Here is a 91,095-nt window from a genome sequence, read left to right as displayed (position 1 = left end):
CATGAAGCTGACCAATACTAATTGCTCGTGAGGCTTGACTATACAACACCCAAACAGTTGTATGTAAAGCATCAATTGATTCGATATTAAGCAAAATAACTTGATTTAGTTAACGCTTAAGAACAAAATACTGCAACTCAGATATGATCTGTTAATAACTCATTTGACCAAGCAACGGCACTGAAAAGATAAGACCAAATGCAAAGTCATAACAGTTGTGCTGGCGACCATAGCAAGAGTGAACCACCTGATCCCTTCCCGAACTCAGAAGTGAAACCTCTTAGCGCTGATGGTAGTGTGGGGTTACCCATGTGAGAGTAAGTCATCGCCAGCTCATTATTCGAAACACCCCCTGATATCTCAGGGGGTGTTTTTTTATGCGTGATGAAAAGGGAAGAAAAAAATAATAAGAAAAGCAGAAGAAAAAACAGGGAAATGATAGATATTTAAAAAGAATAAGGCCGATCAACAATAAACTCGTCTAGAACTCTTTTATATCATTTAAAATCTTTTGCTAATGAAAATGTATAATAAATCAATATAATAAAATCGTTTATCTCTTTAATAATATATAGGGTATTTAAGATGTTTTTAAAAAAATTATTAGCTACAGTTTTATTTGCATTTGTTTCTTTCAATACTACAGCCGGTGTGTATCAGGATAAACTAAGTGAATGTTTGGTTAATAAAATTTCAGCAGAAGAGAGTCAGAACTTAACGGCTTGGATTTATTTGGCATTTTCAGCACATCCAGAAATTTCTAAATATAGTAATGTGACGTCCGCTGAGATGCAAAAAATTGATAAAAATATGGCAAATTTATTTCAAGATTTATTTACTAAACGTTGTAATGCTGAAATCAAAGCAGTTACAGAAAATGAAGGAACAAATGCTCTAGGTAAAGCATTTGAACTATTGGGAAATCGTGCAGCTGAAAATCTGATGAAAAATCCAATTGTTGAAAAACGTATTGCATCATTTGCGCAATATTTTGATGAAGATAAAATGCGTCAATCTATGAAATAATTGAAGAGATTAGACCTAACAAAATTTATCCTCTTAAGCTTAGTTAGGTCTATATGGTTAAATAAAAGATTAAATTTTTAGAAATTATAAGGAACTTTTTAAATTATTTTGATGTTGCTTCACTTGTTTTGCATAACGTTTGCCTTGTTTTTTCATTTTTCGATTGGTGTTATAAGCAGTAGGTCCGACATTATAGTAGGCTAAAGCTTTTGGCATGCTGCCAGCGGCATTTTTATATTTAGTTAAAATAAATGACCCACAATTAATATTGGTTAATTCGTCATATAAATCCCCAGGGCATGTTGCTTGCCAATAACGTGGCATCACCTGAGTTAAACCGACTGCACCTGCAGGAGAACTGACATAAGGGCGGAAAGTTGATTCTTGGCGAATAACGGCAGCCAGTAGTAAAGGATCTAAGTTGTATTGATCGGCAGTTTGCACAATGTAGGGTGACACTCGATTTGCAGTTTCAGGATTGACTGAATAGGCCTTTTGGATCCCTGATGAAAGTTTAACTGCACGTTTTTCTACAGAGCCACCACCTAGTGATGAACATCCAGAAATCAGGGTTACAGATATAATAACAGTTGAAAACTTTAAGCTGTGAGCGCTTAGGAGCGACGAAAGACGAGTTGAAAGGCGAGTTTTATTCAGTACATTCTGCATTTATATTCACTTTAAAATAATCATGGCTAAGTGTAATTTCTAAAGCGATATTATGAACTGGAGACTTAGAGGTCAATATTTTCTTAAGATGCTCTGTACAGTGAAATTGTAAGAATTGATGGAAATGTACTCAAATTACATGATTTTTTAAGTGAAGAGAGAAAAAGATCGTGTTAATTGAATCAGTATTTCTCTCTTAACATGGTACTTATTAAGATTATGGGAACATTCAAATCCCGAGAACTTTAGTTATAAAAAACTAGAATATCCATTCATCAAATAACTGTATTTGATAAAGCTGTAAATCTTTCCAGTGAAATTTGTAGAATCTAATTTTATTTAAAGCGTTTTAAGCATCCAAATTTCGCATGCTTGGCTATGACCTGTATTGCCCTTGGGAGCTTGTAAGTGTTCAAATCCTACTTTTTCATAGAGTTTCACCGCTTGCCCAAGTGTATGTGTAGTTTCTAAATAACACGCTTTAAAATTATGATCTTTGGCGAATTGAAAACAAAGTTCTAAAATATCTTTGGCTAAGCCATGACCACGTAATTCAGGCATAAAATACATTTTTTGGATTTCTAAAATGCTTGAGTCTCCAACTAAAGGAGAAAGGCCCCCACCACCTAAAATTGTACCGTGTTGATTTTCAATAACCCAATATTGTGCATTTGCTTGTGCATAAACGTGATATAAATCATCTAAAATTGGATCTGCAACGGCAAATCCTGATTCTGGTGCTAATCCAAATTCTTTGGAAACTGTGCGAATGACATTGGCAATGCTTGCATTGTCTTCAAGTTGAAGTGGTCGGGTCTGAAACATAATCATCGAAAAACAAAAAGATGGATTGTTTATAGACTGATCCTATATAAAAATCCATCTTTAAGTTTCAAATTGCTCAAGCAAAAAATTACTTTAATTCGCTTGAACTTTTACCCAGTTCACGTCGTGCAATGATTAATTGTTGAATTTGCTGTGTGCCTTCAAATATATCAAGGATTTTTGAATCACGTGCCCATTTTTCCAATAATTCATCTTCGTTATAACCGACTGCCGCTGCGAGCTCTACACATTTTAATGTGATTTCATTACCAACACGGCCTGCTTTTGCTTTAGCGATGGATGCTTCACGTGAGTTTGGTTTTTTGTTGTCGGCCATCCATGCAGCTTTGAGCATGAGTAGACGTGCTGCTTCCCAGTCTGCTTCCATACGGTAGATTTGTGCAGCAATATTCGAGCTTTGTAAGATCGGTGTTGAATACTGCTCATCTAGTTCATCTTTGAAGATTTCTTTAATTCGCTCTAAAGATGCCTTTGCACAGCCAATAGCCATCGCAGCAACCAGCGGCCGAGTATTATCAAAAGTTTCCATAACCCCAGCAAAACCCTTTGCTACATCAATTTCAGCATTGCCTAATAAGTTTGCAGCAGGGACACGACAATCTACAAAACTAATGGCAGCAGTATCAGAAGCTTTAATACCCAATTTATGTTCTAGGCGTTCTACAGTCATGCCCGGCGTACCTTTTTCAACAACAAAGGATTTAATCGCTGCACGGCCTAATTTTTTATCTAGCGTTGCCCACACAACAACGGCATCGGCGCGGTCACCAGAGGTCACAAAAATCTTTTCACCATTTAAAATATATTCATTGTCTACTTTGGTGGCAGTGGTACGAATAGCCGCAGAGTCAGAACCACAGTTGGGTTCGGTAATTGCCATAGCGGCCCAAGTCCCTTTTAAGCGTTCTAGTTGTTCATCATTGGCTACTGCTGCAATAGCCGAGTTTCCAAGCCCTTGACGAGGCATACTGAGCAACAGGCCTGTATCTCCATAGCACATTTCGATGATACTGAGGGCTGTTGACATATTGACACCGTTTTTATTACCAGTGTCTGTGTCGCCACGTTTATTGACGGCGGCACCTGCATTCATGCCATCACCGCCATCATTCATACCGTCAACGAGGGAAGATAACATGTCTAATTCTTTTGGATAGGCGTGTTCGGCTTTGTCATATTTACGTGAAATAGGGCGTAGAACATTTAAAGCGACTTCATGGGCTTGGTCGATCAGCAATTTAAATTTTTTCGGATTTTGTAAGTTCATGGACATTTCCTTGTTTTTATTTTGCTGAATTATGCATGTAAGCCAGATTGAAGAATCGCTGTGGCACGTAAGTCTCGATACCAACGTTCTACGGGATGTTCTTTGGTAAAGCCATGACCACCTAATATTTGCACGCCATCGGTCCCAATTTTCATCGATTTTTCAGCACATAGCACGCGGGCTAAATAGGCTTCACGATGAAATGGCTTGCCGGCTTCGGCTAGACTTGCTGCGTTTAGGATGAGCATATGCATGGCATCAATTTCGATTGCCATATCTGCAATCATAAATGCCACACTTTGACGGTGCGAAATTGGCTCTCCAAAAGCTGTACGTTCGTTTGCATATTGAATGCAATATTTTTTGACTGCAGTTGCGGTGCCAACAGCCATGGCACACCACATTAAGTTGCCAAGATCGATAAATGAGGTGTAGTTGAAATCTTGATCGCCTAAGCGTTGGGCAGGGGTCTGATCAAATTTTAAAGTTACCGTTTCAGTGGCTTTCAAACCCATAGCAGGTGTTTTTTTTGCGCTAATGCTCTGGTCGCGTTGCACAATAAAAACTTCAGGCTGTCCATTGAGCATGGCACTCACTAACAGCACATCTGCCTGTTCGCCTAGAAGGACTAAGGTTTTCTCCCCACTGATTTTATACTGCTGGCCATCAGCAATCGCGTGAGTTTTAAGTTGATAGGGATTAAATGCCGCTGTTGCCTCTTGAACCGCAAAGCTTGCACGTAGGGCTGAATCATCTGCAAATGCCGCTAAGTAGGTTGCTTGAACAGATTCGGAACCCCATTGGGTAATGGCGTTGATACAGCTAAACGTCGACAGTAAACCTGCTGTTAAACTAAAGTCACCTTCAGCCAATTGTTCAGCAATTAAGATATTGCTAATGATATTTTTTTCTGCCGCGACGCCACCCAAATCTTCAGGTAAGGCATAATAATTTAGACCTAGATCTTGGATATGTTGCCATAACGCTTCAGGAAATCTTTCCTCTTGATCGGCTTGATGAGCAAGTGGATACAAGACTTCTGTGGCAAACTGCTGCATCGCATCAGCAGTCATTTGTTGTTCTTCAGTCAGGTTTAAATCAAATAATGATTTTTGTTGATTAGGCAAACGTTGCTTATGCACATCTTTGTTGGTCTGAAATACTTTTTGCGTCTGGCTCAGGGTTTTAAAACCAGCTTTTGAGCTTTGATACAAAGATTTTTCAACAAATTTGCGCAGTTTAAACTGATCGAGTACATCACTTCCGGCAATTTTAGTTAAAAGTGAGAGTCCAAATCCTTGAGCCTTGTTTACCATATTGGTCATTGTTGTTTTCCATTTGCGTTGTTCTTATTTAATGCTGACATGCCAAAGATAGAAAAACCATGTCATAAATGACATGCATGATTGTCAAAGATAAACGGCGAGATTAGGTGGGATTCGATAGCTAAATAATTAATTAAGAATAGAAAAGTAAAAAGGCTTAAAAGTATTGTTATTTTAAAATTGACTTGGCTGACATTTGAGTCAGCCAAGTTTTAAGGTCTGTATTGAATGATTATTGATATTTTTGAATCATACGACGAACATTGGTTTTTGCTTCAATGACGGTCATAAAGGTATATGCACCGATAAATTTACGGCTAATAAACATAAACTCTTTAGGTGGAACTGAGAAATAGCGAGATGCCATCGATTTTGACGCTTGTTGCATCACACGGCTATGTAATTGGCTTTTTTTCCAGTCATAGCGTTGTTGTTCGTCCATAACACCAGCAGGGATGTTTGGGTTATTTTCAGTGCTACTAAATGCCTCTGTCGCTAACAAAAAGACTTTAGCCATATCAGGTTTAATACTTTGTGGAATACCATCAAAGAACTCATAACCTGTCATCGCTTTGACCATTTGCTCAGAGCTGTGATGGTAACCCGCGGTAATCAAATTACGCGCAACGCCTAATAGATGCTCATCAAACTGACGGATCGCACCAAAGTCGAGGAGTACGATTTTATCTGGTACATCCGCACCATTGCCCAAACGCACCAAATAGTTTCCGAAGTTAGGGTCGGTTTGCATTTCACCCCATTCAAAAATTTCGCGTACGGCAATTTCAAGTGATGCTTCACCTAAGGCGTTACGGCGCTCTTGAGGAAGTGACAGCATTACTGGGCTGTTAATCGGTACACCACGTTCAAAGGTCATACACAGCACTTGAGGTGTTGAATAACCTTCAATGATTTGCGGCACGATATAGCGTGGGTCTTCTTTTAAGCGTGCTGCAAAACGGCGAGTGGTATCTGCTTCGATTTTATAATTTACTTCACGATGCATCATTTCACGAACTTCATCAAACCACTGATCAAATTCACGGGTTTGAGGAACCATTCGTGTCAGTTTGAGCATGTTTTTGAATAGATTCATATCCGAATCGATGGCATCTGCCACACCCGGATACTGGATTTTTAAAACCAGTTCTAAACCATCAGATTTACGTTTTGCACGGTGAACCTGTGCCAGAGATGCTGTGCCAAGTGGCTCATGATCAATCACGAGATCATCAAGCTTTGAGCCAAGTTGATTTTGTAATTGGACTTTGATGGCTGGCCATGCCAATGCAACTGTTTGATTGTTCAGCGTGTTGAGGGCTTGGGTGATTTCTTCAGGCAGAAAATGTTCACCATACAACGCCATCATTTGCCCAATTTTTACAATTGAACCTTTTAATTTACCAATTTCTGCGACGAGATATTCAGCCTGATCTTTCATGGCTTTTTTACGCTTTTTCTCTTTTTCTTCTTCACTCGAAAAAATAGAAGTGGCGTTTGATGCTGCCCAACGAGTTCCCGCAAGTAGCGATGCCTTTGCGATAGATAAGCGTCGATCCATAGAAGACGTTTTCAAGTGTTTGAGCTTATCGTTCTGATCTGACATGTAAATTAAATCCTTTAATCAGCAATTCGCAGAAAAATACATTGTAGCTAATTTTAACGTTTCTTAACGTATTAAAATAGTTCAACTTACTGAATATGCAGTAAGCATTTGCAAACTTAAGCAAGATGCCACGTAGACAGGCACATTGGAAAAGAAAACTATAAACGATATTTGATTTTTACCGTATCGTTTTGCATCAATGCGGCTTTATGTTCTTCAATATGTTGATGAATAAGATGTTGGACAGATTCGTCTTTAAATCCGGCAGCATAACCTTTGACAATAATAATGCTCGGTAAGCTAAAAAATAGGGTACGTGCGTTTTCTAGACTCGCATCAGGGAAAACTTGATGTTCGATCAGCAGTTGCTGAAAAAATGCCTTTTCAGTTTGCACGTTTAAAGACTGAGTGTCTTCCCAATAGCTTTGACGCATAGCCATGAGGTTATTGTGCTTATAGCTCATTGGAGCTCCGCATTTAAAATTTAACTGTTTGTATGGGGATGATTTTAAGAAAATAAAGCTTAGGATCAAGTACAAATTGCTAAACAATTGAGCTTGAATTGGTTTTTATTCGTAATTTTCATCTAATTAGATTTTATAGAATGCTGAAAGGCATAAAGTACACATTTCATTTCAGCGAATGTATCAGACCTCATATATACGGTTATGAAATGCTTTCAAGCGGTGAATAATGCCGTATTTTTATTATAAATAGCATTAAAACAAGGTATCATAGGGCGTTTAAAAAATTATGAACTGGAGACGCCTTAAGTGGATCGACCGACTATTAGCCCTGAACATTTACAGGAAGCAGCTGAAAACCTATCAACAATTCGTGATTATATCCGCTTTGGGGTAACAGCTTTACGTCAATATGATGCCCACTTAGGACAAGGTACAGAAGACTATTTTGCTGAAAGCTCAGCATTGGTTTTACAAACGTTATCTCTAGATTGGAATGCAGATGCGGAAATCTTAGATGCGAAATTATTGCCAAGTGAAGTTGCAGAATTTTTAGCATTGTTAGAACGTCGTATTAATGAAAAAGTTCCGACGTCTTATTTACTAAACTTGTCATATTTCTTTGGTAAGCCATTTTATGTCGATGAACGTGTACTAATTCCACGTTCTCCAATTGCAGAGTTAATTGAAAACCGTTTTGCACCTTATTGTTTAGGCGAAAATGGCGAGATGGGTGCTGCAGTTAATAATCTACCTGAAAATGCCAATCCAAAAACTCCTCAGCGCATTTTAGATATGTGTACGGGTTCGGGTTGTATCGCGATTGCCTTAGCTTATGCATTCCCAGACGCTGAAGTTGATGCAACAGATTTATCTAAAGATGCACTTGAAGTGGCACAAATTAACTGTGAACACCACAATAAACAATATCAAGTGGCATTACTCGAGTCTGATTTATTTGCCAAAATTCCAGCAGAAAATCAATATGATTTGATCGTGTCGAATCCACCATATGTGGATGCTGAAGACATGGCAGATTTACCAGAAGAATTCCACCATGAACCTGAAATGGCGCTTGCTGCGGGTCAAGATGGTTTGGATCTTGTACGTAAAATGTTGGCACAAGCTGCAGATTACCTGACTGAAGATGGCTTAATTGTGATCGAAGTGGGTAACTCTGAATGGGCAATGCGTCAAAACTTCAATACCGTTGATTTTTACTGGTTACAGTTCCAAAAAGGCGGTACAGGTATCTTTGCATTGACTGCTGCTCAATGCCGCGAATACCGAGATTTATTCATTCAATCTGTTCAAGCATAAGGAGTCGTTTGACATGGCAGGTAATAGTATAGGGCAACTCTTCCGTGTAACGACTTGTGGTGAATCTCATGGCGTTGGTTTGATGGCCATTGTGGATGGGGTTCCACCGGGTATTGAACTGACTGAAGCCGATTTGCAAAAGGATCTGGATCGTCGTAAGCCGGGCACATCTAAGTTTGCGACTCAGCGTAAAGAACCCGATGAAGTTGAAATTATTTCAGGCGTATTTGAAGGCAAAACAACCGGTACATCGATTGGTCTATTGATCCGTAACACAGATCAAAAATCAAAAGATTATGGCAACATCGCGCAAACCTTCCGTCCGGGTCATGCAGACTATACGTATACACATAAGTATGGTTTTCGTGATTACCGTGGTGGTGGCCGTTCGAGTGCTCGTGAAACTGCGATGCGTGTTGCTGCGGGTGCGATTGCTAAAAAATTCTTGTTTGAGAAATTCGGCATAGAAATTCGTGGTCATGTAACCCAAATTGGTACCGAAAAAGCAGAGAAATTGGACTGGAATGAAGTTCCGAATAACCCATTTTTCTGTGGTGATGCAGATGCCGTCCCACGTTTCGAAGCTCTCGTAACGTCACTTCGTGAACAAGGAACGAGCTGTGGCGCCAAACTGGAAATTATTGCGACGCAAGTGCCAGTCGGTTGGGGCGAGCCTGTATTTGATCGTTTAGATGCAGATATTGCACATGCCATGATGTCCATCAATGCTGTAAAAGGTGTGGAAATTGGTGATGGCTTTGGCGTTGCTGAGCAGTTTGGTCATGAAACCCGTGATGAGTTAACTACGGATGGTTTCTTGGCAAACCATGCAGGCGGCATTTTGGGTGGTATTTCGAGTGGTCAGGATATTCGTGTTGCGATCGCCTTGAAACCAACAGCTTCCATTACTACGCCGGGTAAAACCATCACGATTAATCGTGAAGATACAGATGTGTTGACCAAAGGTCGCCATGATCCTTGTGTCGGTGTTCGTGCGACACCAATTGCAGAGGCGATGTTGGCAATTGTGCTTATGGATCACTTCATGCGTAACCGCGCACAAAATGCGGATGTAGTCGCACCATTTGCCCCAATTGAACCCAAGTGAGGAAACAAAGCGCTGCTTTGTTCCGAACGCGGTTGGTGAGTAGCGTTAGCGAGTCACAGTAGATAAATAACAAAGCGTTGCTTTGTTCCGAACGCGGTTAGTGAATAGCGTTAGCGAGTCACAGTGGATAAATAACAAAGCGTTGCTTTGTTCCGAACGCGGTTAGTGAATAGCTTTAGCAAGTCACAGTGTATAAATAACAAAGCGTTGCTTTGTTCCGAACGCGGTTGGTGAGTAGCGTTAGCGAGTCACAGTGGATAAATAACAAAGCGCTGCTTTGTTCCGAACGCGGTTGGTGAATAGCTTTAGCAAGTCACACTGATGAGAAAATTGCATAAAAAAACCAGACAATTGTCTGGTTTTTTTATTTCGGTAAACTAGGCCTATGAAAATAAATAGCAAAAAAATATGAATATACGAAATGCTTTACTTGGTGATATTCAGCAGCTTGAAAGCTTAATGAATACAGCCTATCGGGAAAATCATCCCAAGAGTTGGACGACAGAACATCATATTGTTCGAGGAAATCGAATAAATGTGTCTCAACTCAGTCAACTCTTACAAAAAAGGGATTTTCATTTATATGTGATTGAGTCGGTACATGCGCAGATCATGGGGTGTATTGGTATTCAAATGCAGGGGAAGAGCTGTGAAATTGGTCATTTTGCAATTCATCCAAATGAGCAAGCTCAGGGCTTAGGAAAAAAAATTATTGCAATTTGCAGAACAGCAAGCGATGTTGATTGAACCCAATGTTGAAGAATTTGTGATGTATGTGATTGATCGGCGTTTAGAATTAATAAAATATTATCAACGACGTGGCTATAAGCTTACAGATGAAAATCAAGCCTATCCTCTTCATCTAGAGGTAGGTCAACCGATTTGTGAACTGACAATTAAACAATTAATTAAACGAATAAAATAAAGACCATGTGATGCATTTGATCAATTTATAAAGCGAGATGAATAAAAAATCCCCAAAAAACATACACTAACTTTTGGGATTTTGATTTTAGACTATTTGGGCTTAAGAGTAAGCACGTAAAAATAGTCGGTAGGCATCTGATGATTTTTGGTTTTTTAGCATATAGTGTGCGATTTCACCTTGGTTGGTATTCATAATCACCGCAATATCTTTTGCGTCACAAAATTGTTTAAGCACAGTATCTGGGATCATCACGGTATTAGAAGAATCAATCACATTTGAATTATCTAAGCGACGATAATTTGTTTGACCTATTGCAGGATAAGACAATACTTTGCCGTCGATCACAAAAGATATTTCATTCATATCAAGCTGCTGTTGATCATAAGAATGCAGTGAAAGTGCATACTCACCTTTATTCTTTTGCTAATCAATTGCAAGTTCAGGACATTTTTGTCCAGTACAGTAATTGACCTCGAGTAATGGTTCGTTGGATTACGTTACTGTTTTCAACGGTATTCACACCTTTTAGCTTCAAGGTTCTTGTTTCAGGTTTATTTTTAGGTACGGTAATACAACCTGTGAGTAGTAGGAGTGTAAATCCTAGAACTAAATAATTTTTCATGTGTTTTTCCATGTTAGCGTTATTTTTATAAGCAATATTTATTTTGGCGCATATTCACACAGAAAAAACAAAAAAGTAAAATACATCACACTTTTCTAGTTTTGTTTGAGCACTGCTTTGATATAAGTGGTCGATATTCAAATAAAAAATATTATTAAGTGATGTAAATCTTATTTCATTGAAATTTAGATAACTTAAGTAAGATCTGTGATTTTGCGCTATCAATCTGCTCGGGATTGGTTTGTCGAGACAATTGGTCACGTGGTTTTTCGCCTAAAAAATATTTGATCCGTTCAGCATTCGCACCCGATGGATGGGGAAGTCCTGCTAAAATCTGCTGATCTTTTAAATAGCCTAAGCTGCTTACATAATTTAAAACCTCATCTACACCTTTGCCTAGCGGAATATAAATTGCGTTCGGAAGCTGTTGAATCATAGGAATAAAATAATCATCAATATGTTGTTTTAATAATTCATTTTTCAACATTGCGGGCGTTGAGCCTGCATAATTTTTTCCATTGACCAAAATACATTGCTGTAAAACCGAACACATTTGCACCATATCTTGATGATTGCTAAATAGCTCTGCAGTGGTCTGTATGCCTAATTGATTCTGTAATCCAATATGATCTAGCAGTTGAGTTAAATTTTTACGAATAGGACCACTAAAAGCACCACTATTCTTGGCAAGTTTAAGTATGTTTTCCTCAGATAATTGCTGCTCTACGCCGTCCTTCGCTGCAATTAATGCATTACGCCATTGTTGTTGGCCTGGGCAGATGCCGACGATGACCACTTTTGCATCATGATTTATGGCCTCGAATGGTGCATAAAAGCTTTGAATAGTTCCCAGAGTTTTAAGACGGAGTAAATCACTTTGAGTTAATTCTTCAATAGAATGTGTTTTGATCACAGATGCAAAGCAAGAGAAAAGGGTAGAATCCGACATAAAACTTCAATCTTTCTAGATATAAATTTCATTCAGTATTTTAAACCTTTATTTTAAAGATGAAGTATTTAGGTATAAAAAAATTGATTTTAAATTTATAACCTAATAACTTAAATCGATATAAAAATATTATTTAACAATATTGACCCAAATAGGACTTGAGATTTGGTACAAATATTGCTCATATCTAACTAAGGCAATACCAAGATGAATGCCGAATAAAAAAACGAATGGATGATTGCAGGAGAGAAGCACAGATCGTGCTCGCCGAAGGAGCAAGTTCCCCCAGGAAACTCTCAGGCAAAAGGACTGTAATCATATAAAAATCTGGAGAGAAGTAGGCTAGACCTACTCACCGAAGGGGAAGGTTCACATTGCTTCGCAAGGAACCAAAGCTCTCAGGTAACAATGACAGATGGGGCGAACATAGGAAATATAATTTCCAAGGAGCCTATATGTGTCATATTGTTGTGATTGGTGCAGGTATTACTGGGGTAACGACAGCTTACGAACTCGGATTACTCGGTTATCGTGTCACTGTGGTCGATAAACATCTTTATCCTGCGATGGAAACGTCGTTTGCCAATGGTGGACAATTATCAGCGTGTAATGCTGAAGTCTGGAACCAAAAAGCAACGGTAGTGAAAGGCATCAAATGGATGTCACAAAAAACCGCGCCATTATTATTAAATCCAAGTTTTAATCTACACAAATATTCATGGCTCTTTGAGTTTATGGGGCATATTAAAGATTACCGTGAAAATACTCACGAGACCGTCCGTCTTGCATTGATGGCACGTCAGCGTTTATTTGAAATTGCTGAGCATGAAAACTTGCAGTTTGATTTAGAAAAACGCGGCATTTTACATTTCTTTCATAATCAACATGATTATGAGGTGGCGACTCAAGTTAATAATATGCTCTGTGAAGGTGGTTTAGAGCGTCATCCTGTGACATTAGCTGAAATCCGTGACATTGAGCCTAGTCTGACAGGTGAATACTATGGAGGCTTTTATTGTCCGGGTGATGCCACTGGAGATATCCATAAATTTACAACGCAGCTTGCCAAAGCAACGGAACGCTTTGATGTGAAATATATGTGGGGTTTTGAGGTGACTGACTTTGAGCATCATACAAAAGGTGTCAATGTTCGATTAAAAGCCAGTGATGAAAATATGGAAAATCCTGATGCAGATAGCATACTTGAGGCAGATGCTGTAGTGGTCTGTGGTGGCGTAGGTAGTTATGAACTTGCACATAAACTCGGTGATCGCGTAAATGTGTATCCAGTCAAAGGATATTCAATCACCATTAATTTAAATGATGAACAAAGTCAGGCCAATGCGCCTTGGGTAAGTCTGTTGGATGAAAGTGCCAAAATTGTGACTTCACGCTTAGGTGCAAATCGACTCCGTGTTGCAGGTACGGCAGAGTTTAATGGCTATAACCGAGATATTCGTGCCGATCGCATTCAGCCTTTAATTGATTGGTCGAATCGTAATTTTAATCTATCAACAGAACATGTGGTGCCGTGGGCGGGTTTACGACCAATGATGCCCAATATGATGCCAGTAGTGCATGCAGGTAAGCGAGATCATATTTTCTATAATACAGGGCATGGTCACCTTGGATGGACTTTATCTGCGGCAACAGCTGCAATGATCAGCCAGCAAGTGCAGCAAACACATCCGATTTAACTGACATATTGTAGACATCAAAAAAGCCTCAATGTTGAGGCTTTTTTGTATTTTTCTAAGTCATTCGAATTTGATCTTAATCATATAAACGATAAATCCCTGCAAAACGTTCACAGCCTTTTTGTTCGGTTTTTACTGAGAGTAAGGCCTTACTGTAATTGAACTGATATTTGCAGTCGTGTTCATTATCGGTGATTTGATTTTTTTGTTCGGGTGTTGTGTAAGCTAAAAATGGAATGGTTTGTGTTTCAACTCGATTGTTCGGATTACGATAGGCAATGCCTTCGATTTTGATGCTGTCTTTGCCCAGTTGATGCACTTTTAAATGTACAGGTGATGTCGCAAAATGGCCATTTTCAAATTTAAGATAATGCTGCGTTAAACTTTGGTTCATTGAGGTATAAATATTCAAATCTTCATAGCGAAGCTCGAATTGTTGTTTAAAACACTCCAAGTTTTTGCATTGCTGAACTCGGCTGTACCATAATTTTTGCGTATCTATCAGCAAGCGTATTGGGGCATCGGTAATCAACTGCGCTGTTAAAAAAAGCCCATCTAGCTTTTCACGTTGTTCTTCAAAACCGTTAGAACAGTAATTTTTTTTTGCATGAGTATTGGCATGATCACAGTCTATCTTTTCTGCATGCGTAAACGTCGCTAGGCCAGAACCTATTAGCAGAACCAGTCCGAATTTTTTAATGATATTTATTTCAGTTTTCAACAGCATGATCGCTTATACTTTCACTATGTTGCGCTTGCCCACACTATAGCGAAATAGAAAGCGTGAATACAAGATTTCAATCATTATTTTCTCAAGGAACTCAAGCATGATAGCTCAAATTCGTATCGGTCAGGGCATGGATGTGCATGCATTTGAAGAAGGTGACTTTGTAACGCTTGCTGGTGTTCAAATTCCACATACACATGGACTCAAAGCACATTCAGATGGTGATGTGGTATTGCATGCGCTTTGTGATGCATTATTAGGAGCTTTGGCACTTGGAGATATTGGTCAGCATTTTCCAGATACAGATCCAAAATTTAAAGGTGCCGATAGTCGAGTACTTTTAAAACACGTCTACCAACTGATTTTAGATCGTGGATATGTACTTAATAATGCTGATATTACCGTGGCTTGTGAGCGCCCTAAACTAGCAAAACATAATTTAGAAATGCGTCAAAGTATCGCAGATGTTATGGATGTTGAAGTTACACAAATTAGCATCAAAGCGACCACCACCGAAAAATTAGGGTTTACTGGTCGCCAAGAAGGTATTCTTTCTACTGCAACAGTACTGATTTCTCACGCAAAATGATCTGGATGGATCAGTGCATGTTGTAAATCTTGAGTTGCTTTACGGCCTTGAAGTTGTAAGGCAACCGCATGGATTAAACCTGTCCATGTTTCATTGGGTTTCCAAATTTGATGCATCAAATCTTGAGCCTTTGGCATATCAACATCCATATAGTATTGACGATATAAATACATCAAACTGCTGACACGGAAGTTTTTCGCACAGTGTAGCCAAACCGTTTGACCTTGAACCAAATGGTCAATCATATCGAGTACTAAAAGGCATTGATCATCTGAAGGGGTATCCCAAGAGATCGGAACTTGGATATAGTTCAGGCCTAGATCTAGGCAAATGCGGTCTTCATGCTCGATATGATTGGATGCATCGGTCAGTGCTAAATTGATAACCGTTGAAACACCATATTCTTTGATCGTTTGAAGCTCAGAAGGAGATGGTTGACCGGACGTTAATAAGTGTTCATGTATATATTGGAAGTTTTCAATGTGACTTAACGCATTTTCGATTTCATTCATCTGACAAATAATCCTTCAAAGTAAAACGCCATCTCGAAGATGGCGTTTTTCATTCACTTAGCGTGTCGGTAACACGTCTTTAAGTGCTTCATGCATCTCTAACAAAACTTTTTCAGTCGTATCCCAATCGATACAGCCATCAGTCACTGATTTACCATATTCGAGGTCACAGAGGTTGGCAGGAATATCCTGACGACCACCTTTTAAGTGACTTTCTACCATAATACCCACGATTGACTTGTTTCCGTCAAGGATTTGTTCAGTAATATTTTTGAGTACAAGGGGTTGTAGGTACGGGTCTTTGTTTGAGTTTGCATGACTGGTATCAATCATAATTTTGCCACTAACTTTTGCTTTGGCTAATGCCGCTTCAGCATCTGCAACTGAACCTGCGTCGTAGTTTGGTTTACCGTTACCGCCACGAAGTACAACGTGTGCATATGGGTTACCACTGGTACGAATAACAGAAACTTGACCTTGGTCGCTTAAGCCCAAGAAGCTATGACCATGTTTAACAGATTGCATGGCATTGGTCGCAACGGTTAAACCGCCATCTGTACCATTTTTAAAGCCCACAGGTGAAGACAGGCCAGAAGACATTTCACGATGTGTTTGGCTTTCAGTGGTACGCGCACCAATTGCTGACCAAGAGATAAGATCTTGGTAGTACTGTGGTGAGTTTGGATCGAGTGCTTCGGTTGCACAAGGCAAACCTTTTTCATTCAATTCAAGTAAAAGTTTACGACCAATACGTAAGCCTTTTTCGATGTTGAAAGAATCGTTCATGTCAGGGTCATTAATTAAACCTTTCCAACCCACAGTGGTACGTGGTTTTTCAAAATACACACGCATCACGACATAAATCGTATCTTGGATTTTGTCACTTAAAACTTTTAAACGGTCAGCATAATCATGTGCAGCGACTGTGTCGTGAATTGAACATGGACCAATGACAACAAAAAGACGTTTGTCATTTCCATCTAAAATATTACGTACAGTTTCACGGCCCTTAAGGACTGTTTGATAGGCAGTTTCAGTCAGAGGTAGCTCTTTTTTTAGTTCTGCAGGAGTAACAAGAGGCTGAATGCTTTTTACATTCACGTCATCAATGTCGTTTTGGGTAATAGAATTTGACTGTAAAGTATTCATTGCCGTCACTGGTTTGATTATACAAAAGGTTGTTTCGTGAGCCGAATATAACATGAATATAGCATTCAAATGTTATAAAAAAGATCAATAAGTCTCTGAAAAAAAAGTGATGAATCGGGCAGTTAATTTAAACCTGCTGACTATTCACCGTCGGTGCGATCAACATTGCAGTTGTTGGTTTTTCAACAGGTTTTGATTTTACTGGATTAATGATGAAATTCATGCCTAAAACAAACAAGGTAATGCCTAAGACTTTACGAATCACTTTTTCTGGTAAACGTGAGCTGATCAAAGTTCCGACAACAATCGCTGGAATAGAACCAACCAATAACCAACCCAATAAATGAAAATCGACATTACCTGAGCTCATATGACCCAAGCCTGCAACCAGTGTAAGAAGCACGGCATGTACGACGTCAGAGCCGATAATACGAATCATCGGTAAGTTCGGGAACATAAGCACCAAAGCCATAATACCGAAGGCACCTGCACCAACAGACGATAGGGTAACGAATACGCCTAAAATAATCCCCATGATGATGATATATGCACGCTTATTTTTAGCTTGGAAATTGATACGTTCAAGATCCGCACTCATATCATCCAACTGATCAGTTTTTCGAAATTTATTAAAGAATTTTTCGATATGACCACGGAAAATAATTGAGATCCCAGTAATCGTCAGCATAAAACCCAAAAACATGGTTAATACCGTTTTGTAATGTGTCGATTGGCTCAGATAGTTTTCCAGTACCCAATGGGTCGCAAAAGACGCAGGGATACTGCCGACTGCAAGCCAAATAACAATGGTCCATACAATATTCATTTTACGTGCATGAACTAAAGAACCACAAAATTTTGAAATTGCGGCATATAGTAGGTCTGTGCCGATCGCAATATGGGGTTCAATTTTATACAGGCTGATCAGGATCGGGGTCATCAATGAACCACCGCCAACGCCGGTAATACCTACGCAGAAACCTACAATTACACCTGCCAGAATGAACTCTAAAGGACCGACCATCGCTGAATGCCAAATATCAAAAAACGTGCATATCTTATGACTAATTGATATAAGTCGTTGTCTCGATTAGTGATTTGCTTGTGAAAAAAATAGATAAAGAGTGGTTTTAATTTGGAAAATAATGGATTTTAAATAAGCTAAGTTATTGATTGTAGTTTTTGCAAGTGGTTGATAGCTCAAATGGAGATTATGCTGCAGTGAAATCATGTATTTAGAATATAAGGTGATGACTATCTGAAATGCATCTCTAATACCAAAAAACGCACCGTAGGTTTATTTTCCTAGTCTTTAATTAGTTATTTATCGATATATGCGACTGTGAACTTAAAGTCCATTCCTGCAAAATCTATACTCCTTAAAAAGATAAGGTTTCGCCATTATTCGAATATGGGTAGAAGGACACTAACTAGACATTTTAACCATGCGACAGGGCTACCAATTGTCACATGGTTAAATAATGAAAGACTGCGATATGCGGCTGAATTGCTCGAAGTGACGGATTACTCAATTGATAAAATTGCGGAAGCCTCTGGTTTTAATACCGCAGTGCTATTTCGTAAAATGTTTAAGAATAAATACGGCACAAATCCGAACCATTGGCGGAAAAATTTTAATCAGAAGCTAAGTAGCAGTGATGAATATTTCTAAGATGGTGAATTAAAGACGTGCAGCTTTTTTTAGGAAATCTATTAACTTTGCGAAGGACTCGTATAGAATCTATAGCTAAAGAAAATTGAGTTAAAAGGACAGACTTTTGCAAAATCGGAAACTTAAAATTGGCATCGTGGTTGGGGAAGTATCGGGGGATACATTAGGCGCCAAGCTTATCCGTAGTTTTCGAGAGCAAGGGATTGATGCGGAATTTGAAGGCATTGGTGGTCCGCAAATGATTGCAGAAGGCTTTAACAGCTATTATCCGATGGATATTTTATCGGTGATGGGGATTGTTGAAGTCTTAAAAGATATTAAAAAACTCTTTGCTGTACGTGATGGTCTGGTTGAAAAATGGACTGAAAACCCTGTCGATGTTTTTGTAGGGATAGATGCACCGGATTTTAATTTGCGTTTATCTAAGAGCTTAAAGCAAAAACAGCTACCAATTAAAACAGTGCAATATGTCAGCCCTTCAGTGTGGGCATGGCGACAAGGCCGTGTACATGGCATCAAGGCGAGTATCGATTTAGTCCTTTGTTTATTTCCTTTCGAAAAAGCGTTTTTCCAAAAATGGCAAGTTCCGGCTGCATTTGTCGGACACCCATTGGCAAGTCAGTTGCCTTTAGATAATCCACTCGTTGCGGCTAAACACGAGTTAGGCTTAGATGAGCATCAAAAACACATTGCATTACTTCCGGGCAGCCGTCGCGGGGAAATTGAGCGCTTAGGGCCTTTGGTACTGTCCGCCGCACAGATTTTGACGGAGCAGCATCCAGACTATGTGTTCCTGATTCCTGCAATTAATGATGCACGTAAACAGCAAATCGAATTGTTGCTTAAGCAGTACCCTGAAGCATTACAAACCAAAGTTCGTTTGATGGAAAACACGGATACTGAATCTAAAGTTGGCCGTCAGGTGATGAACGCTTCGAATATTGTTGCTTTGGCTTCGGGTACAGCGACTTTAGAAGCGATGCTTTTACACCGTCCAATGGTGACCTTTTATAAGTTAAATTGGCTGACCTACCATGTGGTGAAATTGCTGATCAAAATTCCGTATTATTCATTGCCAAATATTATTGCGGGCAAAAAGGTGATTCAGGAACTTATTCAACATGATGCAACACCTGAAAAATTAGCAGCAGAAATTGAAAGCTTGATGGATGTTGAAAAATCGCAAATTCAAGTGATGCAGCACATTACCATGCATAAACAACTGCTTTCAGGTAACAGTGAAAACCCTGTGGAAGCGATTTTAAAGCTTTTAGATTAAACCTTTAAGGTGACTCAGTTTTTGAGAGCTGATGCTGCTGTCGATACTGGCTCGGTGTTAGATCATAAAACTTTTTAAAGGTTTGGCTAAATGCCGTTTCAGATGAGTAACCGATACGATGGGCAATTTGCTGAATAGTCAGTTGCCCCATTTGTAAGTGCTGTGTCGCCAGTCGCAAACGATGTTGCTGCAAATAGGCGAGTGGAGATTCACCGAGCATTTGAGTGAATAAACTGGCAAATTTAGAACGTGACATGCAACATTGTTCTGCCAAGCTTTCGACGGTCCAAGCATGCTGTGGTCGTTCATGAATCGCTGCCAAAGCGTTGGATAATTCAGGATGACTCAAGGCATGCAACCAACTGCTTGAATCTGACAAGGCTGCAATATAATCACGCACACATTCGATAAATAAAATACTCACCAAATGATCCAAAATTTTGTCACGGCCTGGACGGATCTGATGCGCTTCAACGGCCAGAAAATGTAAGCCAATTTGCAACCATTCCGGTGCGGTACTGCTCATGATGTGTGGTGTGTGTAATAGCGTGGGGAGTGCATTCACTAAAGGCTTTGCCATAATGCTGTCGACATGTCCACGGATCGCGAGTACAAATAATTCTTCTGCTTCATGAGATTCGGCATAATTTAATTCAATGGTTTTATTTCGTTGCTCTTGAAACAGTGGCGTGATGTTTATTGATTCGACCAAGACATCAGACTGTATAGATTTGCAGTGATGATTTTGCCCTGAGGGAATAAGGCAAAGATCGCCGGCTTCAAGTAAGACCTGCTCTTGATCAATATGCACAACACACTGACCTTGAATCACTACATACGCAACCATGGCGTTAAGATCTTGAAAATGAAAAGCCCAAGGATGCTTTGATCTCAAATAAATGTATTCAGATCGGTGGAGATGAATATCATCAAAAATTTTACTTAAAGCATCCATATTTCAAATATTTACTCATATTAATTTTCTATTTATAGATGGTCACTATGTGTTTAAAGGTCAACATTTATCCTTAAATGCCAAAGACGATCGCATAGTTTTTTTGGACGCTTAAAACTGTTCTGGCTGCCCATATTTTACGAATATAAACACAGAAGAAGTAAATAGGGAAGTCTAGCGCATGAATGCACCAGTAAAATTAAATGAACAGCAGCTCGCTCAGTTAGAAAGCAAAATCGGTAGTGTTATAGATAAAAAACGTTATGGTTGGCTATTGAGTCCAGGTTTACCAGTCATTGGTATGGGGATCTTGGCGGGTTATCATTTTGGTCCAAAACCGACAAAAAAACTATTTGCCATGGGTGGGCCGCTTCTACTGCATGTCATTATTCCTGCACTGGATGCACTGATCGGTGATGATGCCAATAACCCGACAGATGATGACATTAAAGTTTTAGTGAATGATCCTTATTATGATCGTATCGTCAAATTATTTATCCCACTGCAAATGGCAGCGAATGCTTTTGCTGGCTATGTGGTTACCCGTAAAGATGTTTCAATATTAGATCAAGTTCTACTTGGGATTTCGATGGGTGCCATCAATGGTGTTGGCGTAAATACAGCTCATGAACTCTGCCATCGACCACATAAAAAAGACCACTACTGGGCACATGCGACGCTCGCGCCTTTGGGCTATAGCCATTTCCGCATTGAACATCCTTATGGGCACCATAAACGTGCGGCAACGCCTGAAGATCCTGCATCTTCAAAAATGGGTGAAACCTTTTATGAGTTTTGGCCACGCACGGTATTTGGTGGAATTAAATCGGCGGTGCAGATTGAGAAACAACGCTTAAAACGTAAAGGTTTAAGTTTCTTTTCGAAGGACAATGAACTGTTTCATGGTTGGGCGATGAGTGCAGGTTTTCATGCCGCGATGCTGAAAATGTTTGGTAAAGGCGTGACACCGTATTTAGTTACACAGGCCTTTTATGGAATCAGCCTTTTTGAAATTATTAATTATATTGAACATTATGGCCTGAAGCGTGAGCAAAAAGCGGATGGAAGTTATGCGCGAACCATGCCTGAACATAGTTGGAATAACAATAATATTGTGACCAATCTATTTTTGTATCAATTACAGCGACATTCAGACCATCATGCGTATCCGACTCGTCCATTTCAGGCTTTAAGACATTTTGACGAAGCGCCAGAGTTGCCTAGCGGCTATGCCACTATGCTAATTCCTGCTTTAGTACCCTCTATTTGGTTTAAGATGATGGATAAACGTGTCTATGATCACTATCAAGGTGATTTAACTAAAGCCAATATTCATCCTAAACGTCGTGCAAGACTTTTTAAAAAGTTTGCAGTTTCAGACGTTTAAATCGAATACCTGATGAGAAGTGTCCCAAGATTGTTTGCTTGGGATTTTTTTATTGTGCGTATTATTAACTGAAGTTACGCAGTAACATCAGAAGCGCACGTTGATTCAAATAAAAGAACGATACACGGTAACATCATCCGCAACTGTTTGAGACAGGACTAATTGTAATCAAAAATGTTTCTGCGATACTTTGAATAATTTGACGCTAGTGAAAGAGTTTTGTCTGTGAGGTGCATTCACCGCAAGATGGTTTCCTTGCGAAGCTTCGCTTCTCATTTTGCCAAATGAGAAACAACGTTTCGTAAGAGTATCTCCAGCCGAAGGCTAATACCTTTATTCAATCCTTAGATGTAAGACTCTGTCGCATAGGCTTAAAAATCATTTTTAAAATGCGAAATTAATTCTACGTGCGTAACACCATTTAAGATCCCAAATTTTCTGTTTAAAACTTAGTCATTTCTTAAGACCACCAATAGCGCAAAATGTGGAAAAAAATCGGTGCTGAAAAGCAGATGGAATCAATTCGGTCGAGCATGCCACCATGGCCTTGGATGAGCTGTCCCCAATCTTTTACACCACGATCGCGTTTAATGGCTGACATGACAAGTCCACCAAAGAAACCAAATATACAAACAATAAAACCAATACATGCAGCCTGTAGATAGCTGAAGGGTGTAAGCCATGACATAGCAACGCCTAATGCAGTGGCTAAAGCAATGCCTCCGATTAATCCTTCTACGGTCTTAGATGGTGAAAGTATCGGTGCGACTTTGTGTTTTCCAAATAGCTTGCCACAGACATATTGCAAGACATCGGAGGCTTGTACCACCATGATCAGCCAGATCGCTAGCCAAATTCTTTCACCTTCAAATCCGGGAAGTTTAAGATTTAATAGCGCAGGCACATGCGAAATACAGAATACGCTGACCATCAGTCCCCATTGAATTTTTGAACTGCGTTCTAAAAATCGCGTGGTATCTTCGGCTTTGAGTGTAGCGATAGGGATAAGAAGAAATACATACAGTGGAATAAAAATAGAATATAGCCCATACCAATCGATATACACCAAGTAATACTGGTAAGGAATGACAAAATAAAAAGCGATCAGCAAAGGAAGATAATCACCGCGACGGGTTGGGAGCAAGCTGATAAATTCACGTAAAGCAAAGAGTGAAATCAACGCAAACAGGATCACAAAGGCAATTTTGCCTAATGAAATTGCTACACCAAGTACCAACAACATGACCCACCATGCATTGATCCGCGCATTTAAATTGTCGATGACCGGTGCAGGTGCATAACCCGCTTTAAATTTTAGTATTGAGCCAATGGTTGAGGCAATAATCAAAATAATCGCAAAGATACCAAACAATACATAAGTCATTTGCGCATTGGTGAATTCCATTATTGATACTCCAATGCTTTTAATTTGAGTAATTCTTCCTGAGCGTAGTTTAAAAACGCGGATTTACTCTGTTCATTATGAACTTCTAAAGGCTTACCAAAAATAACGGTAGATAATAATGGCAATGGTATAAGCGCGCCTTTAGGCATGACACGTTTTAAATTTGAGATCCATACCGGTACGATTTCAACATCTGGAAATTGATTTTTGAGATGAAATAAGCCGCTTTTAAACTCTAATAATTCAACGTCATCATTTAAATTTCGAGTACCTTCAGGAAAGAAAATAATCGAGTCACCTTGCGCTAATACGATTTTGATCGGTTCTAAGGGATCTTGATTTTGCTCTCGATTTCGCTGAATAGTGACACCAGTAAACGTGTCTTGAATGAGAAAACGTCGAAAGCCATCTTTTAGCCAATAATCCGAAGCCGCTACAGGACGCGTATTCCGTCTGAGATCTGTCGGTAGTGATGACCAAAGCAAAATAAAGTCGATATGGCTATTATGATTTGCATAATAAATACGCTGCTTCATTACAGGTTTACACCCGACCCATAGACTCCGCGCGCCCGTGAGCAGCCGCGCACCACGACGAGTGAGAAAGGCAATATAGCGAGCAATTGAACGGCTTAAAAAATTACCTTTCATTGGTGAGTGAGCATTCCTTGAAGTGTCTAATGGAGTTGGCATAGCTTCAAATTATTGTGAATTATTTATACAGTAAAAATATGCAGAGGAATGCGATGTATTGCAAGCAAAGCACAAAGATCTGCCATTTAAATAAAGCCAGACAACCTAATTCACGCAGCTCCCATGCGCGACCACATTTATTTGCAGGCATTAATTTTAAGTTGATTAAACTTAAGTCCAGCTCCTTGGTGGTTTGTTCAAGGTTTTGAGTTTGGCTGTATTCAGCGACAGTGGCTAAAAGTGCCGAATCAAATTTGATTCTCAGGCTTAAATAATGTTGTATTCCGAGCAAAACTAGACAAATTAATAAATATAGCAAATCGAATAGCATCACATTACCAAACTGGATAATGAGCCAGAGCGTGAGGATCGCTGCCACATAAGCTGAAATGAGCAATCCAGTGGTGGATTGTAACAACTTTGATAGCACCACAAGTTGTAAATTCATGGTGCAAGTCCTTTAAGTTTCAAACGATAAGTATTTAAATGTTTTATTTGAGGTGCTTTTAGCACGACCCAAGGACGGTTATGGCGAATAATCCGTAAAACATCTTCGACTGAATATTCCGGATGTTGTTTCAATAATAATGCGGCAACTACAGCACTACTTCGTGAATATCCCAAAGCACAGAAGACCAAGATGTTTTGTGCTTCATCATTGTTATTAGATTTCAAGAGTAGTTCTAAAGAATCTACAGCATTATGCAGCTGATTGGCCTGTAAAGGAATCAGGTCTAAACTCAAGTTTTGGGCATAAGAGCACTTTGGATAAGTGGGCAATTCTGCGCAACAATCGAGTAAAGCATCATATTGTTGCATGACCTGTTTGGACGGATAGCGACCTAAATAAATATAACTCTGATTGATTTTGATGATTTTAGAATCTTCAGGATGGCGATAGGTCCAGATTCGGCTATTGATCCAAGCAAATACAAAGTAAGGCGCAAACAATATTTTTGCAGCAATGGTCATATCACCATGACTGAGTTTTTGAAAAAAATGCGGTCGATTGAATAAATATGCAAACGAAACTAAAAGCAGACTGCTTGCAGGATAGAGCAGCCAAAGCCACCAACCTTTTGCATGTGCGATTGCGCTACACAATAAGGCAGCAAACAGATAAAGGATGCCGATTTTAATGTGCTTTAAGCTTAGACGACTTTGTTTATTTTGAACCCATGGCGCAGAGCCAGCCATCGGGAATAGCCATAAACATAAGGCACCGACCAATAAACCTGTTGGAATATCTATAAAATGGTGCTGCCAAGTGCTTAGAACCGAGAGACCGATCAAAAAGGACCAACCATCTACCAGATATTTTAGTTTGCCTGTGCTATGCCGACGGAAAAAATCCCAAAGAATCACCAGTAGCACAATATGCAGAGAGGGTGCTTGATTAAACGGTTTATCAAAGCCCATCAAGACATCAAACCACAACCCGAAAAAACCTGTGAGTTCGGGGCGTTCAAAGCTAAAGCGTAATGGGAAAAGTAAAAAGCAGCTGATTGAAATGATTTGTGCTGAGAATAGTCGCAATACATGTTGTTTTAATTCAAACTTATTCCAACAAAGCAATAAAGACAAACCATAGAACAGATCAATCGACCAATAAGGCACAATACTCCATGGCCAAAGTGGAATATATTTTTCCCATTCAAAGACGATAACAGGTACGGAAGCTAAGCCCGCAGCGTATTGATTGGCAAAACCATAACTTAAGAAGAAAAAAGGTGCCAGAAATGCCAAACACAGTAGGCCGTATTTCCAAGTTCCTGTTTCCGGATCCAGTTTATGCATAAGATTGACCGTCCGAGCTTAAATTTTTTGTGCAACGGAAACGGTGAAAATACCAAACTCATCAATAACTTGATCGATTTTCTTGAATCCTGCTTGCTCAACCAAGGCATCCATCTCGGCTTGTGAGCGTAAACGCATGACCCACGCATCTCCTTGGCGATGTGAGGTCAGGGCACGGGCGATAAACTCTTGTTGCGGATGCCAAATTTGACCTGTGTAGATAAGATAACCATCTTTCTCAATGGCCTGACTCAAGCCTGATAAGGACTGTCTAAGTAAATCATTATCACTAAATAATTCGTATAAACCTGAGACCACGGCTAGAGTAGGTTTAGGTTCAACACTGGCTAGTGATGTGGTATCAAATGCATCCGCTTCTACAAACTTGGCAATCTGGCTTAAACCTCTTTGCTCAATCATTGCTTGACCCGCTTGTACATTGATTGAACTGTAGTCTCTGAGCAGAATAGATTCAGGCTGCTCAGGCAGTTTTTGTACAGCATCTAAAATATATCGGCCATGGCCTGCTGCAATATCCATAATCCGTACCGCGTGTTGGGCATCATTTAACTTAGAAGCATATTTCGTTAATAGCGCTTCAATATTTTGTTTTCTAACGCGAATACCACGCCAACCAATTGCATTTAAATATTGTCGATCGATGATTTTACCCAGTGCGTTTTGGCTTTCTGATTGATCTCTGCAGACAAAATCTAAGGTGCTGCCAGAGTCATATCCTGTCTCTTCACCAATTTTTAAGCCCTTGGAAAAGAGACTACCAATTTTAAGATTTTGTTTGGTTAAGCTCCAAAATGCATGTTTTAAAGAGTGTTTTGGAAGCGTTGAACTTAAGGTTTCTGCAACAGCACAGCTCGGGCCAATTTTATCGGCATCTAAAAGTTTAGGTGCGGAATAGGGTTGTTTAAAACATTGTTGAATAAAGCGATGGATTTTATCTGTGGCGATTTTGCGATGTTTTTCACCCAAAGTATCATGATAAAAACCGTCTAAGACGTGAAATTCCTTCATTGGATGAGGGAGTTTTTGATAAAACGCCAATTGCGGTTTTTGATGCACCACGAAGTCAGATCCTGAACATAAAACCTGTGTAGGAACGAAAATATTTTGTGCATCTTTAACGATTCGATCTGAGGCTGCATATAGACCCAGCAGCATACGGACCGATATGGCCCGAGCGATCTGCGGGTCAGTGTCATAACTTTGCGCACGTGCAGTATCGTGCGTCAACATTTTGGCTTTGACATAACTATTGATAAAAAAGTTGCCGGCGAATTTGTTGAGGAGTGTTAAGCCGGGTTTTGCAAAAGGCACATAGAGTTTGATGTCAAATGCAGGCGAGGCAAGGCATAAAGCACGAATTTTAGGGGCATAATCATGCACCCATGTCGCGGCTAAAACAGCGCCAACGCTTTGAGCTACAATTGCTATATTTTCTGATCGAATTTGGTAATTTTGTTCTATATGCTGAACAAAATATTGAATGTCTTGAACGCATGCAGAAAAGCTCGGTGCATCTCCTCGTTCACCAGGAGTATTACCGTGACCTCGCGCATCCCAAGCGAAAAAATCAAAATCAGGCAAATTCAACTCATTGACCAAATGCGCCATTCGTCCCGAATGTTCATGGCCACGATGAAATAAGATCACCGCTTTTTTCTTACGGTTGCTTTTTAAACTGCTATTTTCCCAATGTTGATAAAACAAGGATGTTCCATCATGGCTCGTAAAGGTATGCTGAGTATTGTTATACATTGTGTTGTTCTCAAAATAATGAATCGACTGACGATCTAAACTGAAATTTATTGTGGGTTGATAATGCTATTTTTAATGCGGTTATAAATCGTGATAAATAATAAAAAGATGATAATAATCAAAATACTGTTGCAAATAAGAGACAATGTATTTAAACCGAAGTTAAATATAGAAGAAGCCACGATCACGATACAGATGATGCTAAATACAAAAGCACGGTCACTTTTTCCCATTGGACCATCGTAGCGACGTTCTTGACCCACTAATGGCGCCATCACACCTGTATATTCAGCAAGTATGGCGAGAAAACATGTTAAAATCAGCAGTTCAGCTTGAATAAAAGCAAAACAAATTAAACTAAAATAGAGTGCTGAGTCAGAAATCACATCACATAATTCATTATAAAAAGCACCGAGTTTGGATTGTTGGTTGAACTCACGTGCCAGCATGCCATCTATGGCATTGAATCCCATACGAATAAGCATCCATACAGGGAAAATCAACAGTAAAATACCAATACCGTTGTGAGAGAAATAAATATAAATGAAAAATGCCACAGCAAGCGAAATGAACATTGCCAGTAGTGTTACTTGATTTGCTGTAATACCAAGATGATGAAGTGATTTAACCAAAGGTCGAAGCAGGTTTTGAAATGCAGGTTTAAGTTGGTAGATTGAAGGCATATTATTGTTATAGCGGTATGATTTGCATGAATTTTATACGCTTGATGCTTATTTTAACAAGAATTTGAATGTTAAAGATTGTCACAGGGCTGACGATTCGCCTGTATAACGCATTAAATTTTCTTGTGTGGTGCTTGCGACTAATTTTCCATCTTGCCACATTTGCCCATGAGTAAGCCCACGTGATTGGGAGGTTCGGGTGGTATTCATGTCATAGAAAACCCAATCATCTACCCGAACGGCATGATGAAAATACATCGAATGATCAAGGCTGGTTGCGATGAGCTCAGGAGACAGATAATTTAAACCATGTGTTTTGAGCGCCGCAGAATATAAATTGTAGTCTGAATAGTATGCTGCAATGGCCTGATGTATATGAAGTTGGTCAAATTGTGCATCTAAAGCATCATGGAGTTTTAAATATTCAGCATACTGATTTTGATTTAAGACAGAAGCTTGATCGGACGGTGGCAAATCTGTCAGCACGTATTCAATTGGTTTAGATATAAGCTGAAAAGGCTGTAAAAATGTGGATAGATATTCAGGTGAAATAGATGATTGGATTTGCGATTTATAGAATTGCTCCTCTTTGAGCATACTTGGTGGAAACTGTTGGATCAGATCTGGTTCAGGTATTTGATACTCTATACCCGTTTCGTTATTCATATAGGACAACATCACCATATATATTGGTTTGCCATGCTGTATGGCGGTCACTTGTCGTGTAGAAAAACTAGGGCTATCACGTAAATTTTCGACTTTAAATAAGACGGGCTGATTTGCATGACCCGCAGAAATAAAGTTGGCATGTAAAGAGTGAAGTGGGAGTGTGCAGGTATAGGATGCACTGACTATGCTCTGAGCAAGTAATTGCCCACCAAAAATATAGTCACCAAACAGAGGTTTGCTCTGTGCCAAAAAGTAGCCCTGATCTTTGGGCACTACAGTTAATAATTGGATGAGGTCTTGAGTCAGCGTTGTCATATTTTTTAAAATTTTTGCTTTGTTTAAATGTATTCAACTCAAACTTATTGCACAAGTCGTGTTCATGAAAAATATAAAAGTCTTCGCCGGTCTTTCGAGAATAGGCTTATAATCGAGTTTTCCTAGTTGTCCGAATGGAATGACGAAAAAGCAATGACACCTGCATGTAAACTCTTAAAATCTAATAAAATCGACTTTACACTTCATGAATATGATCATGACCCAGAAGCAAAAAGTTTTGGTTTAGAAGCTGCGGAAAAACTTGGTTTAACCGCCGAAGAAGTGTTTAAAACCTTGATGGTTACGGACGATAAAAATTACTTTGTTGCCGTATTGCCAGTGGAATATCAGCTGAATTTGAAAAAAGTGGCCACAGCATTTGGCTGTAAAAAACTAAAAATGGCAGACCCAAAAGATGCAGAGCGTTTAACCGGTTATTTGGTTGGTGGTATTAGTCCAGTTGGACAGAAAAAACGCTTAAAAACTGTGATCGATGTTTCTGCACAGAACTTAGCTAAAATCTATGTGAGTGGCGGTAAGCGTGGTTTGGATATTGGTTTAAAACCCGAAGATTTAGCAAAAGTTTTGGGCGCAAACTTTGCTGATGTGATTGATGTTTAAATGCTGTTTTTGACTACTTAAATTTAAGTGAATTTAGAGGGAATACCTTCCACTTCAAAATCTATAAAATAACAAAAGCCGCATTGAGCGGCTTTTTGCTTGATGACGCATCAAGTGTCACAGATTTATTGGACATGATGCAGCTTTTTATATTGGATATACAGAGTACTAAATTTAGGATCGTAGGCTAAATATGATTATTAGTAGGTAGATTTATGGTGCTACTTGAGTTGATATGAGAAATACCGAGCGCGCAGAAATTGATGCCAAATTTGATGTGAAATGCGGGTTGTCAGCTTTGCATGTATATATGTTGATAATGTTGTAAACCAACCATGGGTTGGTTTTTTTTTGCATTACATTTGGGATTTGTAATTATCTAAAATAGATTTTCTACCATCAGGAATTGTTTCTATTTCATAGAGCGACTCATATATTTCTTTGTCTTCTGGAGATTTTTTTGAGTCCACAAGCTTCTTTAATTTAGATTTATATTCTGTTTTACCTGCATGGAATAAGCTCGCATAGTAAGCCCATTCTGTTTGGTCGTAATAGGGATCATTTTTGGGCATATTATCTAACTGTTTTTTATATAAATTAGCATTGTATAAATAACAGTCTTCAATATTCTTTTTTGGTTTGTTTAAAACTTCAATGAGTAAACATTGAAAATTTTTCATATTGGTTGTTTCTTTTTTTTCTAAAATTGTATTTGTAATAGCAAAGGCTTCTTCATAATTGCCAAGACGCATATTGATGTTTAGTAAAAGGTTATTTCGTTCATTCTCTGAGTTAATTTTAGAAATTTTAGGTAGAATTTTTTTGAGCTTTTGACTGGTTTTTTGAGGGTCCAAATCACTTTGAGATTGAATTAGTATCTGATTATATTCATTGATGATTTCTTTACTTTCTGGAGAAAGCTCAGCATCAGCTCTAGTTGCTGAACTTTGTGAAAGGGGGGCTGTTTCACTTGAATTACCACAAGCTGAAAGTGGAAGGATTGATAGTAATAATGGAAATATTATTTGTTTCATTAGTTTACACGCTTAGCTGCTGAATTTAGTTTAAAAGTATATTTCTTATATGGAGGAATAGGGGTTACGTATCCCACACTATCTGCTGGTTTCACTGTGTATCCTAGTGTTAATTCAACCTCAACGAGTTGTAAGTTTGGCTCTGGTAACGTGATATTGCAACTTCCAAGTGGTGCTTTCTTTTTATCTGTATCCCAAATTCCTTTTCCAACTGTTAATTTAGTTGTGGTCAAAAGCTTTCCTTCACGGCTTACTTTTACACTACCATAAGGTAGAACCTTTCCACTTTCAGATAGCGGAAAAGCATTTATTGAGACACTGATAAATAAATTTTTGTCATTTAAAACGTAATTTAAAAAATAACTGACAGCGCCTGATAGAACTTGGACACCTTCATCAAAGGGTTGAATAACGGCTTTATGACTAATAAAGATATCTGTAGAATTTTGAGGAATATAATAATTTATATATTTTTCTCTTTCAGTGCTAAAGCTGTTAGTTAAATTATTGGAATTTTGAGATGTTGATGCAAATGAGTTTGAACTCTTTGATCCTGACATGTCACCAGATGTTTTCCCAACTAAATTTTGACTAGGTAGAAATGTAGCACCACAGGTAGTTTTATCTCCTGCAACTATCATGGCCTTGCCATTAATAACAACAAGGTTATTGCTTGCAATTGCTGTAACTATTGTTTTGCATTTAGGACAGAAGTGTTTCATGCCCTGAAGATGTGAGGCTTTTCCTTGGATAACAAAAGTATTATCTACTTCGGTTACAATTCCGCCATGAGTAGTTTTATCGCCAATTGTTATTACGGCTTGCATTATGTATGACTCGTTTTTATATCGAAATTAAGAAATAGAAAGTGAATGTTATCTGTTAGATTTAGTTTGTTCTTTTTGGTTTTTGTAAAATTTCGATAAGAGTTGATCTTATGCATGGTATGTCCAATAGGGCACTAAGTGATACTCATTCGTTAAGTTCAAAAAGCACGCCCCAAAAGTGGATTTTTTGTACAAAATATTCGGTATATTAATATTAAGCTAGCAACCAATGTTGCGGATCAGTTTAGCAAGGAAACTTGTGACACTCCCGACTTTTGAAGCGTTGCACATTAGAGCTCACAGAAATGTGGGCTTTTTTTGTTATTTCCGTTTTAGCTTTGAATAACGAAAATCCATGAAGTTGCAGAAGCAAAATTTAGTAAAACTTCATGTTTAGAGGCTCATTCATTAATAGTGCTTAATTATATTTAAATGTAAAAATACCTATAAAAAATAGGTATTTAAAATCCGACTAAAACAGTTGTATTTTAATTTAAAAGCTGTAATTTGAAAGAGCGATCTAATAAAGAGACAACAAAATGCCTTATTCAAATACTAAAGCGATTATTGAGCAAATCTATAATTTTGTATTAGAAAAACATGGTTTAGCGTCTAAAAGTCGATTTATGCAGTTATCGATTTTCTTTAAAGAATTACATGAAGGGGATGAGTCAAAATTTACCGCAGATAGGTCTTTTTATTACAAAGGAATATTTAACAACAGAGAAAAAAGTGTATTTGCGAATGCTGCGCCAGACTTTTTTGATAAGCACAAGTTTTTGGATTGGGTTGTTAAATCAATTGATTGATTTCACCCCAATCGTTTGAGTACATATTCATCATTCATGCTGTATAGCCAGTCTGAATAGAAGATATGGATCAGAAATCAGTAGGTGTTTGTTATGAAATACATGCTTATAGTCAATAAAGATGCATGATCAGTATGATGCCAGTAAAGTCTTCAATGATTAAAATTTAACTGCACATTTCGTTCTTTGATTTAAATAAAAGCTTGGTTCAAAGCAGAATATAAAAACCCATGTAAAAGACATGGGTTTTTAGTTTAAGTTGCACAATGTGATGATTTGGCTAAAAAATAAGCAATTCGATTCATTTGTTCTATGCTAAATGAGAAAATTATCATTTAGTTCCATTTCAGAAAATTGTATAAATAAAAACAGAAAAGTTCATATCAAAAAAATTAATTTTTAAATACATAGAGATAAGACCAAATTTGCAATCCTGTAGCAAATCTTCACAAAAATGCAATTATTAACAATAATGATTATCATTAACATAGTTTCACGCTGGCCAGCGTACTAAGCATGACTTGCACAGTTAAAGAAACATAATTACATGACAAAGCTTGGAAAAGCTTAAAAATAGAGGATATGGTCAGATGAAAGAGCTTGCTAATCGCTTGGCGATGCAGCATCTTGTCAATGCATACTCACAAGAAACCGGTAAAGGTATTTTGCTGGAAAAGTATCAACAGAATTCATCACAATTGACGTTTAGCCAAGGCTTGACGTTGTTATGCATCCCTTTAGATTGCATTCAATCACAGTTATTTGTACCACTATCTTATGTCAGCCTTGTTGGTAGACATCGTCTTGCAGATCTCCCATACGTTTTTAATAAAGGACAGAAACTGTCATTTAGTATCACCGCGATCGCGAGTTTATTGCTTGAACAGCTCGTACAAGAGTCAGGTCATACACTGGATGCTTCATCATTATTAGAGCGTTGGATCGAAAGTCGTGAAGCGCTTACACAATTTTTGACACTACGTGAACATGATTTAGAGGCCTTGGTCCAAGCGGAACAAAGTTTCATTGAATCAGAACAGGCCTTAATTTTAGGGCACAGCATGCATCCTGCACCGAAAAGTCGGGTTGGTTTTGTGCATGAAGATTGGGAAAGGTATTCGCCAGAAGCCAAAGGTCTCAGCCAACTGCATTATTGGTTGGTTGCTCCAGAATATATTCAAGAAGGTTCAGCTTTAGATCAAACTGTATCAACGCAATTGAAAAGCGAATTGCAATGGCATTTATCAGAAACAGATCAAGCACTGCTCAATGCCTATTCGCATTATAAGTTATTGCCTTTGCATCCTTGGCAAGCACGTTATTTACAGTCAAAAGCATGGTTTAAAAGTTTAAAAACCAAATTAAAAATTATCGATTTTGGCGAGAAAGCTTGGTCATTTTCCCCAACAACTTCGGTACGGACTATGGCAAGTTTTGCAGCGCCGTGGATGTTAAAACCATCACTATCTGTAATGATCACCAATTCAATCCGAGTCAATCTTGCCAAAGAATGCCACCGTGGTGAAATGACCCATCGACTTTGGCATTCAAGTCTTGGTGAACGTATTTTAAAACAATGCCCAACGCTCAAAGCGGTGAATGATCCTGCATGGATGGCATTGAGCATAGATGATGAAATAGTCGATGAAACTATTTGCATCTTCCGTGATCAGCCTTTTAGTGAAAAGCAGCAGGTGAGTTGTATTGCATCATTGTGTCAAGATCATCCTGCACAGCCGATAAGCCGTTTTAATGCACTATTCGAACAAATCGCAAAACAACAACCTGAACTTGATCAAAGCGCCATTGCGATCAATTGGTTTAAACAATTCTTAGCTATCAGTCTAAAACCACTGATGTATTTGTATCACCGATACGGAATGGCTTTTGAATCACATCAGCAAAATGTCTTACTTGAGCTTGAAAATGCAATGCCTAAATATCTATGGCTGCGTGACAATCAAGGCTTTTACTATATTGAAGAACTTGCAGGTGATGTCTTAAGCGCGTTTCCAGAGTTGCAAGAAAAAGCGCATGCCGTGGGTTCCAAAGCCTTTGTCGATGAGCGCTTTAGCTATTATTTCTTTGGTAATACTTTATTCGGCATTATCAACGCAATTGGTGCAACTGGATATGTCAAAGAGCAAGTGCTGATATCGATATTGCAAAATGAACTGTTGGACTTATATCAGGCTTATCCAGAAAGTTCATTGATTCATTCATTACTTTATCAGCCGACCTTGCCGTATAAGGGTAATCTGTTGACGCGCTTGTATGAGCTGGATGAATTGATTGCCCCAGTCGATCAGCAATCGGTTTATGTACAGTTGCCAAATCCTTTATGTGTGGAACAGAAGGATGTGCAATATGCTTGATTTTATTGGGATAGGCTTAGGGCCATTTAACCTCAGTTTGGCGAGTTTGCTACATAAGCAAAATCATTTGCAGTATCAATTTTTTGAAAAGAAACCACAGTTCGACTGGCATGCGGGTATGCAATTGCCCAATACGGTATTGCAAGTGCCGTTCATGGCCGATCTGGTTTCCATGGTTGATCCAACCAGTCCTTTTAGTTTTTTAAACTATTTAAAGGCACAGCAGCGTTTATATAAATTCTATTTTTTAGAACAAGCTCAGATTCCTAGACGTGAATATAATCATTATTGTCAGTGGGTTGCAGACCAACTAGAGCATATTCAATATCAATCAACCGTAAAAGCCATTTATGCCCAAGAGCAAGGCTTTGAAGTCATGGTTGAGCAAGATGGACGTTTTAGACGTTATCAATGCCGAAATTTGGTCATTGGTTCGGGTAATGTTCCGCATTTACCACAGTGTCTAAAAGACATACAACAGCAATATCCGGAGCGCTGCTTACATTCTGCAAATTATTGCAATGCAGCGTTAAATCACTTGAAAGGGAATGTGGTTGTACTGGGATCAGGCCAGTCTTCGGCAGAAGTCTTTATGGGTCTGTTTGATCGTCAATATATTCAGGATCAGACCACAACAGCGCAGTTTAAGTTGCATTGGCTGACCCGTTCTAATGGGTTTTTCCCGATGGAATATGCACCACTTGGATTGGAGCATTTTAGTCCGGATTATACCGCGCATTTTTATCAACTGAGCCCAGAAAATAAAGCCGAACTATTGAAGCAACAAGGCCTGTTATATAAGGGCATCAGTGCAAAAACCATTCGTGATATTTACCAAAAACTATATCACCGGAGCATTGGTCAAAATATTCAACAGACGCATTTACATGCTCAGGTGGGTTTGGTCGCTGCCGAGCCGCATGGCGCGGGCATCCGTTTGCAGTTTCAGCACAAAGTCACAGCAGAACAATTCTATCTAGATGCAGACTTTGTTGTGGCTTCAACGGGATATCACAGTCCAGAGTGGCAATATCTCAAATATCTAAAACCGCTGATTCAGTGTGATGAATTCGGTCGTTGGAAAATCAGTCAGGACTACCGAGTACAGCATGACGCTGTTGGTGAAATTTTTGTTCAAAATCAGGAAATGCACAGTCACGGTGTAGGAACACCAGACTTAGGGCTTGGAGCCCACCGTGCAGCGGTCATTGCCAATCAATTATTGGGTTTTAACTTATACGATTTAGGTGATCAAGCGCAAAGTTTCCAACATTTTTCACCCAGTGAAAATGCTGAAATGCACAGTATGGGCATTGTGAAGAAATCAGCGCAAACCAATATCCAAAGACCATTTTCCGTTAAAAAAACCATTGCCAACTATGCAATGAACCGCAATACGACCATGCCGAATAAGCAAGAACAGAATACGGTTAAACTCGAGAAATTATAATGACATTTGCAAAATTAAAGATAAATCAAACGCAGTGGCGCCGTGCAGGACAAAGACTGATTGAAATGGCGATTGCTGAGTTTTTATATGAAGAAATTATTCAGATTCAGCCAGTGGAAAATAACACTTGGCAACTCAAACTGGATGATAAAACGTATCAATTTGAAGCGACTCAGTTTCTGCTTGGGCATTGGCGTATTGTTGAAGGGAGCGTTCGAGAGTTAAGTGAATCGACAACAGAGCCCGCATGGAATCTGCATGAATTTATTCGTGCTTTTTCAAATCAAGCTGAGGTGAAACCATTTACCAAGGCATATTTGATTAAAGAAATGAACAATACATGGTTAGCAGAAGCCCATGTTTTTGATGAACAGCGATTGCTGAGTCATGCTGTCTTGTCAGCGCCACACTATCAAATTGAAGGCATGTTACGTGGACACCCATGGCTTATTATGAGTAAAGGCCGTATGGGCTTTGGCTATGATGATTATTTAAGCTCCGCACCAGAGATTTCTCCAACGGTCAAAGTCTTATGGTTAGCTGTTCATCGTGATTTAGCTGAGTTTCGTTCGACCGAGGCTTGGGATGCGAAAAGCTTATATCGCCATGAATTGAATTCTGCGCAATTACACGATTTTCAACAGCAATTGGCGGACAACGCCTTAAATGCTACTGAGTATTACTTTATTCCTGTACATGCATGGCAATGGCATCAGTGGTTAATCCCGACCTATGCCAATGAAATCGTCGATCAGCGCATTGTAGAGCTGGACATTGGACAAGATGACTATGTGCCAATGCAATCAATTCGTACTTTATGCAATACCAGTCATCCTGAACGTCATTATGTAAAGTTACCTGTCAGTATCTTTAATACGGCGGTATATCGAGGTTTGCCTTCAAAACGAAATTTAGCTGCACCTGCGGTGACCGCTTGGCTGAAGGACATTCAACATCATGATGTAGACCTGCAAAAAACACAGGTAGCATTTTTGGGTGAAGTTGCAAGTTTAACTTTGCAACAGCCATGTTTTGATCAGATAGACGGTGCGCCTTACCAATTTAAAGAATTGTTTGGTTGTTTATGGCGTGAAAGTGTCGAGCCATGTATTGGTGAACACCAGTTAGCACTTTCCCAAGCAGCATTGTTGCATCGAGACATAAATGGTCGGTCTATTTTATCCGTGTTGATTGAGGCTTCAGGTTTGACCCCTTTGCAATGGCTGAAACGTTTTGCTGAAGTTTGTGTAACACCGCTACTGATTTGTTTATACAAATATGGTTTGGCTTTTTCTCCCCACGGTGAAAACACCATGTTGATCCATGAAAATGGCTTACCGAAAAAAATGGTGCTGAAGGACTTTATTGATGATGTCAATTTAGTTGATGAAGATTTTCCTGAACTCGAAAATTTACCAACTGAAGGGCAAATTTTACTGCGTCATCCTGCTGAAGAACTTAGTCACTTTATCTTTACAGGTTTGTTCATGGTGCATTACCGTTATATCTGTAATGTCTTCCTTGAAGATTATCCAGAGCATACAGAACTTGAGTTTTGGCAAACCATCTCCAGCGTGATCGACGAATTTCATCAAGCACATCCTGAATTGGCAGATCGTATTGAAAAATTCAGCATGTTCCGTCCACGTTTCGAGAAAATTTGTCTGAACCGAGTTCGACTGTTTACCACAAGTTATAACGACGAAGCAGAACGACCAGTACCTGTATTTTTAGATCCTATTGCAAACCCTGTGAGTCCAAGCACTTTAAATCAGTGGGCGAAACAACAGCATACCGCCGAACAGAAAACGACAACTAATCGTATTGCGTCATAAACAGATTTTTGAGCTAAGAACAGAAAAGATTAAACAAATTTAAAGGACGACATCATGACAACGTTATCACGACAACTACCTGATTTTTATGAATACCATGAGAATGAGACGCAATACTACTTACGACAAATGCAATATCCAGAAGATATGGCTTTGGTTCATAAATGGATGCATGAACCGCATGTGATTCCACAATGGCAGCTCAATAAGTCAGAAACTGAACTAAAAGTGTATTACGAAAAAATGCTGGCGGATGATCATCACCGAATTTTGATTGTAGGAGTCAATGGTGAAGATGTGGGCTACACAGAGATTTACGAGGGAAAACGGGATCGTTTAGGTTTGTACTACGACGGTGATGAGCTGGATCTAGGTTGGCATTTGTTATTTGGTGAAAAGTCCGTTTTTGGTAAAGGCTATTTACGTCCTGTCATGCGTTTATTGAGTTTTTATATCTTTGAAAATGCCGCATCAGCCAAGATTGTGGGAGAGCCTGATCATAGTGTGAAGCCTTATGCCGTCGTGGTTGAAGACATGTGCTATGAAGCACAGCGCCTAATCCCAATGCCTGAAAAGACCGCCATGTTGTATTACTGCTTTAGAGAAACATTTTATTCAAAATTTGGTCATTACTTAAACGACTCCAAGGCATTTCAGCATCAGCAACTAGCTAAGGCGGTGTCATGAGTTATCGCTGCACCCACATGCACATACTGGACATGCGCTTTTCAGCGCATGTTTCAGTGGAAGAGTTTGAACAATGGTTGACTCAAGTTGAGCGCTTTTTTCTGAAAAGTCAGCCCTTTGTTTTGGTTATGCAAACGGCTGAGGGAACGACTTTTCCTGAAGAATATCGGCAAATACAGGCCGTTTGGTACAAGAAGTTTAAACATCTCTTTTTTCAATATTGTTTGGGTTTGGTGCGTATTGCGCAAGATCCAGATGACTTCAAACGTTTAAATACACCCGCGCTGCATGCAGCGTGGCGTGTGCCTTATTACGTTTCATTAGAACAGTCTGATGCGCTGCAATGGGCAGTGCAGAGGTGGATATGCAACAACACTCAAGAAAATTAAATCATGCAATTTCACCATCTCAAATTTCAGTCCTGAGTTTGAGCGTCGTGATTATTTTGTACTTAGCACATGCATTGCCTTTGTATTTTTACAATGTGGCTTTGCCTGCCATTTTACGACATCAAGGGGTAGATTTACGCTGGATCGGCATGTTATCGCTGCTTTACATTCCATGGGCATTCAAGTTTTTTTGGGCGCCTTGGATCGATCAGCTCTATCTCAAAAAACTCGGTAAACGTAAAACATGGCTATTATTCACGCAAATCGCATTGGTACTGGGGGTATTGGTTTTAGCCTTTACGCAGTTTTCTTATGGGCTGACTTTATTTGTCATTGTTGGTTTATGGATTTCAACGTTTGCAGCAACGCAAGATATTGCGATTGATGGTTATACCGTAGAGAAATTTACTGAAGGCAATTACCGTCTGGGCAGTATGGCACAGAGTATTGGGGTGGCCGTCGGTAGCATGCTAGGTGGCGCTGCAACTTTATGGATTTACCAATATTGGGGTTGGCAGTCAGCGCTCACAACTTTAGCGCTGCTGACATTTTTAACCATGTTTGCTGTGTTTTTTATTCAAGAAGAACCACAAACTCAAATTGCCAAAGCCAAACCAAGCCTACGACAAGCGTTTAAACGACCTGCGATTCGTTGGGCCTTGCTGCTCATCGTTTGTTATCGCGTGGTGGAAGCACCCGCTATGGCAATGCTGAATCCCATGTTGATCGATCAAAAATGGTCACTGTCTCAGATCGGGGTGTTGATGTCTGTGGTCGGTGCCGGTGTCGGTCTGATTGCAGCTGTTAGTGCAGCTGTATTGCTGAAAAAAATCAAAGCGACGCAATTGTTGGTCTGGGCAGGATGGTTACGTACATTGCTATATGCCGTCATTGGGGCAGCCGTTGTATTGGAGTGGTTGAATCAATGGCATCTGCTTTTAGGTCTATTTGTCGTGTTGATGCTAGCCATTCGTTATATCGCCATGACATCACTCTATGCCTATTTCATGCAGACCAGTTCTAAAGAACAGGCAGGTACCGATTTCACCATATTAGTTTGCTTTGAATTGCTCGTTTACTTTATTGGCGGCGCATTTTCAGGCTTTCTCGCAAAATCATTAGGCTATGGACATTTTTACTTGGTACTGGCAATCGGCTCCGCGATCAGTGTCTTAATTAGTCAATGCATTGTTTTAAAAACACAAAATTTAAAAACTCAAACACTTCCGACTCAATCGGAACTCTAAGAAATGGAAAAGAATATGAAACGTTTAGCTCTACCGATGCAAATGACTTGTCTCAGCCTTGCAATTTGTACTCAGCTTTATGCGCAAGACGTCACATCAGACACAGCACAAAATGCTGCGGTCGAAACGCAAACTGCAGAAGCTACTAAAATGGCACCGATTGTTGTGACGGCAACTCGTTCTGCGAAAAGCATTGCCGATATTGCGGGTACGGTATACAGCATTCCCAAAGAAGAAATTGAAAAACAAGCCAATGCTGGTAAAAGCACAGCTGATATTGTTGGTTTATTGGTGCCATCACTGACTCCTTCAAGTGGTACAACGTCTAACTATGGGATGACCATGCGTGGACGTGTGGTGCAATACATGATTGATGGTGTGCCGCAAACGGGATATCGTGATGGATCTCGACAACTGGCGAGTATTAGCCCGTCGATGATTGAACGAATTGAAGTGGTCTCTGGCGCAAGTAGTATTTATGGTTCAGGTGCGACAGGCGGTATTATCAATATCATTACCAAACGTGGTGGATCTGAGCCGCTGAGTTTTGAAACGAAAGTCGGTATTACTTCTGGTAATAACTTTAAGTCTGATGCTCTGGCTTATGAAGCTGCACAAACCATGAACTTTAATCAAGGCAATTTACGCGGAACTTTAGGTGCAAGCTATACCAAACGTGGTGAAATACAAGATAGTCATGGCAACCGTATTGGACCTGAAATTGCGCAAACAGACCGTCAAGATACCGACACTTTAGATCTAAATGGTCGTGTCAGTTGGAAAATTGCTGATGGTCAAACGCTGAGTTTCGGTGCGCAATATTATAATGATGAACAAGATAGTGACTATGGCCCTGACTATGGTCCAAATTTAAATGCGCTGCGCTCGCAGCCCGTGGGTGGAAAGCTGCCGTTGTCATTAAATGCGGTAAAAGGCTTACAACTCGCTGAACAACCACAAACTGAACGTTATAGCGTCAATGCGCAATATGAAAATCAAGATATTTTAGGACATCGTCTAAACGCTGAAACATATTATCGAAATGAAAAGGCACGTTGGTTCCCATCTGCACGTCAAATGGCACCTGAACTCTTCTTGGTGTATCAGTCAGAAACCGATATTGATGTGTTAGGCGCACGTGTTGCTCTACAAAAAGATCTTAACTTAAATGGTCGTGAACTGGGGCTAACCTATGGTGTGGATTATGAAAATGAAAAAGATCAACAAAATATCCAAATGTATGACAGCGCAACGTTTATTCAAAGTAATGGTTTGAGTTATCAGCCGTTTAACTACTATGCCTTTGGCCCAGATGTTGAAACAGAAAAACTTGGCGTATTTGCCCAAGCGCAATATGAATTAACCGACCAACTTGGCTTACAAGCTGGCATTCGCCATGAACGTGTAGAAAGCGATGTCGATTCATCTGTGCCTTATATGGAAGCCATTACTGCAGATTTAACCCCAGGCTATGTGGCGAAAACACTGAATGGCGGCAATGTAAAACATGATGCAACGCTGTTTAATGTTGGCGCGGTGTATCACTTAACTGATGCACAGCAAGTGTTTGCCAATTTCTCACAAGGTTCAAACTTGCCCGATGTGCAACGTATGCTGCGTGATGTGCCAGCAAATTCTGTGATTAATAGCCAAACCATTGACCCGATTAAAGTCAATAACTATGAACTCGGTTGGCGTGTACAAAATGCCGGTGGTTTAAATGCAGGAGTGACAGCTTTTTATAATGACTCAGATAAAAGCCTGAAATTTGGTGCGCCGAATTACACCATTGATGTTATTGATACCGATGAGCGTATCTATGGTGTCGAAGCCAATGCCAGTTATCAAGTTCAACCAAATTGGACGGTTGGGGGCACAGTTGCATATACCACGGGCCAATTTAAAAATACCCAAGGTGACTGGCAAGAGTTGGATGCTATTCGTGTAGCACCTTTAAAAGGAACAGCATTTTCAGAATGGCAATTTGATAATGACATGAGCCTACGTGTTCAAGCTTTAGCGATTGGCGGTACAGACAAAGCCCAAAAAGACGCTGTGAAATATGGATCTGCTCCAGCAGCGGCAATTAAAGGCTTTGCAACGATGGACGTGATTGCCAATGCAAAAGTAGGACCGGGTAATGTGGGCTTTGGTGTCTACAACGTGTGGAATACGGATTATAAATCGGTATACAGCCAGTCGGTTGAAACTGTCTATGGCCCAATTTCTAGCCTAGCTGCTCAAGGTCGTACCTACGGTTTAAGTTATACGGTGAAATACTAATTTAACTCCTGAATCGGGTTTAAAGCACGGTATCGTGACTTACAAAATAGAGGTGGCTTAAGTCACCTCTATTGTTTATAACGTAGCCATTAAAAATGGATAACAAAAATAATGGATCGAAATAACAAACTGTTTATTGCCGCCAGTCTTGCCAATGGTGCAAGTTTCTCGATGATATTGCCGCTGTTGGCGCCATTGGTTCGTGAGTTAAAACTTACTGAGCTACAAGGTGGCGCGATGGTTTCCGTCGGTGCGCTGCTGATGGCTGTCGGTGCCATTTACATTTCAAAAAATCAATCTAAGTTTTCGATTTATCAACTCTTGAGTATCGGTTTTGTGGGCATGGCTGTGACATGGGGGCTATTTACAGCCGTGTTGATGTATGGCCTTACTGTTCATATAGGGATGTTGCTGCTATTTAGTTTATTAATGTTGTCACGCGCAGCGACTGGGGTATTTATGGCGATGCCACAGATTGCCTTGCAAACTTATGTGATGACCCGTTTTAGCAATGAGCAGCAGCGTTCACAAGCAATGTCAAAATTCGGTGCATTAAATAGTGCAGGCGTGATCATTGGTCCATTTCTAACCACCTTGCTGCTGGGCTTTGGTGGAATCATGACGCCGCTTTGGGCAGCAATCATTATTTTAGCGTTGATTTCTGTGGTCTTGGTGTTCAGCTTTGATCGACATACCGAACAGCATAGCGTTGAAAAGCCAGTGACAGCTAAGGATGAGATACCATCTACGGATTTGAGCATTCAGCAATGCTATCCTTGGTTAATGTTGGGATTCAGTCTCTATCTTGCCATCGTGACCGTAAATTTAACGGCCGGGTTTTATATTCAAGACCGCTTTAATATGACTGCTGCAGAAGGCGCAGTGCATTTTGCAGAATGTTCTCTTGTCGTCGGTATTGCTTTGGTGATTATGCAAACGCTGATTTCTAAGTATTTAAATTGGTCCGTATATCGCTTACTGTGGGTTGGGCTGTTTAGCATGGCAGTAGCCTTGCTGATTTCGGTTTTCACCAATGAATTACGGATATTTCAAGCCACGTACCTGTTATATGGTATATCGGTAGCATGTTTAATCCCTGCATTTACAACGGGTGCAGCGCAAACGGCGCCCAGTGCGTTACAGACTAAGGTGGCAAGTTGGTGTACAGCCACTCAGGCTTTGAGTTTTGTTGTCGGGCCACTGATTAGTACGGGTTTATACCAGTGGCACAAAGAATTTCCGTATTATTTTTTATTTTTAGTGATGCTTGGTTTAATCGTATTCTTTTTATTTCAAACCAAAACTCAAACCGTGAAGCGAGTAACTGAGTGAAATATGCAGAGACTTGTATACTTACTTCAATAGGTCGGTGTGAAGATAGGCCTATCCTGACAACAGTGGGTTTTGATTACATGATGTTACTTGATCAGCGATTGATTTTACAAAATAGATTTTAAAAGCAAGCTTTTTGATTAAAAAATAACCACAATTGTTTCATTAATTCTCAAAGTACTGAATCAATAGTTTTCTCCGTTATTCTTTTCACATAAAAAATAACGGAGGTTAAATGCTTAAATTTAATAATGATTTGGTTCTGGGCGCCATTTTTGATATGGATGGAACAATGTTTGATACTGAACGTTTACGGTTTCAAACATTGAAACAGGCATCTCTTGAATTGACCGGTGTTGAGTTTTCCGAATCATATCTGATGAATTGTTTGGGGTTAAGTGCACAAAGCGCGCATCGATTGGCCCAAGCTGAATATGATGAAAACATTCCATACGCAGATATTCGCAAACTCGCAGATGAATTAGAGTTGGAGCATGTTCGTCAGTTTGGTGTACCGATCAAAAAAGGCTTGGTTCAAGTATTAGAACGCTTACGTAAGTCAGGACTGAGGATGGCCGTGGCAACATCGAGTCGCCGTGCAATCGCAGAAGAATATCTCATCAATGCCAATGTGTATAAGTTCTTTGATGTCTTAGTCTGTGGCGATGAAGTTGAAAATGGTAAGCCACATCCTGAAATATTTATGCGTGCTGCCGCAAAGCTGAATTTAAATCCTGCTGATTGTTTGATGTTTGAAGACTCGGAAAATGGTGTGACTTCGGCCTTTGACGCTGGCGGTATTACCGTACTGTTTAAAGATATTAAATCGCCCAATCAAAACATGCTGTCCAAAGCCAAATATTATTATGAATGTATGTATGACTGTTTGACGGAACTTGACCCGTTCACTGCGCATTTAGAGATGCCGCATGTGCAAGAGGCTTTTCCACAAACCCTTAATCAGCTCACTGTCGGTATTCATGGTTTTGGAGCGATTGGTGGTGGCTATTTAGCTCAAATTTTGTCGCATTGGGATGGTTATACTCGCCCGAAAAAAATCTATGCATCGACTCGTAACTCTTTATATCGCTCTGCGGTCAATGCATTTGGTACCTATAGTATTCGCTATGGTCAATTGTCTTATGACGAACGCATTGAAAATATGGCAGTCATTGATGCTGAAAATATTCAGCAGATGCAAGAGATGTACACAGAGTCGAGTTTGGTTGCCATCTGTTTGCCTGAAAAAGCGATTGCGGAAGAAGCCAATACCATTGCACAAGGCCTGTATGCACGACATATTGCAAATGATGAAAAAGCCATAGAACCCCTAACGATACTCATCATTTTGAATAAAGTCGGGGCAAAACAATTATTAATGTCACATTTAAAACAGGCTTTAACTGAGCTTGCCGGAGCGGTCGTTGCTGAGAAAATCATGCAACAACACTATTTTTGCGATACCGTGGTCAACCGCATGGTATCTAAGTTGAGTGACCAAAATTTATATCGTCAGCTCCGTATAAAATATAATATTTTCAAACAATTTCAATTAGATGAAGTTGAAGTGGATGCTCAATTAGACTTAGAAGATGCGACGAAATTAAATCCTGATCAGGAGCGTCAAGCTACTTTATATGTTGAGGATATGCGACGCAATTTTCACCCAAGTCATATATTGCAAAGCATGGATTTAATTTTATTCAATGCTGAAGCTGACATGCCGATCTATGTTGAAAATAACAGTCCTTTGTTAGAAAAAATGCGTCAAATAATTTTGGTCGATCATATTGAAGATATCCAGTTAATTAAAAATCGCTTATGGAATGGCGTGCATGCCATGTTGGCTTGGCAATCTGCACTGTTAAATCATCAAACCATAGGTGTGGCACTTGCAGATCATCGGGTTGATCAATTTATGCATGAACTCATTGACGAGGTGCAGGCTGGTTTAGCACTGCGCTTACCAAATCGTGCTTTTGATTTAACACGACTGGCAGAAAGCTTTATAAACTCTTGTGAACATGCGTATAAAGATCCATGTGCGCGCGTGGCACGAGATCCTTTACGCAAACTTGCATTTAATGAACGAGTGTTGGGCTCGTTGGCAACCAACTTAAAATGTGGACTGGATACAACACATCTACAGCAAGGGATTGTCTATGGTTTGATGTATGCCGTGAGTGTTAATCAATGTTCGATGGATCAGGTCATCAAGTTTATCCAGTTGCAATTTTCCGAGCTGAAAAAGGCCAACGAGCTTGAACAACTGCAACGGATCGAACAGATTGAGGCCAATGTAATGTCACAGTTGCAGCAATTTGCTGTACAGTCAACAGAGCAGTTTAGAGCTTTGAGCAACCATTCTGTAATGCAAGATCAGAAAGGCGCAGCCAAATTGGCCTAAAATTTAACGCTCATCTGTATGCAATATAAGTTGAATCAAAAATGCTGAGTATGACTCGGCATTTTTTCTTATAGAGTGGCCTTAGATGAATGAATTTCAGTTCTAACTGAATATTACTAAATCAAAATTGGGCAAAGTCTGTTTTGATTCATGCTTTAATAAAGCAGATTGAATTTAAAGTGATTTATCTGTGTTTTTAAAACCCTCAATGCAAGTCGTACCGACGCTCAATCAGGATTATCCCGATTGGCATCAAGGTCGTCAGCACTATGCTTTGTGGTATATAGAAATACAGGATCCTGAATTATTGGCGTATCTCACAGCACTTCGAGCGCAGTTTTCAGATCTTTTATACACACCGAATACGCGCCAATTTCATATCACTGTGTTTATTTGTGGCTTTTTTGAAGAGTTAAATAAAACTCAATTAATCGATCATGTTGAACAACGATGGAATGATAATTTCTCAGCAGATGAATTGGCACTGCACCAACAACAACTTCGACAGTTATCACTATCTAATATTCGGTTACGTACTGGTCAGATCAATAGCTTTCAAAGCGCGCTGTTTATTGAAATTGTGGATGTAGATCGTAAGTTAGAGCATCTACGTCAAGCTTTGAATTTAACTTCGAATGAAATTGCACCAATCGAATATTGTCCGCATATCACATTGGGCTTGTATAAACAGGCATGGAATAGCGATGATATTTTTGAAAGAATCCAACGAATTGAACAGCACAGCTTTGATTTTGAAAGCGAGCAGCTGACTTTTGGTCATTATCAGGCTCAAGTATTACAAGGGGCGTTGACTCCTTATTATCAACATCAGTTTAGACAAAATATAGAGATGGCACAGTCATGATTCATTTCATATTGGGTGGGGCACGTTCAGGTAAGAGCCGACTTGCAGAACAAAAAGCCAAAGAAAGTGCTCAAGCCGTGATCTATGTGGCTACAGCACAAGCCTATGATGAGGAAATGCAGGAGCGAATTCAGCATCATCAAGCAGACCGTCCTGACCATTGGAGGCTGATTGAAGAGCCTTTGTATTTATCCGATCGCTTAGTTGAAATAGACCAAGCTCATCAAACCATTCTTATCGATTGTTTAACGCTGTGGATGAGTAATTTATTGCTGCATGAACAAGCAGATTTTCAACAGCAACAATGCCAAAAATTACTTACGGTGCTGCCAATATTAAAGTCAGACATTATTTTAGTCAGTAACGAAACTGGACTGGGCGTTGTTCCCATGGGACAAATCAGTCGAAAATTCGTCGATGAATCTGGGCGCTTACATCAACAAATTGGTCAAATAGCTGACCATGTGGTGTTTTGTGTTGCAGGTTTTCCAATGATCTTAAAAGGAGATAAAGCATGAACTGGTGGCAAGAACCCTGTCAAAATCCGAGTATCGAAGCTAAGCAACAGGCGTCAAATCACCAGTTACAGCTAACCAAACCTACGGGCTCGCTTTCAGAACTTGAAAATGTTGCGGTGCAACTTGCATCATTACAAAACACGGATCAACCCAATATCGATTTTCCATGGATTGCCATCTTTGCTGGTGATCATGGTGTGATGGAAGAAAATATTTCAGCCTACCCACAAGCCGTCACACGCCAAATGCTACAAAACTTCACGACAGGTGGTGCATGTATTAGTGTCATTGCACGTGAGTATCAAGCCAAACTACAAGTGATTGACTGTGGTTCGGTAGGCGAAGCTTATGAATATGCAGGGGTAGAGCGCTACTGTATTGCAGCGGGTACAGCAAATTTTGCTAAAACTGTTGCGATGAGCGAATCACAATGTATTGAAGCGATGAATCTTGGCCGTAAAAGTGTTGAAGATGCTATCGCTGCAGGTGCGTCTATTTATGTCGCAGGGGAAATGGGCATTGGTAATACCTGCTCGGCCTCTGCTGTTGCATGTTTTTTATTTAATGAGCCGGCCGAAAAACTGACAGGTGTTGGTACAGGTATTCGTGCTGAACAATTGGCACATAAGAAACAAGTGATTGATCAAGCTTTAGCTTTACATCAGGACTATGTCGGCCAAGATGTCTTTAAAGCTCTATGTGCTGTAGGTGGTTTGGAAATTGCCGCAATGGTTGGAGCATACATTCGCTGTGCGCAATTGGGTTTGGCAATGGTCGTGGATGGATTTATTAGTACGGTTTCTGCCTTGGTCGCTGTTCGTTTAAATCCTGCTGTACGTGAATGGATGCTTTTTGGTCATCAATCGGCTGAATATGGGCACCAACGTTTACTTCAAGCCCTTGAAGCTGAACCACTTTTAAAGTTGAATTTACGTTTAGGTGAAGGCAGCGGTGCCGGTGCGGCATTGGGTTTAATTCGTTTGGCATGTCGTTTACATAACAACATGGCAACTTTTGCACAAGCTGCTGTGATTGGTGAAAAAGTTTAAATGGAACATTTCCGTTTAGATATATTGCGTCATGGTGAGACTGAACTGAGCCATACCTTACGTGGCTCTACAGATGATGCTTTGACGCAAAAAGGTTGGCAGCAGATGCAGCAGACCATAGATGATGTATTGAACGTCATTCATACACACGGTTTAGCGAGCTGGGATGTCATCATTACTTCTGACTTACAGCGCTGCCGTTTATTTGCTTTAGATTTGTCTCAACAACTTAAACGTCCAATGTTTGAAAATGCGAAGTTTCAAGAAATGCATTTTGGCGACTGGGAAGCGGTATCAACCAAGCATATCTATGAAAACACTCCAGAGTTACTCGCACAGTTTTGGCAAAGTCCCAGCACATTTACGCTACCGAATGCAGAAAGTCTTCAGCAATTTCAACAAAGGATCTTAAGCGGTCTAGATGAGCTAGTCTTGCAGGCTCAACAGCATCATTGGCAACGCGTTTTATTGGTTTCCCATGGTGGTGTGATTAAATTATTAAAATGTATGGCACAGCAAAGTCACTTAGATGATTTATTAAAAATGACTGCTGAATTGGGACAATTAAATTCATTCATTGTGCAAAATCGTACAAATATTCGTCTTTTGGAGCAAAGTGAATGACACCTTTTTGGATTGCTCTACAGTTTCTCACGACTTTCCCTATTCAACTTAAAGCGATGCCATCGAAACAGCAAAATGGACAGTCTTTACTGTTTTATCCTGCGGTGGGATTGTTGATCGGTGGCATTCTTGCCTTGCTTGCTTTTACATTTCACAGCCTGCCAATCATCTTACTCAGTAGCATTTTGCTTGTGGTTTGGATTTGGCTCACAGGTGGGTTACATCTAGATGGTTTAGCCGATACGGCAGATGCATGGGTCGGTGGCTTTGGTGATGCCGAACGTACACTTAAAATCATGAAAGACCCTGCATGTGGGCCGATTGGTGTGTTGAGCCTCGTCGTGATTTGCTTACTCAAATGGTCGGCGCTTTATGTTTTGCTACAACAGCAAATGTATTTGGCATTAATTGTATTTCCAGTATTAGGTCGTTTAGCCCCTTTATTTTTGTTTTTAACAACTCAGTATGTTCGTGAAAAAGGCTTGGGCTCATCGATAGCAGCAACTATTCCACGAAAGTCGGCATACCTGGTCTTTATACTCTGCCTAAGTGCATGTTTGTATTTTAGCTGGACTGGAGTGGTGAGTATATTCGCGTTTATTTGTACTTTACTGTATTTGCGATGGAAATTTATTCAGCGTATAGGTGGCGTAACGGGAGATACAATTGGTGCAGCGATTGAAATTACAGAAGTGTCGAGTCTCTTAGCGTTTGTCATAGCACTACATTATGTAATTGCTTAGTTTTTACAGTGAAATGACTTAACTCCTGATTTAAAAAAAGCCCAGCTATTGCACTGGGCTTTTTATTTTATCCCAACAGATAAATGACTAAATGAATAAGCGATGGCCCAAGCAATACCATAAATACTCCAGCAAGTACCATGCTCAAGCATGCTGCTACACCTTCTTCTTTATGACGTGATAATGCTTTGCTTGTACCAAATCCATGTGCGGCATTGCCAAGAGCCGCACCTTGCGCAAAGCGTGAATGCAATTTAAGCCCAGCCAAAACTAGGTCAGCTAAAGCCACGCCAGCAATCCCAGTAATCATGGTAAATAGAATCACCAATTCGACTGAACCCCCAATATTTGAGGTAAGTTCCATGGCAAAGGGCGTAGAAATGGAACGTGCCATTAAGCTATAAGACGTTTCCTGGTCAAATTGAAACAACTGTGCCAAATAAAAAGCACTAATAATCCCTGCTAACATACCAATCACGATGCCCAAACTAATGCTCAGCGCATGCTGACGAATAATTTGTCGATATTCATAGATGGGAATAGCAAAGGCCACAGTGGCAGGGCCGAGCATCCATACAATCCATTGGCTTTCTTGCATATAGGTGTCATATGAAATATGAAAGCAAAGCATGAGTATAATCAGCACAAACGGGACGAATAGTGCAGGGGAAAGAACCATATACGGTAACTTACGATGTAGCTTTTTCGCCAAAATATAACCGACAAGGGTCAGGACGAAAAACAATACAGAGATGCTGTTCAACCCAAAATCGTTCATAAGGTTTTTCCTGCTGTGTTGACATCATGATCTGTCGCAGTTTGGTGTTTCGCTTTAAGTTTTGCCTCGAGTTTAAAGCCCCAATAAACCGTAAATGCTGTAAACACCATGACACAGACGGTACCCAGTACCACGGCTAAAATTAACTGCCAGCCAGAGCTGAGTAATAAATCTTGATATTTAATTAATCCAACTACACAGGGGATAAAGAATAGAACCAGTTCAGCCAAAATAAAATCTGAGCCTTGTTTGATCCACTGCATTTTAAATAAACCACTCAACAATGCGGCTAAAAGGAGCAATAAACCAATCACGCCAGCAGAGATCGGCAAGTTAAACCAAGATTGAATGCAAGAGCCAATCCACCAGATCAATATCAATAAACTTAGCTGCGCTAAAGTTTTAAGAAACTGGGTAAATTTGGAAGTAGATTGTGGAAACGTATCCATGAGACGACAGTAGAATAGGAGATGACGCTATTTTAAAAGTGCATACCCTGTATAATTATGAATAATTAATTATTAATTATGCTTAAATGGAATAATAATGGACATTAAAAGCCTAAAAGTCTTTGTGACCATCGTACAAAAACAGAGTTTTAGTCATGCAGCAGAAGCGCTTTTTGTCACTCAGCCGACCATTAGTAAATTAATTCGTCAGTTAGAAGACGAGATCGGCGTGCCTTTATTTCATAAAGGAGAAGCAGGTCGAAAAAGGGAAGCACAGCTCACCTATATGGGAGAGCAGATTTATCAGCATGCCTTAGTGATATTGAATGAACAACAACGGATGCTTGATACCGTTACCCAAGTTCGTGCCTTAAAACAAGGTAAATTGACCCTAGGTTTACCGCCATTGGCATCAGTGTTGTTCAGTCAGTTAATCGCGCTGTTTCATAAAAAATACCCCAATATTGAACTGAGCTTTTTTGAGGTTGGGGCGACAGGTATAGAAAGTGCCATTTTAAAAAAACAGGTCGACGTCGGGATTATTTTGGGTCACTTGAAACCGGTGCTGAGTGGTATTCCAGTGATGGAGTCACCTTTGTGTCTATTGTCCAAAAAAAACTCACAGTGGCGTAAGCGAAAAACAGTATCGCTGATTGAATTAAAAGAAGAATCCTTTTTATTATATGATGATACCTTCACACTCAATGACATCATTATACAGGCGGCAAACTACGTCGGATTTGAGCCCAATGTAGTGTGTAAAAGTAGCCAGTGGGACTTCATCGCCAAAATGGTAGATTCAAATGTCGGGATTGCACTCCTGCCTAAAATTTATTGTGAACAACTTGATGCGGCAAAATACCATATGGCTGAATTAGAAAATCCAAACCTAGACTGGAAACTCAGTATGGCCTGGAATACCACTGTTGCCATGAGTCCCGCAACGCGTGCTTGGCTAGAAATAATTGAGGACAATAAAGACAAAATACATTTTTAGTTCATTCTCAGATCAATCCGATGAAATAAATGATTGGAAATGAAGGTCGATTTATGATTTGTATATCAAAGATTATTGAAAAGGATTTTGCAAAATCAACAGGCATGAATTAAATTGGGTGTTGGTCGTTATTTTTGATGGTTCATAAAATGAAATGGGATGATATTGGTCAACAACCGTGTTCAATCGCTCGTGCGCTTTCAGTGCTAGGGGATCGTTGGACCATGTTGATTATCCGTAATGCATTTATGGGCATTCGACGTTTTGATGACTTTCAACAAAATCTCGGTGTGACGCGTCATGTGTTATCCGACCGATTAAAGCGTTTGGTTGAAGAGGGTATTTTAACCAAAGTTGCTTATGTCGAGCGTCAGGAACGTTTTGAATATCGACTGACGCAAAAAGGCTTAGACTTGTATCCAATCCTTTTAGCTATGACACATTGGGCCGATCAATATATGGATCAGGGCTTAGGATCACCTGTTGAATATGTGCATCAGGCATGTGGGCAAAAATTTAAACCGGTTTTAGTGTGCTCATGTTGTGCTGAACCGATCCAAGCCAAACAGGTCAAACCGATATTTACCCAAGCCTATTACATCGCTCTAAATCAATTAAAACCTGCATAAGCTGTTTTTATGGCTTTCTTCAAGATGCTGATTTGCATCTATTTAGCCAAATTAGCCTAAGCAGTATTTGGGTTGCTTTAAAATCACAAACAATTTGCAGGTTTAGGGATGCCCGCTAAACGACTTAAATGTCGAGCGACCAAACCGGTGTTAAATTTGTCTTGTAACACCGCATTATTAATATCAGCGCTCACCGTTTTCATTAAAAATTTAATGAGTGGGCGAGTTGCTGGCGAGTGACCAAACTGTTGATAAAACTGTCGCACAGCTTGTAAAACTTCAAAATGCCAAGGGCTTAACTCAAGTTCTAAACTTTTAGCCAGTTCTTGGGCAACAGCTTCATTCCAAATAGTGTAATCCACCAAATGGCCATCTTGGTCTAATTCAAGATTCATATTCGTTCCAAAAGAGAAGATTGTAGAAATGGATCGCTTTCACTCAAATTATTTGAGTGAAATACATCTTTTAAATCTGAGGCATAGATCAGCAAAAGCGGCATAGTCGATCACTTTCATATGACTATAATTCATACTTTTACCTAAAATTTCAGCATCATTTTCAAGTACATAACATGTGCCAAATTGCTGAATTTGTTCATCTGCAATATGTAAGACTGCTTCACCCATCAGGATGATTGCATCTTCAGGGTTGATTAAACTGGCTAACTGCTGGATGTGCTGTAGGGTATTGGCATAGCTGGCTTGGACTAAATACAGCGTAGAATTTGACATCATCATTCCTCTTTTTACCAATACAACACATGATCGAATTGTTGAATCAATTCGGTATTGAATTGAACAAATTCGAGTTCTTGTTCACTGTTGATCACAAAAGGATGCTGTGAATTTTTTTGTTCAATATAAATCGGGGTGAGATCATAAAACTCAAAGCTATCAACCATGTTGGATGCGAGTTTAAATGCATGCTTGAGCTGATTAAACTCTTGTTCTGCCTGAAGTAAGCTCAGCGCAGCATCTTTGAGCAACACTTTAACGTCACAGCCGAAGGTTGCAAGCACCATGGTTGCAGAAAGACTTTCATGTACTTGTAAGCTTGCAAGATTTGCATGAGTTAAAACAACCAGTACAGATTTCACGTAATTTTCCTTTTCAATGCTACAAATGCGCGGCAATCAAAATACTTAGAATTGCAATAAACGGTCAGCAGCTTGTACGGCATCGGCGAGTTCGCCTAGGCCCACAAGTTCAAATTGCTCAGCTAGATTATGTTGCTGAATATTGTGACGCTGTGCATTTTCCTGATCTGTGATCCCACGTGCGAGAGCTGCACTTACGCAAACAGGTAAACGAATGCCGAGTTTTTGCCATTCACTACTGAGTTTGCGTTGATCATCTGGCACCCATTGCAGGGCATTTGCGACATTTACACCATCTTGATAGAAAAAAACCCGAAAGTTTTCGCCTTTTTGCTTCAGCGCTTGGGCAAGACCCAAAGCATGCCAAGCCAATATCGAAGTGGGTGAGGAGGTAATTAGTAATAGAGTACTCATCGAAATTCACTAAATGAATAAACGGTCTAGATCGACAGTTTGTTCTGAGTTCAGAAGAAAAAGCTAGTATACAATGATTTACTCAATGATCTGAATATTTGCACAGTTTTGCTTATTTAGGCAGCACTGCCATTGCAAATTTTTCTTCAAATAGAACGATTGGTATAACATTGGGTTTAATTTGGATTCAGCCTCGAGCCATCACTTTTTCATAAATAAACTCTACGGTTACATACTGAAAAATCTTTATATGAATAAAACGCAATTTTTGATTTTACAGAGTGCTATGATCTTTTCATTTTTTAAACCATCTCATGAATATAGAGAAATTTAATTTAAGTTTATTTAATTCAATCAATGCTTCGGACAATGCTTTAGATTTCACTATTTCTTTTGCCATATTTATTGCCAATGATCTATTTTATATCGTGATTCTTTTGATGTTTTTGGCTTGGTTTAAAGGCAGTTTTGACACCAAAAAACAAATCGTTAAAGCCACAGTTTTTACAATCGTCGCTTTTCTTATCAGCCAAGTGATTTCGAGTTTCTTTTACTATCCTAGACCCTTTGTCTTGGACGTCGGACGCACGATTATAGAACATTCACCGAATGGATCCTTCCCGAGTGATCACATGCTGTTTTTTAGCACGATTGCATTTTCTTATATATTTTCAAAGCAAAAAACCGTCGGCTATGTATTTCTCGCATTCGCTTTTCTTGTGGCGTGGTCGAGAGTCTATTTAGGTGTGCATTATCCAATGGATATGGCGGGCGCGTTGATCATCGCTGTTTTGCTTAATTTTGTCGGACTGTCTTTATGGCGAAGCTATGGTTTTCATTTGGTGAGCATGATATTAAAAGTTTACGAGTTCCTATTCTCAGCCATGATTAAAAAAGGCTATATCCGCTAAATTAAGTTGCTTAGATATTTGCGATTTCAAACGTTTGCTGCTGTTATAGTTACATTGCCAACATCTTGCCAGATGAATATTTATGATGATTCATCTGGCGTTCACATCCAGATTCTATACCTCAAAAAATAGTCAGACTGCTCAATTCCATTTGCTCATTCGAGCAGGTGTTTTCTAGTTCGACTGTCCTACATCAAATATTTAGTAGTGCGAATTTTTTTTAAATATCTTCTTCTAAAAGCGTTCACTCAAATACCACGTAATCTTGAGATTTCTTCAAAATTGATTGGCTAGCGAGGTCATTTTTCGTAAATCAAATACAGTTAATATTCATAACTGCAACACAGTCAAAATTCCAAAGCAGTAAGATAAAACTAGAATGCTCTTGCAGATTGTTCGGCTCATGGAAAATGCTGAGGCGAGGTTTAATAATTTTGATCTGTAGAAAAGTTGGTGACTACTTCAAGATGATGCCAAAGAGTTGTAAAAGCTTGATAACTATAAGGAGTATCTAAACAATGATTTTAGTGACTGGTGGTTTAGGCTTTATAGGCTCACATATAGCCTTGAGTTTAATGGCTCAAGGTCAAGAAGTCATTATTGTGGATAATTTATCCAATGCAAATTTACAAACACTTGAACGACTAGAATTTATTTCAGGCATGTATGTGCCTTTTGTCAAACTCGATATTCGCAATACTCCCGCACTCAATAAAGTATTTGAACAATATACCGTCGATGCTGTCATTCATACGGCAGGCTTTAAGTCATTGGAAGAATCCGTCCTTAAACCACTTGAATATTATAATGATAATGTCAGTTGTATCATGAGTTTGCTGCGTGCCATGCAGCGAACAGGTGTACGAACACTGATCCATTTATCAAGTTTAGCGGTATATGGACAGTCGTCGGCAGAATTAACAGAAGACACAGAAATCAATTTTACCTATCCAAATCCCTATGTGAAATCTCAACAAATGGTGGAAGAAATTATACGGGATACGGCACGTACTGATAATGAGTGGAAAATTGCGATTTTGCGTTTAGGAAACGTCGCAGGTGCTTTCGAACATGCAGTTTTAGGTGAGTTTGTTGCGCCATTGCCAAAAAATATCGTGCCGCTTGCGATGCAAGTCGGTGCTTTACAACGAGATTTTATTGAACTTCGCAAACAAGCCAAAACTGAAGATGGTACTGTGGAACGGAGTTTCTTGCATGTACTCGACTGTTGTAAGGCGGTGTGGCAATGTTTGCAATGGTTGTCGCAGCAACAATTTACTTGCGAGGCCTTTAATATTTCAGGTGAATTGGTTTCGATACAGCAACTGTTGGATACGCTTTCAGAAGTGACACAGGCGGAGATTAAGACGGTCGAATCTAGTTTTTACCCAAGCCATGAATATGACCAGCTTGGGGCAAGTACACAGAAAGCGAAAAGTACTTTTGATTGGCAGCCTGAACAAGATTTAAAGAAAATGCTAGAAGATGAATGGCGTTTCTATCAACAAACATTAAGAGGGAATTAACTCGTCTTGTTTTCGGTAAATTTAATCATCGTGCATGATTTTCTTTATAAAATCACGATAAAGATTATCAAATAAACCGCTCATAATTGATAATGGTTATTATTTACAAATCTAAGCAAGTTACCTAAACTGTATTTATCAGCAGAGTTTGATTCTGCATAGACGTTCAAGTTTTATAGATAAGGATATGAGGTCATTTATGCAAACACGTATTGAACATGACACAATGGGCGATGTTGAAGTACCTAGCGATGCGATGTGGGGTGCACAAACACAGCGTAGTTTGCAAAACTTTAAAATTGGTGGTGAACGTTTACCACGTCCCATGATTCGTGCAATGGGTCTCGTTAAAAAATCAGCAGCGATTACTAACGCAGCATTGGGTCAAATCCCTCAGGAACTTTCTGGTTATATCGTCAATGCAGCCGAAGAAGTGATCTCAGGGCAGTGGGATGCACAATTTCCACTGGTAGTTTGGCAAACTGGTTCAGGTACGCAAAGTAACATGAACTGTAATGAGGTAATTGCCAATATTGCCAATCAAAAACTGGGTAATCCGTTGGGTTCACAAAAACCTGTCCATCCCAATGATCATGTCAATCGTGCTCAATCGACCAACGATTCATTCCCAACCGCAATTCATGTGGCTGCAAGTCTACAAATCAATGAGCTTTTAATTCCTGCTGTAACGAAACTTCGTAATACCTTAGAAGCGAAATCTAAAGAATTTAAAGATATTGTTAAAATTGGCCGTACACATTTACAGGACGCAACGCCTTTAACATTAGGCCAAGAGTTTAGTGGCTATGTTTCACAGCTCGATCATGGTTTGAAGCGTTTAAATCAAGCTTTAGAAGGGCTGTATGAATTACCACTAGGCGGAACAGCGGTGGGTACAGGTCTCAACGCACATCCTGAATATGCTGTAAAAGCAGCAGCAGAACTTGCGAAGCAAACAGGACTACCATTTGTCACTGCACCCAATAAATTTGAAGCACTTGCAGGACGTGATGCTGCTGTATTTGCATCGGGGGCGTTAAAAACACTTGCTGTAAGTTTAAATAAAATCGCCAATGACGTGCGCTGGTTAGCCAGTGGCCCACGCTGTGGTTTTGGTGAGCTACGCATTCCAGAAAATGAACCAGGCTCAAGCATCATGCCTGGTAAGGTCAATCCAACTCAAAGTGAAGCCATGACAATGGTGGTTGCTCAAGTACTTGGAAATGATACAACTATTAATGTTGCGGGGGCATCGGGTAACTTTGAATTAAACGTGTTTATGCCTGTTATTGCCTTTAACTTATTGCAATCTATTCAACTCCTTGGCGATGCATGTAATAGCTTCAATGACCACTGCGCAGTCGGAATTGAGCCAAACCGTGAAAAAATCGATCATTTCTTACATGATTCTTTAATGTTAGTTACGGCACTCAACCCTGTGATTGGTTATGAAAATGCTGCGAAAGTTGCTAAAACTGCATATAAAGAAGGTAAAACTCTAAAACAAGTTGCGGTAGAACTCGGTTTAGTCACTGCAGAGCAATTTGATGAAGTGGTTCGTCCTGAGCAAATGGTTTCACCAAATACCAAATAAATTTTTTGAGATCATTCATCTAGAGTGTTTGAAAATAAAAAGAGGGGCTGATTCATATTAAGCCTCTCTTTTTATTGGATATATGATTGAATTATTTTTCAACTAGTTATTGCCTAACACAGATTCTTTGGATTCATATTCATCTTGAAATGTATGTATAGAAACCAGACGATTTATTAAAAATAGGGGAACGAACAAAATGAAGAAAGGCCTGATGATGAAGCGAGTAATTCATTGGATTGGGCTTTGAATTCATTGGCACACTTGTTAAAATGCCTTTCTTTTTCTGTTTTCGTTGCTATTTGACATTTGTTTGAATAAATATTTGCAAGACAGTGTTTTATTTAAGGATTTCCCCCAATGCTCACCATCTATTTGACAGATGTCCAAAAGAACGTTCAATTTAAAGACTATCCGGGCGAGCATCCTGTTAAATTTGTTTTGAATTTTAAAAAGATTTTCCCAAGTGTTATGGAGCTTTTGCTACCAGTTTTGCCTGAAAATGAAAATCTAGAAGAAATGAGCTGGGAATCGACAACGACAGATTTTGAAAAATTTAAATTGCTACTCAGTGGGTGGGGCGTAATTGAGCTACGTTTGAATGCTATTGCCCAATATAAAGACCGTGCTTATGCAGATAACTTGGTAAAAAAAGCACAGCAAAAACGTAAAGAATATAAAAAAGCACAGTCAAAATTACAAACCGTTGAACTTGATTATTTATTCATGCACGAAGTTCATGGTTTGATTGATGCAGAGTTGGTCGAGCTAGGTGAAAAATTCTATCTACCGACTTTACGTGAGCTTTGGAAAAACCAAGTGTCAGCAAATGTATTAGAAGCAAAATTCTAAACTGCACACAGTTTTAGTCGAAAAATCCTCCGCTTAGGAGGATTTTTTATATGCACAGCAGAACTTCAGATTTACTGCGGCAAGTGACTGTTTCATAGTGACCCATCAAGCAAGTGAAGCATTGATCCTAAACAATATCGTGAACGGTCATCCCTTCTAAATACTTAAAATATTTCTGCTTAAAGGCTTTTAGACTTAACCAGTCATTTGTAGAAGGTCGTCTAATTCGATGGTAGTAAACTTTGAGAATAATACAGCATCGGTTTCTTTTCTAGTAGTAAACACTACCGTGAATCACATGGTCTTTTAATGTGGGAGACAAGCTTCGCTTACTGCATTATCCCATGAGCAGCATACTGTGTAAGGTCGCGACGGTTGTATACTAGAATACCGTTATTCATCAATAAATAGCCCCTACAATCATGATTACAGTACTTCGAGTCTGTGAAGTATTGCTTTGCAAGGAAATGTACCATGCACCTGTTTGGATAACCTTGATGAGCTACTGCTTAATTAAATGCATTACACGCATATCAATTGATGGTCTGATTTTACTTGACCATTACAATGGCTAGTTTGCCAACAGACAGTACAACGACTAAATAAACTTAGCATCCACATAAATACAACCCATCTTGCTTGGTACTGATATAAGTAATATCCGTTGTATGCTTATATTTGCGTGCAACTTTATTCAGTAAACTTAGCTTTTTAAATATTCTTAGATTCTACAGACAGAACATTCATTCATACGATAATCAAGATCATGTATGTCATGGACATGATTGTGCGCCTAAATGAGTATGATGCTGCCAATGGATAGCTTTCAAATCATCATACATAAATAAATCTAACATTTTTCATGCATAGAAGCGTGAAGTGCTGACACCTAGATATTTGCAGGCAGAAGAGACTGCAGTGATTATTTTTAACTGATCGGTGATAGATTTAAGTAAGTATATCGTTGCTTTGAATACTTTCTTAGCTTTACGAGTATAGGGCTATGCTGGCAGCATGTCGAAAGACACAGCAAACTATTAGCGAAAGAGTCTCTCAAAGATGCTAAAACTTGAAAATCATAAATGCGGACATTAAAAAGCCCCATGGTTAGGGGCTAGTCGTATCACTCGCGTGATACTCATATAAGGCTCATCTCATACTGCACGTATTAAAACATAAAATCGAAAAAATTGCTGAGCAAATTAGGCGGGTAAAACTAGGTTATTTTAGAAAAAAGCGATCGCTATACTTTGCCCTGAACATTTGTTCATTTCACTATAACCATAAAGAACTATATTGATGAAAGAATATAAAGTTGTTATCTATCAAGAAGGCATGCTGGGATCTTTACTGCTTGGCTCTTCAAAAGTTGATCCTGTTAAATTCACCAATTTTTTAAATCAAAATGCGCAGCAAGGTTGGGCGGTGATTACGATGGAAAAAGATATCCGCCGTATGCTGCTTTTTTGGAAGCGTGAAGCTTATGTGGTTGTTTTGGAGAGAGAAAAATGAAATACGGTGTCTTTAGTGCACTTATTATTTCAGTTTTATGGGGTTTATTAGCCATCGCTCAATTGTGGTTTGAGTGGCTCAGTGTCGAAGTTTTTACCAAAATAACCGTCACTGTGGCGATTCTAGAAGCCATCATTATTATCGCAACATTGGTCATACGTGAGTATTTGACAGATAAAAAATTGAAAAAAGATGGCTTTATAGATTAGACCGCATAAATAGGGCGATTGAGTGCTGAACTCAATTGCCCTTAAATTTTAAAGTCATCTTATAGATTAAATCTATATTGGCTCATTACTCAATCATCATAAGGTCAGCACTGCTGGCAGATTTTAATTGTCGTAGCGCAAAAATAGAGCGTGTATGGCGTATACCTTTCATAGAATATAAATTTTTACGTAAAAAACGCTCATAGTGTTCAGCATTTTTAACTGCAACTTTCACCAAATAATCATAATCGCCAGTGACTAAATGTGCTTCTACTACTTCTGGCATATTGGCTAAAGTTTCACTAAATTGATCTAAAATTTCATCGTCGTGACGTTCTAATGTAATTTCAATAAAGAATAATTCATTGATCCCAATCGATTTTGGGTTGATGTTGGCTGTATAGCCGTCGATAATTTTTAAATTTTCTAGACGCTTTAAGCGTGTCCAACACGGCGAAGAGGAGAGACCAACACGTTCAGAAAGCTGGGCTATGGTGAGTCGTCCATCTTCTCTTAATGCGGATAATATTAAACGATCAATTCTGTCGAGGTTGTGTCGTGCTTCACTCATGCCAAAATAGAATATAATTGAGAAAAAATAGTTATATCATTTTTTGCAATAGTCGGCTGATGAAAATAAGTACACTTGGACGTTCAGTGCAGATTTTAAAGATAGAAAATAGAATATGTAAGCTGTCAGGCAGTTTGAATGAATCCAAAAGTAGAAATTATTGTGCAGTCCATAAAAAGACCATTCAGCCGGATTACTGACTGAGTGGCAAAAACTTAAGCGTGTAACTGTTGTTCAATGATCGGCCATAGGTTTTGATGTGATGATTTAAACATCAACATATGTCCGATGGCTTTATGACCTGTTTCTTTCGGTTTTAACTCAATCATTTGAGTCAAAGCATTCGGGTATAAACGCAGCAAGTCTTTGACATTGGCTTCCGTAGCGATTTCATCATCAGAGCTCCATACGGCAGTGATCGGGCAGCTCACTTGTTGATGAAAATCATGCTGAACAGTTTTGCCTAAGGCATTGATGACATAACCAGGTTTGCTACAAAATTCAGCCCATTCACGAGCTACATCTTTTGGCAAATTTTCACCCATGCCAATTGCATTGGTCGGGCCATAGCCAATGGTATAGCGTGCAATCGGGAAGATCACATTAAACATCACTGGAGCTAAAAGTTTGGTACGACCTTTAAGTTTTTTTACATGACCTGTAGAGCCAGAAACAGCAACCACTTTGGCAACTTTGTCAAAATTTGGCACGATACCTAATAATTGTCCACCTGCGCTATGACCGAGTAATATGACTTTAGGCGCTTGCGTTTTACTGATCAAGGCGTCGATTGCCGCAGGGATATCAAGCTGCCCCCATTGCACAATACTTGCTGTCGATTCTTTTAGAGGGCTGTGTAGCGACTCACCAATACCACGAAAATCAAAAACTAAAACGTCATAGCCTTGTTGGCTCAACCATGTTGCATAACTATTATAAAATTGCTTGGTAATGCCTGTGGCTGGACAAATCAACACAGGTAAAACCTGTTTGAGCTCTGTCTGGTGCGGATAAAAGCGCGCACTCAGTGAATAACCGTCTTGGCAATGAATCGTGAGTTTTTCAGATGATGACATGATTCAAACTTCATGGGTGTATTCCGATGACTCTAATTTACACAAGTTCCAAAAAGAAACCTGAAAAGAGTATGACTCTAAAGTCATGTCATAACAGGTTTGAAGCAAGTACTATTGCAGTAGGAATACAGATAAAAATAATGCGTGTAATTGAACAATGGATGTAAATTAAAATGGACATGCTTCAACTTTCGGGTGCAGTAAAAATTGCGATAGTCTTTAGTGGGATTTATTTATGGGTAGGTATGCTCACGGGGGTGTGGAAATATGCACAAATAAGACAGTCTGAACTAGCACGTGCGCATTATTATGTCGATATCGCACATCGGAGCAGTTTGTTATACGCCCCAGCAACGCTCATTTTGGCGGTATTGGCCTATTTTTCAGCACTTCCACATACACTCAATTTACTCTTTGTAATCATCAATTTGTTCTTTTTTAGCTTTTCGATTTTAAGTTATGTACTGCATGGCTATTTAGCCGATACCACCAATCAATTTAAAGTCCCGCACGTCTTAGGCAAATGGCATTTACCTAAATGGATGATGAGTATGGCAATGCTTGGATTGGTGATAGGCGAGTTAATTGCAACACTCGGATTGCTCTTCGGAGTCATCGTTAAATTTTGGTTTTAAACAAAGCAATATCAATTAGAAATGGTTTGCATGAGATTGGAAGCTAATCAAGAACTAAAAGCTTTTAAAGTGCAGACGATGGCTATGTAGAAGAATTTATAAAACAAAATTTGAAGTTAAATAGAATCGAAAATTCATGAGAAAAGGCTGATGATTTTCTGGTTATTTTAGGGATTATTTGTATTGTTTTTAAAATGGATTGAATAATCGAGAAGGTAGGGGTGGCATCTTTTCTTTTTTCAAGATGGATGATGCCTCATCCATCTTCTAACTTAAAATTCTGTTGATTTTTGCTTTCGATATTTGTGGTCAATGACTGCCCATAAATAAAAGGCCACCGAGACAATAAGCGCATAAGCAAAGTATTCAGGTCTTAAATTTCCTTGTATTAAGCCTTGAATAAGTAGTGTCAGCATGAGAGCAATAGTGGTGCTTGTATAGGTCACCATGTTCTTATTTGCCTTCAGAGCGTTAATGAAGAATTGCTTTTTGAAATGTACTGATAACATCTCCACCCCTCCGTGTTGTTGTTTCGCCAAAACCCATGATTTTGGTCAGGTTTGAACTACTGTTGTACTTCGAAACTAGAAGTATTTCAATAGCAAATGTCATTATTTTGTCATAAAACTATGTTAGATCATCATATAAGAATAATCATTTTATTCATATACTAAATATTATGAATCTAAAGGTGTTGACTGGTGAGTAAAATGGTCGATGCATAATATCTATGTATGAATAAGCAATATATATACCAACACGGGTATATCGGCTTTATGACACGAAACCGCCTAGCTTACAGTCTGAATCGGGCTTAATCATGGAGTTTGTGTACGGTGTATTTTGCAGAAAGTATTTGTATTTTAACTATTATTATATTTTGTAGCCAAAGGGCTGGCTTTTTTTCTCATCATGAAAATAAAACTTTATTTAAAAGTTCAATGACTTAGGATTATTGCGCTGTAGTAGGACAAATAAATGTCAGTTTGGGTAAAACTCGACAATTATTGGTCACAGGTAAAATCGTCATTCGGGTAAAACTCCGATTTTAGACAGGTCAAAAAAGGTTATTTTTTAACTTTGTCAATTACAGCAGCAATAATCAGCACAATCGCAGAAGGGATCAGCCATGCTAAATTTTGTTGAGCAAGCGGTAGATTGGCAATAAAGCTTGGAAGTGCATCTTCGAAACCAGCCACTTTTAAACCGTCAAAAATACCGAAAATAAACGCACATGCGGTAACAGGCGCAATAACTCTTGATGGTGAAATAAACCATTTAGAGCAGAAGCTAAGTAGGATAACTGCAATCGCAGGTGGATAAATCGCACTTAAAACAGGTACTGAAACAGCAATGAGTTTGGTTAAACCTAAGTTTGAAATAAGCAGTGAGAAGCCAACTAAAATGAACACAAAAACTTTGTATGGAATTTTAGTCAATTCTGAGAAATATTCAGCACATGCGCAGGTTAAGCCTATCGCAGTCACCATACATGCAACAAAAATCATTGCGGATAGGAAATAAGCGCCCATATCACCAAATGCATGTTGTACATATGCATGCAGGATCACTGCACCATTTGTTGCATTTGGAGCAATATCATGGCTGCCCATACCGAGTTTGAATAAGCTGATATATACCAGTGTAAGTCCAATACCTGAAATAATACTGGCAATGACAGCATACTTGGTGACGAGCTTACTATCCGTTACACCGCGTGAAGTAATGGCTTTTACGATCACGATACCAAAAACTAAAGCACCTAAAGTATCCATGGTTAAATAACCATTGACCACACCTTCAGAAACTGGTGCAGCCACGTAGTTACCAATTGCAGGCGGAATTACACCAGCAGGGATAAAGAACGCAGAGATACCCAGTACAATGAGACCTAAGATCTTGAGCGGTGAAAGGAAATAACCCACAGTATCCAAAATTTTGTTTGGATAAAGTGAAACAATGGTCACCAATGCAAAATAAATCACGCTATAAATTAGCAGACTGTTTGCGCCGTTACCAAAATAAGAAGAGAAACCAATTTCATATGAAACGGTAGCTGTACGAGGTGTTGCAAATAAAGGTCCAACAGCTAAGTAACACGCGACAGTAAGGATAATGCTGGCTGCTTTACCCAAAGGTGAACTTAAAACTTGAATAGAACCCTCAACACGCGACAAAGCAATAATCGTGATGACAGGTAGACCAACTGCGGTGATTAAGAAACCAAATGCAGCTAACCAAACATGTTCACCCGCTTGCTGTGCGACAATTGGTGGGAAAATAATGTTACCTGCACCAATAAACAGTGCAAAGGTCATAAAACCTAAGGCAACAATATCCCGTGTACGAAGACTTGTCATAAAGGGGAGATGAACTGTGAAAAAAGGCAATTTTAGTGCAATTAAGCTCGTTTTTGGAGCAAAATTTATAAATCGTATAGATAGTTTTTATAATACGAATCATGAATATATTGGCAGATAAAATAATGTTTTATTTATATTTATGATAAATAAAAGAAATTTATTGTATATAAATTTTTTATAGGAATATGTTTAGCTATTAAGATTTATCAGATATAAATCAATTGTTCTAATTTTCAGCACTAAATAGGATGCTATAAGCCGAATAAATGCAGAAATATTGGCTGAATAAAACAAAAAAAATCTAAAAGGTCTATAATTCGGTGTATTCAAATTTGAGGATATTCAGATGAAAGCTTCCAAAATCACGATTAAAACCGAGCAAGATATTGAAAAATTACGCATTTCAGGTCGTTTAGCTGCTCAGGTTTTAGAGATGATCGGGGAGTATGTCAAGCCGGGCGTGACCACTGAATATCTAGACGATATCTGTAATGATTTTATCGTCAACACACTTAAAGTGATTCCTGCCAACGTTGGCTACTATGGCTATACCAAAACCACCTGTATTTCACCGAATGAAGTGGTTTGTCATGGTATTCCTTCGAAAGAAACTGTATTGAAAGATGGTGACATTATCAATATTGATGTTGCCATCATTAAAGATGGTTATTTTGGTGATACCAGTCGTATGTACTATGTGGGTGAGGTTTCGCCTGCGGCTAAAAAGTTAGTGGAAACTACCTACGAAGCCATGGTTGCAGGGATTCATGCAGTTAAACCGGGGGCAACTTTGGGTGATGTCGGCTATGCCATTCAACAAGTTGCTCATCGTGAAGGCTACAGCATTGTACGTGAATACTGTGGTCACGGGATTGGTAAAGTTTATCATGAGCAACCAAGCGTTTTACACTATGGTCAACCGGGTCAAGGTGTCATTCTGAAAAAAGGCATGGTCTTTACCATTGAACCGATGATCAACAGCGGTAAAGCGCGTACTAAAGAGTTAAAAGACGGTTGGACAGTAATTACCGCAGACCGTTCTTTATCGGCACAGTGGGAACATATGGTTGTTGTAACCGATACTGGTTTTGAGTTGTTATCTCCATGGCCAGAGGGTACAGGCGAATATCCCGCGATCTAAGCTCTGTAGTGTTGTTAATGCCATATCTGCTGTGTTCAAATGATTGAAGTTAAATAGAATTATACAGTTGTATATTTTTTGACTTTAGTCTAATAAGTTGTAGTGTGTATGAGCGTTATAGGTTTTAAGACTAAGAGGTTTTCTCTATAGCTTAATTTATAAGGTTTTGCTTATAACTCTGAAAATCAGTTAGAGCTATTAACGATTTAATAAAGATGTATTTTATTTATATAATATGATTACAGATTCTGCTGTAGTTTCTGATTTTACTTAGTTTTTAAGTTTTCGCTTACCCATCACATGGGTAAGCTTTTTTTTTGCTTAAAATTTAGCGTGTTCATGTTGGCTGAGTTTTTCAACTAAGTAATCAATGAATACACGTACAGCAGGTAGTAAGCCACGACGAGATGGATAAACTGCATGGAAAATACCATGTGCAGCTTTCCATTCAGGTAGTACACGAACCAAAGCACCTGATTTCACGTGATCGGACACAATACTGTCGGGTAATAACGCCACGCCACAATCTTGGCAGGCCAGTGCAGCTAACATAGACAGGTCAGAGCCCATCACGGTTGGGTTAACTTTGATTTTTTTCTGATGATGCTGTGCATCGGTCACAATAATATGTTGATCGAGATGCTCATCCGCCATACTTAATATTTGATGCTGTGATAAATCTTCGGGCTGTTTGAGTTCACCAAATTTATTTAGATACGCCTGGCTGGCAAATAAGTGCTGCTCAATTGTTTCAAATTTACGAATGACTAAATTGGGGTCATCGTCTAAATTTGAACGGACACGCAGCGCAAGGTCGAAGCCTTCATTAATGATATCTACGCGGCGATTGGTCACCATCATTTGCACTTTAATTTCTGGATATTGCTTTAAAAATTCAGGCAAAATTTTGGTCATTTCATTTTGCGCGATGGAAACAGGCAAGCTGACTTTAATTAAGCCGCGCGGCTGTGTGCTGAGATGATCAACCAAATCGTGTGCGGCTTGAGCGGCATTCATCATGACTTGTGCATGGCGATAGATATTCATACCAATATCTGTAACAGCAAAATGTCGTGAGCTACGTTGAATCAGGCGGACACCTAAACGTTCTTCTAAGTTATAGACTCGACGACTCAGTTTTGATTTTGGAATATCTGTTGCACGTTCGGCTGCACTAAAACCACCATGTTCGACCACTTGGGCAAAACAATAAAAATCATCTAGATCACTCAGCACTGTTCTTATTCCATATTTGCAACGATTTAGCTAATTAACTTGAATTGTTTCATGAAGTCAATCACGTTTTGTAGTTTTTCATGTGAGAAAGTTGAGCAAAATTGCCAAGACTAAAGTCGGGTTAACCTTGTAATCGTTTCACATTAGCATGACCAAACAATAAATGTGGTGTATATATCTTTTAAATAACCGAATTTGAAGGATGTGATTTGAGTGTCGTCCTGATATATTCAAATAAAAGACCATTATGAAAGAAATTCGACATTAAAGGACAATGTCATGGAATTAAGACATTTACGTTACTTTGTCGCCGTTGTAGAAGAACAGAGTTTTACGAAGGCTGCTGAAAAGCTATTTATTGCTCAACCTCCTTTAAGTCGTCAAATTCAAAATTTAGAAGAAGAGTTGGGGGCACAGCTTTTTGAGCGTGGCAGCCGTCCTTTAAGAACCACCACCATTGGCCGTTTCTTTTATCAGCAAGCCGTGAAATTACTTTCCAATGCAGAAGAAATTAAGCTCATTACGCAGCGGGCCAGTGCTACTGAACGTACCATTAATATTGGGTATGGCGGTTCCTTACTCTGTGGTTTATTACCTCGAATCGTTTATTTGTTCCGCCAGCAATATCCACACTTAAATGTAAATTTAATTGAACTGAGTGCAGTTGATCAGATTCAGGCATTAAAAGAAGGTCGGGTTGATGCATGTTTTAGTCGAGTTCGTGTGTCGGATCAGGCGGTTAAACGTGTGCTATTGCGTGAAGAGCCTCTGATTGTTGCGGTGCATTCAAGCCATCCTTTATCTTCACAGCAGCAGATTGCATTAAATAATCTCAAAGATGAGCAGATTTTTATTTATCCTGCAACGGATGGTCAAAGTTATGCAACGCTGATCAAGTCTTTATTTTTAGAATATGGGATGGAGCCGAAACGCTTCAATACTCAAGCAGATTTGCAGCAATCACTGGGTATGGTCGCTGCGGGCGAAGGCATTTGTATTGTTCCTGAATCTGTCCAAATTATGCAGTTTAGGCATGTGAATTATGTGAAATTATCGGACAGTGCCGCCATTAGCCAAATTTATTTGATTGTGCGGAATGATGATGAAGGGGAATTGGCACGTCCTTTATTTGACTGTGTTTACCAAGTATATGATTTGGAAGCAATTGAATACGATCGTCGGGTTTTCTAGTGCTTATTTTAAAAAGTAATAATAACGTTAAATTTGAAATTCAATTTTGAAGCAAACGTTTAAGTAACACCTTTCTGCATAAAACATAGGCTCATTCTTGAAAGTATTGAGCCTATTTTTTTATTCAGTCTTATTAGAGCGCTTGTTTTAAGAACTTGGTGATTTCACGGCTGAATTTGACCGGTTCACTGAGCAATGGCGTGTGTCCCGATTTTTTAAAAATAATCTGCTCTGCATTGGCTAGGCTGTCAGCAATAATTTTTTGACCTTGAGCAGGATAGAGGATCGATTTTGCCCCTGTGAAAAAAGTTGTTGGCGCGGTGAGTGCTGCAATGGCTTCACGATAATCTTCAGTATGGTTTAAATAATTTTGAATATACCAATATAAATAGGCCACACTTTGTGATGGTAACATCAGCTTCTGTAAAGTTGGTTGTTGGTATGCAAAACGAAAAGCGGATAATGTATAAGGATTGCTATTTTGTAAGTCTATGAACCTTAACCAAGCGTCGACCAGACCTTGACGGTCATGTTTATTCATCTGCTGTGCAAATGGCACGGAGAGGTTGGTTGCAAGTACCTTCGAGATGTCTTCTAAAATACTCAAAAACTCAGTGTGGCGTTTGCCATATAAACCATATTGCCAATCTGCATCTACTCGAATTTTAGGCGTTTGATCGATGTGCAAATAACGTTTAATTTTTTCAGCAAACTGACCGTATTTTAAACCGTGCATGGTGGTCGTTGCCCCGATGGAGTAAGCAATCACCGTGATTTTATCGTAACCAAGTTGGGAAACTAAGCTGTCAATATCTCGCCAATGGCTTGAAATGGTGTCCATATTGGGAATTTGACAAAGTTTAGAGCCGCCAAATCCACGCCAGTCTGGAATGATAAATTTAAAGTGTTTTCGGTGTTGATATAGAAAAGGGTGCCATTGCCAACTTTGCATGCCCAGTCCAGATAAAACCAGAATGGGTTCTCCTTGACCATATTCACGAACATACAGTTGTTGCTGATCGGGCATTGTATAGTGTGGCATGCAGCTTCCTATTTATTTTTTGTTTTAGTGATTAAATTTATGCAACTGTGGAATGATAGTTTCGAGCCATTTGATCCAACCGATTTCCAAATCAATCCCAAGCTGTAAAATCATTTTATGAATGTACAAGGTACGGTCTTCATCATGCGCATGTGCAAAGTCTTTTGCAAAAATAGACTGGTACACTTTTAGTTTTTCTTTGTGAATTTCAAGATGACGTTCTAATTCGGGTAATACGCCGTTTGTGCCCAGTTGAGCTTCAGCACGTAAACGAACCATCAACTCTTCACGTAATTGAGCTGGAGGGCTTTGCTCAACCATCCAATTGGCTAATTCAACACGTCCAAGCTGTTCAACTCGGTAGGTTTTTTTACGGGTTGTGCTGTGCTCATCTTCAATAGTGCTGATCCAGCCTTTTTGCTGCATGCCACTGAGTTCACGGTAGATTTGCTGATGTGTTGCATTCCAAAAAAAGCCCATAGAGCGGTCAAAACGGCGTGCAAGGTCAATTCCTGTACTCGGTTTTTCAAGTAAGCTCGTGAGTAAAACATGGGCTAAAGACATATATGGCTCAGTCAAAATAGTTTTGTACTTTTTATTATGCAACATGTTGCATAAAAATCAAATCTCGCATATAAATTAGTGCAACAAGTTGCAAAAATCTTGTATGCGTAGATGGAAAGAGAAAGCTCGTATACAAGCGAAGATAAAAATAGCCAGCTTTTCAGCACGCTAAGGAGAAAAAATGTCAAATTATCCAAATTTATTGGCACCACTAGATTTAGGTTTTACAACGCTAAAGAACCGTGTATTGATGGGTTCTATGCATATCGGCCTTGAAGAAGCACCGGGTGGCTATGAACGCATGGCTGCTTTTTATGCAGAACGTGCGAAAGGTGGTGTAGGTCTGATTGTAACCGGTGGTATTTCTCCCAATGATGATGGTGTGACATTTGCTGGTGGTTCAAAATTAGACTCTTTAGAAGAAGCAGAAAAACATAAAGTGATTACGCAGGCGGTACATGATGCTGGCGGTAAAATTGCGATGCAGATTTTGCATACAGGTCGTTACTCGTATCAGGCCAATAATGTTGCACCTTCATCTATTCAAGCACCAATTAACCCAGTAAAACCGCAAGCTTTAAGCACAGCAGACGTCGAACGCACAATCAATGATTTTGCCAAATGTGCTCAGTTAGCACAGACAGCGGGTTATGATGGTGTAGAGGTCATGGGGTCAGAAGGTTATTTAATTAATGAGTTTATTGCTGCACGTACCAACCACCGTGATGATGAATGGGGTGGCAGTTATGAAAACCGGATTCGTTTTCCAATCGAGATCGTGCGTCGTACGCGTGAAATAGTTGGTGAAAATTTTATTATTATTTACCGTCTTTCTATGCTGGATCTGGTTGAAGGTGGTTCGACTTTCGAAGAAGTTGTGCAACTTGCAAAAGCCATTGAAAAAGCCGGTGCAACTATTATTAATACCGGTATTGGTTGGCATGAAGCGCGTATTCCGACCATTGCAACCAAAGTGCCGCGTGCTGCATTTACATGGGTGACCAAGAAATTAAAAGGTCTTGTGAATGTTCCTTTAATCACCTCAAACCGTATTAACACTCCTGAAATGGCTGAACATGTTCTTGCATCAGGTGATGCAGATATGGTGTCCATGGCACGTCCAATGCTGGCTGACCCACGTTTTGTAGAAAAAGCAGAACAAGGTCGTAGTGATGAAATTAATACCTGTATTGGTTGTAATCAAGCCTGCTTAGATCATATTTTCTCGATGAAAATTGCAACATGTTTGGTTAACCCTCAAGCCTGCTATGAAACTGAGCTGATATTTAAAGAATCTGCACAGGTGAAAAATATCGCTGTGATTGGTGCGGGACCTGCGGGTTTAAGCTTTGCAACTTATGCAGCAGAACGTGGTCACAATGTAACGGTTTTTGAAGCTTCAAGCCAAATTGGTGGGCAGTTTAATATTGCGAAAACGATTCCTGGTAAAGAAGAGTTTTATGAAACGCTGCGTTATTTCAAACGCAAAATAGAACTATTGCCTCAGATTAAATTGGTACTGAACCATACGGCAACCTATGAAGAATTAGCTCAGTCTGATTTTGATGACATCGTGGTGGCGACGGGTGTAACACCGCGTCAGTTAGATATAGATGGTATTGATCATCCAAAAGTATTGAGCTATTTACAGGTTTTACGTGAACGTCACCCTGTTGGCAAACGTGTAGCAATCATTGGTGCAGGCGGTATTGGTTTCGATACGGCTGAATATTTAACGCATGAAGGTGAGAGCGGTAGCCTCAATCCTGAGAAATTTTATGATGAATGGGGAATTGATACCACTTATGCGCAAGTCGGTGGCTTGAAACATCCAGACGTCGAAGAATCGCCGCGTGAAGTGTATTTATTGCAACGTAAGGCTAAATCGGTTGGTGCTGGCTTAGGTAAAACCACGGGGTGGATTCACCGTACAGGTTTGAAACACCGCGATGTGAAAATGATTGCGGGTGCAAGCTACGACAAAATTGATGATCAAGGTTTGCATATTACCGTTGATGGTCAACCACGTATTTTAGATGTTGATCATGTGGTGATTTGTGCAGGTCAGGAATCCTATACCGCGATGTATGAACAGCTACAAGCAGATGGGAAAAATGTGCATTTGATTGGTGGTGCGAAAGAAGCAGGTGAGTTAGATGCTAAACGTGCCATTCGTCAAGGTGCAGATTTGGCTGCGGTGATTTAATCAGCCTCATACTAAACCACGACAACTTCATTCAATTTAATATGCAGTTGTCGTGCTTCCTCTCCATTTGGGAGAGGAGTTTGAGGAAAGGGAAATGATTCATCAAAAAAAAAGGACATAAACATGACTATTGAAACAACAAAAAAATCTGTTGCACGTTGGCACGAAATGCTCGACACACGGGATATGAATATTTTAAATGAACTCTTGGCAGAGGATGTGGTGTTTCGTTCACCTGTCGCGTTTAACCCATATCCAGGTAAGCCTGTAGTAACTTTTATTTTGACCAATGTGATTCAAATTTTTGAAAATTTTACTTACCACCGTGAGTTTTATAGTGAGGATGGCCTCAATGTTGTACTTGAGTTTTCTGCCAATGTTGGCGAGAAAAAGTTAAAAGGGATCGACATGATTCAGTTTAATGAACAAGGTCAGATGATTGATTTTGAAGTCATGCTTCGTCCAAAAAGTGGCTTGGAAGCATTGGCGGCGAAAATGGGTGAGCGCATTATGCAATATCAGCCTTAAATCTGCTGATTTTAAATGCTCATCACAGAATGATAAAAAAGCATGATGGATATTGTCATGCTTTTTGCTTATGAGGTTTAAGTAAACAAATATTGCTAGTGAGATATGGTTTTGTAGATACGTTTGTTTAATGGGCCTTGTTGGTCAAAGTGAAAAGATTGAAATGATTTGCTGTAGTGCGAAGCGAGGTGAAGGTAAGGTCAATGAATAATGTGATGCATAAAGGGCGTCTGGCTCTTTTAAATTTTGTAGATCATGCCATCGGTGCGGAAATACCACAGCTTTATTATCATCCTGAAGGGCAAATGCAACATGTGCTGCCGAAGTTAAAGCAACTACATGAAAAATATCGTCCTACGCCTTGGCTGTCGAATACCCATGCACATTTACTGTATTTTGATGTCATTAAAAAGCGTCAAGTGAAGCTTAAATATGATGCCATAGAGCAGCTAACCATGGCTGATGGTGGAATCACAGCCATTGCATGGTTGGGCTTAGATTTACCTGCGGATGTGCCAACTGTGGTGCTCATGCATACGATTACGGGAACGCCTGAAAGTATGCGAGAAGTGGTGAGGGATCTTCATCTATATACAGGTTGGCGCATTGCGCTATGTTTAAGACGCGGTCATGCCAATTTACCTATGCCTGTTGCCAAAATAAATTTATTTGGTTCAACCGATGACCTACGTGAACAGATTGCCTTTATTCAGCAGAAATTTCCCGCATCGAGTTTGTATGGCGTCGGTTCATCTGCAGGAACGGGGTTATTGGTCCGCTATTTAGGCGAACAAGGGGAGGAAACACCATTTAAAGCGGCTTTTGCGTTATGTCCGGGCTATGACACAGAGCTTGGCTTTAAAAATGTCCATCCTTTTTACAGTAAAATGATGACGAAAAAGCTCTTTCAGAAGTTTGTAGAACCTTATTCTGCAACATGGTCAACAACACCATCTTTAATAGAAGTCCTAAAAAGTAAAAATCTGGCGCAGTTTGAACGTACATATTTTCAAATGGCTGGTTTTGCAGATTATGAAAGTTATGCCAAATCTACCAACCCAATTTATGTATTTGAAAATCTTAAAATTCCTTTGATGATTTTAAATGCCGAGGATGATCCTGTTTGCCATATTCAAAACTTTGAGCCCTATAAAGAATTAATTCGTTCTTTGCCGAATGTGGTGGTGGTGACCACCAAAAAAGGCAGTCACTGTGGTTATTATGAAGGTCTTGTTGATACCCATTCATGGGCAACCAAATTGATGGCAGATTTTTTAAAGTTATATGCGAACTAAAAAATAGCCTACTTTGGATAGGCTATTTTAAGTGTGTGTTACTCGGCTTGTGCGCAACATGCAGTTGTTTGAGGTTTAAGCTTCATCTGTATCAATACTAAAATCAACGCTATAGCACTCAATGTCGCTCCTGTATAAGATACTGCAGCATAGCTTAGGTTGAGATTTAGCACTGCGGCACCTGCAACAGCGCCCAAAGCATTTCCAAGATTAAATGCACCAATATTCACTGAAGAAGCGAGGCCTGGTGCATCGTGAGCGACTGTCATAACACGCATTTGTAAAGGTGGTACGACGGCAAAGGCTGCTGCTCCCCAGATGATTAATGCAATCGCTGCGCCAATGGTGGTGGTTGCTAAAATTGGAAATAACAGCATCATCAGCATCAGTAAGATTAAAAAGCCAATCAAGGTCTTATCTAAGGATTGATCGGCAAACTTACCACCGAAATGGTTACCAATTGAAAATCCGATCCCGATTAAAACCAACATGAAAGTGATAAGTTCAGGGCTTGCATGAGTAAAGACTTTTAAACTTGGTGCGATATAGGTATAGAGCGCGAACATAGCTCCAGCACTCATTACCGTGGTGAGCAGTACTAAAACAACAGGCATGCGTGTTAATACTTTTAACTCTGCTCGTACATCAGGTTTTTCGGTCTGTTGCTGATGAGGTAGTGCTTTCCATAATGCCAACATGGTGATGATGCCCAGTAAGGTAATGGCCGCAAAAGACATACGCCAACCGATATTTTGCCCTACCCACGTTGCGAGCGGAACACCGCCAATATTCGCAATGGTTAACCCCATAAACATCATGGCTACAGCACTGGCTTGTTTATCTTTTGGAACAACACTTGCTGCGACGACAGAGCCTAAGCCAAAAAAGGCGCCGTGGTTCAAACTCGTCACTAAACGCGCAGCCATTAAACCGAGATAATTGGGTGCAATCGTTGCCAAAATATTACCGATGGTAAAGATTGCCATCAATAAAATAAGGGCAGTACGTTTTGGAAAACGTGCTAACCATAAGGTCATTAGTGGGGCACCAATCATGACGCCAACGGCATAGGCACTAATCAGTAAGCCCGCTTGAGGAATAGATACCGATAAATCTGCTGCGATTTCAGGCAAAAAACCCATCGGTGAAAATTCTGTTGTGCCAATTGCAAAAGCACCTACGGCTAATGCAATTAATGGAAAATTGAATTTCATATTAAATATCCCACACTGGAGCAAGTTCAGGTGGGTTCACTTCACGCGCATTTCTGTCTAGTGTGACAATGGCCTGCATCTGTTCTGGTGTTAAATGAATCTCTTGAGCTTTTAAATTACTGATTAAATGTTCACGTTGGGTTGAAGATGGAATTACGGCATAACCCTTTTGCAGCGCCCAAGCGAGTGTCACTTGTGCAATTGAAGCTTGGTGTTGTGCTGCAATATCAGAAAGTATTGGGTCATTTAGCACTTTGCCATAAGCCAAGGTCATATAAGAAGTGACATCAATATTTTGCTGTTTTAAGTAAGTCGCAAGTCGTTCATTTTGAAGATAAGGACTCAGTTCAATTTGATTGGTTGCAATCTGCTCAGCACCTATACTGTCAATAGCTTGTTGAGTAAGCTCAATATTAAAATTAGATACACCAATATATTCAGTCAAACCTTGTTTTTTTGCCTCAAGTAAATGTCCCATTAATTCTGGAATATTGACTCCAAGTGCAGGTGCAGGCCAATGAATAAGTGTGAGGTTAACTGCATCCGTCCTTAATTTAATTAAGCTGTCTTTTAGACTGGGTATCAATTTGTCGGCAGCATAATTTTCAGTCCAAATTTTCGTGGTTAAGAAAATATCAGCTCGATTGACCTGACTTTCATCGATTGCTTGGCCTACTTCTGCTTCATTACCGTAGATTTGTGCGGTGTCTACAGCACGATATCCAACTTCTAAGGCAGTTTTAACAGAATGAATGACAGTGTCACCTGTCAAACGGAAGGTGCCGACACCAAATTGAGGAACAATCATCAGGAATTCTCTTTTTTTGAGTTGATGCTATTGTGCTGCTAATTTTATTGAAGAAAAATGCATGAGTTTGGAATATATTATTGATTAAAAATCACGAATTCGAATATGCAATGAAATCGACCATTGAGGAGCTTCAGGCTTTTACTGTTATTGTAGATAGCGGCTCTATTATCAAAGCAGCAGAAAGACTGGATCAAACAGCATCTGGTGTCAGCCGTGCATTACAGCGTCTGGAATCTAAATTAAATGTAACCCTGTTGGAACGAACAACCCGCAAAATTAAGCTGACGCAAGAGGGGCAATTATTTTTAGCTAAAACACGGCGGATATTGAATGATTTGAGGAAGCGGAAGATTCTCTGCTGAAATTAGATGCAGATACTTCGGGGTTGGTGCGGGTCGATTCTGCGATTTCGTTTATTCTGCATATGATCGTTCCCTTGATACCAGAATTTAATGCACGTTATCCGCATATACAGATTGAATTGGTGAATCATGATCAAGTGATTGACTTATTAGAGCATAAAGCAGATGTCGCAATTCGCTTTGGAAAATTAAGCGACTCCAGTTTGCATGCAAAACTTATCTACAAGAGTCGACTGTGTTTGGTGGCGAGTCCTGAATATCTTAAGCAGCATGGACGTCCGCAAAATGCTGAAGAGCTAACCGCACATGCTTTACTTGGATTTAGTCAAATTACCCATATGAATACTTGGCCGATCCAAGTCGCAGGGAAACCCCTGACGATCCGACCCAACATCAAGGCATCAAATGGTGAAACACTACGGGAGCTTGCGATTCATGGGATGGGCATCGCTTGTCTTTCGATTTTTATGTTAGAAAAAGATATTGCAGAAGGGCGATTGATACGACTTTTAGACGATCAAATTGAGCCACATGAACAGCTTATTCATGCTGTCTATTATCAACAAGAGCATTTACCCAAACGTGTTCGTTTATTTATTGAATATTTAGCTGAAAAATTACAAGAATAGTTGTGAGAAAAACTGTGCATCGTTGGGTGCAGATTTTTATTTACATAGAAACAATAAAAAACCCGACAATTGCCGGGTTTTTTTGATCATTTGTTTGATAAAACTTCGATCTTAGTTCTCTAAAGCTGGTGTTGCAGCAGCAATGGCAGCAGCTACGGCGTCATCTTCAGACTGTGCAGAACCTGAGTTTTGTTTAGGTTGAGCAGCTTGTGCAGGTTTTTCTGCAGCTTTAGGTGCTTCTGCTTTTGGAGCTGGAGCTTCTGCAGGAGTAGTAGGTTCACGACGAATTTCAGTTGTAGTATTCGGTGTTTCTTCACGAATCACTTCGACTTGCTGTTGAGTCGTTTCTTCAACAACTGGTTGTTCTTCAACTGGTTCTAATTGTGTGGGTACAGATGCTGTTGGTTCAGATGCTGCAACTTCAACCTGTTCCTGTTCTTCTTCTTTTGGTGCTTCTTTTTTTACACATGCTGTAAGAAGTAGACCTGTTGCGATTGCACCGCAGATTAAAAGTTTCTTATTCATAATTACACAAAACAAAAAAGTGTGGATTGGATAAAAGCATTATAACAGCAAATAAGAATATAGAAATGATAAGAACTTACTCTAAATTTTTATGATAATTGCTGTTACAATAGCCAATTGTTAATTGTTCTATGAATTGATGCGGAATGACTTTGCTTTCTTGGTACAGAGTAAAGTAAAATCGCACAACATTGTAGGCCAATTTAGGCTCCATTGTACGAGAAACTTAATGACCCATTTTATTTTCGTTACTGGTGGTGTTGTATCATCACTAGGTAAAGGTATTTCAGCTGCATCAGTGGCTGCGCTTTTAGAAGCCCGTGGTTTAAAAGTAACCATGGTAAAAATGGATCCATACATTAATGTCGATCCAGGGACTATGAGTCCATTCCAACACGGTGAAGTTTTTGTCACAGAGGATGGTGCTGAAACTGACTTAGACTTGGGTTATTACGAACGTTTCTTGCGTCGTGCGAAAATGACCAAACTGAACAACTTTACTTCAGGACGAGTGTACCAAGATGTCTTGAATAAAGAACGTCGTGGTGACTACCTCGGTGGTACAGTTCAAGTTATTCCACATATTACTGACAATATTAAAGAACGTGTTCTTCGCGCAGGTGAAGGCTATGACGTTGCGATCGTTGAGATCGGCGGTACAGTAGGTGACATTGAATCTCTCCCATTCATGGAATCTGTACGTCAACTTATGGTCGAACTAGGTCATAAGCGCACAATGTTAATGCACTTAACTTTACTCCCATATATTAAGTCAGCTGCTGAATTAAAAACTAAACCAACTCAACACTCTGTAAAAGAGCTTTTGTCGATTGGTATTCAACCAGACATCCTGATCTGCCGTACAGAACATGATGTTGATGCTGACACTACACGTAAAATTGCGTTATTTACGAACGTTGAAGCACGCGCAGTTGTGGTATGTAAAGATGCGCGTTCAATTTACCAAATTCCACGTACTTTCTATGAACAAAACGTTGATGATTTAATCTGTGAACGTTTTGGTTATAACGATCTTCCAGAAGCTGATCTTACAGACTGGGATAACGTTGTAGATGCATTATTGAACCCTGAATACACAGTTCGTGTAGCGATGGTTGGTAAATACGTTGAACTTCCAGATGCATACAAATCTGTAAACGAAGCACTTTTACATGCGGGTATTCAAAACCGTGTGAAAGTTCAAATCGATTACGTCAATGCAGAAGAACTTGAAAGCCAAGATGTAAACGACGTATTAAAAGACGCGGATGCAATCTTAGTTCCAGGTGGTTTTGGTGAACGTGGTACAGAAGGCAAAATGAAAGCGATTCGTTTTGCACGTGAAAACGGTGTACCGTTCCTCGGCATCTGTTTAGGTATGCAGTTGGCTGTGATCGAATATGCGCGCAACGTTGCGGGTATTAGCGATGCAACTTCAACTGAATTTAACCGTTCTACAAAATCACCATTGATTGGTCTAATCACTGAATGGTTAGATGAGCGCGGCGAAGTTCAACAACGTAATGCAGATTCTGACTTAGGCGGCACAATGCGTCTGGGTGCTCAAAAATCTGAATTGGTTGCGGGAACAAAAACTGCACAAGTTTACGGTTCTGAAGAGATCGTTGAACGTCACCGTCACCGTTATGAAATGAACAACCGTTATATCCCAGTGCTTGAAGAAAAAGGCATGAAAATTTCAGGTTATTCTCCAGTGCAACGTCTTGTTGAAACTGTTGAAATTCCTGAACATCCTTGGTTTATTGCTGTACAATTCCATCCGGAATTTACAAGTTCACCACGTGATGGACACCCATTATTCGCAGGCTTTATTGATGCTGCTAAAAAGCAGTACCAAAAAGCGAAATAATGTGTTTTTGACTAAACCAGGAAGAGTTTAAATGTCACAATTAAAACCACAGGAAATTGTACGTTTAGGCGATATACAAATGGCAAATCATTTGCCATTTGTACTATTCGGCGGCATGAACGTACTTGAGTCAAAAGACCTTGCTTTTGAAATTGCTGAAACCTATGTGGATATCTGCAAACGCTTGGATATTCCGTATGTGTTTAAAGCAAGTTTTGATAAAGCCAATCGTTCAAGCTTGAACTCTTTCCGTGGCCCAGGCCTGGAAAAAGGAATCGAGTGGTTAGCTGACATAAAGAAACACTTTAATGTGCCGATTATTACTGACGTACATGAACCATATCAAGCTGCGCCTGTTGCTGAAGTTGCGGATATTATCCAACTTCCTGCATTTTTAAGCCGTCAAACTGACCTTGTTGAAGCGATGGCGAAAACTGATGCCATCATCAACATTAAAAAAGCACAGTTCCTCGCACCACACGAAATGCGTCATATTTTGCATAAGTGTTTGGAAGCAGGGAATGACAAACTGATTCTTTGTGAACGTGGTTCAGCATTTGGTTACAACAATTTAGTTGTAGACATGTTGGGCTTTGACATCATGAAAGAAATGAATGTCCCTGTGTTCTTTGATGTTACGCATGCGCTTCAAACGCCGGGTGGTCGTGCGGATTCTGCAGGTGGTCGTCGTGCGCAAATCACGACACTGGCACGTGCAGGTATGGCGACTGGTTTAGCAGGTTTGTTCTTAGAAGCTCATCCAGATCCAGAAAATGCCAAATGTGACGGTCCATGTGCGCTACGCATGTCACAGTTGGAACCTTTCTTGGCACAGTTAAAAGAGCTCGATACCTTAGTTAAAGGTTTCGCAAAGTTAGACACACACTAATTCGATACACATTGATGCGTCACTTTTGACGCATCATTTTTATTAATCAACTGAGGAATTGTTCATGAGCCAAATCGTTGACATTCGTGCACGTGAAATTTTGGACTCTCGTGGTAACCCTACCATCGAAGCAGACGTAATCTTAGCCTCTGGCGTTGTAGGCCGTGCATGTGCACCATCTGGTGCTTCAACTGGTTCTCGTGAAGCTTTAGAACTTCGTGACGGCGACAAAGCTCGTTACTTAGGTAAAGGCGTTAAAACTGCGGTTAACAACGTTAACACAGTAATTCGTGATGCATTGTTGGGTAAATCAGTATTCGAACAAAAAGACATTGATAACACAATGATCGCGCTTGACGGTACTGAAAACAAAGAAAAATTAGGTGCGAACGCAACTTTAGCGGTTTCTTTAGCTGCTGCACGCGCTGCTGCTGATGAAAAGAAAATCCCACTTTTCCAATACATCGCAGACCTTCGTAATAACAGCATTTTGACTATGCCTGTTCCAATGATGAACATCCTAAATGGTGGTTCACATGCAGACAACAACGTAGACATTCAAGAATTTATGATTGAGCCAGTTGGCTTCACTTCATTCTCTGAAGCTTTACGCGCTGGCGCTGAAATTTTCCATTCTTTGAAATCAGTTTTAAAGAAACAAGGTTTAAATACTGCCGTTGGTGATGAAGGCGGTTTTGCACCGAACCTTCGTTCTAACGAAGAAGCAATTACAGTAATTCTTGAAGCAATTGAAAAAACTGGCTACAAAGCTGGTTCAGACATTATGCTTGCGCTTGACTGTGCATCTTCAGAATTCTACAAAGATGGTCAATACATCCTTGCAGGTGAAGGCAATAAAGCATTCACAAGCAACCAATTTGCTGACTACCTTGCTGGTTTTGCAAAACAATACCCAATCATCTCAATTGAAGATGGTTTAGACGAGTCTGATTGGGAAGGTTGGTCTTACCTTACTTCAATCCTTGGCGACAAAATCCAATTGGTTGGTGATGACCTATTCGTGACGAATCCTAAGATTCTTCAACGTGGTATCAACGAAAAAGTGGGTAACTCGATCCTAATCAAGTACAACCAAATCGGTACGTTGACTGAAACTCTAGATGCAATCTACCTTGCAAAAGCAAATGGTTACACTACAGTAATTTCACACCGTTCTGGTGAAACTGAAGATTCAACTATTGCGGATCTTGCAGTGGGTACAGCAGCGGGTCAAATCAAAACTGGTTCACTTTGCCGTTCTGACCGTGTAGCGAAATATAACCAATTACTTCGTATTGAAGAATTGACTAATGCTGCATATCGCGGTAAAGCTGAGTTCAAAGGTTTGAACTAAGCAGATCATGCTATCTATGTTAAATGTATTTGACTCCAAAGCGAGTAAAGCATTGTTGGGCCTTGCGATCTTTTTGATCGCAGGGTTTCAATATTTATACTGGTTCGGTGAAGGTGGTTACCATCAACATCAACAACTGAGTCAGAAAATACAACAACAAGTCGAACTCAATGACGAATTAAAAGAACGAAATCGCGTACTTGCAGCTGAAGTATACGATTTAAAAAATGGCGTTGAAGCTATTGAAGAGCATGCTCGTCTAGATTTAGGTTTAATTAAACCGCATGAAACTTTCGTGCAGATGAGTACGATCAGTACTCAGTACAAACCAATTTATATTGATCCAAACGCAAAAGTAGACCTACGTACCAATGAGTCAGAACCAGCCGAACTTCCACCCGAACCTTAAATTGTGGGCCATTATTCCTGCTGCTGGTTCAGGAAGTCGATTTTCTAAAACTGAACTAAAACAATATCAAAACATTGCGGGTCTAACTGTGCTTGATCACACAGTTGCACGTCTCAACCAATTGCCTTTAACAGGCTATATATTGGCTATAGGCGAGCAAGATAATGTTGCGCAGACCTTGGCACTCACTAATCAAGATAAGGCACATTTTTGTTTAGGTGGTGCAGAGCGTGTGCATTCTGTACTCAATGCATTGCAATATCTATCTTCGATTGCCAATGATGATGATTGGGTGTTTGTTCATGATGCAGCACGACCATGTGTCTCACAGTTGTGTTTAGAAAATTTAGTTCAATCGGCAGTAAATTCTGAGCAAAGTGCGATTCTCGCCATTCCCGTACGCGATACCTTAAAGCGAGTTGAAACGGCGCCACTTATATCAACAACGGTAGATCGTTCAACTTTATGGCAAGCGCAGACACCACAAATTGCCAAATTGGGTGTGCTTAAAAATGCCATTGAACAAGCGCTTGCCGCTGGTGCGACCATCACAGATGAGGCTAGTGCTTTAGAATTTGTCGGTGAGCATGTCAATGTCGTGCAGGGTCGTTCGGACAATATTAAAATTACCTATCCAGATGACTTGGAATTGGCACGTTTAATTTTAGCGTCTCAAGTGAATAGATGATTATTTCAAGGAATATTTAAGGGACAGTGATTTTTACTGTCGCTTTAATCTATAATTCCCGCATCCTTTTTAGATCTGTTTCGCAATGATCCCTTCTCAACAGTATCGTTTTTTACGTCAGTCATTACGTGATGGCCGCAGTATAAAACACGATTCTTCTCGATGGGCTAAACTTCATTTAGACCCGTGGTTACTTTGCTTCTTGGTACTCAATGCAATATTGGGGCTGATGGTTGTCTATAGTGCGACCGCGGAAGATTCGGGAATGGTGCTGCGTCAAGCCACAAGTTTTGGTGTGGGCTTTATTGTGATGTTGATCTGCGCACAAATTCCACCCAAAGTTTACCAATCTATGAGTCCGTACTTATATGCCATCGGTATATTTTTACTGTTGTTGGTTTTGGTTATTGGTGAAAAAAGGATGGGGGCGAAACGCTGGATTAGCTTACCGGGTATCGGCAGTATGCAGCCGAGTGAGTTTATGAAATTTGCCATGCCACTCATGATGGCGTGGTATTTTGCGCGAAAACCATTTCCACCGAAATTTTTACAAATCGTCGGGGCATTAATTTTATTATTGATTCCATTTGCATTGGTCGCTTTACAGCCTGACTTGAATATCGGTTTGATTATTCCGGGTATTTTTGTTTTATTTTTAAGTGGTATGTCTTGGCGTTTAATTGCAGCTGCTTTAACCGCCTTTGCGATTGCAGCACCTGTACTCTGGATGTTCTTTTTGCAAGAATATCAGAAAAAACGTGTACTGACGTTATTTGACCCTGAGTCTGACGCGCTTGGTGCAGGTTGGAATATTATTCAGTCTAAAATTGCCATTGGTTCAGGCGGGTTAATGGGTAAGGGTTATACCGAAGGAACACAGTCGCACTTGGGTTATCTACCAGAGCATCATACTGACTTTATTATGTCGACCTATGCTGAAGAATTTGGCTTTATTGGTGTATTTCTTTTATTTAGTTTGTTTACAGCAATTATTGTTCGCTGTTTGATTATTGGACTAAATTGCTTCCATAATTTTGGACGACTTTATGCAGGAGCGATAGGATTAACTTTCTTCTTTTTTGTATTTTTAAACTCGGGTATGGTCAGTGGAATTTTACCGGTAACAGGTGATCCACTACCGTTGATGAGTTATGGTGGTACAGCCGTAATTGCGATGCTCGCAGGGATGGGGATTGTGATGTCGATTCATACGCATCGTTAACTGTAATAGACAACATCAAGCCGGATTTATATCCGGTTTTTTTTGCTTGAGATTTAAAATAGACTAGATAAAACTGCGAAAAATTGACTATTGAAATAGTCATGAAATGTTCAAATAAATTAAAAAGCTTCATTCGATGATTTGGTGCTTTAATCTATAGTTAAAGTTAAGGCATCATAAAAGAAATAAAATTTAATCTACTAATGTTTGGACCCAATTCAAGCTTCCGCTCATAGATATTTCAACACCACAATTTGCTATATCTAAGTATTCTTTTGGAATATAAGCAAATAACTTATCGTCAATATATGCAATCCAAAATTCTGGCGGCGGACAATCACACTCATCGAAGAATCCATTGGTTTCTTTATATGCCAAACAATCATACATAGAGCATGAAATATCAAACTCTAATATTCCTCCAGTGGATTCAAATGAGTAAGTTTGTTCTTGCACTTTATATTTAGAAAAGACAGATTGAATTACTTCAGCGTAGTTTTTGTTTGTAAGATCACTAAAATTTCTATTACACATACTCCAAAGTTTTTCTATTTTTAGCATTGAAAAGTTCTTGAATATATTTGCATTTCGATCAAAAAAAATTGGATTTTGGTTTAAAAGAAAACCTTTTATTTTCATAAGACTAGATCCTATATCTAATATATCTATTGATCTAGATATTAAATCCTAATGTCGAGTTTCGATAGTCTAAATACCTTTCATTTACTTATTAGTGCTCATACAAACTCTGAAGTGTGCAACTAGGATCGATTTTTTTATCTGTTTGATTTTAAACAGTTTTGTGGTTTCAATCAAAAATAAAGCCCTCAAGTGAGGGCTTTATTTAGATATTAATTAATGTAGGAACCATGTGTAGTAGCCCCACAACATGAGTGGCCAAGCGAGGAAGGGGCTAAAAAGCCATTTCCAGAACCAATGGTGTGGTGTAAAACCCACACCATGCACAAAACCACCTGAAATACCTATCATGATGAACATCAGCGCTCGATGGCTATATCCACCATTGTCATCCAGCATGGCAGCAGGATGTACAAGTAACACGGCTGCCAAAGGAAAAGCTAACAGGCAGGAAATGACCATTGCAAATTTATTTGGCTTCTTTTCTACAAGTGATTTTTCTACAGCAGCATCAGTCATTTGTTATTCCTCATCTAGATCTTGATGATGTTCGATGTAAAGTGCACTGAGTACACCTGCAAAACATGCCATCAAAATACCGAGAATCCAAGCAAAATACCACATCGTCTTTTCTCCTTAGACACAGCCTTAGTATAGGCTGTGTGAATTCTCTTCAATATGTTTGTTAGTGACCACGCCCCACATCTTGTAGTAACACCAAGTTGTGTAGCACAGGATAATTGGGACAAAAATACACGCGGCAACTGTCATCACAGTCAGGGTATTTTTACTTGAAACCGCATCCCACATAGTCAAACTTACAGTTGGGTTGATGCTGGAAGGCATAAGGAAAGGGAACAATGCAAAACCAGCAGTTAAGATTGCACCAATGACTGCCAAGCTTGAACCAAGGAAGCTGAAACCGGCTTTACCTTTACCTGCGGCAAGGATAATGATCAAAGCACCTAAAATTGCCATGATTGGCGCAATCATAGTAATAGGATAAATACTATAATTGTTCATCCAACCTGGGTTGGCATTGGTGATCACTTCTTTAGCCAATGGGTTAGCAACGCCATTCGTGTCAAACGGTTGCGCTAATGTGTAGCCTTGGATATTACCGAAGTATAACCATGCGCCTGCCAGTAAGAAGCAAACTAAGAATACGATACCCATAAGCTGGGTTGCTTTTGCAGAGCGTGCGCGTAGGTCGCCGTCTGTACGAAGCATGAGCCATGCACCACCGTGTGCGCAAAGCATAGATAAACTCACGATACCGCAAACTAAAGCGAATGGGTTAAGCAGCGCAAAGAAACTACCTGTATAAGTCGAGCGAACAGTTTCGTCCATAGTGAATGGTACACCGAGGAACATATTACCAAACGCAACACCAAATACGAGGGCAGGAACTGCACCACCAATTGCTAAACCCCAATCCCAAGAATTACGCCACTTGGTATTTTCAAGTTTAGAACGGTAATCAAAACCGACTGGACGTAAGAAGAGAGCGAAGAGTACCAGTAACAGCGCCCAATACATGCCTGAGAATGCAGTTGCATATACCATTGGCCATGCTGCAAACAGTGCACCACCGGCAGTAATAAACCATACTTGGTTGCCGTCCCAGTGTGGGGCAATCGTATTGATTGCCGCACGACGTTCTTCGTCTTTTTTACCTACGAATGGCATGATCGCCATTGAGCCCATATCGAAGCCATCGGTGAGGGCGAAGCCGATCAGTAGGACACCGACTAAAACCCACCAAATGATTTTGAGTAATTCATATTCGATCATGCTTGAGCCTCCTCATTTGCCTTTTTTGCAGCTTCAAGTTTCTCGAAGTGGTATTTACCAGTATGTAGAGAACTTGGGCCAAGGCGTGAGAATTTAATCATTAAGTACATTTCAATGATCAGCAGTACAGTGTAGAACGCTGCCAATGCAAGGATAGAACCCCATACATCACCTGTACTTAAGCTAGAAGCTGAAAGATGTGTAGGTAGAACTTCACCGATAGTCCATGGTTGACGACCAACTTCGGCAACATACCAACCTGTTTGTGCAGCAATCCAAGGTAATGGTAGAGCAAACAAAGCAAATTTTAATAACCAAGGTTTGTTTTCTGCATTACGTTTACCGACAGCAAAGGTAGCAAGTACGAACAGAAGGAGCATTAAGAAACCAGAAGCAACCATTGCACGGAATGCCCAGAACAAGCTTGGAACATGTGGAATAGTGTCTTTTGCAGCAGCTTTGATTTGATCATCAGAAGCATCGACCACTTTGTCTGTGTATTTTTTCAGAAGCAGACCATAACCCAAGTCTTTTTGAGACTCAGCAAATGCTGCTTTAAGTTCAGGAGACGTATCGCCTGCACGAAGTTGTTCTAACTGTGAGTAAGCCACCATACCGTTACGAATACGCGCTTCGTGTTGTACGATCAGGTCTTTAATACCTATCACTTCTTTGTCAGTTGAACGTGTTGCAATAATCCCCATGACATAAGGAATTTTGATCGCGTAGTCAGTAGACATGGTTTCTTTATTTGGAATACCAAACAAAGTAAATGGCGCTGGAGCTGGGTGAGTGTCCCATTCAGCTTCAATCGCAGCTAGTTTAGTTTTTTGTACGTCACCAATTTCATAACCAGATTCATCACCCAGTAAGATCACCGAAAGTGTAGACGCTAAACCAAAGATAGCAGCGATGGCGAATGAGCGACGCGCAAATGGCAAGTCACGCTTTTTCAATAAGTAGTAACTTGAAATTGCCAGTACGAAAATAGCACCAGTCACATAACCTGCAGATACGGTATGCACGAATTTAACCTGAGCCACGGGGTTGAAAATCAGCGCACCGAAGTCCACCATTTCCATACGCATGGTTTCATAGTTAAAAGCAGAACCAACAGGGTTTTGCATCCAACCATTGGCCACTAAAATCCATAGTGCAGACATGTTCGAGCCTAGAGCAACTAACCAAGTGACAGCCAAATGCTGAACTTTGGATAGGCGATCCCAGCCGAAGAAGAATAAACCAATAAATGTTGATTCAAGGAAGAATGCCATCAGACCTTCAATGGCTAATGGTGCACCGAAAATATCACCGACATAGTGTGAGTAATACGCCCAGTTAGTACCGAACTGAAACTCCATGGTCAAACCAGTAGTAACACCTAAAGCGAAGTTAATACCGAAGAGTTTTCCCCAGAATTTAGTCATGTCTTTATAAATTTCTTTGCCAGAAATCACATAGGTGGTTTCCATAATGGCAAGAATAAAAGCCAGACCTAAAGTCAGTGGAACAAAAATAAAGTGATACATCGCGGTCATTGCAAATTGGAACCGCGAAAGATCGACCACGCTTTCAGAAATCATCAACGTGTCTCCTTGATTTGGGAAGGACTGCCAGCAATATGCTCGGCAACTTGATTGTCAAAGTTTTTAGGGATAGTAGGGGCGTCGAACCAGATGTTCTTAATGATCATTAAAATAATCACTTTAATTATTAGTATTGCGGTTATTTCTCTGACCACACGACGATTTAAATCTTTGAATTTTAAGCTCATGGAGATAAGCCTATTCTTTAAACTTGTACTATATTATTAACAAATATATACAAAAAGCAAATAGGTTGAACAGTTAAAATAAAAATATATTATTAAGCATAGTAAATACAAAGACTTATTGTGTTTGATAGTTAAAAAATAAACTAATTTTTTATTTTAAATACTTGACTAAAACACTTGTGTTTAAATATTTTAAATCCGACTAAAACGCTTATATTTATATTTTAAATTCTGACTAATTTACTATATTTACTAGAAGTTATATTGTTAATAATGAGAATCTTTATTAATTAAATATAAGTAGGTTAAGTCTTGAAGTGCGACACCACCTCGCTATTAAATAACCCGAATCATGAATAAGCCCAGATATATCATGATAAATTGAGGCTTGTTTTGATGTGGGCCGCATTCTTCAGTGTATAAACTTCTGTCTGCGGACATATCGCAGCAATTGCCTCAGGAAGCTTTTACGTCCATCAATGCAGGCGATCAGAATGTCTGTCACTATTCTGCAAATCTGTGAATACGCTGAACATTCATTAGCACCTTCACTTTTTGAAAGGTAAAGACCTAGCCGTTCTTTATGGTCCTCGGCATGTAATCCCAAAATGGTAAAACGGCTTTGTTGACAGAAATACCTTCATTCTTGATCTTTTTTGTTAAAAACACAACATTTTAATTGGTGAATAATACTTGTAATGAATGGTATTGAGCCACACAAATGGATATACGGCAATATCGAGAAGACGCCGTTACCAAGCATGTAATTCAGGGATTAACTTGTCTGTAATATTGGTAATGCCACCCGTGGAAAGAACCAGTGCATACATATCGGTAATTTGTTTCTGAATATTGCGGTAGCCCGTACGGAGTGCATATAGCGAAATGACTTTGTTGTCGATCTATTTATGGAGTTAGGTTTGATTTTTCTTGACGAGTTGAGGCTCAAAATCGTTAGCACGATCCCGAGGTATTTCCAGTTCAAATGAACCGTAAGATGATTTTACAGTCTTACGAGAATAGCTATTCCTACAATTGGCTAGTGGGGGCTTCTAAATTCAATTTCAGCATTTAAAGCTGCTTCTGTCAGTTGTTTGAGGGGTGGGGTTAAGATACCGTTTTCACCAGTGAGGAGGGCTTGACTGTAATTGTTTTTAAAAACAGCTTTGAAATCAAAGTTGCTTGCCATGATGTGTCATTTCTTGTTTGATTCAGTTTATTGAAATGACACAGATTTTTGAATACTATTGAAAAAGCAGGTATTTATAACGTATATAAGTCCTACTTTTGCTAATCAAAGCGCAATATTGTATACTTCTGCTTAACTCGAAGCGGGTAATGTTCCTGCTTATCTTTTTTTATTTAGCTGATTGTGATTTATCTGTATTCAAGCTTCTGACTTGAATCATATCTTTGTAACTACAGAATTATTATTCCAAACCCGATTGATTAATCTCTTTGTTCTGTCACAAAAAGCTCACATGTTGAGTAAATCTTTTGAATATTTTAAATACTTGGCAAACTGCCAAAGCCGTAAATGGCGACGAAATTAATGTAAAAATGGTGCCTTTAAA

General features: G+C 39.5%; 92 protein-coding genes, 1 rRNA gene, 3 pseudogenes and 1 riboswitch (1 of these 97 cut by a window edge). Of the genes and pseudogenes, 49 read left to right on the top strand and 47 right to left on the bottom strand.

The features are described 5' to 3' along the window. Positions 1 to 219 precede the first annotated feature (219 nt). Positions 220 to 334, top strand: a 5S ribosomal RNA gene (gene rrf, locus FTU12_RS10100). A 251-nt stretch (positions 335 to 585) separates the two neighbouring features. Continuing rightward, complete coding sequence (locus tag FTU12_RS10095) at positions 586 to 1,026, top strand: hypothetical protein (protein ID WP_180114285.1); 441 nt, start codon at positions 586 to 588, stop codon at positions 1,024 to 1,026. An 84-nt stretch (positions 1,027 to 1,110) separates the two neighbouring features. On the opposite strand, the gene FTU12_RS10090 is transcribed toward FTU12_RS10095, so the two are convergent. The 6 genes from FTU12_RS10090 to FTU12_RS10065 form a co-directional block, all read right to left on the bottom strand. Further along, entirely contained in the window at positions 1,111 to 1,695 is a 585-nt protein-coding gene (locus FTU12_RS10090) for a lytic transglycosylase domain-containing protein (RefSeq protein WP_168378689.1), read from the bottom strand. Positions 1,696 to 2,034: 339 nt separating this feature from the next. Continuing rightward, positions 2,035 to 2,520: a GNAT family N-acetyltransferase gene (locus tag FTU12_RS10085; RefSeq protein ID WP_180114292.1), complete on the bottom strand. Its 486-nt coding sequence runs from the start codon at positions 2,518 to 2,520 to the stop codon at positions 2,035 to 2,037. An 88-nt stretch (positions 2,521 to 2,608) separates the two neighbouring features. Continuing rightward, entirely contained in the window at positions 2,609 to 3,808 is a 1,200-nt protein-coding gene (locus FTU12_RS10080; RefSeq protein WP_180114284.1) for an acyl-CoA dehydrogenase family protein, read from the bottom strand. Positions 3,809 to 3,837: 29 nt separating this feature from the next. Further along, positions 3,838 to 5,124 carry an acyl-CoA dehydrogenase family protein gene (locus FTU12_RS10075; protein ID WP_171263801.1) on the bottom strand — a complete coding sequence of 429 codons (1,287 nt, stop codon included), beginning with the start codon at positions 5,122 to 5,124 and terminating at the stop codon, positions 3,838 to 3,840. A gap of 241 nt (positions 5,125 to 5,365) precedes the next feature. Then, positions 5,366 to 6,739 carry an AarF/ABC1/UbiB kinase family protein gene (locus FTU12_RS10070; RefSeq protein WP_180005577.1) on the bottom strand — a complete coding sequence of 458 codons (1,374 nt, stop codon included), beginning with the start codon at positions 6,737 to 6,739 and terminating at the stop codon, positions 5,366 to 5,368. Positions 6,740 to 6,897: 158 nt separating this feature from the next. Continuing rightward, positions 6,898 to 7,203 carry a hypothetical protein gene (locus FTU12_RS10065; RefSeq protein WP_078191029.1) on the bottom strand — a complete coding sequence of 102 codons (306 nt, stop codon included), beginning with the start codon at positions 7,201 to 7,203 and terminating at the stop codon, positions 6,898 to 6,900. 309 nt (positions 7,204 to 7,512) lie between these two features. On the opposite strand from FTU12_RS10065, the gene prmB reads away from it, so the two are divergent. The 4 genes from prmB (at position 7,513) to FTU12_RS10045 (ending at position 10,556) form a co-directional block, all read left to right on the top strand. Then, a complete protein-coding gene (gene prmB / locus FTU12_RS10060) occupies positions 7,513 to 8,523 on the top strand; it encodes a 50S ribosomal protein L3 N(5)-glutamine methyltransferase (protein ID WP_078193871.1) in 1,011 nt (336 codons plus the stop codon). A gap of 13 nt (positions 8,524 to 8,536) precedes the next feature. Continuing rightward, a complete protein-coding gene (gene aroC, locus FTU12_RS10055) occupies positions 8,537 to 9,631 on the top strand; it encodes a chorismate synthase (RefSeq protein ID WP_168378684.1) in 1,095 nt (364 codons plus the stop codon). 408 nt (positions 9,632 to 10,039) lie between these two features. Continuing rightward, entirely contained in the window at positions 10,040 to 10,378 is a 339-nt protein-coding gene (locus tag FTU12_RS10050) for a GNAT family N-acetyltransferase (RefSeq protein WP_180026296.1), read from the top strand. Continuing rightward, complete coding sequence (locus tag FTU12_RS10045) at positions 10,344 to 10,556, top strand: hypothetical protein (protein WP_180026295.1); 213 nt, start codon at positions 10,344 to 10,346, stop codon at positions 10,554 to 10,556. Before FTU12_RS10050 ends, FTU12_RS10045 begins: the two co-directional genes overlap by 35 nt. Before the next feature lie 102 nt (positions 10,557 to 10,658). Here FTU12_RS10045 and FTU12_RS16510 read toward each other — a convergent pair whose 3' ends face one another. The 3 genes from FTU12_RS16510 to FTU12_RS10035 all read right to left on the bottom strand — a co-directional run bounded on the left by FTU12_RS16510 (position 10,659) and on the right by FTU12_RS10035 (position 12,130). Beyond that, on the bottom strand, positions 10,659 to 10,922 hold the full coding sequence (locus FTU12_RS16510) for a hypothetical protein (RefSeq protein ID WP_252725827.1): 264 nt from the start codon (positions 10,920 to 10,922) through the stop codon (positions 10,659 to 10,661). Between the two features lie 76 nt (positions 10,923 to 10,998). Continuing rightward, the gene (locus tag FTU12_RS16505; RefSeq protein ID WP_180005656.1) at positions 10,999 to 11,193 is read right to left on the bottom strand and encodes a hypothetical protein; all 195 of its coding nucleotides are present in this window, start codon (positions 11,191 to 11,193) and stop codon (positions 10,999 to 11,001) included. Positions 11,194 to 11,356: 163 nt separating this feature from the next. Further along, positions 11,357 to 12,130 (bottom strand): hypothetical protein, encoded by a 774-nt coding sequence (locus tag FTU12_RS10035; RefSeq protein ID WP_180005657.1) that lies wholly within the window; start codon positions 12,128 to 12,130, stop codon positions 11,357 to 11,359. Between the two features lie 231 nt (positions 12,131 to 12,361). Continuing rightward, positions 12,362 to 12,452: riboswitch (glycine riboswitch) on the top strand. Positions 12,453 to 12,585: 133 nt separating this feature from the next. On the opposite strand from FTU12_RS10035, the gene FTU12_RS10030 reads away from it, so the two are divergent. Next, positions 12,586 to 13,827 carry a D-amino acid dehydrogenase gene (locus FTU12_RS10030; RefSeq protein WP_180003788.1) on the top strand — a complete coding sequence of 414 codons (1,242 nt, stop codon included), beginning with the start codon at positions 12,586 to 12,588 and terminating at the stop codon, positions 13,825 to 13,827. 76 nt (positions 13,828 to 13,903) lie between these two features. On the opposite strand, the gene FTU12_RS10025 is transcribed toward FTU12_RS10030, so the two are convergent. After that, positions 13,904 to 14,554 (bottom strand): hypothetical protein, encoded by a 651-nt coding sequence (locus FTU12_RS10025; protein WP_180003787.1) that lies wholly within the window; start codon positions 14,552 to 14,554, stop codon positions 13,904 to 13,906. Positions 14,555 to 14,654: 100 nt separating this feature from the next. Here FTU12_RS10025 and ispF point away from each other — a divergent pair, with 100 nt between their 5' ends. After that, complete coding sequence (gene ispF, locus FTU12_RS10020) at positions 14,655 to 15,143, top strand: 2-C-methyl-D-erythritol 2,4-cyclodiphosphate synthase (protein ID WP_168378679.1); 489 nt, start codon at positions 14,655 to 14,657, stop codon at positions 15,141 to 15,143. Here the strand turns inward: ispF and FTU12_RS10015 are convergent. The 3 genes from FTU12_RS10015 to FTU12_RS10005 form a co-directional block, all read right to left on the bottom strand. Next, on the bottom strand, positions 15,131 to 15,655 hold the full coding sequence (locus FTU12_RS10015; RefSeq protein ID WP_180054898.1) for a protein tyrosine phosphatase family protein: 525 nt from the start codon (positions 15,653 to 15,655) through the stop codon (positions 15,131 to 15,133). The genes ispF and FTU12_RS10015 overlap by 13 nt on opposite strands. 57 nt (positions 15,656 to 15,712) lie before the next feature. Further along, complete coding sequence (locus FTU12_RS10010) at positions 15,713 to 16,804, bottom strand: 3-deoxy-7-phosphoheptulonate synthase (RefSeq protein ID WP_143221612.1); 1,092 nt, start codon at positions 16,802 to 16,804, stop codon at positions 15,713 to 15,715. Between the two features lie 127 nt (positions 16,805 to 16,931). Next, positions 16,932 to 17,828 (bottom strand): sulfite exporter TauE/SafE family protein, encoded by an 897-nt coding sequence (locus tag FTU12_RS10005; protein WP_078193863.1) that lies wholly within the window; start codon positions 17,826 to 17,828, stop codon positions 16,932 to 16,934. Between the two features lie 387 nt (positions 17,829 to 18,215). Between FTU12_RS10005 and FTU12_RS10000 the strand changes: the two genes are divergently transcribed. Both FTU12_RS10000 and lpxB read left to right on the top strand, forming a co-directional pair. Continuing rightward, positions 18,216 to 18,476, top strand: a complete 261-nt coding sequence (locus FTU12_RS10000) for a helix-turn-helix domain-containing protein (protein ID WP_180054895.1) — start codon at positions 18,216 to 18,218, stop codon at positions 18,474 to 18,476. A 106-nt stretch (positions 18,477 to 18,582) separates the two neighbouring features. Continuing rightward, complete coding sequence (lpxB, locus tag FTU12_RS09995; protein WP_180114283.1) at positions 18,583 to 19,755, top strand: lipid-A-disaccharide synthase; 1,173 nt, start codon at positions 18,583 to 18,585, stop codon at positions 19,753 to 19,755. A gap of 4 nt (positions 19,756 to 19,759) precedes the next feature. Here the strand turns inward: lpxB and FTU12_RS09990 are convergent, their stop codons facing one another. Beyond that, positions 19,760 to 20,710 (bottom strand): AraC family transcriptional regulator, encoded by a 951-nt coding sequence (locus FTU12_RS09990; protein ID WP_180114282.1) that lies wholly within the window; start codon positions 20,708 to 20,710, stop codon positions 19,760 to 19,762. A gap of 181 nt (positions 20,711 to 20,891) precedes the next feature. Here FTU12_RS09990 and FTU12_RS09985 point away from each other — a divergent pair, with 181 nt between their 5' ends. Continuing rightward, positions 20,892 to 22,097 (top strand): alkane 1-monooxygenase, encoded by a 1,206-nt coding sequence (locus tag FTU12_RS09985; RefSeq protein ID WP_180114281.1) that lies wholly within the window; start codon positions 20,892 to 20,894, stop codon positions 22,095 to 22,097. 460 nt (positions 22,098 to 22,557) lie between these two features. Here the strand turns inward: FTU12_RS09985 and FTU12_RS09980 are convergent, their stop codons facing one another. The 7 genes from FTU12_RS09980 to FTU12_RS09950 form a co-directional block, all read right to left on the bottom strand. Continuing rightward, positions 22,558 to 23,502 carry a phosphatidate cytidylyltransferase gene (locus FTU12_RS09980; protein WP_180114280.1) on the bottom strand — a complete coding sequence of 315 codons (945 nt, stop codon included), beginning with the start codon at positions 23,500 to 23,502 and terminating at the stop codon, positions 22,558 to 22,560. After that, positions 23,502 to 24,152 carry a 1-acyl-sn-glycerol-3-phosphate acyltransferase gene (locus FTU12_RS09975; RefSeq protein ID WP_180114279.1) on the bottom strand — a complete coding sequence of 217 codons (651 nt, stop codon included), beginning with the start codon at positions 24,150 to 24,152 and terminating at the stop codon, positions 23,502 to 23,504. The genes FTU12_RS09980 and FTU12_RS09975 overlap by 1 nt, the downstream gene beginning before the upstream one ends. Positions 24,153 to 24,213: 61 nt before the next feature. Then, the gene (locus FTU12_RS09970; RefSeq protein WP_180003781.1) at positions 24,214 to 24,642 is read right to left on the bottom strand and encodes a hypothetical protein; all 429 of its coding nucleotides are present in this window, start codon (positions 24,640 to 24,642) and stop codon (positions 24,214 to 24,216) included. Beyond that, the gene (locus FTU12_RS09965; RefSeq protein WP_180114278.1) at positions 24,639 to 25,991 is read right to left on the bottom strand and encodes a phosphatase PAP2/dual specificity phosphatase family protein; all 1,353 of its coding nucleotides are present in this window, start codon (positions 25,989 to 25,991) and stop codon (positions 24,639 to 24,641) included. The genes FTU12_RS09970 and FTU12_RS09965 overlap by 4 nt, the downstream gene beginning before the upstream one ends. An 18-nt stretch (positions 25,992 to 26,009) precedes the next feature. Next, positions 26,010 to 27,764, bottom strand: coding sequence for a bifunctional alpha/beta hydrolase/class I SAM-dependent methyltransferase (locus FTU12_RS09960; RefSeq protein WP_180114277.1), 1,755 nt, complete (start codon positions 27,762 to 27,764; stop codon positions 26,010 to 26,012). A 47-nt stretch (positions 27,765 to 27,811) separates the two neighbouring features. Beyond that, positions 27,812 to 28,447, bottom strand: a complete 636-nt coding sequence (locus FTU12_RS09955) for a CDP-alcohol phosphatidyltransferase family protein (protein WP_180114276.1) — start codon at positions 28,445 to 28,447, stop codon at positions 27,812 to 27,814. Between the two features lie 81 nt (positions 28,448 to 28,528). Then, the gene (locus FTU12_RS09950; protein ID WP_180114275.1) at positions 28,529 to 29,431 is read right to left on the bottom strand and encodes an acyl-CoA thioesterase II; all 903 of its coding nucleotides are present in this window, start codon (positions 29,429 to 29,431) and stop codon (positions 28,529 to 28,531) included. A gap of 153 nt (positions 29,432 to 29,584) precedes the next feature. Here FTU12_RS09950 and ybaK point away from each other — a divergent pair, with 153 nt between their 5' ends. Beyond that, complete coding sequence (gene ybaK / locus FTU12_RS09945) at positions 29,585 to 30,052, top strand: Cys-tRNA(Pro) deacylase (RefSeq protein WP_180114291.1); 468 nt, start codon at positions 29,585 to 29,587, stop codon at positions 30,050 to 30,052. A 356-nt stretch (positions 30,053 to 30,408) separates the two neighbouring features. Here the strand turns inward: ybaK and FTU12_RS09940 are convergent, their stop codons facing one another. Both FTU12_RS09940 and FTU12_RS09935 read right to left on the bottom strand, forming a co-directional pair. After that, positions 30,409 to 31,086: a hypothetical protein gene (locus FTU12_RS09940; protein WP_180114274.1), complete on the bottom strand. Its 678-nt coding sequence runs from the start codon at positions 31,084 to 31,086 to the stop codon at positions 30,409 to 30,411. Beyond that, positions 31,086 to 31,913, bottom strand: a complete 828-nt coding sequence (locus FTU12_RS09935; RefSeq protein WP_180114273.1) for a PAAR domain-containing protein — start codon at positions 31,911 to 31,913, stop codon at positions 31,086 to 31,088. The genes FTU12_RS09940 and FTU12_RS09935 overlap by 1 nt, the downstream gene beginning before the upstream one ends. Positions 31,914 to 32,452: 539 nt before the next feature. Here FTU12_RS09935 and FTU12_RS09930 point away from each other — a divergent pair. The 15 genes from FTU12_RS09930 (at position 32,453) to FTU12_RS09860 (ending at position 50,526) form a co-directional block, all read left to right on the top strand. Further along, complete coding sequence (locus FTU12_RS09930; RefSeq protein ID WP_168378663.1) at positions 32,453 to 32,722, top strand: hypothetical protein; 270 nt, start codon at positions 32,453 to 32,455, stop codon at positions 32,720 to 32,722. A gap of 590 nt (positions 32,723 to 33,312) precedes the next feature. Further along, positions 33,313 to 35,097 carry an IucA/IucC family siderophore biosynthesis protein gene (locus FTU12_RS09925; protein ID WP_180114272.1) on the top strand — a complete coding sequence of 595 codons (1,785 nt, stop codon included), beginning with the start codon at positions 33,313 to 33,315 and terminating at the stop codon, positions 35,095 to 35,097. Beyond that, entirely contained in the window at positions 35,090 to 36,547 is a 1,458-nt protein-coding gene (locus FTU12_RS09920; protein WP_180114271.1) for a lysine N(6)-hydroxylase/L-ornithine N(5)-oxygenase family protein, read from the top strand. Before FTU12_RS09925 ends, FTU12_RS09920 begins: the two co-directional genes overlap by 8 nt. After that, positions 36,547 to 38,382 (top strand): IucA/IucC family siderophore biosynthesis protein, encoded by a 1,836-nt coding sequence (locus FTU12_RS09915; protein WP_180114270.1) that lies wholly within the window; start codon positions 36,547 to 36,549, stop codon positions 38,380 to 38,382. Before FTU12_RS09920 ends, FTU12_RS09915 begins: the two co-directional genes overlap by 1 nt. A gap of 54 nt (positions 38,383 to 38,436) precedes the next feature. After that, positions 38,437 to 39,069 (top strand): GNAT family N-acetyltransferase, encoded by a 633-nt coding sequence (locus tag FTU12_RS09910; protein ID WP_168378659.1) that lies wholly within the window; start codon positions 38,437 to 38,439, stop codon positions 39,067 to 39,069. Further along, complete coding sequence (locus FTU12_RS09905) at positions 39,066 to 39,458, top strand: hypothetical protein (protein WP_078190999.1); 393 nt, start codon at positions 39,066 to 39,068, stop codon at positions 39,456 to 39,458. The genes FTU12_RS09910 and FTU12_RS09905 overlap by 4 nt, the downstream gene beginning before the upstream one ends. After that, the gene (locus FTU12_RS09900; RefSeq protein ID WP_257227309.1) at positions 39,434 to 40,705 is read left to right on the top strand and encodes an MFS transporter; all 1,272 of its coding nucleotides are present in this window, start codon (positions 39,434 to 39,436) and stop codon (positions 40,703 to 40,705) included. The genes FTU12_RS09905 and FTU12_RS09900 overlap by 25 nt, the downstream gene beginning before the upstream one ends. 15 nt (positions 40,706 to 40,720) lie before the next feature. Then, positions 40,721 to 42,988: a TonB-dependent receptor gene (locus tag FTU12_RS09895; RefSeq protein WP_180114268.1), complete on the top strand. Its 2,268-nt coding sequence runs from the start codon at positions 40,721 to 40,723 to the stop codon at positions 42,986 to 42,988. Between the two features lie 111 nt (positions 42,989 to 43,099). After that, positions 43,100 to 44,320, top strand: coding sequence for an MFS transporter (locus tag FTU12_RS09890; RefSeq protein WP_180114267.1), 1,221 nt, complete (start codon positions 43,100 to 43,102; stop codon positions 44,318 to 44,320). A gap of 235 nt (positions 44,321 to 44,555) precedes the next feature. Beyond that, the gene (gene mtlD, locus FTU12_RS09885) at positions 44,556 to 46,727 is read left to right on the top strand and encodes a bifunctional mannitol-1-phosphate dehydrogenase/phosphatase (protein ID WP_180114266.1); all 2,172 of its coding nucleotides are present in this window, start codon (positions 44,556 to 44,558) and stop codon (positions 46,725 to 46,727) included. 190 nt (positions 46,728 to 46,917) lie between these two features. Continuing rightward, entirely contained in the window at positions 46,918 to 47,592 is a 675-nt protein-coding gene (locus FTU12_RS09880) for a 2'-5' RNA ligase family protein (RefSeq protein WP_180114265.1), read from the top strand. Then, complete coding sequence (gene cobU / locus FTU12_RS09875) at positions 47,589 to 48,110, top strand: bifunctional adenosylcobinamide kinase/adenosylcobinamide-phosphate guanylyltransferase (RefSeq protein ID WP_180114264.1); 522 nt, start codon at positions 47,589 to 47,591, stop codon at positions 48,108 to 48,110. The genes FTU12_RS09880 and cobU overlap by 4 nt, the downstream gene beginning before the upstream one ends. Beyond that, positions 48,107 to 49,159: a nicotinate-nucleotide--dimethylbenzimidazole phosphoribosyltransferase gene (cobT, locus tag FTU12_RS09870; RefSeq protein ID WP_180003750.1), complete on the top strand. Its 1,053-nt coding sequence runs from the start codon at positions 48,107 to 48,109 to the stop codon at positions 49,157 to 49,159. Before cobU ends, cobT begins: the two co-directional genes overlap by 4 nt. After that, on the top strand, positions 49,160 to 49,783 hold the full coding sequence (locus tag FTU12_RS09865) for a histidine phosphatase family protein (protein WP_180114263.1): 624 nt from the start codon (positions 49,160 to 49,162) through the stop codon (positions 49,781 to 49,783). Next, entirely contained in the window at positions 49,780 to 50,526 is a 747-nt protein-coding gene (locus tag FTU12_RS09860; RefSeq protein ID WP_180114262.1) for an adenosylcobinamide-GDP ribazoletransferase, read from the top strand. Before FTU12_RS09865 ends, FTU12_RS09860 begins: the two co-directional genes overlap by 4 nt. A gap of 67 nt (positions 50,527 to 50,593) precedes the next feature. On the opposite strand, the gene FTU12_RS09855 is transcribed toward FTU12_RS09860, so the two are convergent. Next, a complete protein-coding gene (locus tag FTU12_RS09855; protein WP_171262654.1) occupies positions 50,594 to 51,304 on the bottom strand; it encodes an LrgB family protein in 711 nt (236 codons plus the stop codon). After that, positions 51,301 to 51,753: a CidA/LrgA family protein gene (locus FTU12_RS09850; RefSeq protein WP_180022109.1), complete on the bottom strand. Its 453-nt coding sequence runs from the start codon at positions 51,751 to 51,753 to the stop codon at positions 51,301 to 51,303. Before FTU12_RS09850 ends, FTU12_RS09855 begins: the two co-directional genes overlap by 4 nt. Before the next feature lie 97 nt (positions 51,754 to 51,850). On the opposite strand from FTU12_RS09850, the gene FTU12_RS09845 reads away from it, so the two are divergent. Together FTU12_RS09845 and FTU12_RS09840 are read left to right on the top strand one after the other, a co-directional pair. After that, positions 51,851 to 52,750, top strand: coding sequence for a LysR family transcriptional regulator (locus FTU12_RS09845; protein ID WP_180007851.1), 900 nt, complete (start codon positions 51,851 to 51,853; stop codon positions 52,748 to 52,750). Positions 52,751 to 52,899: 149 nt separating this feature from the next. After that, the gene (locus FTU12_RS09840) at positions 52,900 to 53,379 is read left to right on the top strand and encodes a helix-turn-helix domain-containing protein (protein ID WP_078191046.1); all 480 of its coding nucleotides are present in this window, start codon (positions 52,900 to 52,902) and stop codon (positions 53,377 to 53,379) included. An 83-nt stretch (positions 53,380 to 53,462) separates the two neighbouring features. On the opposite strand, the gene FTU12_RS09835 is transcribed toward FTU12_RS09840, so the two are convergent. From FTU12_RS09835 to tusD, 4 genes are read right to left on the bottom strand one after another with little or no spacing between them, the layout of a single operon-like run. Then, complete coding sequence (locus FTU12_RS09835) at positions 53,463 to 53,774, bottom strand: TusE/DsrC/DsvC family sulfur relay protein (protein ID WP_111884335.1); 312 nt, start codon at positions 53,772 to 53,774, stop codon at positions 53,463 to 53,465. A gap of 48 nt (positions 53,775 to 53,822) precedes the next feature. Next, a complete protein-coding gene (locus FTU12_RS09830) occupies positions 53,823 to 54,110 on the bottom strand; it encodes a DsrH/TusB family sulfur metabolism protein (protein ID WP_078190986.1) in 288 nt (95 codons plus the stop codon). Positions 54,111 to 54,124: 14 nt separating this feature from the next. Then, positions 54,125 to 54,475 carry a hypothetical protein gene (locus FTU12_RS09825; RefSeq protein ID WP_180022111.1) on the bottom strand — a complete coding sequence of 117 codons (351 nt, stop codon included), beginning with the start codon at positions 54,473 to 54,475 and terminating at the stop codon, positions 54,125 to 54,127. A 45-nt stretch (positions 54,476 to 54,520) separates the two neighbouring features. Further along, positions 54,521 to 54,889, bottom strand: coding sequence for a sulfurtransferase complex subunit TusD (gene tusD, locus FTU12_RS09820; protein WP_078190984.1), 369 nt, complete (start codon positions 54,887 to 54,889; stop codon positions 54,521 to 54,523). A 314-nt stretch (positions 54,890 to 55,203) separates the two neighbouring features. Here tusD and FTU12_RS09815 point away from each other — a divergent pair, with 314 nt between their 5' ends. The 4 genes from FTU12_RS09815 to FTU12_RS09800 all read left to right on the top strand — a co-directional run bounded on the left by FTU12_RS09815 (position 55,204) and on the right by FTU12_RS09800 (position 59,772). Then, positions 55,204 to 55,800, top strand: coding sequence for a phosphatase PAP2 family protein (locus tag FTU12_RS09815; RefSeq protein ID WP_180026274.1), 597 nt, complete (start codon positions 55,204 to 55,206; stop codon positions 55,798 to 55,800). 518 nt (positions 55,801 to 56,318) lie between these two features. Beyond that, the gene (locus FTU12_RS09810; RefSeq protein ID WP_180023610.1) at positions 56,319 to 57,326 is read left to right on the top strand and encodes an SDR family NAD(P)-dependent oxidoreductase; all 1,008 of its coding nucleotides are present in this window, start codon (positions 56,319 to 56,321) and stop codon (positions 57,324 to 57,326) included. A gap of 199 nt (positions 57,327 to 57,525) precedes the next feature. Next, on the top strand, positions 57,526 to 58,920 hold the full coding sequence (fumC, locus tag FTU12_RS09805) for a class II fumarate hydratase (RefSeq protein ID WP_180110934.1): 1,395 nt from the start codon (positions 57,526 to 57,528) through the stop codon (positions 58,918 to 58,920). Positions 58,921 to 59,280: 360 nt separating this feature from the next. Further along, the gene (locus FTU12_RS09800; protein ID WP_078193829.1) at positions 59,281 to 59,772 is read left to right on the top strand and encodes a hypothetical protein; all 492 of its coding nucleotides are present in this window, start codon (positions 59,281 to 59,283) and stop codon (positions 59,770 to 59,772) included. A 127-nt stretch (positions 59,773 to 59,899) separates the two neighbouring features. On the opposite strand, the pseudogene FTU12_RS16660 reads toward FTU12_RS09800, so the two are convergent. Continuing rightward, positions 59,900 to 60,686 (bottom strand): annotated as a pseudogene (locus FTU12_RS16660) (IS3 family transposase); the annotation flags it as partial. A 385-nt stretch (positions 60,687 to 61,071) separates the two neighbouring features. On the opposite strand from FTU12_RS16660, the gene FTU12_RS09795 reads away from it, so the two are divergent. Beyond that, the gene (locus tag FTU12_RS09795; protein ID WP_078193931.1) at positions 61,072 to 61,284 is read left to right on the top strand and encodes a DUF4177 domain-containing protein; all 213 of its coding nucleotides are present in this window, start codon (positions 61,072 to 61,074) and stop codon (positions 61,282 to 61,284) included. Next, positions 61,281 to 61,493 (top strand): hypothetical protein, encoded by a 213-nt coding sequence (locus FTU12_RS09790; RefSeq protein WP_180022116.1) that lies wholly within the window; start codon positions 61,281 to 61,283, stop codon positions 61,491 to 61,493. The genes FTU12_RS09795 and FTU12_RS09790 overlap by 4 nt, the downstream gene beginning before the upstream one ends. 85 nt (positions 61,494 to 61,578) lie before the next feature. Here FTU12_RS09790 and FTU12_RS09785 read toward each other — a convergent pair whose 3' ends face one another. Further along, a complete protein-coding gene (locus FTU12_RS09785; protein WP_078188537.1) occupies positions 61,579 to 62,064 on the bottom strand; it encodes an Lrp/AsnC family transcriptional regulator in 486 nt (161 codons plus the stop codon). A 215-nt stretch (positions 62,065 to 62,279) separates the two neighbouring features. Next, on the bottom strand, positions 62,280 to 63,140 hold the full coding sequence (locus FTU12_RS09780; RefSeq protein ID WP_078193929.1) for an alpha/beta fold hydrolase: 861 nt from the start codon (positions 63,138 to 63,140) through the stop codon (positions 62,280 to 62,282). 173 nt (positions 63,141 to 63,313) lie between these two features. On the opposite strand from FTU12_RS09780, the gene FTU12_RS09775 reads away from it, so the two are divergent. Further along, positions 63,314 to 63,775 (top strand): hypothetical protein, encoded by a 462-nt coding sequence (locus tag FTU12_RS09775; protein ID WP_180004966.1) that lies wholly within the window; start codon positions 63,314 to 63,316, stop codon positions 63,773 to 63,775. A 272-nt stretch (positions 63,776 to 64,047) separates the two neighbouring features. Here FTU12_RS09775 and FTU12_RS09770 read toward each other — a convergent pair whose 3' ends face one another. Both FTU12_RS09770 and brnQ read right to left on the bottom strand, forming a co-directional pair. Continuing rightward, complete coding sequence (locus tag FTU12_RS09770) at positions 64,048 to 64,284, bottom strand: hypothetical protein (protein WP_078188534.1); 237 nt, start codon at positions 64,282 to 64,284, stop codon at positions 64,048 to 64,050. A 558-nt stretch (positions 64,285 to 64,842) separates the two neighbouring features. Next, positions 64,843 to 66,135: a branched-chain amino acid transport system II carrier protein gene (gene brnQ / locus FTU12_RS09765; protein ID WP_180114261.1), complete on the bottom strand. Its 1,293-nt coding sequence runs from the start codon at positions 66,133 to 66,135 to the stop codon at positions 64,843 to 64,845. Between the two features lie 349 nt (positions 66,136 to 66,484). Between brnQ and map the strand changes: the two genes are divergently transcribed. Next, positions 66,485 to 67,279 carry a type I methionyl aminopeptidase gene (gene map, locus FTU12_RS09760; protein ID WP_078193926.1) on the top strand — a complete coding sequence of 265 codons (795 nt, stop codon included), beginning with the start codon at positions 66,485 to 66,487 and terminating at the stop codon, positions 67,277 to 67,279. 321 nt (positions 67,280 to 67,600) lie between these two features. Here map and FTU12_RS09755 read toward each other — a convergent pair whose 3' ends face one another. Beyond that, positions 67,601 to 68,515, bottom strand: a complete 915-nt coding sequence (locus tag FTU12_RS09755) for a LysR substrate-binding domain-containing protein (protein ID WP_180084912.1) — start codon at positions 68,513 to 68,515, stop codon at positions 67,601 to 67,603. A gap of 279 nt (positions 68,516 to 68,794) precedes the next feature. On the opposite strand from FTU12_RS09755, the gene FTU12_RS09750 reads away from it, so the two are divergent. After that, the gene (locus FTU12_RS09750) at positions 68,795 to 69,706 is read left to right on the top strand and encodes a LysR family transcriptional regulator (protein ID WP_078188530.1); all 912 of its coding nucleotides are present in this window, start codon (positions 68,795 to 68,797) and stop codon (positions 69,704 to 69,706) included. Between the two features lie 133 nt (positions 69,707 to 69,839). Here FTU12_RS09750 and FTU12_RS09745 read toward each other — a convergent pair whose 3' ends face one another. Further along, on the bottom strand, positions 69,840 to 70,748 hold the full coding sequence (locus tag FTU12_RS09745) for an alpha/beta fold hydrolase (RefSeq protein WP_180114260.1): 909 nt from the start codon (positions 70,746 to 70,748) through the stop codon (positions 69,840 to 69,842). Between the two features lie 24 nt (positions 70,749 to 70,772). Further along, entirely contained in the window at positions 70,773 to 71,312 is a 540-nt protein-coding gene (locus FTU12_RS09740; protein WP_180114259.1) for a PadR family transcriptional regulator, read from the bottom strand. A 181-nt stretch (positions 71,313 to 71,493) separates the two neighbouring features. On the opposite strand from FTU12_RS09740, the gene FTU12_RS09735 reads away from it, so the two are divergent. The 3 genes from FTU12_RS09735 to FTU12_RS09725 all read left to right on the top strand — a co-directional run bounded on the left by FTU12_RS09735 (position 71,494) and on the right by FTU12_RS09725 (position 75,341). Beyond that, positions 71,494 to 73,518: an NADPH-dependent 2,4-dienoyl-CoA reductase gene (locus FTU12_RS09735; protein WP_180114258.1), complete on the top strand. Its 2,025-nt coding sequence runs from the start codon at positions 71,494 to 71,496 to the stop codon at positions 73,516 to 73,518. 123 nt (positions 73,519 to 73,641) lie between these two features. Continuing rightward, positions 73,642 to 74,046, top strand: a complete 405-nt coding sequence (locus FTU12_RS09730; RefSeq protein WP_121532411.1) for a nuclear transport factor 2 family protein — start codon at positions 73,642 to 73,644, stop codon at positions 74,044 to 74,046. 203 nt (positions 74,047 to 74,249) lie between these two features. Beyond that, entirely contained in the window at positions 74,250 to 75,341 is a 1,092-nt protein-coding gene (locus tag FTU12_RS09725; RefSeq protein ID WP_180114257.1) for a YheT family hydrolase, read from the top strand. 38 nt (positions 75,342 to 75,379) lie between these two features. Here the strand turns inward: FTU12_RS09725 and FTU12_RS09720 are convergent, their stop codons facing one another. Together FTU12_RS09720 and dkgB are read right to left on the bottom strand one after the other, a co-directional pair. Continuing rightward, positions 75,380 to 76,555, bottom strand: coding sequence for an MFS transporter (locus FTU12_RS09720; RefSeq protein WP_180114256.1), 1,176 nt, complete (start codon positions 76,553 to 76,555; stop codon positions 75,380 to 75,382). Between the two features lies 1 nt (position 76,556). Beyond that, entirely contained in the window at positions 76,557 to 77,363 is an 807-nt protein-coding gene (gene dkgB, locus FTU12_RS09715) for a 2,5-didehydrogluconate reductase DkgB (protein ID WP_218955937.1), read from the bottom strand. Positions 77,364 to 77,473: 110 nt separating this feature from the next. On the opposite strand from dkgB, the pseudogene FTU12_RS09710 reads away from it, so the two are divergent. Next, positions 77,474 to 78,357: pseudogene (locus FTU12_RS09710) on the top strand (LysR substrate-binding domain-containing protein). A gap of 111 nt (positions 78,358 to 78,468) precedes the next feature. Here FTU12_RS09710 and FTU12_RS09705 read toward each other — a convergent pair. Beyond that, the gene (locus FTU12_RS09705; RefSeq protein WP_180114255.1) at positions 78,469 to 78,882 is read right to left on the bottom strand and encodes an internalin; all 414 of its coding nucleotides are present in this window, start codon (positions 78,880 to 78,882) and stop codon (positions 78,469 to 78,471) included. Positions 78,883 to 79,111: 229 nt separating this feature from the next. Here FTU12_RS09705 and FTU12_RS09700 point away from each other — a divergent pair, with 229 nt between their 5' ends. The 6 genes from FTU12_RS09700 (at position 79,112) to rodA (ending at position 85,314) form a co-directional block, all read left to right on the top strand. Further along, positions 79,112 to 80,752: a CTP synthase gene (locus tag FTU12_RS09700; protein WP_078188523.1), complete on the top strand. Its 1,641-nt coding sequence runs from the start codon at positions 79,112 to 79,114 to the stop codon at positions 80,750 to 80,752. A 31-nt stretch (positions 80,753 to 80,783) separates the two neighbouring features. Then, on the top strand, positions 80,784 to 81,641 hold the full coding sequence (kdsA, locus tag FTU12_RS09695) for a 3-deoxy-8-phosphooctulonate synthase (RefSeq protein WP_078188522.1): 858 nt from the start codon (positions 80,784 to 80,786) through the stop codon (positions 81,639 to 81,641). A gap of 64 nt (positions 81,642 to 81,705) precedes the next feature. After that, positions 81,706 to 82,995, top strand: coding sequence for a phosphopyruvate hydratase (eno, locus tag FTU12_RS09690; protein WP_078188521.1), 1,290 nt, complete (start codon positions 81,706 to 81,708; stop codon positions 82,993 to 82,995). A 16-nt stretch (positions 82,996 to 83,011) separates the two neighbouring features. After that, positions 83,012 to 83,404: a septum formation initiator family protein gene (locus tag FTU12_RS09685; protein ID WP_078188520.1), complete on the top strand. Its 393-nt coding sequence runs from the start codon at positions 83,012 to 83,014 to the stop codon at positions 83,402 to 83,404. Next, complete coding sequence (gene ispD, locus FTU12_RS09680) at positions 83,367 to 84,092, top strand: 2-C-methyl-D-erythritol 4-phosphate cytidylyltransferase (RefSeq protein ID WP_180114254.1); 726 nt, start codon at positions 83,367 to 83,369, stop codon at positions 84,090 to 84,092. The genes FTU12_RS09685 and ispD overlap by 38 nt, the downstream gene beginning before the upstream one ends. A gap of 85 nt (positions 84,093 to 84,177) precedes the next feature. Then, on the top strand, positions 84,178 to 85,314 hold the full coding sequence (rodA, locus tag FTU12_RS09675) for a rod shape-determining protein RodA (RefSeq protein ID WP_111884954.1): 1,137 nt from the start codon (positions 84,178 to 84,180) through the stop codon (positions 85,312 to 85,314). Positions 85,315 to 85,506: 192 nt separating this feature from the next. On the opposite strand, the gene FTU12_RS09670 is transcribed toward rodA, so the two are convergent. The 7 genes and pseudogenes from FTU12_RS09670 to FTU12_RS16500 all read right to left on the bottom strand — a co-directional run. Beyond that, positions 85,507 to 85,953: a hypothetical protein gene (locus FTU12_RS09670; protein ID WP_180114253.1), complete on the bottom strand. Its 447-nt coding sequence runs from the start codon at positions 85,951 to 85,953 to the stop codon at positions 85,507 to 85,509. Between the two features lie 216 nt (positions 85,954 to 86,169). After that, a complete protein-coding gene (locus tag FTU12_RS09665; protein WP_078188516.1) occupies positions 86,170 to 86,472 on the bottom strand; it encodes a cyd operon YbgE family protein in 303 nt (100 codons plus the stop codon). A 3-nt stretch (positions 86,473 to 86,475) separates the two neighbouring features. Next, on the bottom strand, positions 86,476 to 86,577 hold the full coding sequence (cydX, locus tag FTU12_RS09660; RefSeq protein WP_002120988.1) for a cytochrome bd-I oxidase subunit CydX: 102 nt from the start codon (positions 86,575 to 86,577) through the stop codon (positions 86,476 to 86,478). Positions 86,578 to 86,601: 24 nt separating this feature from the next. Next, a complete protein-coding gene (gene cydB / locus FTU12_RS09655; protein WP_078193913.1) occupies positions 86,602 to 87,747 on the bottom strand; it encodes a cytochrome d ubiquinol oxidase subunit II in 1,146 nt (381 codons plus the stop codon). Then, positions 87,744 to 89,330 (bottom strand): cytochrome ubiquinol oxidase subunit I, encoded by a 1,587-nt coding sequence (locus FTU12_RS09650; RefSeq protein ID WP_180022131.1) that lies wholly within the window; start codon positions 89,328 to 89,330, stop codon positions 87,744 to 87,746. The genes cydB and FTU12_RS09650 overlap by 4 nt, the downstream gene beginning before the upstream one ends. Beyond that, positions 89,330 to 89,521, bottom strand: coding sequence for a cytochrome oxidase putative small subunit CydP (gene cydP, locus FTU12_RS09645; RefSeq protein ID WP_078188513.1), 192 nt, complete (start codon positions 89,519 to 89,521; stop codon positions 89,330 to 89,332). Before cydP ends, FTU12_RS09650 begins: the two co-directional genes overlap by 1 nt. Positions 89,522 to 90,435: 914 nt before the next feature. Next, a pseudogene (locus FTU12_RS16500) lies at positions 90,436 to 90,504 on the bottom strand (hypothetical protein); the annotation flags it as partial. A gap of 514 nt (positions 90,505 to 91,018) precedes the next feature. Here FTU12_RS16500 and FTU12_RS09630 point away from each other — a divergent pair. Continuing rightward, a protein-coding gene (locus tag FTU12_RS09630; protein WP_168378619.1) for a transposase crosses the window boundary here: on the top strand, positions 91,019 to 91,095 show its 5' portion. It continues 142 nt past the right edge of the window; 77 of the gene's 219 nt are visible here — the first part of the coding sequence; the start codon lies at positions 91,019 to 91,021; its stop codon lies beyond the right edge, outside the window.

The sequence above is a fragment of the Acinetobacter sp. YH12063 genome (assembly GCF_013419715.1).
Taxonomy (GTDB): Bacteria; Pseudomonadota; Gammaproteobacteria; order Pseudomonadales; family Moraxellaceae; genus Acinetobacter; species Acinetobacter amyesii.
Note: the sequence above shows the minus strand (reverse complement) of the source record. Positions and strands in the feature narration are given on the sequence as shown.

Coding starts and splice junctions, on each gene's coding strand:
- FTU12_RS10095 (WP_180114285.1), top strand. CDS start 586: ATGTTTTTAAAAAAATTATTAGCTACAGTTTTATTTGCATTTGTTTCT.
- FTU12_RS10090 (WP_168378689.1), bottom strand. CDS start 1,695: ATGCAGAATGTACTGAATAAAACTCGCCTTTCAACTCGTCTTTCGTCG.
- FTU12_RS10085 (WP_180114292.1), bottom strand. CDS start 2,520: ATGTTTCAGACCCGACCACTTCAACTTGAAGACAATGCAAGCATTGCC.
- FTU12_RS10080 (WP_180114284.1), bottom strand. CDS start 3,808: ATGAACTTACAAAATCCGAAAAAATTTAAATTGCTGATCGACCAAGCC.
- FTU12_RS10075 (WP_171263801.1), bottom strand. CDS start 5,124: ATGGTAAACAAGGCTCAAGGATTTGGACTCTCACTTTTAACTAAAATT.
- FTU12_RS10070 (WP_180005577.1), bottom strand. CDS start 6,739: ATGTCAGATCAGAACGATAAGCTCAAACACTTGAAAACGTCTTCTATG.
- FTU12_RS10065 (WP_078191029.1), bottom strand. CDS start 7,203: ATGAGCTATAAGCACAATAACCTCATGGCTATGCGTCAAAGCTATTGG.
- aroC (WP_168378684.1), top strand. CDS start 8,537: ATGGCAGGTAATAGTATAGGGCAACTCTTCCGTGTAACGACTTGTGGT.
- FTU12_RS10050 (WP_180026296.1), top strand. CDS start 10,040: ATGAATATACGAAATGCTTTACTTGGTGATATTCAGCAGCTTGAAAGC.
- FTU12_RS16510 (WP_252725827.1), bottom strand. CDS start 10,922: ATGAATGAAATATCTTTTGTGATCGACGGCAAAGTATTGTCTTATCCT.
- FTU12_RS16505 (WP_180005656.1), bottom strand. CDS start 11,193: ATGGAAAAACACATGAAAAATTATTTAGTTCTAGGATTTACACTCCTA.
- FTU12_RS10035 (WP_180005657.1), bottom strand. CDS start 12,130: ATGTCGGATTCTACCCTTTTCTCTTGCTTTGCATCTGTGATCAAAACA.
- FTU12_RS10030 (WP_180003788.1), top strand. CDS start 12,586: ATGTGTCATATTGTTGTGATTGGTGCAGGTATTACTGGGGTAACGACA.
- FTU12_RS10025 (WP_180003787.1), bottom strand. CDS start 14,554: ATGCTGTTGAAAACTGAAATAAATATCATTAAAAAATTCGGACTGGTT.
- ispF (WP_168378679.1), top strand. CDS start 14,655: ATGATAGCTCAAATTCGTATCGGTCAGGGCATGGATGTGCATGCATTT.
- FTU12_RS10015 (WP_180054898.1), bottom strand. CDS start 15,655: ATGAATGAAATCGAAAATGCGTTAAGTCACATTGAAAACTTCCAATAT.
- FTU12_RS10010 (WP_143221612.1), bottom strand. CDS start 16,804: ATGAATACTTTACAGTCAAATTCTATTACCCAAAACGACATTGATGAC.
- FTU12_RS10005 (WP_078193863.1), bottom strand. CDS start 17,828: ATGGTCGGTCCTTTAGAGTTCATTCTGGCAGGTGTAATTGTAGGTTTC.
- FTU12_RS10000 (WP_180054895.1), top strand. CDS start 18,216: ATGGGTAGAAGGACACTAACTAGACATTTTAACCATGCGACAGGGCTA.
- FTU12_RS09990 (WP_180114282.1), bottom strand. CDS start 20,710: ATGGATGCTTTAAGTAAAATTTTTGATGATATTCATCTCCACCGATCT.
- FTU12_RS09985 (WP_180114281.1), top strand. CDS start 20,892: ATGAATGCACCAGTAAAATTAAATGAACAGCAGCTCGCTCAGTTAGAA.
- FTU12_RS09980 (WP_180114280.1), bottom strand. CDS start 23,502: ATGGAATTCACCAATGCGCAAATGACTTATGTATTGTTTGGTATCTTT.
- FTU12_RS09975 (WP_180114279.1), bottom strand. CDS start 24,152: ATGAAAGGTAATTTTTTAAGCCGTTCAATTGCTCGCTATATTGCCTTT.
- FTU12_RS09970 (WP_180003781.1), bottom strand. CDS start 24,642: ATGAATTTACAACTTGTGGTGCTATCAAAGTTGTTACAATCCACCACT.
- FTU12_RS09965 (WP_180114278.1), bottom strand. CDS start 25,991: ATGCATAAACTGGATCCGGAAACAGGAACTTGGAAATACGGCCTACTG.
- FTU12_RS09960 (WP_180114277.1), bottom strand. CDS start 27,764: ATGTATAACAATACTCAGCATACCTTTACGAGCCATGATGGAACATCC.
- FTU12_RS09955 (WP_180114276.1), bottom strand. CDS start 28,447: ATGCCTTCAATCTACCAACTTAAACCTGCATTTCAAAACCTGCTTCGA.
- FTU12_RS09950 (WP_180114275.1), bottom strand. CDS start 29,431: ATGACAACGCTGACTCAAGACCTCATCCAATTATTAACTGTAGTGCCC.
- ybaK (WP_180114291.1), top strand. CDS start 29,585: ATGACACCTGCATGTAAACTCTTAAAATCTAATAAAATCGACTTTACA.
- FTU12_RS09940 (WP_180114274.1), bottom strand. CDS start 31,086: ATGAAACAAATAATATTTCCATTATTACTATCAATCCTTCCACTTTCA.
- FTU12_RS09935 (WP_180114273.1), bottom strand. CDS start 31,913: ATGCAAGCCGTAATAACAATTGGCGATAAAACTACTCATGGCGGAATT.
- FTU12_RS09930 (WP_168378663.1), top strand. CDS start 32,453: ATGCCTTATTCAAATACTAAAGCGATTATTGAGCAAATCTATAATTTT.
- FTU12_RS09925 (WP_180114272.1), top strand. CDS start 33,313: ATGAAAGAGCTTGCTAATCGCTTGGCGATGCAGCATCTTGTCAATGCA.
- FTU12_RS09920 (WP_180114271.1), top strand. CDS start 35,090: ATGCTTGATTTTATTGGGATAGGCTTAGGGCCATTTAACCTCAGTTTG.
- FTU12_RS09915 (WP_180114270.1), top strand. CDS start 36,547: ATGACATTTGCAAAATTAAAGATAAATCAAACGCAGTGGCGCCGTGCA.
- FTU12_RS09910 (WP_168378659.1), top strand. CDS start 38,437: ATGACAACGTTATCACGACAACTACCTGATTTTTATGAATACCATGAG.
- FTU12_RS09905 (WP_078190999.1), top strand. CDS start 39,066: ATGAGTTATCGCTGCACCCACATGCACATACTGGACATGCGCTTTTCA.
- FTU12_RS09900 (WP_257227309.1), top strand. CDS start 39,434: ATGCAACAACACTCAAGAAAATTAAATCATGCAATTTCACCATCTCAA.
- FTU12_RS09895 (WP_180114268.1), top strand. CDS start 40,721: ATGAAACGTTTAGCTCTACCGATGCAAATGACTTGTCTCAGCCTTGCA.
- FTU12_RS09890 (WP_180114267.1), top strand. CDS start 43,100: ATGGATCGAAATAACAAACTGTTTATTGCCGCCAGTCTTGCCAATGGT.
- mtlD (WP_180114266.1), top strand. CDS start 44,556: ATGCTTAAATTTAATAATGATTTGGTTCTGGGCGCCATTTTTGATATG.
- cobU (WP_180114264.1), top strand. CDS start 47,589: ATGATTCATTTCATATTGGGTGGGGCACGTTCAGGTAAGAGCCGACTT.
- cobT (WP_180003750.1), top strand. CDS start 48,107: ATGAACTGGTGGCAAGAACCCTGTCAAAATCCGAGTATCGAAGCTAAG.
- FTU12_RS09865 (WP_180114263.1), top strand. CDS start 49,160: ATGGAACATTTCCGTTTAGATATATTGCGTCATGGTGAGACTGAACTG.
- FTU12_RS09860 (WP_180114262.1), top strand. CDS start 49,780: ATGACACCTTTTTGGATTGCTCTACAGTTTCTCACGACTTTCCCTATT.
- FTU12_RS09855 (WP_171262654.1), bottom strand. CDS start 51,304: ATGAACGATTTTGGGTTGAACAGCATCTCTGTATTGTTTTTCGTCCTG.
- FTU12_RS09850 (WP_180022109.1), bottom strand. CDS start 51,753: ATGGATACGTTTCCACAATCTACTTCCAAATTTACCCAGTTTCTTAAA.
- FTU12_RS09845 (WP_180007851.1), top strand. CDS start 51,851: ATGGACATTAAAAGCCTAAAAGTCTTTGTGACCATCGTACAAAAACAG.
- FTU12_RS09840 (WP_078191046.1), top strand. CDS start 52,900: ATGAAATGGGATGATATTGGTCAACAACCGTGTTCAATCGCTCGTGCG.
- FTU12_RS09835 (WP_111884335.1), bottom strand. CDS start 53,774: ATGAATCTTGAATTAGACCAAGATGGCCATTTGGTGGATTACACTATT.
- FTU12_RS09830 (WP_078190986.1), bottom strand. CDS start 54,110: ATGTCAAATTCTACGCTGTATTTAGTCCAAGCCAGCTATGCCAATACC.
- tusD (WP_078190984.1), bottom strand. CDS start 54,889: ATGAGTACTCTATTACTAATTACCTCCTCACCCACTTCGATATTGGCT.
- FTU12_RS09815 (WP_180026274.1), top strand. CDS start 55,204: ATGAATATAGAGAAATTTAATTTAAGTTTATTTAATTCAATCAATGCT.
- FTU12_RS09810 (WP_180023610.1), top strand. CDS start 56,319: ATGATTTTAGTGACTGGTGGTTTAGGCTTTATAGGCTCACATATAGCC.
- fumC (WP_180110934.1), top strand. CDS start 57,526: ATGCAAACACGTATTGAACATGACACAATGGGCGATGTTGAAGTACCT.
- FTU12_RS09800 (WP_078193829.1), top strand. CDS start 59,281: ATGCTCACCATCTATTTGACAGATGTCCAAAAGAACGTTCAATTTAAA.
- FTU12_RS09795 (WP_078193931.1), top strand. CDS start 61,072: ATGAAAGAATATAAAGTTGTTATCTATCAAGAAGGCATGCTGGGATCT.
- FTU12_RS09790 (WP_180022116.1), top strand. CDS start 61,281: ATGAAATACGGTGTCTTTAGTGCACTTATTATTTCAGTTTTATGGGGT.
- FTU12_RS09785 (WP_078188537.1), bottom strand. CDS start 62,064: ATGAGTGAAGCACGACACAACCTCGACAGAATTGATCGTTTAATATTA.
- FTU12_RS09780 (WP_078193929.1), bottom strand. CDS start 63,140: ATGTCATCATCTGAAAAACTCACGATTCATTGCCAAGACGGTTATTCA.
- FTU12_RS09775 (WP_180004966.1), top strand. CDS start 63,314: ATGGACATGCTTCAACTTTCGGGTGCAGTAAAAATTGCGATAGTCTTT.
- FTU12_RS09770 (WP_078188534.1), bottom strand. CDS start 64,284: ATGTTATCAGTACATTTCAAAAAGCAATTCTTCATTAACGCTCTGAAG.
- brnQ (WP_180114261.1), bottom strand. CDS start 66,135: ATGACAAGTCTTCGTACACGGGATATTGTTGCCTTAGGTTTTATGACC.
- map (WP_078193926.1), top strand. CDS start 66,485: ATGAAAGCTTCCAAAATCACGATTAAAACCGAGCAAGATATTGAAAAA.
- FTU12_RS09750 (WP_078188530.1), top strand. CDS start 68,795: ATGGAATTAAGACATTTACGTTACTTTGTCGCCGTTGTAGAAGAACAG.
- FTU12_RS09745 (WP_180114260.1), bottom strand. CDS start 70,748: ATGCCACACTATACAATGCCCGATCAGCAACAACTGTATGTTCGTGAA.
- FTU12_RS09740 (WP_180114259.1), bottom strand. CDS start 71,312: ATGTCTTTAGCCCATGTTTTACTCACGAGCTTACTTGAAAAACCGAGT.
- FTU12_RS09735 (WP_180114258.1), top strand. CDS start 71,494: ATGTCAAATTATCCAAATTTATTGGCACCACTAGATTTAGGTTTTACA.
- FTU12_RS09730 (WP_121532411.1), top strand. CDS start 73,642: ATGACTATTGAAACAACAAAAAAATCTGTTGCACGTTGGCACGAAATG.
- FTU12_RS09725 (WP_180114257.1), top strand. CDS start 74,250: ATGAATAATGTGATGCATAAAGGGCGTCTGGCTCTTTTAAATTTTGTA.
- FTU12_RS09720 (WP_180114256.1), bottom strand. CDS start 76,555: ATGAAATTCAATTTTCCATTAATTGCATTAGCCGTAGGTGCTTTTGCA.
- dkgB (WP_218955937.1), bottom strand. CDS start 77,363: ATGATTGTTCCTCAATTTGGTGTCGGCACCTTCCGTTTGACAGGTGAC.
- FTU12_RS09705 (WP_180114255.1), bottom strand. CDS start 78,882: ATGAATAAGAAACTTTTAATCTGCGGTGCAATCGCAACAGGTCTACTT.
- FTU12_RS09700 (WP_078188523.1), top strand. CDS start 79,112: ATGACCCATTTTATTTTCGTTACTGGTGGTGTTGTATCATCACTAGGT.
- kdsA (WP_078188522.1), top strand. CDS start 80,784: ATGTCACAATTAAAACCACAGGAAATTGTACGTTTAGGCGATATACAA.
- eno (WP_078188521.1), top strand. CDS start 81,706: ATGAGCCAAATCGTTGACATTCGTGCACGTGAAATTTTGGACTCTCGT.
- FTU12_RS09685 (WP_078188520.1), top strand. CDS start 83,012: ATGTTAAATGTATTTGACTCCAAAGCGAGTAAAGCATTGTTGGGCCTT.
- ispD (WP_180114254.1), top strand. CDS start 83,367: ATGAGTCAGAACCAGCCGAACTTCCACCCGAACCTTAAATTGTGGGCC.
- rodA (WP_111884954.1), top strand. CDS start 84,178: ATGATCCCTTCTCAACAGTATCGTTTTTTACGTCAGTCATTACGTGAT.
- FTU12_RS09670 (WP_180114253.1), bottom strand. CDS start 85,953: ATGAAAATAAAAGGTTTTCTTTTAAACCAAAATCCAATTTTTTTTGAT.
- FTU12_RS09665 (WP_078188516.1), bottom strand. CDS start 86,472: ATGACTGATGCTGCTGTAGAAAAATCACTTGTAGAAAAGAAGCCAAAT.
- cydX (WP_002120988.1), bottom strand. CDS start 86,577: ATGTGGTATTTTGCTTGGATTCTCGGTATTTTGATGGCATGTTTTGCA.
- cydB (WP_078193913.1), bottom strand. CDS start 87,747: ATGATCGAATATGAATTACTCAAAATCATTTGGTGGGTTTTAGTCGGT.
- FTU12_RS09650 (WP_180022131.1), bottom strand. CDS start 89,330: ATGATTTCTGAAAGCGTGGTCGATCTTTCGCGGTTCCAATTTGCAATG.
- cydP (WP_078188513.1), bottom strand. CDS start 89,521: ATGAGCTTAAAATTCAAAGATTTAAATCGTCGTGTGGTCAGAGAAATA.